Source organism: Chungangia koreensis (assembly GCF_042651785.1).
Lineage (GTDB): Bacteria > Bacillota > Bacilli > Bacillales_A > Planococcaceae > Chungangia > Chungangia koreensis.
Genome location: NZ_JBHSEC010000002.1, coordinates 230686 through 319876 on the forward strand (window position 1 = coordinate 230686; position 89191 = coordinate 319876).

The 89191-nt window shown below is 40.7% G+C and carries 86 protein-coding genes, 1 tRNA gene and 1 riboswitch (1 of these 88 cut by a window edge); of the genes, 22 read left to right on the forward strand and 65 right to left on the reverse strand.

Annotated elements, in window-relative coordinates; translation table 11 throughout:
• The 4 genes from ACFOZY_RS02795 to ACFOZY_RS02810 form a co-directional block, all read right to left on the reverse strand.
• Positions 1 to 693 carry the 5' portion of a dihydrolipoamide acetyltransferase family protein gene (locus ACFOZY_RS02795; protein WP_378152014.1) on the reverse strand. It extends 657 nt beyond the left edge of the window, so the window shows 693 of its 1350 coding nt (coding positions 1-693); it begins with the start codon at positions 691 to 693; its stop codon lies beyond the left edge, outside the window.
• A gap of 26 nt (positions 694 to 719) precedes the next feature.
• Entirely contained in the window at positions 720 to 1697 is a 978-nt protein-coding gene (locus tag ACFOZY_RS02800) for an alpha-ketoacid dehydrogenase subunit beta (protein ID WP_378152016.1), read from the reverse strand.
• Positions 1698 to 1700: 3 nt separating this feature from the next.
• Positions 1701 to 2816 (reverse strand): pyruvate dehydrogenase (acetyl-transferring) E1 component subunit alpha, encoded by a 1116-nt coding sequence (gene pdhA / locus ACFOZY_RS02805; RefSeq protein ID WP_378152018.1) that lies wholly within the window; start codon positions 2814 to 2816, stop codon positions 1701 to 1703.
• 238 nt (positions 2817 to 3054) lie between these two features.
• On the reverse strand, positions 3055 to 3705 hold the full coding sequence (locus ACFOZY_RS02810) for a YkyA family protein (RefSeq protein ID WP_378152020.1): 651 nt from the start codon (positions 3703 to 3705) through the stop codon (positions 3055 to 3057).
• A 136-nt stretch (positions 3706 to 3841) separates the two neighbouring features.
• Here ACFOZY_RS02810 and def point away from each other — a divergent pair, with 136 nt between their 5' ends.
• Entirely contained in the window at positions 3842 to 4399 is a 558-nt protein-coding gene (gene def / locus ACFOZY_RS02815) for a peptide deformylase (RefSeq protein WP_378152022.1), read from the forward strand.
• A 52-nt stretch (positions 4400 to 4451) separates the two neighbouring features.
• Here the strand turns inward: def and ACFOZY_RS02820 are convergent, their stop codons facing one another.
• Positions 4452 to 5222 carry a Cof-type HAD-IIB family hydrolase gene (locus ACFOZY_RS02820; RefSeq protein ID WP_378152025.1) on the reverse strand — a complete coding sequence of 257 codons (771 nt, stop codon included), beginning with the start codon at positions 5220 to 5222 and terminating at the stop codon, positions 4452 to 4454.
• Positions 5223 to 5535: 313 nt separating this feature from the next.
• Between ACFOZY_RS02820 and ACFOZY_RS02825 the strand changes: the two genes are divergently transcribed.
• Together ACFOZY_RS02825 and rnjA are read left to right on the forward strand one after the other, a co-directional pair.
• Entirely contained in the window at positions 5536 to 5745 is a 210-nt protein-coding gene (locus ACFOZY_RS02825; protein ID WP_378152027.1) for a DNA-dependent RNA polymerase subunit epsilon, read from the forward strand.
• 5 nt (positions 5746 to 5750) lie between these two features.
• On the forward strand, positions 5751 to 7418 hold the full coding sequence (gene rnjA / locus ACFOZY_RS02830) for a ribonuclease J1 (protein WP_378152029.1): 1668 nt from the start codon (positions 5751 to 5753) through the stop codon (positions 7416 to 7418).
• A 328-nt stretch (positions 7419 to 7746) separates the two neighbouring features.
• Here rnjA and ACFOZY_RS02835 read toward each other — a convergent pair whose 3' ends face one another.
• From ACFOZY_RS02835 to ACFOZY_RS02845, 3 genes are all read right to left on the reverse strand, one after another.
• Positions 7747 to 8406, reverse strand: coding sequence for a potassium channel family protein (locus ACFOZY_RS02835; protein ID WP_378152031.1), 660 nt, complete (start codon positions 8404 to 8406; stop codon positions 7747 to 7749).
• 81 nt (positions 8407 to 8487) lie between these two features.
• The gene (locus tag ACFOZY_RS02840; RefSeq protein WP_378152213.1) at positions 8488 to 9009 is read right to left on the reverse strand and encodes a redoxin domain-containing protein; all 522 of its coding nucleotides are present in this window, start codon (positions 9007 to 9009) and stop codon (positions 8488 to 8490) included.
• Between the two features lie 45 nt (positions 9010 to 9054).
• The gene (locus ACFOZY_RS02845; RefSeq protein WP_378152033.1) at positions 9055 to 9348 is read right to left on the reverse strand and encodes a hypothetical protein; all 294 of its coding nucleotides are present in this window, start codon (positions 9346 to 9348) and stop codon (positions 9055 to 9057) included.
• Between the two features lie 71 nt (positions 9349 to 9419).
• On the opposite strand from ACFOZY_RS02845, the gene ACFOZY_RS02850 reads away from it, so the two are divergent.
• The 7 genes from ACFOZY_RS02850 (at position 9420) to ACFOZY_RS02880 (ending at position 16801) form a co-directional block, all read left to right on the forward strand.
• Positions 9420 to 10868, forward strand: a complete 1449-nt coding sequence (locus ACFOZY_RS02850) for a magnesium transporter CorA family protein (protein WP_378152035.1) — start codon at positions 9420 to 9422, stop codon at positions 10866 to 10868.
• A gap of 206 nt (positions 10869 to 11074) precedes the next feature.
• Positions 11075 to 11617, forward strand: a complete 543-nt coding sequence (locus ACFOZY_RS02855; protein WP_378152037.1) for a helix-turn-helix domain-containing protein — start codon at positions 11075 to 11077, stop codon at positions 11615 to 11617.
• A gap of 14 nt (positions 11618 to 11631) precedes the next feature.
• On the forward strand, positions 11632 to 12732 hold the full coding sequence (locus tag ACFOZY_RS02860) for an ABC transporter ATP-binding protein (protein ID WP_378152039.1): 1101 nt from the start codon (positions 11632 to 11634) through the stop codon (positions 12730 to 12732).
• On the forward strand, positions 12729 to 13553 hold the full coding sequence (locus ACFOZY_RS02865; protein ID WP_378152041.1) for an ABC transporter permease: 825 nt from the start codon (positions 12729 to 12731) through the stop codon (positions 13551 to 13553). Before ACFOZY_RS02860 ends, ACFOZY_RS02865 begins: the two co-directional genes overlap by 4 nt.
• Positions 13537 to 14340 (forward strand): ABC transporter permease, encoded by an 804-nt coding sequence (locus ACFOZY_RS02870; RefSeq protein WP_378152043.1) that lies wholly within the window; start codon positions 13537 to 13539, stop codon positions 14338 to 14340. The genes ACFOZY_RS02865 and ACFOZY_RS02870 overlap by 17 nt, the downstream gene beginning before the upstream one ends.
• Entirely contained in the window at positions 14337 to 15416 is a 1080-nt protein-coding gene (locus ACFOZY_RS02875; RefSeq protein ID WP_378152045.1) for an ABC transporter substrate-binding protein, read from the forward strand. The genes ACFOZY_RS02870 and ACFOZY_RS02875 overlap by 4 nt, the downstream gene beginning before the upstream one ends.
• 188 nt (positions 15417 to 15604) lie before the next feature.
• Positions 15605 to 16801, forward strand: coding sequence for an MFS transporter (locus tag ACFOZY_RS02880; RefSeq protein ID WP_378152047.1), 1197 nt, complete (start codon positions 15605 to 15607; stop codon positions 16799 to 16801).
• A 48-nt stretch (positions 16802 to 16849) separates the two neighbouring features.
• Here ACFOZY_RS02880 and ACFOZY_RS02885 read toward each other — a convergent pair whose 3' ends face one another.
• The 13 genes from ACFOZY_RS02885 to ACFOZY_RS02945 all read right to left on the reverse strand — a co-directional run bounded on the left by ACFOZY_RS02885 (position 16850) and on the right by ACFOZY_RS02945 (position 33905).
• Positions 16850 to 19447 carry a VWA domain-containing protein gene (locus tag ACFOZY_RS02885; protein WP_378152049.1) on the reverse strand — a complete coding sequence of 866 codons (2598 nt, stop codon included), beginning with the start codon at positions 19445 to 19447 and terminating at the stop codon, positions 16850 to 16852.
• Positions 19431 to 21188, reverse strand: coding sequence for a vWA domain-containing protein (locus tag ACFOZY_RS02890; protein ID WP_378152051.1), 1758 nt, complete (start codon positions 21186 to 21188; stop codon positions 19431 to 19433). Before ACFOZY_RS02890 ends, ACFOZY_RS02885 begins: the two co-directional genes overlap by 17 nt.
• Positions 21189 to 21198: 10 nt before the next feature.
• Positions 21199 to 22065 carry a DUF58 domain-containing protein gene (locus ACFOZY_RS02895; RefSeq protein WP_378152053.1) on the reverse strand — a complete coding sequence of 289 codons (867 nt, stop codon included), beginning with the start codon at positions 22063 to 22065 and terminating at the stop codon, positions 21199 to 21201.
• Complete coding sequence (locus tag ACFOZY_RS02900; protein WP_378152055.1) at positions 22062 to 23054, reverse strand: AAA family ATPase; 993 nt, start codon at positions 23052 to 23054, stop codon at positions 22062 to 22064. Before ACFOZY_RS02900 ends, ACFOZY_RS02895 begins: the two co-directional genes overlap by 4 nt.
• 15 nt (positions 23055 to 23069) lie before the next feature.
• Positions 23070 to 24503 carry a hypothetical protein gene (locus tag ACFOZY_RS02905; protein ID WP_378152058.1) on the reverse strand — a complete coding sequence of 478 codons (1434 nt, stop codon included), beginning with the start codon at positions 24501 to 24503 and terminating at the stop codon, positions 23070 to 23072.
• Between the two features lie 12 nt (positions 24504 to 24515).
• A complete protein-coding gene (locus ACFOZY_RS02910; protein ID WP_378152060.1) occupies positions 24516 to 25370 on the reverse strand; it encodes an ABC transporter permease in 855 nt (284 codons plus the stop codon).
• Positions 25367 to 26299 carry an ABC transporter ATP-binding protein gene (locus tag ACFOZY_RS02915; protein ID WP_378152063.1) on the reverse strand — a complete coding sequence of 311 codons (933 nt, stop codon included), beginning with the start codon at positions 26297 to 26299 and terminating at the stop codon, positions 25367 to 25369. Before ACFOZY_RS02915 ends, ACFOZY_RS02910 begins: the two co-directional genes overlap by 4 nt.
• Positions 26296 to 28722, reverse strand: coding sequence for a hypothetical protein (locus ACFOZY_RS02920; RefSeq protein ID WP_378152065.1), 2427 nt, complete (start codon positions 28720 to 28722; stop codon positions 26296 to 26298). Before ACFOZY_RS02920 ends, ACFOZY_RS02915 begins: the two co-directional genes overlap by 4 nt.
• A 140-nt stretch (positions 28723 to 28862) precedes the next feature.
• Positions 28863 to 29738 (reverse strand): LysR family transcriptional regulator, encoded by an 876-nt coding sequence (locus tag ACFOZY_RS02925; protein ID WP_378152067.1) that lies wholly within the window; start codon positions 29736 to 29738, stop codon positions 28863 to 28865.
• Positions 29739 to 29805: 67 nt separating this feature from the next.
• Positions 29806 to 30246, reverse strand: coding sequence for a cyclic-di-AMP-binding protein CbpB (gene cbpB, locus ACFOZY_RS02930; protein ID WP_378152069.1), 441 nt, complete (start codon positions 30244 to 30246; stop codon positions 29806 to 29808).
• A gap of 111 nt (positions 30247 to 30357) precedes the next feature.
• Complete coding sequence (locus ACFOZY_RS02935) at positions 30358 to 30594, reverse strand: hypothetical protein (RefSeq protein ID WP_378152071.1); 237 nt, start codon at positions 30592 to 30594, stop codon at positions 30358 to 30360.
• 60 nt (positions 30595 to 30654) lie between these two features.
• Positions 30655 to 31452, reverse strand: a complete 798-nt coding sequence (gene fadH / locus ACFOZY_RS02940; RefSeq protein ID WP_378152073.1) for a 2,4-dienoyl-CoA reductase — start codon at positions 31450 to 31452, stop codon at positions 30655 to 30657.
• 407 nt (positions 31453 to 31859) lie between these two features.
• Complete coding sequence (locus ACFOZY_RS02945; RefSeq protein WP_378152075.1) at positions 31860 to 33905, reverse strand: sensor domain-containing protein; 2046 nt, start codon at positions 33903 to 33905, stop codon at positions 31860 to 31862.
• A 348-nt stretch (positions 33906 to 34253) separates the two neighbouring features.
• On the opposite strand from ACFOZY_RS02945, the gene ACFOZY_RS02950 reads away from it, so the two are divergent.
• Positions 34254 to 34724 carry a YkyB family protein gene (locus tag ACFOZY_RS02950; protein ID WP_378152077.1) on the forward strand — a complete coding sequence of 157 codons (471 nt, stop codon included), beginning with the start codon at positions 34254 to 34256 and terminating at the stop codon, positions 34722 to 34724.
• A gap of 37 nt (positions 34725 to 34761) precedes the next feature.
• Here ACFOZY_RS02950 and ACFOZY_RS02955 read toward each other — a convergent pair whose 3' ends face one another.
• The 6 genes from ACFOZY_RS02955 to ACFOZY_RS02980 all read right to left on the reverse strand — a co-directional run bounded on the left by ACFOZY_RS02955 (position 34762) and on the right by ACFOZY_RS02980 (position 39781).
• Entirely contained in the window at positions 34762 to 35199 is a 438-nt protein-coding gene (locus ACFOZY_RS02955; protein ID WP_378152079.1) for a chemotaxis protein CheW, read from the reverse strand.
• A gap of 11 nt (positions 35200 to 35210) precedes the next feature.
• Complete coding sequence (locus ACFOZY_RS02960; protein WP_378152081.1) at positions 35211 to 36083, reverse strand: NAD(P)-dependent oxidoreductase; 873 nt, start codon at positions 36081 to 36083, stop codon at positions 35211 to 35213.
• A 166-nt stretch (positions 36084 to 36249) separates the two neighbouring features.
• Complete coding sequence (locus ACFOZY_RS02965; RefSeq protein ID WP_378152083.1) at positions 36250 to 37482, reverse strand: hypothetical protein; 1233 nt, start codon at positions 37480 to 37482, stop codon at positions 36250 to 36252.
• The gene (locus ACFOZY_RS02970; protein WP_378152085.1) at positions 37455 to 38639 is read right to left on the reverse strand and encodes a DUF58 domain-containing protein; all 1185 of its coding nucleotides are present in this window, start codon (positions 38637 to 38639) and stop codon (positions 37455 to 37457) included. Before ACFOZY_RS02970 ends, ACFOZY_RS02965 begins: the two co-directional genes overlap by 28 nt.
• On the reverse strand, positions 38636 to 39577 hold the full coding sequence (locus ACFOZY_RS02975; RefSeq protein ID WP_378152087.1) for an AAA family ATPase: 942 nt from the start codon (positions 39575 to 39577) through the stop codon (positions 38636 to 38638). The genes ACFOZY_RS02970 and ACFOZY_RS02975 overlap by 4 nt, the downstream gene beginning before the upstream one ends.
• 18 nt (positions 39578 to 39595) lie before the next feature.
• Complete coding sequence (locus ACFOZY_RS02980) at positions 39596 to 39781, reverse strand: aspartyl-phosphate phosphatase Spo0E family protein (protein WP_378152089.1); 186 nt, start codon at positions 39779 to 39781, stop codon at positions 39596 to 39598.
• Positions 39782 to 40131: 350 nt separating this feature from the next.
• Here ACFOZY_RS02980 and ACFOZY_RS02985 point away from each other — a divergent pair, with 350 nt between their 5' ends.
• Together ACFOZY_RS02985 and ACFOZY_RS02990 are read left to right on the forward strand one after the other, a co-directional pair.
• On the forward strand, positions 40132 to 40320 hold the full coding sequence (locus tag ACFOZY_RS02985) for a YkvS family protein (protein WP_378152091.1): 189 nt from the start codon (positions 40132 to 40134) through the stop codon (positions 40318 to 40320).
• Between the two features lie 74 nt (positions 40321 to 40394).
• Complete coding sequence (locus ACFOZY_RS02990; protein WP_378152093.1) at positions 40395 to 41093, forward strand: hypothetical protein; 699 nt, start codon at positions 40395 to 40397, stop codon at positions 41091 to 41093.
• Between the two features lie 65 nt (positions 41094 to 41158).
• Here the strand turns inward: ACFOZY_RS02990 and ACFOZY_RS02995 are convergent, their stop codons facing one another.
• Positions 41159 to 41602 carry a MarR family winged helix-turn-helix transcriptional regulator gene (locus tag ACFOZY_RS02995; protein ID WP_378152095.1) on the reverse strand — a complete coding sequence of 148 codons (444 nt, stop codon included), beginning with the start codon at positions 41600 to 41602 and terminating at the stop codon, positions 41159 to 41161.
• A gap of 92 nt (positions 41603 to 41694) precedes the next feature.
• The gene (locus ACFOZY_RS03000) at positions 41695 to 43134 is read right to left on the reverse strand and encodes an ATP-binding protein (protein ID WP_378152097.1); all 1440 of its coding nucleotides are present in this window, start codon (positions 43132 to 43134) and stop codon (positions 41695 to 41697) included.
• Between the two features lie 188 nt (positions 43135 to 43322).
• Between ACFOZY_RS03000 and ACFOZY_RS03005 the strand changes: the two genes are divergently transcribed.
• A complete protein-coding gene (locus ACFOZY_RS03005; protein ID WP_378152099.1) occupies positions 43323 to 45068 on the forward strand; it encodes a B12-binding domain-containing radical SAM protein in 1746 nt (581 codons plus the stop codon).
• Between the two features lie 446 nt (positions 45069 to 45514).
• Here the strand turns inward: ACFOZY_RS03005 and ACFOZY_RS03010 are convergent, their stop codons facing one another.
• The 7 genes from ACFOZY_RS03010 to ACFOZY_RS03040 form a co-directional block, all read right to left on the reverse strand.
• Complete coding sequence (locus ACFOZY_RS03010) at positions 45515 to 46870, reverse strand: TrkH family potassium uptake protein (protein ID WP_378152101.1); 1356 nt, start codon at positions 46868 to 46870, stop codon at positions 45515 to 45517.
• A gap of 214 nt (positions 46871 to 47084) precedes the next feature.
• The gene (locus tag ACFOZY_RS03015; RefSeq protein WP_378152102.1) at positions 47085 to 48161 is read right to left on the reverse strand and encodes an anti-sigma factor domain-containing protein; all 1077 of its coding nucleotides are present in this window, start codon (positions 48159 to 48161) and stop codon (positions 47085 to 47087) included.
• Position 48162: 1 nt separating this feature from the next.
• Positions 48163 to 48912: an RNA polymerase sigma-I factor gene (sigI, locus tag ACFOZY_RS03020; protein WP_378152104.1), complete on the reverse strand. Its 750-nt coding sequence runs from the start codon at positions 48910 to 48912 to the stop codon at positions 48163 to 48165.
• Positions 48913 to 49008: 96 nt separating this feature from the next.
• Positions 49009 to 49731, reverse strand: coding sequence for a hypothetical protein (locus ACFOZY_RS03025; protein ID WP_378152106.1), 723 nt, complete (start codon positions 49729 to 49731; stop codon positions 49009 to 49011).
• A 166-nt stretch (positions 49732 to 49897) separates the two neighbouring features.
• Complete coding sequence (locus ACFOZY_RS03030) at positions 49898 to 50659, reverse strand: TerC family protein (protein WP_378152108.1); 762 nt, start codon at positions 50657 to 50659, stop codon at positions 49898 to 49900.
• 5 nt (positions 50660 to 50664) lie between these two features.
• Positions 50665 to 50844, reverse strand: a riboswitch (yybP-ykoY riboswitch).
• A 66-nt stretch (positions 50845 to 50910) separates the two neighbouring features.
• On the reverse strand, positions 50911 to 51993 hold the full coding sequence (locus ACFOZY_RS03035) for an SDR family oxidoreductase (protein ID WP_378152110.1): 1083 nt from the start codon (positions 51991 to 51993) through the stop codon (positions 50911 to 50913).
• A gap of 119 nt (positions 51994 to 52112) precedes the next feature.
• Positions 52113 to 55190 carry an efflux RND transporter permease subunit gene (locus ACFOZY_RS03040; RefSeq protein WP_378152112.1) on the reverse strand — a complete coding sequence of 1026 codons (3078 nt, stop codon included), beginning with the start codon at positions 55188 to 55190 and terminating at the stop codon, positions 52113 to 52115.
• A 95-nt stretch (positions 55191 to 55285) separates the two neighbouring features.
• Between ACFOZY_RS03040 and ACFOZY_RS03045 the strand changes: the two genes are divergently transcribed.
• Positions 55286 to 56116 carry a TetR/AcrR family transcriptional regulator gene (locus tag ACFOZY_RS03045; protein ID WP_378152114.1) on the forward strand — a complete coding sequence of 277 codons (831 nt, stop codon included), beginning with the start codon at positions 55286 to 55288 and terminating at the stop codon, positions 56114 to 56116.
• Positions 56117 to 56160: 44 nt separating this feature from the next.
• Here ACFOZY_RS03045 and ACFOZY_RS03050 read toward each other — a convergent pair whose 3' ends face one another.
• A complete protein-coding gene (locus ACFOZY_RS03050) occupies positions 56161 to 59217 on the reverse strand; it encodes an efflux RND transporter permease subunit (RefSeq protein ID WP_378152117.1) in 3057 nt (1018 codons plus the stop codon).
• Between the two features lie 513 nt (positions 59218 to 59730).
• Between ACFOZY_RS03050 and ACFOZY_RS03055 the strand changes: the two genes are divergently transcribed.
• On the forward strand, positions 59731 to 59886 hold the full coding sequence (locus ACFOZY_RS03055) for a hypothetical protein (protein ID WP_378152119.1): 156 nt from the start codon (positions 59731 to 59733) through the stop codon (positions 59884 to 59886).
• Between the two features lie 53 nt (positions 59887 to 59939).
• Here the strand turns inward: ACFOZY_RS03055 and ACFOZY_RS03060 are convergent, their stop codons facing one another.
• The 3 genes from ACFOZY_RS03060 to ACFOZY_RS03070 all read right to left on the reverse strand — a co-directional run bounded on the left by ACFOZY_RS03060 (position 59940) and on the right by ACFOZY_RS03070 (position 64305).
• On the reverse strand, positions 59940 to 61505 hold the full coding sequence (locus tag ACFOZY_RS03060) for a peptide chain release factor 3 (RefSeq protein WP_378152122.1): 1566 nt from the start codon (positions 61503 to 61505) through the stop codon (positions 59940 to 59942).
• A gap of 250 nt (positions 61506 to 61755) precedes the next feature.
• Complete coding sequence (locus tag ACFOZY_RS03065) at positions 61756 to 63240, reverse strand: UDP-N-acetylmuramoyl-L-alanyl-D-glutamate--2,6-diaminopimelate ligase (protein WP_378152124.1); 1485 nt, start codon at positions 63238 to 63240, stop codon at positions 61756 to 61758.
• A gap of 3 nt (positions 63241 to 63243) precedes the next feature.
• Complete coding sequence (locus ACFOZY_RS03070) at positions 63244 to 64305, reverse strand: M42 family metallopeptidase (protein ID WP_378152126.1); 1062 nt, start codon at positions 64303 to 64305, stop codon at positions 63244 to 63246.
• Between the two features lie 312 nt (positions 64306 to 64617).
• On the opposite strand from ACFOZY_RS03070, the gene ACFOZY_RS03075 reads away from it, so the two are divergent.
• The gene (locus ACFOZY_RS03075) at positions 64618 to 66021 is read left to right on the forward strand and encodes an ATP-binding protein (protein WP_378152128.1); all 1404 of its coding nucleotides are present in this window, start codon (positions 64618 to 64620) and stop codon (positions 66019 to 66021) included.
• Between the two features lie 49 nt (positions 66022 to 66070).
• On the opposite strand, the gene ACFOZY_RS03080 is transcribed toward ACFOZY_RS03075, so the two are convergent.
• The 4 genes from ACFOZY_RS03080 to ACFOZY_RS03095 form a co-directional block, all read right to left on the reverse strand.
• The gene (locus tag ACFOZY_RS03080; RefSeq protein WP_378152130.1) at positions 66071 to 67459 is read right to left on the reverse strand and encodes an aldehyde dehydrogenase; all 1389 of its coding nucleotides are present in this window, start codon (positions 67457 to 67459) and stop codon (positions 66071 to 66073) included.
• A gap of 161 nt (positions 67460 to 67620) precedes the next feature.
• Entirely contained in the window at positions 67621 to 68190 is a 570-nt protein-coding gene (locus ACFOZY_RS03085; protein WP_378152132.1) for a manganese catalase family protein, read from the reverse strand.
• 16 nt (positions 68191 to 68206) lie between these two features.
• The gene (locus tag ACFOZY_RS03090) at positions 68207 to 68479 is read right to left on the reverse strand and encodes a spore coat protein CotJB (RefSeq protein WP_378152134.1); all 273 of its coding nucleotides are present in this window, start codon (positions 68477 to 68479) and stop codon (positions 68207 to 68209) included.
• Positions 68476 to 68700 carry a hypothetical protein gene (locus tag ACFOZY_RS03095; RefSeq protein WP_378152136.1) on the reverse strand — a complete coding sequence of 75 codons (225 nt, stop codon included), beginning with the start codon at positions 68698 to 68700 and terminating at the stop codon, positions 68476 to 68478. Before ACFOZY_RS03095 ends, ACFOZY_RS03090 begins: the two co-directional genes overlap by 4 nt.
• A gap of 355 nt (positions 68701 to 69055) precedes the next feature.
• On the opposite strand from ACFOZY_RS03095, the gene ACFOZY_RS03100 reads away from it, so the two are divergent.
• On the forward strand, positions 69056 to 69208 hold the full coding sequence (locus ACFOZY_RS03100; protein ID WP_378152138.1) for a hypothetical protein: 153 nt from the start codon (positions 69056 to 69058) through the stop codon (positions 69206 to 69208).
• Between the two features lie 61 nt (positions 69209 to 69269).
• On the opposite strand, the gene ACFOZY_RS03105 is transcribed toward ACFOZY_RS03100, so the two are convergent.
• A complete protein-coding gene (locus ACFOZY_RS03105) occupies positions 69270 to 70547 on the reverse strand; it encodes an MDR family MFS transporter (protein ID WP_378152140.1) in 1278 nt (425 codons plus the stop codon).
• Positions 70548 to 70596: 49 nt separating this feature from the next.
• Positions 70597 to 71439 (reverse strand): DNA-3-methyladenine glycosylase family protein, encoded by an 843-nt coding sequence (locus ACFOZY_RS03110; RefSeq protein ID WP_378152142.1) that lies wholly within the window; start codon positions 71437 to 71439, stop codon positions 70597 to 70599.
• Positions 71440 to 71530: 91 nt separating this feature from the next.
• Between ACFOZY_RS03110 and ACFOZY_RS03115 the strand changes: the two genes are divergently transcribed.
• Positions 71531 to 71603: transfer RNA gene (locus tag ACFOZY_RS03115), tRNA-Val, on the forward strand.
• 128 nt (positions 71604 to 71731) lie between these two features.
• Here the strand turns inward: ACFOZY_RS03115 and ACFOZY_RS03120 are convergent.
• The 18 genes from ACFOZY_RS03120 to ACFOZY_RS03205 all read right to left on the reverse strand — a co-directional run bounded on the left by ACFOZY_RS03120 (position 71732) and on the right by ACFOZY_RS03205 (position 85513).
• A complete protein-coding gene (locus ACFOZY_RS03120; protein WP_378152144.1) occupies positions 71732 to 72241 on the reverse strand; it encodes a hypothetical protein in 510 nt (169 codons plus the stop codon).
• A gap of 13 nt (positions 72242 to 72254) precedes the next feature.
• Positions 72255 to 72395, reverse strand: coding sequence for a hypothetical protein (locus ACFOZY_RS03125; protein WP_378152146.1), 141 nt, complete (start codon positions 72393 to 72395; stop codon positions 72255 to 72257).
• A 14-nt stretch (positions 72396 to 72409) separates the two neighbouring features.
• On the reverse strand, positions 72410 to 72997 hold the full coding sequence (locus ACFOZY_RS03130) for a replication-relaxation family protein (protein ID WP_378152148.1): 588 nt from the start codon (positions 72995 to 72997) through the stop codon (positions 72410 to 72412).
• A complete protein-coding gene (locus ACFOZY_RS03135; RefSeq protein WP_378152150.1) occupies positions 72930 to 74201 on the reverse strand; it encodes an FtsK/SpoIIIE domain-containing protein in 1272 nt (423 codons plus the stop codon). Before ACFOZY_RS03135 ends, ACFOZY_RS03130 begins: the two co-directional genes overlap by 68 nt.
• Before the next feature lie 311 nt (positions 74202 to 74512).
• Positions 74513 to 75256 carry a hypothetical protein gene (locus ACFOZY_RS03140; protein ID WP_378152152.1) on the reverse strand — a complete coding sequence of 248 codons (744 nt, stop codon included), beginning with the start codon at positions 75254 to 75256 and terminating at the stop codon, positions 74513 to 74515.
• Positions 75253 to 78144: a phage tail tape measure protein gene (locus tag ACFOZY_RS03145; RefSeq protein ID WP_378152154.1), complete on the reverse strand. Its 2892-nt coding sequence runs from the start codon at positions 78142 to 78144 to the stop codon at positions 75253 to 75255. The genes ACFOZY_RS03140 and ACFOZY_RS03145 overlap by 4 nt, the downstream gene beginning before the upstream one ends.
• A 57-nt stretch (positions 78145 to 78201) precedes the next feature.
• Complete coding sequence (locus ACFOZY_RS03150) at positions 78202 to 78417, reverse strand: hypothetical protein (protein WP_378152156.1); 216 nt, start codon at positions 78415 to 78417, stop codon at positions 78202 to 78204.
• Positions 78418 to 78431: 14 nt separating this feature from the next.
• The gene (locus tag ACFOZY_RS03155) at positions 78432 to 78899 is read right to left on the reverse strand and encodes a hypothetical protein (protein ID WP_378152158.1); all 468 of its coding nucleotides are present in this window, start codon (positions 78897 to 78899) and stop codon (positions 78432 to 78434) included.
• Positions 78899 to 79546: a hypothetical protein gene (locus ACFOZY_RS03160; RefSeq protein ID WP_378152160.1), complete on the reverse strand. Its 648-nt coding sequence runs from the start codon at positions 79544 to 79546 to the stop codon at positions 78899 to 78901. The genes ACFOZY_RS03155 and ACFOZY_RS03160 overlap by 1 nt, the downstream gene beginning before the upstream one ends.
• Before the next feature lie 188 nt (positions 79547 to 79734).
• Positions 79735 to 80070 (reverse strand): HNH endonuclease, encoded by a 336-nt coding sequence (locus ACFOZY_RS03165; RefSeq protein WP_378152162.1) that lies wholly within the window; start codon positions 80068 to 80070, stop codon positions 79735 to 79737.
• 136 nt (positions 80071 to 80206) lie between these two features.
• Positions 80207 to 80866, reverse strand: coding sequence for a hypothetical protein (locus ACFOZY_RS03170; protein ID WP_378152164.1), 660 nt, complete (start codon positions 80864 to 80866; stop codon positions 80207 to 80209).
• Positions 80867 to 80887: 21 nt separating this feature from the next.
• The gene (locus ACFOZY_RS03175) at positions 80888 to 81136 is read right to left on the reverse strand and encodes a hypothetical protein (protein WP_378152166.1); all 249 of its coding nucleotides are present in this window, start codon (positions 81134 to 81136) and stop codon (positions 80888 to 80890) included.
• 1 nt (position 81137) lies between these two features.
• Positions 81138 to 81560 carry a sigma factor-like helix-turn-helix DNA-binding protein gene (locus ACFOZY_RS03180; RefSeq protein ID WP_378152168.1) on the reverse strand — a complete coding sequence of 141 codons (423 nt, stop codon included), beginning with the start codon at positions 81558 to 81560 and terminating at the stop codon, positions 81138 to 81140.
• Positions 81561 to 81877: 317 nt separating this feature from the next.
• Entirely contained in the window at positions 81878 to 84421 is a 2544-nt protein-coding gene (locus ACFOZY_RS03185; RefSeq protein WP_378152170.1) for a phage NrS-1 polymerase family protein, read from the reverse strand.
• A gap of 122 nt (positions 84422 to 84543) precedes the next feature.
• Complete coding sequence (locus tag ACFOZY_RS03190; RefSeq protein ID WP_378152172.1) at positions 84544 to 84864, reverse strand: hypothetical protein; 321 nt, start codon at positions 84862 to 84864, stop codon at positions 84544 to 84546.
• 11 nt (positions 84865 to 84875) lie between these two features.
• Positions 84876 to 85184, reverse strand: a complete 309-nt coding sequence (locus tag ACFOZY_RS03195; RefSeq protein WP_378152175.1) for a hypothetical protein — start codon at positions 85182 to 85184, stop codon at positions 84876 to 84878.
• Positions 85174 to 85299, reverse strand: a complete 126-nt coding sequence (locus ACFOZY_RS03200) for a hypothetical protein (RefSeq protein WP_378152177.1) — start codon at positions 85297 to 85299, stop codon at positions 85174 to 85176. Before ACFOZY_RS03200 ends, ACFOZY_RS03195 begins: the two co-directional genes overlap by 11 nt.
• A 13-nt stretch (positions 85300 to 85312) precedes the next feature.
• Positions 85313 to 85513, reverse strand: coding sequence for a helix-turn-helix domain-containing protein (locus ACFOZY_RS03205; RefSeq protein ID WP_378152179.1), 201 nt, complete (start codon positions 85511 to 85513; stop codon positions 85313 to 85315).
• A gap of 144 nt (positions 85514 to 85657) precedes the next feature.
• On the opposite strand from ACFOZY_RS03205, the gene ACFOZY_RS03210 reads away from it, so the two are divergent.
• From ACFOZY_RS03210 to ACFOZY_RS03220, 3 genes are all read left to right on the forward strand, one after another.
• Positions 85658 to 86227 carry a helix-turn-helix domain-containing protein gene (locus ACFOZY_RS03210; protein WP_378152181.1) on the forward strand — a complete coding sequence of 190 codons (570 nt, stop codon included), beginning with the start codon at positions 85658 to 85660 and terminating at the stop codon, positions 86225 to 86227.
• A gap of 1 nt (position 86228) precedes the next feature.
• Positions 86229 to 87422 carry a tyrosine-type recombinase/integrase gene (locus ACFOZY_RS03215; RefSeq protein ID WP_378152183.1) on the forward strand — a complete coding sequence of 398 codons (1194 nt, stop codon included), beginning with the start codon at positions 86229 to 86231 and terminating at the stop codon, positions 87420 to 87422.
• Positions 87423 to 87832: 410 nt separating this feature from the next.
• A complete protein-coding gene (locus ACFOZY_RS03220) occupies positions 87833 to 88540 on the forward strand; it encodes an Ltp family lipoprotein (protein WP_378152185.1) in 708 nt (235 codons plus the stop codon).
• A gap of 84 nt (positions 88541 to 88624) precedes the next feature.
• Here the strand turns inward: ACFOZY_RS03220 and ACFOZY_RS03225 are convergent, their stop codons facing one another.
• Complete coding sequence (locus ACFOZY_RS03225; protein ID WP_378152187.1) at positions 88625 to 89128, reverse strand: peptidoglycan recognition protein family protein; 504 nt, start codon at positions 89126 to 89128, stop codon at positions 88625 to 88627.
• Positions 89129 to 89191: the final 63 nt, after the last annotated feature.

The window sequence follows — 89191 nt, forward strand, 5'->3', positions numbered from 1 at the left end:
AATCGCTTTTCGGATTCCAGACATTTTTTCTCTTGTTTCTGGGAATTCGCCTTCAAATACTGGTACAGACGGTTTAGCAGACTTTTCTTCTACCGCTTCAGCTTGCTGAGCATTTTCGACTGATGCTTGATCTACTGCTTGTCCGCCGTTCTTGAATGCTTCAATATCTTCTTTCAATACGCGGCCATTTTTCCCTGAGCCCGTCACTTGACGGATATCTACTCCGGAATCACGAGCAAACTTACGTACTGAAGGCATTGCGATTACGCGCTGATCCGTCGGTTGATCAGAATTATCTTCTGGAACATTTCCAGCACCAGTTTTCTGATCTGTTTCCGCTTCAGGTACTGGTTTTTTATCGATTTCTTGACCGGATTCCATTGAAGATTGGACTTGAGCTTCTGTCTTGGATTCACCTTCAGAAGACCCGCCTTTGAATTGCATATCCTCGTAACCTGGCGCATCGATTCGGACAAGTACATCTCCAACAACAGCAACTGTCCCTTCACCGACTAATACTTCCTGTACAGTTCCTGTTACAGGCGATGGAATTTCAACTACTGCTTTGTCATTTTGAACTTCAAGAAGGACATCATCCTCAGAGATTTTGTCGCCTGGTTTTACAAACCATTTAACGATTTCCCCTTCGTGGATTCCTTCACCGATATCTGGTAAACGAAATTCGAATGCCACATTTTTCACCCTTTCTTTTTTCTAAATTAGAACGTCAACACTTTTTTAGCAGTTTCTACAATATCTTTTGAATTTGGAAGCCAAACTTCCTCAGCTTGTGAGAACGGATATACAGTATCCGGAGCCGTCACACGCAGTACTGGAGCTTCTAAGCTAAGAATTGCTCGTTCCATGATTTCGGTTACAACATTCGCTGCAATACCTGCTTGTTTTTGAGCTTCTTGAACAACAATTGCACGGCCAGTTTTTTCAACAGAACCGATGATTGTCTCAATGTCTAATGGTTGAACAGTTCGAAGGTCCACTACTTCAACAGAAAAGCCTTCCTTCTCTAATTCTTCTGCAGCTTTAATGCTATCATGCACCATTGCACCATAAGTGATAATCGACAAGTCTTTACCTTCACGTTTCACATCCGCTTTTCCTAATGGAATTGTGTATTCCTCTTCAGGCACATCTTGGCGGAATGAACGATACAGTTTCATATGCTCAAGGAAAATAACCGGATCATTATCTCGGATGGATGAAATTAAAAGTCCTTTTGCATCGTAAGGTGTTGAAGGAATAACCACTTTCAATCCAGGCTGAGAAGCTACGAGACCTTCCAAACTGTCTGCGTGCATCTCCGGAGTGTGTACCCCTCCGCCAAATGGAGAACGGATGGTAACTGGCATATTGAACACGCCGCCACTACGGTAACGCATACGTGCAAGTTGTCCACTGATTGAATCCATCACTTCATAGACAAATCCGAAAAATTGTATTTCAGGAACTGGACGGAAACCTTGGACCGATAAACCAACCGCAAGTCCGCCTATACCTGACTCTGCTAATGGAGTATCAAATACCCGGTTTACGCCAAATTCTTTTTGAAGCCCTTCCGTAGCACGGAAAACTCCTCCGTTTACGCCGACATCTTCACCGAAGACGAGGACGTTTTCATCATTTTTAAGCTCTGTTCGGAGAGCATCCGTAATGGCTTGAATCATCGTCATTTGTGCCATCGGTTACTTCGACTCCTTCGCTGTATAAATTTCTAATTGCTCTTTTAAATTTAATGGAAGTTCACTTTCATGCATGATGTTAATCAAATCAGTCACCTTTTGTTTAGGTGTAGCATCCGCTTTCTTAATCGCTTCCTTAATTTCCTCTTTTGCACGTTCGATTACTTCGTTTTCTTTCTCTTCGTTCCAGATTCCTTTGCCTTCCATGTATTTACGGAAACGAACGAGAGGGTCTTTCTTTTCCCATTCAGAATCTGTATCAGATGTACGATAACGAGTCGGGTCATCCCCTGCCATAGTATGTGGTCCAAAACGGTAACAGATCGTCTCAATCAGCGTTGGTCCTCCACCGTTTACAGCACGTTCCCTTGCATCTTTAGTAGCAGCATATACAGCAAGTGGATCCATACCATCAACTAATACTCCGGGAATTCCGGCAGCAACCGCTTTTTGAGCGATTGTTTTCGCCGATGTTTGAAGTTCACGCGGTGTCGAAATAGCGTATTGGTTATTTTGCACGAAGAAAATTGCCGGCACATTGAATGCACCTGCAAAGTTGATCCCTTCATAGAAATCACCTTGTGAAGAACCGCCGTCTCCTGTGTATGTGACTGCAACAGCTTTAGTACCACGCTTCTGAATACCGAGCGCTACTCCTGTTGCTTGGATATATTGTGCACCGATAATGATTTGCGGAGGCAGAACGTTCACGCCTTCCGGTATCTGGTTCCCGACGAAATGCCCGCGGGAGAACAAGAATGCTTGCCATAACGGCAAACCATGCCAAACGATTTGTGGAACATCACGATAACCCGGAAGAATGAAATCTTCTTTTTCCAAAGCGAAATGAGATGCCAATTGAGATGCTTCTTGTCCAGCTGTTGGTGCGTAGAATCCAAGACGACCTTGACGATTAAGTGAAATCGAACGTTGGTCAAGAATCCGCGTATAGACCATACGGCTCATCAATTCAACCAATTCTTCATCTGTTAGATCAGGAACCGCATCCGGATTTACGACTTCCCCTTCTTCATTTAAGATCTGGAACATTTCAAACTGTTCTTCGATCGTTTTGAGTACTTTTTCCGGATCAATCTGCTTAGTTTTTTTAGCAGCCATTTCTACACCTCTCCTTTGTTAACTGTATTAGGAATTTCAGTTGTATTCATTGATACAATTATTCTAAACACTCATCAGTATACGCCACTTTGAAAGCGTGGTCAATCAGGCTATCTCTATTGCATAAAGGTTGTCATCCAAGTGGGAAATTTCAAATAATTTAATTCTGTATTAATACAACAAAACATCTGTATCACTACAAAAATAATAGACGGTCTAGTTCCAGACCGTCTATCCTTTATTCATTCTTTTCCCCATTAAACTTTTCATACACTTCATTTTTTAAATCATTGAATATTTTTGTATGCTCATTAAATTGAGCAATCACTTTTTGTACTGCATCATTCTGAACATTTACTTCTTTTACCTTGTTCTGAAGTGCCGGCATCTCTGTCTGATTGTCCGCCAGCATCGCATAAAGCGATCGTTGCAGTTCTGATAGTTGTTCATATTGTTTTATGAATTCTTCATGCATGGAAAATCGTTCAGTCATCTCGGCTTTCATATCTTGAAGAATACCTTTTACGTCTTCTTCCTCTGCCTGTTCAATTACTCCATCTATTTCTTTGAACGTTTCCTCGGCTTGATTGATCGATTCTTCCTCAGCTGAAATAAGCTTCAAACGCTCTTCAAGAGAAGTCTCCATTTCACTGACTTTTGCGGACAACTCTTCTTTTTGCTCCTGCGTCAGTTCCATCATTTCCTTGAAGGAGGTTTGCTCATTTTTCTCCAGTTCACTTAGTTGCTCTTGCGCCGTCCTATACCCTTCCTCATCCTCATATACTTTCGACAAGACATCATTTAACGATGACTCTGTTGATGTGCCAAAACTGCAGCCCGAAAGTAGTAAGATGAATGAAAAAAGGCTGATGATGATGATTCTGTTCATGCCTGCATACCCTCCTATTTTCCCGTTCTACTATATCTTTTATAGATTACGATTTCAACAGAAACAAAAGTACTGCTTAGAAAGCCATATTTCATTTATACTATTAGTGGAATAAGTTTAGAAAGGAAGGGTCCAGATGATATTAATGGACGACATTGTACGAGAAGGACATCCCGTGTTGCGCCAAGTCGCAGCTGAAGTAGAGCTTCCTTTGTCAGCCGATGACCGCCAATTGGCTGAGGACATGTTAACATATTTAAAAAATAGTCAGGACGATGAAATTGCTGAAAAGTATGGTCTAAGAGGAGGCATCGGTTTAGCTGCTCCCCAAGTGAATGTCAGTAAGCGGATGTTTGCGTTGCATATGCCTGATGATGACGGCCAGTTTCTAAGTTTTGTTGCTCTAAACCCGAAAATTGTTAGCCATTCTGTAGAAAAAACGTATTTGTCGGGTGGCGAGGGTTGTCTATCGGTGGATCGGGAAGTTCCTGGATATGTACCTCGCTACAAACGCATTACTGTTAAATTCCATACCATTGAAGGCAATGAATTAAAGTTACGTCTAAAAGGACTTCCGGCCGTCGCATTTCAACATGAGCTCGACCATTTAAATGGGATAATGTTCTATGATCACATCAATCCCGTCAACCCCTTCTCAGAAATACCTGACGCTTCACCTCTTGAAACGAAATAAAATGTAAGACTGCCATGTCATCGCGACGTGGCAGTCTTTAATCGGTTAAACTTTAGATTAATTTCAATTCATGCATAGCTTTTGCAAGTCCGCCTGCATTTACATGTTCTGCAATATAATCTGCACGCTCTTTCACTTCTGGAAGAGCATTTCCCATTGCTACACCAATACCAGCAGCATCTAACATTTCTACGTCATTCAGCCCATCACCGAAAGCAATTGCATCATCCATGCTCATTCCTACTCTATCCAACAGTACTTGCATCCCTTTCGCTTTGGAACCACCTTCAGGCAATACATCACAAGAAACCGGGTGCCAGCGGACAAACTTCAAATGAGGGAATGATCGCTCATACTGTAACTGTTCCTCTGCTGTACAAAAAATGAGAGTTTGAAATACTGGATGATTCTCAAAATAAGTTTCATCTACTTCAGGATATGGAAACTTCAAGCTTGAAATTCCTGTCTCTACATCAGGATGCTCTTCTATAGAAGATACCATTTTCTTTTCGTCTAAATAGACAAGTGGATGAGACTGTTCTCCTGCAAATCTTGTAACTTCACCTAAATATTCTTTTTCGATTGCACCGGTATGGATGACCTCACCTTTCAAAACTACATACTGTCCATTGAAACAAACGTATGAATCAATTTCTAATTCCTTTAGAACCGGCTCGATCATGAATGGTGCCCTGCCTGTAGAAATGGCAACTAAATGTCCATTATGCTTAGCCTTCCAAATAGCCGTTTTAGCAGATTCCGGCAATGATTTATTAGTATCGTATAATGTTCCATCTACATCTATAAAAAGAATTTTTCCCATTTTTACATCCCTTCCTATAAAAGTTGCATACTATAAATGAAAGATATCGTTGATTCCGAGTGATTGTAAAATTTCCAAAAATATCTTTACGAAAGATTCAAAATACTATATAATGGATATAAGGAGTGATGTGCCATGATGAAACGTTGGAAAAAGAAACTATTGAAACGGCTCAATGGCATCCTCGGAAAGAAATCGATTGCGTGACTGTTAGCCTCCCAAGTATTGGGGGGCTTTTCTTTATTTTAAGACAACAGCGTGATAATATAAAGGATATGAGTTCAAACTTGAACGTGCAAAAGGAGCATAAGACATGATTTACAAAGTTTATTACCAAGAAAATGTACATGAAGTTCCAGTTCGCGAAAACACGAAAACTCTGTACATCGAAGCATCTTCCGAACGGGAAGTACGTCACAAGCTAAAAGATCGCCCATACAACATCGAGTATATCTCGCTGCTTGAGGGGAATCATTTAGAGTATGAGCAAGCAAGTCCAAACTATAAAGTGGAGAACATATAATCCATATGAAATTTGTAAAAAATGATCAAGCGGCCGTTTTCGCACTTGGCGGACTGGGTGAAATCGGCAAAAATACGTACGCTGTCCAATTTCAGGACGAGATTATCGTAATCGATGCAGGCATCAAATTTCCTGAAGATGATCTACTTGGCATCGATTATGTCATCCCGGATTATTCTTATTTGGTGAAAAATGCGGATAAGATTAAGGGACTTTTCATTACACATGGTCACGAAGACCATATCGGAGGTATTCCTTATCTCCTTAAACAAGTGAATATGCCTGTTTACGGTGGAAAACTTGCACTTGGGCTATTGCGCAATAAGCTTGAAGAACACGGGCTGCTTCGTCAGACGAAGATGACGGTTATTAATGAAGATGATGTCATCAAGTTCCGTAAAACTTCAGTCAGCTTTATCCGGACAACCCATAGTATTCCTGATTCCTATGCAGTTGTCGTCAAGACACCGCCTGGGAACATCGTCCATACAGGCGATTTCAAATTTGACTTCACTCCTGTCGGTGAACCGGCCAACTTAACAAAGATGGCTGAAATCGGAAAAGAAGGTGTACTGTGTCTTCTTTCTGATAGTACGAATGCTGAAGTTCCTAACTTTACGATGTCTGAACGTAAGGTCGGAGAAAGTATTGATGAAGTGTTCCGTAAAGTAGATGGACGGATCATCTTTGCAACATTCGCGTCTAACATTTATCGTGTTCAGCAAGTTACGGACGCAGCAGTGAAACACGGCAGAAAAATCGCCGTATTTGGACGCAGTATGGACAATGCCATTAATATCGGGCATGAACTGGGTTATATTAATGCACCGAAAGACACATTCATCGATGCCCAAACATTAAATAGACTTCCTGCTAACGAAGTCATGATTTTATGTACAGGAAGCCAAGGTGAACCGATGGCTGCCCTTTCAAGGATTGCTAACGGAACACATCGCCAGATCCAGATTCAACCTGGAGATACCGTCGTATTTTCTTCCAACCCGATTCCAGGAAATAATACGAGTGTAAACCGGATCATCAATCTTCTTTTCAGAGCGGGTGCAGAAGTGATTTATGGACCGTTGAACAACATCCATACTTCCGGACATGGTTCCCAAGAAGAACAAAAGCTGATGCTGCGGTTAATCAAACCTAAATACTTTATGCCAATACACGGTGAATACCGTATGTTGAAAATCCATACGCATCTTGCTGAAGATGTTGGAGTTCCAATTGAAAATTCATTCGTCATGGAAAATGGCGATGTCTTGGCTTTAAGTTCCAACGACGCTCAAGTTGCGGGCAGAGTCCCAGCAGGCGATGTTTACATCGATGGCAGCGGAATTGGTGATATCGGAAATATCGTATTACGAGATCGTCGGATTCTTTCTGAGGAAGGTCTTGTGATCGTTGTTGTCAGTGTTGACAAAGAAGCAAACAAAATTGTTTCAGGGCCGGACCTGATTTCACGAGGATTTGTCTATATGCGTGAATCAGGAATGATGATCAATGAAGCACAGCAAATGCTTAATAGACATTTGAAAAGTTCAGTCCAAGGTAAGGACACGCAATGGTCGGAACTCAAAAACGAGATTTCCGATGTGTTAGGACCATATTTGTTCGAAAAAACAAAACGTCGTCCAATGATCTTACCGATTGTGATGGAAGTATAAAACGTTTAAAGAACCCAATCCAGACTAATGGATTGGGTTCTTTTAGACTGTAGACAAACTTAATTGTTTGGAATCATGATGGGCCCGACAGCGAGACAGTCCGAGACCCCGCAGGCGAATAAAAGATGGGATGCTAAGTGCGCCGCATCGTGCGGCAACGCATCCATGACCGACATCCTATCGGCCTAAGCTTGGCGCGAGTCCGCGGAAAGCGTCCGCCTGAAGCTTAAATTTCTGTTTTACTCGATGACAAAAATAAAGGACTCACTCCTAATGGGATTGAGTCCTTTACAATTTTCATACGATAGGCACAACTAAAACAGTGAAATCAATGCAAAGCCTTTTTCTCGAAGCGAGTAATGTCGGCGTCTCCGCCAATTAGAATTAATAAATCATCAGATTTGATCTCTTCCTGGGCTTGTGGCGAAACAATGATTTGATCATCACGCTTAATCGCAACAATGTTCAAGCCATATTTAGCGCGCACATCCAAGTCTCCGAGTGTGTGCCCTGCTAAAATTTCATTTGCCCGGATTTCCGCAATGGAATGTTCGTCTGAAAGCTCGATAAAATCGAGAATCGTGTTTGACATGATACTTGTCGCGAGTCTCCTTGCCATATCCCGCTCCGGATGAATGACGTGGTCCGCCCCAATTTTTTTCAATACCTTTTCATGGTAGTCATTTTGAGCCTTCACCGTAATTTGTTTCACACCGATTTCTTTCAGCATGATGGTTGTCAAAATGCTCGATTGTATATCTTCCCCAATGGCCACAATGACATGCTCGAAATTCTGTAATCCTAAGGACTTTAATACATTATCATCTGTCGTATCGGCGATGACTGCTTGTGTGGCAATTGAGGCATAATCATCCACCCTTTCGGAAAACTTGTCTATTGCCAAAACATCGGCGCCTTGGTCAATCAATTCTTTTACTAAGCTTCCGCCAAAACGACCAAGCCCGATTACTACAAATTCCTTTTTCAACGCCAATACCCCCGTTCACACCGAATGGGGCTAGTTTATCACAAGTCTTCCACTTGTGAAAGCACCTTGTAGAGAGAAAATTTAACGCCTCGATTCTTCCAATAATCGTTTGATTCGCATCTCCAAAAGGTTCATGCCCCCGCCACCTGCTTGCACGTGCCGGAGTTTTCCATTGCGGTCGAATAAGTAATAAGCCGGAACAAACTGATTTCCAAACTGTTTCGTCAGATGTAAGTTATTATCCACAAAGACCGGCTGAGTCATCCCGTACTTTTTCACGGAACGTTCGATGTCCTGTAAGTCTTTGTCTCCTTTTGCTCTCGGCATATGAACGGCCACTACATTCATAGCGTTCCGATACTTATTCCGGAGTCGATTGAATTCCGGCATCACGTCAGTGCACAAATCGCAGCTGACGGACCAGAAATGGACGATGCATGGCTGATCCCCTATTAACTCTTTTGTAGTAACCGCCCCGTTCAGCCATAGGGTCTCTCCTATCAGTTCAGGTAATGATTGACGAAGTTTAATGGAATTTCCTCCTTCAATAAAAAAATCCCCGCTACTTATTGTATGCGGGGGACTGACTATGGAGAAAACAATTGTGCATGTTTAGACGTATGTATGCAGGGAAAACTGATAATATCCCTAAAACTGATCCGTCCATAATGGCCGAGGCGGACGTTTAGAACAATATTCGCAATCTTCATCCTCACAAGGTTCTTCACTCCACTGATTACATTCAGTACAGTATGTCGAATCATAGAGCTCACTGTAAACTAACGGTTCAAGACAATGGCTGCAGTGGTCAAACATCTCTGAATACTCGATGACCTTGCGATTTTGCAGCAAAAATACACCTTCCACCACTTTCTCCTTTAACGGAGAATCACTTTTTTTCCGGAATAACGGATTTAAGTACATATAAAGTTTTTTGGCCATTGCCTTCCCTCCTTTAGGGTCAATTTTACCATATTTGAACAAAAGAACAACGTCTCCTTGGAGGTTTTACAATGCTGAGAGCAGATTTAAAGCCAATGGTAATTAAAGAAGCGTACATGTCCTATATCCTTCCTTTTGCCTATCAACAAAAATACTTGCAAGAGTTAGGTGACTTGTTACAAAACAAAGGATATACCTTCTTTAATTTAGATAATAACCAATTAGAAGATGAATACTACGGTAATCAGGTTAAAGTATTAAACGAAGAGCTGGATCAATATTTTCTTCCTTACGTACAACAAAAGCTATTTCCGAAGAATTTTGATATGTATGGTTTCCATCGATTTTCAAAAAGAATCAGGAAATCATTCAAACTAGAAGTAAATGGATTCTCCTATCCATTTAAAGTAGAAAGTGTAGATGTCTTCTTTTGTCCATTTGGCATAGCCTTTCTTACGATGCGTACAGAACTAACGAGTAAAGAAAAAGAATTGTCGGATGTATTGAACTTTATGAATTACATGCGTGTAGCAGAACCCAAATTAAAGGAAGAAAAGGGCGCTACTATTGTGACAACAGAAGGTAAAAGCTATGAAAACGGCCATACTTTTCTGTTTGATTATTTATGCCCTGACATTAAAGACTATATTATCGATAATCAGAAGTTGCGCGGTTACTTCGGAAGTCTTCCTTATTTCGAGGATGAGCGCATGTTTGTTACTGGTTTCCTTTTCTCTGGAGACAACGAAGAATTAGACCCAACAAGCTTGTATCGGATGGGCCATCTTGACGGACGGGATCCTCAAGGGAAACCTTATCTCTCTACAACTAATAAGGACTATATTGACCGTTTCTATCAAGAACATATTCATGACCGGTGGGCACCGTATACCTACACGGTAACGACTGAACACGCCCATATCAAAGTTTCACGCAATCCGATTGAAGAGTCGGAGCGGCAGCTTTCTCAGTACATGGGCACCCATTACTATAATCTCATCCTTCATTACTTTTACCGGGTCATGCTCCTCCGCTTATCTTTTGAGTATAGTGATTTGGAGTGGAATAAGGATGAGGACTATATTAGAGATCTGATTGAACTCATTACGATCTTTTCTTCTCGTTATTATTTTGGGGAGGTAAGTGCCAGGACTGAAGGAAAAGAACTCTCTAAAATATTTTTAAGAACCTTTCATATCGATGATTTGTATGCAGAAGTGAAAGGCACGCTTCACGAGCTGTATCAGAACCAAGAAAATATTGCAGCTGAACGGCAAAATCAATTACTATTCATGCTCACTGTATTTACAGTCATCTCTGGAATTGTCGGCATGAATTTAGTCATTGAAGATTGGAAGGGGCAAACCGGCTGGTCGGCCATTCAAAACTATAACTTTATGGAATGGATTACTCTGTTAACCGCTGCTGTAGGGATTTTATTATCCATATCTCTCTTTGTCGTAACCATTGTTCGATGGCTCCGATTAAAGATTATTAAGAAACTTCATAAGCATTTCTAAAGGGCTACTTATGGCCCTTTTATTTTTCTTGCCGACTTCGAACGCATCGACTTTCTATTAAATTTATGTTTTTTTCTAAAAAGTCCTTGATTTATCTTTATCTTTTTGTATAATAAAAACCGCTAATAGTAAACTTAAAGTAAGGTAAAACTAAACTTTTCTTACTTGGAGTTTACAATAGATAAACTCTTAGAGGAGCTGTTTACATGCAAATCGGTAAAAAGATCAAAAAGCTCCGGCTAAAAAAAGGCCTTACACAAGAGGAGCTTGGCGAACGCACCGACTTGAGCAAAGGATACATATCGCAGCTTGAACGAGACTTGAACTCGCCTTCCATTGAAACACTCTTTTCCATACTGGAAGTATTGGGTTCTACTCCTAAAGACTTTTTCGATGAAGAAGAAGACGATCAGAAAGTGATTTACACAGAGGACGAAATGACCATTTTCGAGGATGAAGAAAAGCATTATAAGCTTCAATGGCTTGTACCGGAATCCAATGAAAAAGAAATGGAGCCGGTTTTCCTCACATTTGAAGATGAAGGAGAATTCAAGGAATTTGAGCCCTCCCTCTCAGAAACCTTTATTTACGTCTTAAAAGGAAGTGTTCGTCTGGACTTGGGCAAGCAGCACTTTATCGCTGAAGCTGGAGAGGCCATGTACTACGAAGCTTCTGACAATCACAAGCTATCCAATTCGCATCATGGTACAACAGAACTCATTATAGTCGCAACTCTATCCTATTTATGAAACAGGAGGTCAAAATGACTGCACAACCGATTATCCGTTTTGAAAACGTCACGAAAAAATACGATGACGAAACAACTGTATTAAAAAATGTTAGTTTTGAATTGGAACGCGGTAAGTTTTACACGCTATTAGGCCCATCTGGATGCGGTAAAACTACCATTCTACGACTAATTGCCGGATTCATCGAACCGACTGAAGGCAATATCTATTTCGATGGCCAAAAGATCAACCATGTTCCTGCGAATGATCGCCAAGTAAATACAGTGTTCCAGGACTATGCCCTGTTCCCTCACTTGAATGTTTATGAAAATATTGCATTCGGTCTTCGCACAAAGAAAGTGAAAAAGGACGAAATCGATAAACGTGTAAAAGAAGCGTTGAAATTCGTCAACTTGACTGGATTCGAAAATCGTGAAATCGCAGAAATGTCAGGTGGTCAAAGGCAACGTGTTGCGATTGCTCGTGCCATTATTAATGATCCTGAAATCGTTCTTTTAGATGAACCGCTATCTGCACTTGACTTGAAGCTTCGTACTGAAATGCAGTATGAACTTAGAGAGTTGCAGCAACGCCTTGGAAAAACTTTCATATTCGTCACGCACGACCAAGAAGAAGCGCTTGCGATGTCCGACGAAATTTTTGTGATCAATGAAGGTTCCATCCAACAATCCGGTACACCAATTGATATTTATGATGAGCCGATCAACCGTTTTGTGGCAGACTTCATCGGTGAATCGAATATCGTTCCTGGAGTCATGGTCGAAGATTATAAAGTTCAATTTGCCGGCAAGACATTTGAATGTGTCGACCAAGGGTTGAATCCTAATGAGAAAGTGGATATCGTCATCCGACCGGAAGACCTTGAAATCACTTCTATCGATTCCGGAAAAATGTCAGTTAAAGTAGATACACAATTATTCCGTGGTGTTCACTATGAGTTGTCCACTTATGACGAAGACGGCAATGAGTGGCTCGTCCATTCGACGAAAAAAGCAGATGTCGGTTCCAAAATCGGACTGGACTTTGATCCTGAAGCGATTCATGTTATGAGATTGAACGAAACTGAAGAAGAGTTCGACAAACGATTGGAATCTTACGGAGCAGGACGCCCATGAAGACGAACACGACACGCACCTTCTATCTCGTCCCATATTTAGCATGGATGGTCCTGTTCGTCGTCGCTCCTATTCTGTTAGTAGCTTACTATTCGTTTTTCGACATCAGCGGCCAGTTCACTTTGGATAACTACAAGAACTTCTTCACTTCGGTCTATTTGAAACTAACTCTTAGCTCGTTTTGGTACGCATTCTTAATCACACTCATTTCGCTGATCATTGCGTATCCGACGGCTTACTTGTTGACTAAGACAAAACATAAGCAATTATGGCTTCTATTAATTATCATTCCGTCTTGGATCAACCTTTTGCTCAAAACCTATTCCTTCATCGGAATTTTTGGCTTGTACGGGCCGATCAACGCTTTCCTTGATGCAATCGGAATCGGTTCAAAGCAAATTCTATTCACTGACTTCAGTTTCATTTTCGTGTCGGTGTATATCTTTATTCCGTTTATGATTTTGCCGATTTTCAATGCATTGGATAAATTGAATCCAGCTCTAATTGATGCATCACGTGACTTAGGTGCATCACCTTGGACAACGTTCCAAAAGGTCATTCTCCCATTAACGATGAACGGTGTGAAATCCGGGATTCAAGTTGTCTTTATCCCTGCCCTATCCCTCTTCATGATCACTCGTTTGATCGCTGGGAATAAAGTCATTACACTCGGTACAGCAATTGAACAACAGTTCCTCGTCACACAAAACTGGGGAATGGGTTCGACTATCGCCGTATTCTTAATCATTTTCATGGTTGTCATCATGATCATTACAAACCAACGAGACAAGGGGGCGTCCATTAATGGGAAGATTAAATAATCTATCAAAAATCTTTTTGGCGCTCATCTTTCTCATTTTATACGTGCCAATCTTTTACTTGATCTTTTATTCGTTCAATAGCAATGGAACGATGTCCAGCTTTGAAGGATTCACATTAGAGCACTATGTTGCGGTATTCCAAGATACACGGCTAATCATCATTCTGATTAATACAATTTTGGTTGCCCTACTATCAGGTCTTCTATCTACAATTTTAGGTGTATTGGGTGCCTTGGGAATCATTTATATCCGGAACAAAAGCATGCGAACTACATTGTTGTCCCTGAACAACGTGTTAATCGTAAGTCCGGATGTCATCATTGGGGCATCCTTCCTGATTTTATTTACAGCGGTCGGTGTGAAGCTTGGATTTGCTTCCGTACTAATTTCCCATATCGCATTTAGTGTACCGATCGTTGTATTGATGGTCTTACCGAAACTCCAAGAAATGAGTTCTTCACTTATCGATGCAGCTCGTGACTTAGGAGCTACGAACCGTGATATTTTGACAAGAGTTATATTGCCTTTCATCAAACCCGGAATTTATGCAGGTTTCCTATTGGCCCTTACATATTCCCTTGATGACTTTGCCGTAACTTTCTTTGTGACAGGAAACGGGTTCTCCACACTTTCAGTGGAAATCTATTCAATGGCACGTGCCGGAATCTCATTGACGGTCAATGCTCTATCAGGAATTATTTTTATAGTGACATTGATCTTGGTCATTGTGTATTACGCATTCAACCAACGCATTAAAAACCCTGTAGGAATGGGGGTTAAGAAATGAAAGACCTTATTAGATCGGTTATAGTAATTGCCGCTGTCTGTGCAGTTCTGTTCTATGTCAATTCGGAACTGAATAAAGGCTCAGGTAAAGCTGGCAGTAATGATACAATCACGGTTTACAACTGGGGCGAATACATCGATCCGGAATTGGTAGATCGGTTTGAAGAAGAGACAGGTATAAAGGTCATTTACGAAACATTCGATTCGAATGAAGCGATGATGACTAAAATTGAACAAGGCGGTACGTCATATGATGTCGCAATGCCTTCCGAGTATGCAATTGAGAAGATGAAGGAGAATGATCTTCTTATTCCGTTGGATTTATCAAAAATCCCAAATTTGGAGCATATCGATCCTTACTTCTTAGATCTTCCGTTTGACCCTGGCAATGAATATTCCATCCCTTATTTCTGGGGTACGGTTGGAATTGCCTATAACCCGACCTTGTTAGAAGAAGGGCAAACTTTTGAAAGCTGGGAAGATTTATGGGACCCTGCCTTAAAAGGACAGGTCATCATAGTTGACTCTGCACGTGAAGTCATTGGAATGGGTCTCAACAGTCTCGGATATTCCCTTAACTCTACAGATCCAGACGAGTTAAATGAGGCGTTCGATAAGCTGTCTACTTTGACGCCAAATGTAAAAGCGATCATTGGCGATGAAATCGTTGAAATGATGCGAAACGAAGAAGCTTCAATCGCTCTCACTTGGTCAGGTCAAGCGGCAGACATGATGTGGATCAATGAGGATATCACATTCTCTGTACCTAAGGAAGGATCGAATCTTTGGTTCGATAACATGATTATTCCGAGTACAGCTGCAAATGTTGAAGGCGCACATAAATTCATTAACTTCATGTTGGATCCTGAAGTGGCGGCACAAAATGCCGATTATGTGGGCTATTCAACTCCGAATAAATCGGCAATCGAGCTGATGGATCCTGAAGTAACAGGCGATGAGAGATTCTATCCGCCAGTAGAGCTGCGGGACCGGCTTGAAGTGTACAAAAACTTGGGTCCTGAAATGCTTGGTGTTTACAACGAATTGTTCTTGAATTTTAAAATGGAAATGAACTAATACTAATACCTGTTCCGCTTACCGTGGAACGGGTATTTTTTATGTCATGATTTCTGAATTCGTTTAAATGTAAGATTGGCTATAAAGTAACTAAAACATATCTGTATTTCGAGTATCGAAATGGATAAGCCATTACGTATATGATAGTATCTGTAATAGATTGCATGTAGAAAGTAGGGATTCCCACAGTGGCGGAACAGACAAACAAATTTGCCTTATTTGTACTGATGTTCAATATGTTCATCGCATTTTCCGGAATTGGACTGATCATACCGATCATGCCGAGTTATTTGGAAACTTTCGGAGCAGCTGGACAGGCACTCGGATTCCTTGTTGCCATTCTTTCATTCTCCCAATTCATCTTTTCACCGATTGCCGGAAATATATCCGACAAGCATGGAAGAAAACATCTTATCATCTTCGGATTAGTCATTTTCGGCCTCTCACAACTAATGTTCGGGATGGTTGACGAACTTTGGCTATTATTCGTTGCTCGCTTCTTTACAGGACTTGGTTCAGCATTCTTAGTGCCACCGACGATGGCTTTTGTAGCCGATGTAACAACCTATGAGGACCGGGGAAAAGGAATGAGCTATTTAGGTGCTGCAATCTCACTTGGCTTCATGGTCGGTCCTGGTATAGGCGGGTACTTATCTAATGTTAGTCTGCAGTTCCCTTTTTATATCGCTACTGCAGTAGCATTACTATCCGCGGTCATCTCCTTCTTCGCTTTGCCGAATATTAAACCTGCAGAACAAGCGGGAGCAATTGGAGCACCTAAAGTCCAAGAAAATATTTTGCAACAAATGAAAAGGTCCGTCCATACAACTTATTTTGTGTTGTTGATCGTAGTTTTCGTCTTTTCGTTCGGTTTGGCGAATTTCCAATCGACGATTACGTTGTATATGGATAAGCATTTCAACTATTCTCCTGGCACCATTTCAATTGTTTTGACATTTGGAGGACTGGCAGGAGTCATTGTCCAGACATTTTTTGTCAGCAGACTTTTCAAGATTTTTGGAGAAATTAAAATCATTCTTGTCAATTTAGTTGTGGCTGCCTTATCACTATTCGCTGTCCTTTTTGTTAATGAATTTTGGGCAATCCTAACCGTTTCAACAATTTTCACGACAGCTACCACATTGATCCGCCCAGCTGTCAATACACTCATTTCTAAATTTGCCGGGACTGAACAAGGTTTTGCAGCCGGTATGAATAACGCTTATATGAGTTTAGGAAATATGGTAGGACCAGCATTAGCCGGAGTCCTCTTCGATATCGACATGACATATCCCTATTATTTAGGTACTCTAATCCTGTTAATCAGCTTTTCTATTTCTTTCGTCTGGTATAAGCGAAAAGAAAAAGTAATAGCTGCCCTATAACAGCAAAAAGGAAATCCAAAGAGCGGCATGCTCTCGGATTTCCTTTTTTTATCTTTTCTTTTTCAATTTCAACAGTTGTTCTACATGTAATGTTTCTTGAACGGATTCCGGTTCTCTTTTTCTTTGTACTACTTGAGAAATCGTTCTAATATTCCTCCAACCAAATCTCCGGATTGTTATATCAACGAAGAATAATAGGAGTGAAGAAAATATGAGTGCCTTTTGGATACTTTGCCTTTCGGCACTTTCGTAAGGCAAGTTCCTAAAAGCCTGGGACGGTTCTTCAAGTACCTGCCCCCCAGTACGCTCGGAGATTTGGTTTAATAATCCTTCATCGGGCTGCTGGAGTCGATACTCGTCGCTATATGGAACCGATAGTCCTGCTTGATAAACCTCCTCAGATTCATTTGAAACCCTGAAGAATACAAGCCCAGGGTCGGTTTCCATGGTGACTCTTGTTTTACCTGGTGCAATCGGTTCAGCCATCACTTCGATTTCTTCTCCGCGTTCATTCACAACAGCAACATCCAAGAAGGAGGAATTACCTGAAGGGTCCTGTATAATGTAGGAACCATCATCGGATCTGCGGATATCGAATGGTATTTCATTAAACGATGGAAGTAATCGAGAGACTGCTGTATTCCATAAATCCGGCCATCTTTCCCAACGGGCGAAATCGCCACTCCATGCCCCTGGCGAATCAGAAGTATAGGCAATTGTACGACCAAGACCATACATCCATTCCGCCAAAACCGGGTCCTCCTGTTCACTTTCCATCACAACGGAAGCAGTCTGTTTAGCAGTGGTGGCTATATACGCATTCATTTGTGGAACCCCTTGGTCAAAAAGACTGGTCCATACAGGATCTCCACCGATAGCAGGATAGAACGGATTATCTTCAATGTATGTCCTTGAAATCATGACAGTTTCTCTTGAAAGTATTGCTGGAATTGTACTTTCATCTTGCACATCGTAATATCTCCCAGCACCAATTTCAGCAAGCATTTCCAGCAGATTTCGATCGGCATCCTGACCAATCGAAACTGTCGAAAGGGTTGTATTGTGCTCCAAACCTTCTTCTATCAAAGCCTGGTAATCATTTTGAGTAGCCGATTGCCCATCCGTCAGAAGAATGATGTGTTTTCGCTGCAACTTGAGGTCCTGCAAATTTTGGAATGCCATTTCCAAGCTCGAGTAAATTTCGGTTCCACCGCCAGCTGGGACTGATAGGATTTGATTGACCGCTTCTTCCTTGTCAGTCAGTTCACCTGTTTCAATGATTTCCCATGGCCGATCATCGAAAGCTATAAATCCTAAAGTGTCCCCATCTCGTAATAATTCAACAGAACGAGCAGCTGCTTCTTTGGCTAACTCGAGTTTACTACCCATCATACTTCCGGAACGGTCAAGCACGATGACTATCCCTAACGAAGGGAGCTGTTGTTTCCCCTTCACTTCCATCTCGACCGGAAGGAGCTTCTCAATCGGTGATTTAAAATAGCCCCCTAATCCGAAGCTGTTTTCTCCACCGACCATCATGAACCCGACTCCAAAGTTTTTGACAGCCTGTTCAATCACTCCCATCTTCTGTTCACCTACAAGATGACCCGGAACATTATCGAAGATGATCGCATCATAATCCAAGTAATTGGATAGATCATATGGAAGCATCTCTGCAGAAATCATATCTGTTTCCACAACCTGTGCGTCAATAATCCCTGGAATTGGGGATTGACGATCCTTCCCATGAACAACTAATAGCCTCGGGGAACTTTCCACTGTTGTCACGCTCGTCAATTTATTATTTTCTAAAAGCCCATCATCCGGTACGATTAACTGAACTTCATATTTAAGCAAGCCGTTGCCTGTAGATGCATGCCTGAATGAGTATGTATTCGTGCCGGGCTCAATTTTGACAGCTTGTTTCATTAGCAATTTGTCATTTTGAAGTAGTAGGAGCTCACCTTCCTTCTCGCTGGATGACTCCACTTCAACGATCAGCTGCTGTTGTTCACCCTCGAATGCAACGGGAGGTGTCTCAAAGGAAGTTATGGCCACATCTTCATTAACCGTTTGCTTAAGGGGAACCGTGTCTATTTGTATATTACCGCCTGCGAGCCTGAACAGTTCATCCGATACAGATCCTCTTGTCTCAAGGCCGTCTGATATCAAAACAATTCGAGTTGCCTTATTAGACTCTGCTACACTCGATGCCAACTGAAGAGCTTGTTCAATATTCGTGTCACCGGTTTCTCTTAATCCCGAAAAGATCGGTACTTCCTTCACCTCATCAGACAATTTGACCTCTGTCTGGAAGTTCCCTCCAAATGTATAAACCCCTACAGATTGATTGGCATTTTTACTATCCAGACTTTCTTCTATCCAGTCATAGATCCATTCATCATTTCCAGCCGCCGATGCAGATCGGTCAATAACAAACAAGATTTGTTCATCCTTCACTGGAAGAAGCAGGTAAGGTCCAGTAATTGCAAAAATTAATAATAAGATGGATAGAGCACGCAAGGCATAGGCAACAGCGTGTTCCCGACGGAAATGCTCTCTCCCTTTTCTCCAAGCCCATATAAAGTAAATCGCGAATGGGATACATAGTAGCAGCCATAACGGCTGATCAATTCGTAAATCCACGTCTTCTCTGCACCTCCCATTCTGCGGCCATTACAAGTAAAATCACCAACAGCAATATCGGTACGATTGAGCGGTTGACCGTTTCTTCGATTGATTCTCCTGAAGCGTCTCCGATTCTGAACGATGAACCAGGCAGCAGCTCTTTCTCCGATTGTTGGAGAGCGACTGAAAATCTTTTTTCTTCATCATCGGATCGGATCATGTATAGCCCTGGAGTTTCTGGAGCTTTAAATTTTCCACCATCTGAAATGGTCGAAATATGTTCCCCCGCTAATGAGTAGATATCCCACCCGTCATTTTCAGCGGTGGCAATTGCTAATGGCCGTTGTTCGTTCGGAGAAAACGTGCCGATATAATTTCCACCGGTCGATAATTCTTCTCTGGCGCTCCAGAGGAATAATGGAAATGATGGATGTAAGGGCCAGTCTGTCATTTGCACATCAGAAAGAACAGCAATATTCCCTTCAGGAGAAACTTGGATGAAGGGATGTTCTCCTACTGATGCAATCGTTTCATACCCTTCAAATGGAGGGTACAGTTCGCTTACATACACATCTTTCGGTAATGCAAAAGAAAATAATCCGTTCTCTGAAACGCTGATATCTCCACTGATTTCTGAACTGCTTTCATCATTCCTACCGATTAATAAGACATTTTGTCCATTAGTAAGAAGTTCCGTCTGATTGGTCACAATGATCGCTTCATCGCGTACCGAGCTAATCTGTTCGGTTGGAACTGTACTAACCGGAAAGTCCATTGCTTCGAAAGCTTTACGAACCAATTCATGAAGGCTGGCATCTACGAATACTTCCGATACATTTTGTTGAAGTAAAATACTCACTGTATTATCTTCCAAGTAGTCATCTTTAACATCGAGTACTGCCGTTAAGGCATCGACATCCGGTAATTCCTTAAATGAGTAGGTAACTGTTTCCCCGGGCGTAATCGTAAAATCCTGTTGGCTTACTACAGATTCCCCGTCCACTTCCTGAATGGCTACAGTCCCGACAGATTCTTCTTTGGAATTGTTAACAATCTGGACGATGGCAGAAATGCCTGACTCTGTCTTAGCTGCACCGAAACGATTAATTGACACGTTTGTGATTTCTGCTGGTCCACCTTTCACAACCCAATTGACCGATTCCTGCACCGGGAGATCCTGCCGATCTATTTGATCAGTAAATAGAAAGATAGTTGTTGTTTGATCGGAAAAAAGAGTTTGGGTAAAATCCAATGTTTTAGGCATCTGCTCATGTTCATATGTAACCTTTAACGATTGGATTGCCTTACGTATTACATTTTCATCCGTTTCATTTCTTAAAACGACTGTAGGCTGTTCACCTGTTGTAATAAGAGTGAGTGGTTTACCGGACAGTTGGAGCGTCAACTGCTCCATTTCTTCCTTATGTTGATCAAAAAGACTTTGATCCTCTCCAGCAAGCATAGAGGCGGAAGTATCGACGATCCAAATGATTTGTTCACCGGCAATCGCCTTTGTTTTGTAGTAAGGGTTTAGTAAAGCAAAAACAAAAAGTAGGAGCGCAAGCATCTGCAAGTAAAACAATGCGTTTCGCTGAAGATGTTGTAAATAAGGTGAAACCTTCGTTTCCTTCATCACTTCTTCCCAAAACAAAGTAGAGGAAACCGGTTTCTCCGTAAATTTTTTCCGAAAGAAATAATAAATCAGGACGGTTAACGGAAAAATCGCCGTCCATAAATATGCTAATTGTTCTATTCCCAAGACGGACACCTCAATGTACCCAATTTGCTCTCAATAGTTGATGGAACATGACATGCATAAGTCCATCGTTACTATTAACCGGCATAAGTCGAACTCCGTACCTCCTGCAAAGCGATTCGAGTTGAGCTTGATGCTTTTCTCTTTTTTCCCTGTATTCATCCAGCACCCTATGAGAAACGGTAACATTGACTTTCAGATCCGTTTCCATATCGATCATCCGAAGGTCTCCCCTATAATCGGGATCTATTTCTTCTTCTGTTTCTACCAGTAGAAGGCGAATATCTCCGGCATGCCGCGGCAGTCTTCTTAAAAATGGCTCCCAATTTTCAATCGGTTCCAGACCATCAGTAATGATAAATAAAACAGTCACATCTTTAGGTATGCGGAGAGCTGCGTGTTCTGCAAAAGAGCCGTGAAAGTTGGCAGACTGACGTGAAACATAATCGATATACGGTTTCTTATAAGTTGACCCCTTCCGACGGAAAAAGGAATCCCTACTTCCGTCGACGGCTGAAAACGTAAGCCGATCATCTTTATTCAATACAAGTAACCCCAGTGCAATGGCCAACTGTCTTGCGAACGTCCACTTCTGTTCGCCGCCCATAGATTTAGTCGAATCCAACAGGATATGTACACGCATTTCTTGTTCATCAAGAAACCGTTTGATGAAATGTTTTTCGGTCCTGGCAAAAACATTCCAATCGATTTGTCTTACATCATCCCCTACGTGATACTCGCGGAAATCGGAAAAGTCGAGAGACGATCCAAATCTTTTTGACCTATGTGATCCTTTATGATGGCCACGGAGCTTTGATTTTGTAGAAAGTGAAAGTCTGCTGATTTTTGCAGCCCAATCATCGGGAATGATGTTCATCATATTGTCTGTCCTTGCCTGATTTGAAGTAGGAGCTGATCAATGATTGTATCAGCAGTAATTCCGGTAGCTTCCCCTTCATAATTCAACAGAAGGCGGTGTCTTAAAACCGGTTTTGCTACTGTTTTGATGTCAGCAATCGATACGTGATAACGTCCAGCGAAAAGTGCTCTCGCTTTTGCCATACGGATCATACTTTGCAGACCGCGAGGACCACTACCGTATTGGACGAATTGTTTCACTTCCTCAATGGTATCTGCTTCAGGGTGAGTTGCTGCAACAAGGTCAACTGCATAAGTCAGCATATCATCTGCTATTAGAACTTCCTTGACCATTTGTTGTGCATCTAAAAGATCATGGGCATTCATCATTTTTTGAAGCTCAACAGTTGTTGAGCCTGTTGTTCGTTTCACAATCTCGGTCAATTCTTCCTTAGAAGGGTAAGGAACGATAATTTTACATAAAAAGCGGTCCATTTGAGCTTCCGGAAGTGGATATGTCCCTTCCATTTCAATCGGATTTTGAGTAGCTAAGACGAAAAACGGCTTTTGCATGTCTTTCGTATCCCCTAAAATTGTCACCGTCTTTTCGCCCATCGCTTCAAGTAAGGCACTCTGTGTTTTAGGGGTTGCACGGTTAATTTCATCCGCTAATACCATCTGATTGAAAATGGGTCCTTCTTGGAAGGTAAATTGTTGTCTACCGTTTTCAAGACGTTCAATTATACTCGTCCCGGTTATATCAGCCGGCATAAGATCAGGGGTAAATTGAATCCTTGAGAAGCTTAGATTCAATACTTCTGAAATGGTGCGGACTAACATGGTCTTTCCAAGTCCAGGCAACCCCTCCAGCAATGCATGCCCATCGGCTAAAATCGAATAGATCGTAAAATCGACAGCTTCATGCTGTCCGACGATGAAACGACCGATTTCCTTTCGTATGGAATGTAGTCGTTCACTCATTTCCGTAAATTGTTCAGGTGTATATGACATAATGGCACTCCATTTCTATTGGGATTGAATATCCGAAAAGTAGTCAGAGACGATCCGCTGTAATTCCGGCGGTAGTTGTAGTCGTTCAGAACTTTGGATGTATGAATCTTTGTAGGAACCGATCACTTCTTCATAAGGTCTGACAGTTCCTTTTGCCATCGGAACTTGGCCCTTCTGCTCTCCTGCAGCATTGCCTTCCCCCATTTTCCCAGGGTCTACCTCTGTATTGCCGGTTCCTCCAATTCTATCAGGCACAGAGAGTAAATTCCGTCCGCCCGAACCTTTCCCGCCTTGAGAACCTCCTTGACCTCCTTGAGAACCTCCTTGTCCTTGGCCCTGTCCTTGGCCTTGACCTTGGCCCTGTCCCTGTCCTTGGCCTTGTCCCTGACCTTGGCCCTGTCCTTGACCTTGTCCTTGTCCTTGGCCTTGTCCTTGGCCCTGTCCCTGACCTTGACCTTGTCCCTGACCTTGTCCTTGGCCTTGGCCCTGACCTTGACCCTGCTTGGAATTGCCGTCTTTCCCTTCCCCGTTTCCTTCTTTGTCACCATCACCACTGCCTGATGAACCGGAATTCCCCGCAGATGCTGATTGGATCGGAAAGTCAACAGGTTTCCCCAACTTACTTAAGGCGGTTTGAGTTAATCCCGCCTGTTGTGCAAGGGCAGCTGTCATGTCCATCAATTCTTTAAGTTCTTGTTCCTCAGTTGAAGTTAGTCCTCCCTCTCCTTCTTTTTCGGCAAGGGACTGCTTCTTCAATAAGTTTTGCTCCTGCAGCTTCAATTCCTTCTGTTTTTTTACAACTTCACGTAAAGCTTCATTAGCAGTTTCAGTTTTTTCAAGTTCGGCTAAAAGTTCCTCTACATTTTTTTTCAAAGACTCAGGTGTCTCTTTCTTCACTAACTTTTTAACTTCTCTTTTCATTTCTTCAACAATTTCATTTTCCTTCTCGATCTCTTGAGCCTCCAACTGTGTGGCTGCCGGGAAAATGAATAGAATTCCTACTACGGCCAAAGAAAGTGCCAAACCGATTAGAGGCTTAGCTAAAAAGACATTCTTTTTTCTGCGCTTGAATAATTCATATGCAGCCTGAATTTTTTCCACAGTCTTCTTCAGTAAGGGCTGGACCAACATAGAATCCGATTCTTTAAATGACAAAGCACTGATCAACAGATTATCCGGAAGATAAGGATCGAGCGCTCTAATCGCTTCTCTATTGGAAGGTCGTTTGAAGAGCTTCCAAAGCAGTACAATGAAACAGACAAGTAACGCGGCAGCCGTTGCCCAGTTCAAATAGTAAGGAAGTACAAATAGACGAGAACCCAAAAGCACAATTGCTGCTGTCAGAACCCCAAAGAATAGAGCATTTTGAATTGATCTCGCAAAATGGACCGCGGACAAACTGGCTCTTACCTTCTTGACATATGTTATTAGTTGTTCTCGACTACTCATCGGTACTCCTCCTTATTTTTTTCGTTTCATATTAACACGTAGTTTCTTTACAGCTATAAATATGGCGACGACAGTTAGTAACGTATAAAAAATTAAATATCCTGCCCAAATTGGGAAATCAATATTTGTCATATCAGAAAACGCTTGATTCATATCAGGTTGGAGAAACGTTAGGATCAATACAACAGGGTTAATACTTGCCCAGAAATGAGCTAATATCTCCGGCTGCTGCGGACCTCCTGGCATGCCCATTGCGTATCGGCTAATTTCAGATGCAATTAAGAAAAAGAATCCTGTTACTCCTGCAAAAAATATCATCATTCCGTAAGTTGCTATCATCGATACGATCGTTTTACGAATCAATGTCGAAAACATGATTCCAATGCTTCCGATGGCAATCATAGTCAATACCGAGAAAGCTAAAATTAGTCCTAACTGACTTGGTGAAATTCCACCAAAAAGGAAAACTAAACTATATATCGGCAATCCTGCCAACAGCAGATGGAACAGGAATGCAATCGACGAAGTGAGCTTTCCGGCGATTATTTGAAACGAGCTTTGGGACGTTGTCAACAAAATATTAAGTGTTTGTTTTTCCCGTTCCGTACTGATTGCCCCAGCTGTTAATCCAGGTGTAATGAAAAGGATCAATCCAAGCTGTATAAAGGAAAGCATAGAAAACAGAAGGAAACTTTGTTCTGGTCTGAAAAACTCCGAATCTGAAAGTGTGGTTGTCAAGAAGATATACCCGAACACGAAAATGCTCATGGCTATCAAGTAAAAGAGGATTCCTGTAAAGCTTTTCATCGAACGGAACCGCAGTTTAATTTCTTTCACTAAAACTGGGTTGTTTAAATTCATTTTCATGCCGGATCCGCTCCTTTCGTAATCTCCATGAATACATCTTCCAGATCTGTTTCTGTTTCGGAGAAGGATGATATTCTCAACTCTTCAACCGCACGTTTTAATAGTGCGATTTGGTCTTCCTCAGAACCCCGATAAGTAAAGAGAACCACTTTTTTATCTTCATCATACTCAACATTAGCAGCAAAAGGATCTTCTTCAAAGAATCGTAGTGCCATGTCCGGAAGACCTTTAGTCTTAACGGTAATTTGGCGTTCACCTTTTAACTGGGCCTGAATCTCATGTACTGAACCGTGGGCTATCAAATTCCCGCCATCAATCACTCCGATTTCGTCACACATTTCAGCAAGCTCCGGAAGGATATGGGATGAAATGAGAATGGTTTTGCCCATTGTTTTCAATTGCCGCAATATATCTCTCATTTCAACCCTGGCACGCGGGTCCAAACCAGAAGCAGGTTCATCTAAAATAAGAACTTTTGGGTCATGAATGAGACATCTTGCCAAGCATAGCCTTTGCTTCATTCCCCTTGATAATAAGTCTACGTAGTCATAGCGTTTATGGGAAAGGTTAACTAACTCCAACAATTTTGGAATTAATTCCTTCCTTTTTTCCGCAGGAATACCATAACTCGCTCCGTAAAAATCAAGATATTCATCCGCTTTCAGTTGATCATACACTCCAAAGAAATCAGGCATATAACCAATTTGCTTCCTAACTTCCTCAGGTTGTGTCAAAACACTTTTACCGTTAATGGAAGCGTCACCTGCTGTCGGCTGAAGTAGTGTAGCCAAAATGGAGAATGTCGTTGATTTTCCGGCACCATTGGCACCTACAAATCCGAATACGGTCCCTTCACTAATCGAAAGATCCAAGCTATTTAATGCATAGAACGAACCATACTTTTTGGTTATTCCTTTAATTTCAATCATTGTACCGCCCCCTTCAAACGGACTTCCGGCAGTTTCGTATACTGGTCACCGTTAGCCATGTCCTTATGGATGAGGAGCTCAATTTGTCCATCAGCCGTTATATAATCTTGCACATTGTCTTTAATGGTATGTCTCTTGCCTTGCAGAACTTCCTCAAACTCATTCGTTTTCACGTTTTTAACCTGAACGGTAATAGAGGAATTGGAAGATGTATTAACCACTTGCAATTCTGTCCAACTCACTCCTTGGAGCGGCATATTTTCAGGCACGTTCCACTTCATGGAATAGTCACCTTGCTCAAGATACCATTCCAATCGGCTTACATCCATGGGCTCGAAATATCCACCTGAATTGGCAGCGGTCAATTCATGATCCAACGATGTTGCAGGAAGGATGAAGTCCCCGGACATGATGGTCTCCGGCTTAAATGTCTGTAAGATCACATTTACGGCTGACATATCTACCCGTTGCCCTTCGAGTTCGACTGGAATAATGGCATCCTCTGTATAAGCCACAATTGCTGGCTCATTTGAAGCCCCCACAAAGGCTGCTGACATTCGAATGGCACTATTTTTCCTTGCTTCTGTCAGTTCATCAGCTTTTAAAGGGCCCATATTATTGTAAGAGTTCATGGCATATCCAGTTCCAGCCGGAGGCATGATGGCACTACCTAATTTCTCATTTACATTTAGAGTGGCATTAGGCGCCAAATCGCCAAGTTCTATGAACTTTGAACCCGCCCAAATCGAAACTTCTTTTAATGAAAAAGGAAAACCATTCGTAATTGTTCCTTTTACAGTTTCATTTTCAACCGTCAAGTCAACCGCTAACTTCCCGGCATCTTCTATGAATGATTGACCAAGAATCGAATTGACCGACCAATATCCGACATTACGAAGTGTCAAGGTAGATTGATTAGCACTTGGTTCAAGTACAGCTTTTTGGAATGAACCCCCATCAGACATCATTTGGAATCCGGATTGCAACGATGCTGTCATATTCGTTTCCTTTGGTGCAACGAAGGAAAATTCACCGCTCTTATTTGATAATAGAGACTCCATATAATAACCGGAGAGACTCCCATCTTCGTTAACCTCTAACAAACTTGTCTGTTGAATTTGTGGCTTCACGAGTCGATCCTTAGCTCCATAAGCGAATATCGCTATGGATGTGATAATTGATATAACTGGAATGATCCACCAGGCATGTTCCCTTTTATCTTTCCGTTTCAATAATAAATACATAAGCGGACCGACTATCAAAATATACAATACGATGACTCCCACGATCACTGGGGTGTTAATTTTAAATGATTGGAACAGTTCGTTAACATTTCCGACTTCCCAAACCATTGACTCTTTTATACTTTGCCCATGCATATAATTGGTGTTTGTCATCGGCTTGCTTACTTTCTTCAATAATTCTGATAAGAAGTTTGCATACCCCGGCTGTGTAGATAGCGGTTCATCTCCGATAGAAAATGCGGTCTGCAAAATCAAGCCATTTCCTACTGATTTGGAGGCTGCAATCACGGAGCCTGGTCCGGTTAAAATTGAATTACTCCCTTCAGTTGCTTCAGCTTCAAAAACTGAAACCGGCTCATTGAATTTTGAGCCATTTGAATGTTCAGTGAAAAATTCGGGAGCAATCGTAATTCGTTCTGTACTTAGCTTAAGGGGCAAGTGGCTACCTAACAGCCCCATTTCAGCCACTGTATTTTCGGAAGCACCAATGACTGCAATCCCGCCATTTTGAACCCATCCCAAAATGGCTGCTTGTTGTTCTTCACTTAAATCACTTAATACATACTCATCAATAATCATATAATCAGCGGCTGCCCATGCTTCCTGGTCCGAAGGGAAAATGAAATCTTTCCTTTGACCTAAATGGATGATTTGCTTACCAGCCCCGAACGGTCCTGATTGGACATTCACATTCGTGATTGCCTTTACGCGGTCTGCACTATTCGATAAGGTGACAATAAAATTCGTCATCTGATCGAACATATTGATTTTCAAGCTTTTGTTCCCTTTGTAATCCAGTGATTTGCCGTTTTCCCAACCACCTTCATAGAAGTGAAACATTTTAAAGTTACTTGAATTGTACATATATTGATCGGAGAAGCCCGAAAGTGTCAATTCCAAGGTCTTCGTTTCGCCAGACCCGATTTCAACCGGAAGTACTAAGGCTGCCCCTGTAGCATATGTTTCCGAATAATCAATCACTAAATCTCCGGAAAATGCGTCACCACTATTCGTGACGGTTATCGTCAAGGGAAGACCGTGTCCATGTTTCACTTTATTGTCAAACCCTCCGGTGGCACTTATTTCAAGTTTTGGTTCCGCTGCTGCCTGTGCTGCTGGTAGTACGCAAAAAATAAAAGCAATAATCGGTAAGATCAGCAGCTTTTGGATTTTATGCATGTAAATCCCCCTTTTCTCTCTATTGATTAGTACGTTTAAATAATCTAATAGTTCCTATAATACTAAAAAAACATGGCGGTATGTCGCCATGTTAGAGATTTAACTATTCAATATCGTTTATGAAAAGCTAAGAAATGACTTTATTTGACCTTTTTTGCATGTTCTTTTACTAACTCTACGAAGGCTTCCACCTGTCGTAATTCGAAGGTAGCTTCGTATCCAATGAGCCAAGTATCCCTTGTCAACTCGAATTCGGCTTGATCATTTGTTAATGGTACTTTATTGACATTTTCAAAGCCATTTAACGTAATTGACGGAAGAATGGCATAGCCGATTCCATTCATGGCCATCTGTTTACATGTTTCAATCTGATCCACCGTAATTTGCCTTTTCGGATTGGATGAAAAATGGCGTTGCCACCATTGCTGAATCTCCTGATAGTAGTTCGAATCACTTTTGAATTGTATGAATGGGCGGTCAGTGGATAGCACTTCATCTACAGAAGTGATCTCCTTGTCCACTAAGTACAGATTATCCCGAAAAAGATGCATTTTCGGCCCTTTCCAATCAATTTGTCCACGGACAATACCAATATGTGCTTCCCCATCATATAACGCTCTGACAATCTCCGAACTCCACCCGGTGATCAGTGACAATTTGGCATCCGGGTATTGCGTGATGAAATCTTTCAATACTTGAGGCAGCCAGTTTTGTCCCACGATTGAAGCACATGCAATTTTCAATGTACCATGTACTTTTGAGGACAGCGCTTGGATTGTTTCAAAGATTTCCTCTCGCTTTTGCAGAATATCAGAAGCGAATTGAATGGCCAATTCACCAGCAGGAGTTGGTGTAAGACCTTTTTGGGAACGAATGAACAGTTGAGCCCCCCACTCTTTTTCAATGGACTGAAGCCGCTGAGAAAGTGCAGGTTGGGATAGGAATAGCCGTTCGGCAGCCTTTCTCATATTACGTTCTTCAGCTAATACTTTTAGAATTTGGGCTTCACTCGTCATAGTTCTTCTCCTTTGAACCTCAAGAATAGACAAAAAGGTCCCAAATGAGACCTTTTTGTTTGGATTTTCAATTCACTGAATATATAAACCTCTTTAACTGTTTTAATATGACTCTCCTCGTTAAAATGCCTACAAACATTCCCTCATCATCAGTAACACAAAGGAATGCGTGATTAATGAGCAAGTCTAAACCTTTTTGGAATCGATCATGAATTTTGATGACTGGGAAATCCTTTTGCATAATGTCGTCGACCTTCAAATCAGTCAGTTTCTCATATTCAATGTGTTCCAAACCTAATATGGATTCTGTAATCATCCGGGAGCTGAGTAACCCCTTTAATCGATACTGGGAATCTAAAACAGGAATGGATGAATATCCAGTTTTCGTCAGTACGAGCAATGCATGCTCGGCACTATTGCCTACCTGGACATGAGCAACTTTCTCAGAAGAAATAATGAATTCTTCAATTGGCGTATGCAAGAAATCTTTGTTGTTCACCGAAATCATCTTTTCTACTCCTTTGTCCGTTCTCTTAAAGTCAGAACAGCAACTCTCTTCCATCATATCATAAAAACGGGAAAGGTTTTGGGGGAACGCACAAAAAAAAGCAGCCATCCACTAAAAAGTGTAGACGACTGCATAATAGAAAATCAATATTCCCGAAAATACGGCGGCTAAGATATATGCCCAAATAATAGGATTCAGTGTGAAAGGATGGTCATGTACTTTTTGTGAAATGCCTTTATCCAAAACTTGAGCTTTCTGCTGTTGTTTTGTCACTGAAACCGATGAAAAGTACGATATCAGAACGATTCCAATGATGACTATAAGAAGCGGCCATAACCAAATTGACATACAAAACTTCCTCCTCGTTCCGTTTCCATTAATATGTCCGAAATCGTGGAGCTTACTCGATTAAAAAGGGAATTTATTAAGCCATTGTCCTCCATCTAAGGTAACAATTTCTCCATTCATATAAGCCGCTTTTTCGGACATGATAAAGGATGCCAAATCTGCAATTTCTTCAGGAGTACCCAGTCTGCCAAGTGGAACGGATGCTAATGTTCGTTTTGCTGCATCTTCTGATTCCCAAAGTTTAGATGCGCCTCCAGTCCGTTCAATTGGACCTGGCGCAATACCATTGACTCGAATACCATATTGACTTCCCCATTCAATTGCAAGTGTTCGAGTAAGCGACATGACTCCTGCTTTCGCCGCAGCGGAATGGATGACTCCAGCACCAGCATTCCAAGCATACGTAGCCAACATATTAAGGATGGCTCCCTTTGAACCTTTCTCGATCCAATAGTTACCAACCGCTTGTGAACAGTAAAAAGTGCCATTTAACACGATATCAATAACGGCTTTCCAACCGTTAGGCGATAGTTTTTCGGCATGTACTATAAAATTCCCGGCAGCATTATTGACCAGTCCATCAACAGAACCAAAAGTTTCTTCAGTAAAACGAACCATTTCCTTTGCCATTTCGGGATCACGTACATCCATTTGAAAAACAGACATATTTTCTCCGACTTCCTCTTTGGCCTTATTCAGTTTGTCCAAATCACGGCCGGTGATGACTACTTTGGCACCTTCTTCTATAAATTTCTTTGCCATATGGAAACCCATTCCGCTTGAACCACCGGTAACAATTATTGTTTTACCTGTAAGCAACAATTCAACCACCCCTTTAATGAATGAATATTCACTCATATTATAGCATTTGAATGGCAATTAAAGTAGCCATATAAAAAAAGTTGCCCACAATGACTTGGACAGCTTAACTTTTTGACAAAAAATAGATAAAACTGGAGTAACGCTCCACGCGGGCGCTTTCCGCGGGCGATCCGTGAGCCTCCTCGACTACGTCTGCGGGGTCTCACCTGGCTCGTTTTTCCCTCAGGAGTGCGCCGCGTCCTGGCTGCTCCACCGCTTCGCTTGTCGCAAAATTGCTGGGGAGCAGATTCCGGTAGCTATTTGGCAACGCCTTCGTGACCAACATCCTGTTTGCCTGAAGCGAAGCCCACGGAAAACGAAGTATCCGGAAATGCGGGTGAAACATCAATATTATTTATAAATGAATTTGAGCTGTCCAATGACGACTTGGACAGCTCAATTTTTCAGTTCATATAATTTTCCACGATTTCATGAATTGGAATGGGTCTGCTGAAAAAATAGCCTTGTGCCTTTTGGCAATTCACTCCTTTAAGGAAGTCGACTTCTTGATTCTTTTCGACACCTTCTGCAACTACCTCAAGTCCCAAATTATGCGCCAATTGGATAATCGTTTTAGCAATGGCTGCATTTTTTTCATCTAATTCGATATCGCGTATAAATGTTTGATCGATTTTAATAATATCAATCGGATACCGTTTTAAATAGCTTAACGAGGAATAGCCCGTTCCAAAATCATCAATCGATATGACAACACCTATATTCTTTAACTCTTTTAGAATATTCAACGTTTCACTTGTGTTCGTCATCGCACTTTCAGTTATTTCAACCTCTAATGAAGAAGAGTGAATTCCGTACTTCTTGAGCATGTCTCCCACTTTTTTAGCAAAGCACTCAGTTTTGAACTGTTTCGGTGAAATATTGACCGCAATCCTCACTTGTCTAAAGCCTTTATTCTGCCAATCACGTAGTTGCTTACAGACCTGCTCCAATACCCAATCACCAATTTGTAGAATGAGACCCGACTCTTCTGCAATTGGTATAAAGTTTGCTGGAGAAACAAATCCAAAAGTAGGATTATTCCATCGAAGTAATGCTTCAAAGCTGTTGATCTGATTCGATCTTAAATCAACTTGCGGCTGGTAAAAAACTACTAATTCATTTAATTCGATTGCCCTTCTGAGATGTGATTCCAATAATGCGTCATTGGCAAAAGAGGAATTCATCTCTTCCTTAAAGAAACGATAGCCTGCTCTTCCTCGCTCTTTTACGTAATGAACCGCATGATCCGCTTTTCTAAGTAAGGAATCCAAATCGTTTCCATCTGCTGGATAAACAGCCATTCCAATTGAGGCGGATATAAAGTACTCTTGGTGATTTATATAAAACGGCTTATTCAATTCACGAAGAATATGTTTTGCAAAATCTTCTGCTTTTGTCGAATTCCTATGAAGGACAAATACAAACTCATCTCCGCTGTGGCGGTATAGCCGCCCTGTTTGAGATGTGAAGTTCGAGAGGCGCTCTGCAATTCTACGTAATAATTCATCCCCGGAGTTATATCCAAGTGATTCATTAATCAACTTGAATCGATCTAAGTCAACGTAAAGAATCGTCAAATCCTCTGATGTCATTTCAGATATCTTCATATCTTCCTTTAAATGTTCCTTTAGAGCCCGTCGATTCCATAATCCAGTCAAATGATCATGATAAGACAAGTAAAAAAGCTTCTCCTTATTTTCAACATGATCAGATGTATCCCGGATTATTAAATGGAGACTATCAATTATGCCATTTACCGATACGGGAATTGCTTTCATATAAACAGGTAAATATTCACCATTATGATGCTGGAAGGAACAATCATCTAATTGGATGGATTCGCCTTCAAAGCCCCTTTGGATAAAGTATTGGAAATTATGCTGCCAACGTTCTCCAACCAATTGAAAGACTGATAACACCTTCCACTCTTCTTTACGATAACCAAAAGCCTTACATGCCGACGGGTTGGCAAAAAGGACTTCCCCTGCCGTATTAACGGTAATTAGAGGATCCAAATTATTATTTAATATTGAGCTATATCGTTCTTGAGTCGATAATAGATGTTTGTGCTCTTTTTCTGATTCCGTTTCATCCTGTAGAGAGACACAAATAAGTTCATGGTTAGTCTTCTCTTTAAATAATCGAATCTGATAGTGGCGAGATTGGTTTCGAATATGGAAGTTCGCTTTTCCTGTATAATGATCTTTCCCTGCAAGCTTAGTGATGCAGCGGAATAGAACAGCCCATACTTCGGTTCCAAAATACGATAAGGCATTAGTGTATGAACCCATTGTACCGAAAGTGGAGATTCCCAACTCGTTTGCATACGCAACTTCATACTTATGCTCTTTCCCTTTTCTTAATAGGAACATGAGCTCATAAGGGTTCTGATCCATGAGAACTTGTGGATGCCATTCATTTCCTTGATGATTCTCTGGTGTTTGCTTCATGTTTTCCTCCACCTTAACGTACAACCGTCTCATTACCATACATTTTTAATTGTAGTGGGTTTCCATCTAATTGAATACTCATTTCTTTAAAATAAGTGAAAATAGTCGGTTTATATCGAAAAATCTTGAAAGTATGTTTAGTCATTTATGCCTATACTTTATACAATTTTATATTTTTTCTTATTTCATTTAAACATAAAGACCTATATTTTTTCAACACCTGCTTCAACCTACTATCAATTCTCCTTTTATTTCTTCCAGCTTCTATACAAAATCGCCCAACATTGGTATGATTATTTTAATTGAACTCTCTGATTTTTTAAAAAGGAAGGCGAAAGGCGGGATTCCATGACACATGACTTTTCAAATGATTTATTAGCGACAGCTATTTATACAGTCAACCGGCATGCTAAGACTGCGCCTGACAACAAAAAGCTCTATGAGTTAAAACGCATTGCCTTGGAAAAAATGATCGATTCAGGAAAAGCTTCCAAAGTAGGACTCCACTTTGTTAAAAATCCCCGTTTCAGCAAACAGCAATCATCCGTTTTAGTTAAATGCGCTGATTTCTATTTCCATACTCTTCCCAAGAAAGAAGACTTCCAAAAACTCCCTCATTTAGGGGAACTGGATGAAAACTATAGAAACCCACAAAAAAGGATGAGTTTAAATTTTGCAAAACAGGTTTTGACTGATTATGTCGGAGTCAATCAAATTATGCTACTAAAGAAAGAACAGAAAAGCCGTACCCGCTACAAAAAGTCCAGTTACAAACGGAACACTCGCTTCTATACAACGAAAACTTCTTATTTTGAATAAAAAGAGACCGGTCCCATTAGAGGCCGGTCTCTGTTAGTTATCGTTCTAATACGTGGTTTAATAACTTCACATAATCCATGAGGAGCATCATGCCCTCTTCAAATTTCACTACACCTGTAAGCGGGAGGTGATCACCTTCGTAAAGATCGGTTGGCTCCTCAATAACACTTAAAGAAATACGATGGATTTGTAGAACATCGTCAACATGGAATACGACGTTTCTTCCTTCAACAGACGCTACGATGAACTTTTGAAGCAATTCATCATTTCCGCCACCTAATAAGGAACGAAAATCTATTACGGGGTAGACTTCACCGCGTAATTGGATAATCCCTTCTACGTATGGGTGGGATTGAGGGATTTTAGTTACGGACATCGGCTGGATGATTTCATTTACCATCTCGATTGGCAGGCCAAATCGGTTGCCGCCGACGATATATTCAATCAGTTCAAGTACACGCTCTTCATTCTCCATGAAACTTCCCCCTAATCCATATAATAACGGATTAATGCATGAATTCCTTTTTCCTTATATCCATCTTCCGCCAATTGATCATAAATTTCTTTAGCAAGCTTCAAACCTGGGAGTTCTAATCCCATTTGTTCAGCTTCCATTAATGCAATTCTCATATCTTTTAAGAAATGTTTAATATAAAAGCCCGGTTCAAGATCGCCCTGCAAAATTCTTTTAGGATAATTTGACAATGACCACGAACCCGCAGCACCGGAAGAAATCGATTTTAAGACTGTTTCCAAATCCAAGCCTGCTTTCTTAGCATAGACAAGAGCTTCACAAACCCCTATCATATTCGTGGAAATGGCAATCTGATTACTCATTTTTGTGTGTTGACCGGCACCTGCTTTACCTTGGTAGACGATATTTCCACCAAATAAGCTAAACACTGGAAGCAAGCGGTCGAACACTTCTTTTTCTCCGCCGCACATAATGGATAATGTTCCGTTCTTTGCCCCTACATCCCCTCCTGAAACCGGCGCATCAATAGAATGCATATCGAGGGCAGCGGCCTGCTCCGCAATACGGATTGCCAATGTGGGTTCAGATGTCGTCATGTCAACGACTATTTGCCCTTTTTCAGCAATAGTAAAAATCCCATGTTCACCAAAATAGACCTCTTCTACATCTGAAGGATAGCCTACCATAGTAAAGACGACTTCAGCATTTTTTGCAGCATCGGAAGGATGATCTGCCCACACTGCCCCCTCTTCCAACAAATCAGCTGCTTTTTCTTTAGTTCTCGAATAAACCGTGAGCTTGTGACCAGCCTTTAGGAGATGTCGGACAATACTTTTCCCCATAACTCCTGTACCGATAAATCCGATCGATAGTGATTTTTCCATTCAGGGTCACCTGCTTTCCTATGTATAGAACTATTGTATCAAAGCGGGGGATGAAAACCATAAAAAGGACAAAAAAATAGGACAGATCCTAACGGAACCTGTCCTCAAAAGGGGGAAATGAGAATGTTGCTGTGTTCAATCATAATATAGCCTTTCTATTCAATCGTTAAACATCTTTTTCAAAAAATTTTTTGTTTATTTTCAGTAGTTGTTCCAAAAACCATATGCCATCCTGTTCAGCTATCGTTCCGGCACCATATCGAACGGAGTCATAAACCTCGAAGAATCGTGGCTCTGCTTCCCACTCCATCCGTTTAAACCATTCCCTCACCGTCTCCTCCCGGTTCCGATGAAAACCAGCTTGGGCAGCTTCAGTCTCAAACTTAATGAAGGCTTCCCTGACAATATGAGAATCCATTGAGTAAAGCCATTTCTCCCCTACATCTTCTCCGACATGATCTATTTTTCCTCTCTCCACTTCAAATGGTAGAGATTCTACTTTTTCAAACTCAATTCTATTCTTCATCATCCGATAAATGATCAAAGCAAAGATAACAATTGCAACTCCGATGATGATCGGCAGCCATGGGAAATTTGCTTCAGAACCGGTAGGAATATCATAGGGTTGCCGCTGTTCTGACACCGTCTCAGCTGGAGGGGTTTCACTTTCCCTTGGTTTTCTTGCTGCGATCAAGCCTTTAAGCCAGGCAATCGGTTTCTCCATAAGAGATCCGATGAACGGCAAAAAGAGGTAAAGAACTTTTAAGACCACCCACTCGATTCCATCCCGAATCATCGACCCGAAATTCCGAATAAATAAGTAAGCAATAACACCAGTACCTGTCACCACTGAAAACAGCTTCACAACATCAGCCGAAAATTGTTTGACCCTTTCTGCTTTTAGCCATTGTTCAAACAGCCTTGTACCAATTGAAATAATGACCATAACAATCAAAAGCACGGTTAATAATGACAACTCGTAAGTTAAACCGAACATGGTCAAAGCAACAGCCATGATCGAATAAAGGACTGAAATCTTTGCTATAAATGGTAAGTCATAAACCCCTTCAAGCTGAATAGAGCCGAATCGATCTTGCAAGCGCCAGATCGAAATAGTGGATAGTACAAGATAAATGACTATCGAACCTTCGAGAATAAGAATTGACGTTAGAAACAAACATGTTAACATGACTGCCGAACCAGTATTGTAAGGTTTTTTCCGATATAACAATGTTGCAGTAATGGCAATTAGCAGGAACGAAGTAAATGCTACAAATGGCAATGGAATATTGGTTTCACCATAGAAAAATACTAAGGGCAAGGTAAAGTAAAACATGTCCTGAATAAATTTTCCGGGAGATACAACTTGGATTAAACGGACGCTTGCCGAATTCGCCATTCTGCTCCCCCCTTTACTTCAGTTCCTTCCAAGTGAAGCTTCGTCTCATTACGCCATTCATTCAAAATAGGTGTAAACGATCGGACATCATGAGTCATTACAACCGACATTACCGGGAGACCTTCCCTTACTTGCAACGATTTCAGCATATGACTAAAAGGCATCGTCATATCATTTTGTGAGATACTGGCTAACAAATCCATTACCCGTTGTCTTTGTATGCCTCCATCTCCTGTCGGCAAATAGAGGAAAGGAGATTTGCCGTACGTACGGATATTAATCGCAAGAGAATATGGAATCCCGTTCCGATAGCAATATTCCGCATACGACGCGAGCCTTTCCATTTTCTCCTCCAAATCTGGAATTATTGAATAGCGATTTTGAGCATTTAAAACGAATAATACAGATTGATTGGATACCTTTGTAAATACCTTTGTTTGGAGCGATTGCATACGAGCTGTCGCTTTCCAATGAATGTGCTGGAACTGATCAGTCGGCAAATAATCACGTGTACCCACCGGCAAATACGGATCATCGAAAACAGAATGTTTATCATCATAGTGTCCTGGCTTTAGCGAAGCCGGTTTCCAAGGATCTGTTATCACATGAATCGGAGGATACACGATATGTTCTTTCATCAAATATTTACTATATTGCATACGGAGACTTCCCTCACTAAAAGGGTGAGGAATCTCCACTTCTAATTTCTTGATTTTTGACAGTCCCCTCTTCACCCCTTCTACAGGGATACGAAGAACTGCTTTTTCTTTTCGTCCAATCATAAATGGAACAGTGACCTCGTAAAGTGCGGAATGATTTTCTCTACTCTCCATTCCGCTTGGCATTACAGCGTCTTGGAAAGTGATGGTCACGTTTGCGTTCCAAATAGGCAGTCCTGTATTGGTGAACACTATTTCCCAATAAGATGCAGTACCGGAAATCGTTCTTTTCCGAACCCTTGAATTGTCAAAGCTTAATCCTTTTCCCATCCGTTTAAAATAATAGTGCTGAAGTCCAATGACACCTGCTAACATAGAGAGAACTGCCGCAGCCTCATACTGCATTAAGAAAATTGCGATAATAGCAAATAAAACTAAAGGGGACAGAAGCTTTTCAAACGCTTTGCCCCCTCCTTCGTCTCGGATCCACTCATTCATTTCATCACAGCCTCTACCGGAGCTGGCACGGATGAAACAATCTCTTCCATCACTTCGCCTACTTCGCGCGTTAACATGCCTTCAGGTGTCAAAACAATCCGGTGTCCTGCAATATGTGGAAGTACAGCTTTCACATCATCAGGATTCGTAAAATTACGTCCTTCTAAGAAAGACATCCCCTGCGCAGCCTGTAAGATGGCAAGTGCTGCCCGCGAGCTAAGTCCGATTTCAATTGAATGATGCTCTCTCGTCGCTCGGACAATATGTACAATATATGCTTGAATATCCTCATGAACAGCAATCTCTTTCACTTCTTTGGACCACCGCATGACATCTTCCAACGAAACAATTGAATCCGCCATCACCTTGCCAGGGTTTTTACCAAAATCAGCTAATATTTTCTTTTCCTCATCTAAGTCAGGATAGCCAATTTCAATTCTGAATAAGAAGCGATCGAGCTGGGCTGCAGGAAGAGGGAAAGTCCCTTGTTGGGATTCCACTGGATTTTGAGTGGCAATAACCATAAAGGGGTTAGGAAGTTTGACCGTTTCCCCATCAATTGTCACTTGTTTTTCTTCCATCGCTTCAAGTAGACTGGATTGGGTTCTCGGAGTTGCACGGTTTATTTCATCAGCTAAAAGGATATTCGTATGTATTGGTCCTATTCGTAGAACAAAATCCTGATCCCGCGGGTTGAAAAAACGGATACCCGTCACATCCGAAGGTAGGACATCCGGTGTAAACTGCATCCGTCTAAATTGCCCCGCTATAGCTCCTGCAAATGATTTAGCCATTAATGTTTTACCCGAACCGGGCACACTTTCTAAAAGCACATGACCTTGCTGAATCATTGCGATGATCATCAAATCGAATTCACTTTTCCTTCCAATTACAGAACGTTCCAATTCTGACCTAAGCGCATCCAGTTTTCTCATCATTTCCTCCAGTTGCTCCGATTATTTCCGCAGCTTATATTTTTTCTGTGTCTGCTTTAATCTGGTGCTAAGATTATACATATTCAATAAATGGTCCAACTGCTTGCTTAAACGGATTGTTTCTGCATTTGAAATTCCTTTTTCGAGAGCGGTCTCGATCATTTCTGCACGAGTATCTTCTATATCTTTCAATAAAGTGCCTTTCAACTGCAGACCTCCGTTCCATATGAATTTCCTGAAATCCTATTATACACGATTTTCCACTTTATAGAATCATTAACTTGACGACATTTTCCGACATTTCTTTCAAGTTTCAGACAAAACTTTCAATTTTTTCGCCAAATCCCCAAAGTAATCCTTTGTGAATTTAATCCTTTCAATCCAACAATGATCATCTTTCTCCTCCATTTATTATACAAATATTTATTTATATATGATTAAGAAGTTATTCCCGAATTATTTCACGAATACATTGGAAAATTTCCAAAAAAGGCTTTACTACCTTTCGATATTAAGGCAAACTGTATTGTATTAGTTTGTAAAGGAGTTATTATTCTATGAAAATTGCAGAAATCGGGAATATTATTGAATTCAAAGACGGTTTGCAAGGTATTGTTGAAAAAGTCAATGAGAACTCGGTTATCGTAGACTTAACATATATGGAAAACTTCGAGCAATTGGAGCTTGAAGAAAAAACCGTTGTGAATCATAAACGCTATAAAATCTTATATAGCAATGAAGACTAATTCCATGTCACTCCTTATCATATGAAACCAAAACAGTACATCATCGTCTAACTATTTGTAGAGGAGGAACTACCATGAATTTAAAATGGACATCACTATCTATTCTATTAGCATCCGCATTGTTTTTAGCGGCATGTACTTCCGATGAAGATAACACCAAACAAAAAGAGGATTCCACAACTGAACAACAGCAACCTTCTGAGCAAACAGATGGAGAGCAAAAAGAAGATGATTCTACTGAAACAATTGACGAGCCAGTCGATGACGATTCCAGTGAAGAACCGGCATTGCGTGAAGACGAAGCTTCATTGACTTATACGCTTAACGGAGAGCAAAAAGAAGAAATCGGTTATTTAACTGAGAGCGATCAGCAAAACTACTCATTATATAAATTGGATGGCTATGAACTGACGGGTGAAGAGCCAAATAAAGACGCTCTATATGCAACTGAAAATGATTCTGTGTTCATGCGGATTGAAACAATTTCTACGGATGATGCTGATTATGAAGTCATACTGAAGAATATGATGGAGACGATGGCGGCCATCTCAATTGATGAAGAGCCTGTGACAATCACTGAAGAAGGAAAACTACCTGCAGGCGAAGGAATTAAAAATGCAGTCGGTTATGAAGTTCCGAAAGAAATTGGTACAATTTCCGGTTATGTATTCGAGCGCGGCGACCTAATTGTACGCCTCACTATTTTTGACCGGAATGATGCTAACTTGACTGATGCCTTATTGAAAATGGGCGAAACAGTAAACGTAAAATAATCACTATACAAAAAAGGAGATTCCTTGCCGAAACCGGCATTGGAATCTCCTTTTCTTAACTGTTTTTAAGATAAATCCTTAATTGAAAGCCCTAATTTCTTAAGAATTTCAGATGCTTGTTTTTTTTCCTCGTTTGAAAGTACATCCATTAAGCTGTGAATATTTTGTTCGTGCTCTGGGAACAGCTTGTCCATTAACTCTTTACCGTCCTCCGAAATCTCCGCAAACGTTACCCGGCGGTCTGTCGGACAACTTACCCGGCGAATAAGACCTCGTTTTTCCAACTTGTCAATGACATACGTAATAGAACCGCTCGCCAAGAGGATCTTATTTCCAATTTTCTGCAAGGGCTGGTTGCCTTTGTGATAAAGAAGTTCCAGCACAGCAAATTCTGTCGGATTTAATCCATTTTCTTGAAAGAAGGAATTTGCCTGTTCATGTAAAACTTTGGTTGCTCTTGACAGGACAACAAATAACCGTAATGATTCATTCTCTTTTTCTATCGACATATCTCTTCATCCTTCACCCGAAACTGTTATTACTTGACATTATATCGGGAAATCAGAAGCTTTGTCAAAAGCACCTTAAATGAAATCCGTCATTAGGACAAAATTCCATCCACACATTGGTCATCAAATGTTTCCTCTTTTTGATTCAGAGGAAGAAGGATATAAAAAGTGGTTCCCTCTCCAAGTTTACTACTCACTTGAATAGTTCCTCCATGTTCCTCTACAGTTTTCAAAACAAACGGCAGACCAAGTCCGGTTCCTTGAACTTTTGTCGTAAAGAAAGGAAGGAAAATCTGTTCAATCTGATGTTCGGTTAAGCCTATTCCCTCATCAATGATCGAGATTTTCAATAGATCCGGATTCTCTAATTCTGTTTTTATTCCAACTTGTCCACCTTCATCAGATACCTCAATTGCATTTTTAATAAGATTAATCAACACTTGCTTCATCCGATTCGGTTCCATCAGAATCTGGTCGTATTCAGAAGTTATATCAAAGTGGATTAATAAGTTCTTCATTACTGCCTGCGGTTGCATGATATTAACAACGTCCATAATGATTTCGTGGATTGAAACAAGGACCTTGTCCATTTTCAGAGGCTTTGATAAGATGAGGAACTCATTCAAAATGGAATCCATCCGGTTTAACTCTTGGTCAATCACTGCTAAGTAGGATTTCCCTTCCTCGTTCGTTGACAGTTTAAGCAACTCGGTAAATCCTTTTAGGGACGTCATGGGGTTTCTAATTTCATGGGCAATACTTGCGGCTAACTGACCTAACGTAGAAAGTGAGTTATTATGTTCAATTTGAAACTTCATCATTTCCTTCTCAGTTTCATCTCTAATAATAGTGATATAGAGGTGTTTCTTGTCGTACCTGGATGTAGTGAAGTGGTAGTAATTTTCTTCCACCTCATGCCCTACATTACATTTGAAAACGGTTTGCGAGAATCCCACATCTTTTGCTTGTAAAATATAGTCATTTACCTTGTCTCGTTCTTCCGGGAATAAATCAAATAAAATGGAAATCCCTTTTCCTATCAAACTATTCTTTTGAATACCCAAAAAGTCACATGCTCGATCATTCGCATCGACGATCACACCATTTTCATCATTAAGAATAATACCTGTTAACGTCGTATTGAAAATCCGTATAAAACGCGAATCAAAAAGATTGATTTGCGAAAGGACTTCCGGAATTGTCATTGTGAAGTCGAATCGAACAATCAGTAAATCGGTTGAAGACTGGTAAGTTGAACGGGCTTTCAGTGAAGTGGATTTTCCACTTTTCAATGTAAACTTGACTTCGCTTGAAGACTGCCCCTCTTTTTTTGACTGTTCTACAAAAGCAGACCAAGTCTTATGTGATTCCTTTTCTAATAAGAGCAGGAAATCATACCCCGTTTCTAATCCCAATATTTGTTTTGCAGCTTTATTGACATGTTGGATTCTCGTTCCATCTATAATGGCAACGGGTTCTTTGGCCTCATTGAACAACAAGTTAAAACCCGAAAATAGGTCATAATCTTCCAAAATGGCTCGCACCTCCTCACTCTTTTACTACAAAATATGAGACAAGTCCGTACATTATGCAGATAAAATAATTTCCTTATTAATAGAGATTATTCCATAATGTACCTGTCGAATGAATAGTCCTTTCGGTTTATATTGTCCCATTTGCACACCACTGGTAAGATTAATAATGAAAAGGAGACAAATAAATGAACACAATCTTAGCTACTTTAAATGCAAAATATATTCACGCCAATTTAGCCATTCGTTATTTGCGTGCATATGCACGACCTGAATTCGACCCTGAAATTGCTGAATACACAATCAAAGATCCAGCCATCAACATTGTTGCCGATTTGTATAGTAAAAAGCCCGATGTTGTCGGTTTCAGCTGCTATATTTGGAACATAGAAGAAACTGTGACAGTGATCCGTTTGTTGAAAAAAGTAAGCCCTTCAACAAAAATCATCCTCGGCGGTCCCGAAGTTACATACGATGCAGGATATTGGCTAAAACGATTACCAGAAGTCGATGTCATTGTTATGGGAGAAGGGGAAGCAGTTTACAAGGACCTGCTTCATGTCTATGCAGGGAATAAATCTTTGGAAAGCGTACCTGGAATTGCATATATATTAGAAGGAAAGTTAAAAGTACATGCGGGAGGACCAAAACTGGATTTGAAGGAACTACCTTCTCCCTTCCGTTTCGAAGAAGATATTCCGGAATTAGGAAAACGAATCCTCTATATCGAAACAAGCCGTGGCTGCCCGTTCAATTGCCAATTTTGCCTCTCTTCCATCGAGGTCGGCGTCCGTTACTTCAACAGAGAACGAATTAAGGAAGATATCCGTTATTTAATGGCGAATGGGGCACGGACAATCAAGTTTGTCGATCGGACCTTCAATATTAGCCGTAGCTATGCGATGGAAATGTTTCAATTCCTCATTGACGAACATGTACCGGGGACGGTGTTCCAGTTTGAAATAACAGGTGATATCATGCGACCGGAAGTCATCCAGTTCTTGAACGAAAATGCGCCAGCCGGACTATTCCGTTTTGAAATCGGAGTTCAATCGACAAATGATTTAACAAACGAATTAGTTAAGCGAAGACAAAATTTTGAGAAGTTATCCCGTACTGTCCGAATGGTAAAAGAAGGCGGCAAGATTGCCCAACATCTTGACTTGATCGCAGGATTGCCTGAGGAGGATTATGACTCGTTCCGTAACACATTTAATGATGTATTCGTCCTTCGTCCGGAAGAACTTCAATTGGGATTCTTGAAGTTACTTCGTGGAACTGGTCTTCGCCTGCAGGCAGAACAATATGGATATGTGTATGTCGACAGAGCGCCTTACGAAATCTTTTCAAACAATGTACTGAACTTCGATGATATGCTTCGCATTAAACAAACGGAAGACGTGTTGGAGAAATATTGGAATGCTCATCGAATGGACCGGACAGTCGAGTATTTAGTTTCAGTCGTTTTCCCTTCCCCGTTCGATTTCTTCCAAGAGTTCGGTACTTATTGGGAAGAGATTGGTTGGTCGCGGATTGGTCATCAGCTGGAGGACTTATTTAAACGGTTAGAGCAATTCCTACTACATGATGGACGTGCGAATATGAAAATCGTGAGAAGTCTTATGAAGCTGGACTACTTATCAAGTCATAAATTCCAGCCCCGTAAACCATGGTGGGAAAAAGAGATGACCAAAGAGGACCAATCGGCTATTTATCGTCGCTTACTTGAGGAACCGACTATAGCCGGGGAAAGATTTGTTGAATGGGAGCTGAATGAACGGACTCTCTATAAACAAACGTATCTGATCCCTATTGCATTGGATCTCGAATCTTACGAGGATGGGTTGATCGAGGAAAGCGAAGGCTATCTGTTAACTCTCTTCCAAAACGGCCAAGAGCCTGAATTCCTGTTCCTCCAGAAGGAAACAGTTTGATACTCCCATTTGTTAAGGCTGAGCCATAATTCGGCTCAGCTTTTCAGCTTGCTGACAATAAACTCTTTTCTAAATCTTGCTTTCCGTTTCTGCGCACGCTTTCCGCGGGGCAGGGCTTGAGCCTCCTCGTTCGCTTCGCTGCCTGTGGGGTCTCAAGGCTCACGCTCTTCCCGCAGGAGTCGGCGCCTACACTTCAAGCAATAGATGCCGCTAAACAAAAGGATTACATGTCAAATAGACATTAACGAATATCTTTTTTTCCGCAAGGTTGTTTGTGATATAGTTGGAATATCCAGTTACGAAACAGCTTGGACTGCTTCGTAATCAAATAGGATTCCATGTTGGATAAGGTGTAGATGTCCGGTAATGGTTTAATACATCAATATTCATTAGAAATTTAGTCGAAAAGGCTGAGCCCACAAATGTGGCTCAGCCTTTTCTTTGTATTATCCGATAATCACGCGTTCTTTTGGATAGGAGATATTCGTTTTGTTGTTCCGTCCACCTAAAGTGTATAAGAACGATATCAGACCGACACGTCCGACGAACATTAGGATCATGATAACAAATTTCCCGAAATTAGATAGATCTCCTGTAATTCCGAGCGACATTCCACATGTTCCAAATGCTGAAGTGATTTCAAAAACGATAGCAGTGACAGGAATAGCCGGTTCGGATATAAGCAACAGAATCGTGGCGATGATAACCATGAACACTGCAAGAATGATAACCGCATAGGAGCGATACACATCAATCAGCTTGACTTCCCTGTTAAAGACTTGGATAACATCCTTCCCTCTCGCAAAATTAATCAAAAACAAGATCGCAATCGCAAATGTCGTGGTCCTGATCCCTCCGCCGACTGAGCTTGGGGAGGCACCTATGAACATTAGGAAACTTACGAACACTTCCGTCGCTTCACTGAATTGGGTTACATCAAATGTCGTAAGTCCTGCAGAACGCGAAGAAACAGAATGGAATAACGCTGTGAAGAATCTTTCGTGCCAAGTCATTCCTTTAAAAGAGTGGAAACTTTCCAATAACAAAATGAAAAATGTACCAACTGCAAGCAAAATCCCGAATGTGACAGTCGTAATCTTGGTAAACAAAGAAAAACGGAAATTCGGAACTCTGTTAGATAAAAACGACTTTACTTCTATAAGAACAGGGAAGCCAATGGCACCTAATATGATTAAAATAATCGTGATAAATTGGACGAAATAATCATTATGATACATCAAAAGGGAATTCCCAGTAATATCGAGCCCGGCATTTGTAGTTGCCGAGACAGACATAAACAATCCTTGAAGAAACGCATCGTAAAACGATTCGTAGTCTTTCAGCATGTATAATGTGAAAATCAATCCACCAATCAATTCAATCAACAAAATTATTTTAATAACTTCTTTAATCAGTGAAACGGCACCTGACATATTGTACTGATTGTGGTCCACCATAATCAGTTGGCGTTCACGTAAACCGATTTTCTTTCGGACGAGTAGCCAGAAAAATGTACCGATTGACATGATGCCGATTCCACCTAATTGAAGGATGATGATGATCATCCAGATCCCGTATTCTGTGTAAGTATCGGCGAGGCTGATTGTTGTTAAGCCAGTAACACTAACTGCGCTGACCGCTGTGAAGAGAGTATCTATCGCCTCTACCTTCACACCTTCCTTATGAACACCAGGTAGGCTTAGCAAAATGAAAGAGATCGTTATTGCTACAAAATAATAGAAAACGATCAACTGTGCGGGCGTATATCTTCGTAAATTATCTAATTTAAAAGTTTTTCTCATTTTCTATTTTTCCTTTCAAATTCGAAAGAGATTATTCCCCTATTTTAGACAAACCTGTTTGAAAAATAAAGCCTGCGTTGCAAAGTAGTCGAATCGGAAGAAAAAGAAAATATCTGCAAATGAGGCACACGCGGGCGTTTAGCACGTGAATCCATCATAGCAGATATTTCGTAGAAGAATATCATTCATCTTTTTCTTCGTAATCTTCTTTTTTTCATTTGCCTTTGTCTTTACTATTGCCTTGGCCATTTCCGTTGCTATTTCCGTTGCCGTTGCCGTTGCTATTTCCATTTCCATTTCCGTTGCCGCTTCCTTTTCCGTTGCCGCCATTACTTCCACTACCATTGCCCTTTTCGGAGTCAGGGCTGTTGTTTTTATCCTTTGATTCTTCTTTTTTTTCATTATCTTTATCCGTATCTTGATCTTTCTTATTTTGATTTTGATTTTGATTTTGATTTTGATTTTGTTTCATTTCATTTTCAGGTTGTTTTTTCGAATTAGGATTCTTACCTTTATTATTTCCTGAATTACTTTCATTTTTGTTATCATTTTTTTGATTATTCGATTTCTCCGGTGAATTTGAATTTTGACCATTTTTATTTTTCTCTTGTCCAGAGTTTACATCCGGTTTCTTATTTTGATCATGTTTAGTTTTTTTCTGTTCAGGTTTCTTTGTAGTCAAGTGTTGTTGAATCGCCAAACCTTTTTCATTTGCTTCATTACGGTCTTTTTCTGTCGCCTCAAAAACAGTAACTGCTTTTCCATAAAGCTTGGCCTCCACTTCCGAGATCGCTTGCTCAATCTCTTCCTTAGAGTTGCTGTTTGTTGCTTTTTTGGTGTATACGGTAGTAATGGAAACCAATTCACTCTGATTGTCATCAGTCAAAATTAGATTTTCAATTACTTCCTTAACAGGTTTACCTTTATATAAGCTGGTTTCAAATTCTATATCTTTTCCATTAAGGGTACGAACATCGACAACCTGACCGTTTTCATCAACACCGAACTCCACTGTCTCGCTTCCACCTACTTGCACATATGCATATACCGATTGGGAAGGATTTAACACCGTTGCAAACAAAAGAACAAACATAGCTGCTGCTGCAATGATGGGGAAGACAGTGCGCTTTATAGAACGTTTCTTAGATGCTGCTACAAATTCATGGAAGTCAGCTTCTTCACCGACAAGCACATTTGCATCCATGGGAATGCCACGCATGAATTGTCCGTCAGACGTCAAAAAAACACAGTATTCTTTTTTGATTTCACAAACAATTCCTTTTTTAGACATTCTACATCCGCCCTTTTAAATATTCCTTTAGCACCTCAAAGTCGCTTCCCAATAGGAGAACCAGCGCCAATATGTATTTCCTTTGCCGCTCGATTGTTTTCCTTGAAACTTCGACTAACTCTTCTAATTCTTTAATCGGCAGCCTCTTTTTCTCTATGACATACTGATTAAATTCTTCAGTTCCGGCAATAATTTCAGCAATCTCAATAGCCGTTTGGCGTGCATCGGCATGTTTAGGTGATACAGATACCAATTCCTCAAATGATAACCCGTAACTTTCTAACAGTTCTCCGTACCGTTGCATTTCCTCTCTTCGATCAGATGCTCTCTGTTCCTCTGTAAAATGTTCAATCGAGGAAGAATGCTCAAATTTGGTCAATAGATCCGGTTCATCTGAATCAGAGTCAGCCATACCAAAACTTACTTCTTTCACGCGCACTTCTTTACGGATATGGTCAATTAGTTTTCGTTTGATCAGCAAATGTGCAAATGTCAGAAAAGAGGCATTTCTATCATTTTTATATTTAACAATCGCTTCGTGGAAAGCGAGTAGAGCAATACTATATTCATCATCTTGGTCAGTTATATATTTTTTACAGACTAGTGAAGCGGTCTTTTTTACGAAAGGGGTGTAGGAGACGAGAATAGCGTCAACAGCCTTCTCGCTCCCGTTTTGAGCTTCTACCACCGTTTCCTCTATGCTTGTATCACTATTATTATTCCTTTTAAAAAATCCGTAAATGGTTGACAAAAGCAACTAATCTCACCCCCGTTACAATAGAATAACTGTAATTGATTGTAAACGGTATGAGATTAATTGAAAAGGATTATCGTCGTTCGGTTACGTTCAGTGATCGCCGTTTCCTTCAGGATTTTCCACTGGTTCGCTGTCGTTTTCGTCTGATGCACTCTGGTCATCTTCATCTTTATCATCATCTTTGTCACGTTTCTTTTTTTTCTTTTTTTTATCTTCTTTTTTTTCCTTTTCATCTTCTTTTTTTGCCTTTTTATTTTCTTTTGCAGCTTCTTTTTCAGCATTCTCTTTGGATTTTCCAGCCTCTTCCTTGGCTTTTTCCTCCTCTTCTGCAGAAACTTCTACAGGGGAGTCTTCAGTTGCAGCAGCTACTTTATTTTCCTCTTTATCATCAGTTGCTTGTTTTTTTGAGGCAGTTGCTACTTTTTTTGTTTTATATTTTGCTTTTTGTTTTGCTGCTAAAGCTTTTTTTCTTTTCTCAGCAGCCAGTATTTTAGCTCGCTGCTCCTTTAACTCTTGTTCCTTTTCCCATTTTGCAATAGCCAAATCTATGTTCCGTTGAAGGATCATGCTAGCTCGCGGGTTATTCACTTGTTCCAGTGCCATGGATAAAGCAAATATATTATTTGCAGTATATCCACTTGGAATAAAAGGAATTTCTGATAATGATTGTTCAACTCCCTTTGGAGAAGGTGCTGAAATTTCATTCATATTGATCGTTTTCACCGTTCCTTGCGCAAACGCAAAATTCGCTGCGGAAAAGCATAAAGATAGTGCAATTACATACATTCCGGCTTTTTTCAATTGCCGCTTCATGCGATCACCTCTTCATTGAGTAATTTTATATACTCTCTTATACCCTTCGTTACAGAAATTTAATTTATGGGGGTAAAAAGAAATTAAAAAAGAGTTGAATTTAATATATTTGTCTTTTTAAACACAAAAAAGACCATCCCATGGGACGGTCTTTGGTCAATTATTGTTAAGATTCTTCTTTTTTACTTTTTATAACGCCTAATATATATCCACTTGCTGCGATAATAATCAATATGCCGTAGAAGGTAATTTCCCAACCAACTGAATGAGGGAAATGCGGATCGATGATCCCAACATTTTTATGTGCTAACGTAAGGACGGCAAGCTTCACACCTACCCAACCGACAATAAGAAATGCCGCTGTTTCCAGTGAAGGATATTTCTCAAGAAGCTTCACAAACCAAGTTGCAGCGAAACGCATAATGACTAAACCGATTAAACCACCTAATAACATAACGATGAATTGCCCACCATTAATGCCGCCGATATGGAAGTTTCCAAGTTCAGGCAAAGTCACAGCAAGAGCAACTGCCGCTAACATGGAGTCGATTGCAAATGCGATATCCGCAACTTCTACCTTAACAACTGTCATCCAGAAACCGGATTGTTTTTTAGGCTCCTTAATTTCATGTTCTTCACCTTTGTGTTTCCTCTGATCATATATATGTTTAATAGAGATATATAAAAGATAAGCTGCTCCCAGTGCTTGAATCTGCCAAATGTTAACCAAGAACGTAATGAGGAACAATGCGGTGAAACGAAATACGAAAGCACCTGCCAAACCGTAGAATAATGCTTTTTTCTGTTGTTCTCGTGGCAAGTGTTTAACCATGACCGCCATTACAACTGCGTTGTCAGCGGCTAATAACCCTTCCAAGACGATTAAGATCAATAAGACCCAACCGTATTCCAATAATATTGCTTCCATGTTGTAATTCCTCCTAAAGTCAAAAATAAAAAGACCTCTGCCTTAAAATAAGGCAAAGGTCTCGCTAAGCACATGTTTGACGGAACGGTACCGTAAACGTAGAGCTATCATAACCGATGGCGTTCAGCCATGTAATGACGATTATGAAATAGGTTTCCCTAAAGCTACTCCCCTTTGACATGATGTCAAAAGTTATTATTCAATTCCTTTAATAATAATATACTACAAAAGTCTTTAAAGTAAACTGATAGCTACTTGATCTCGATAAAAAATTCCTTCTTATTCCTATTTGCTGTATAAAACTGAATCATCGGCCGCATCGTTGAAAGAAAATCCGCACACTCAATTCCGCTGTCTTTGAGAAGTCGCTCAGCATTTGAGGTGTCGAAATTTGCATTCCAAGTCAAGTAGTCAAGCGTCTCCTGCTCGACTCCGAGCAAGGAGCGGATCGATTTTACTGAAAGTCCTGCTCTTGCCATTTTCAAAGGGATCCTCCCAGTCGGCGGCTTGCCAGTCAAACCAAAAACCATAGCCCGGTAAACCTCTTCTACAGGATACGGGCGTGGGTCTGTTAAATGGACGGTGTGGTTCTCAGCGTCCTCTAAATAACACAGATAGATCGATGCATTCACGATATAATCCACTGGAACTACATTGATGGTTGAATATGAACGTCCGACGTACGGAATGATCGGCAACTTTCTTAATCGGTCAATCATTATAAGGAAAAAATAAGGGCCATCAAATTTAATGGTTTCCCCAGTGACTGAGTCTCCTCTTACAATTCCCGGCCTTATTATCGTAATCGGCAATTCCCCTTTTAACTCTTCCACTAATAATTCTGCTTCAAATTTCGTTTCTTCGTAATGGTTTTTGAATGACTTAGGACGGATTAATTCATCTTCCCGTAATACTCCGTCTCTCCGTCCAGCAACATAAGCTGTACTGAAATACATATATCGCTTTAACTTAGGCAATTGACGAACGAATGCATTAACCGTTTCCGTACCTGTCACATTCACTTTTTTTGCAACATCTTGAGGGACAGCTAAATCGTATATCGCTGCCAAATGCCAGACAAACTCCACTTCATCTTTTAATCGCTGAGCGGTTTGCTGATCTAATCCAAGGTCCGGTTGCGTAATATCCCCGACAACTAGTTCAATTCTGAAACTTCCACCGACTTCGATTAACAGCTCTTCCATTCTCCGCTCGGCCTTCTCCCATTCTGTTTGTAGTACTAAAGCAAAAATTTTCTCTTCCCCTCTGTTCAGAAGCTGTTTTACGATTCTGGATGTGAGAAACCCGGGAAAACCTGTTACGAAAACTGCCATCTTCCATCCCCCTTTATTTAACAAAATTATAGCAAACAACGAGGCAGAATATTTAGGGATTTCAACAAAAAACCTCCACGAACATCGTTTTAGTCCGTAGAGGCAAATCATGAGGAATATTAATTTTCTTCTAAATCCAAACGGTTTTTCTTGAATAGTTTCGAAAGGATTTCATACACAATCGGTACGACGACTAATGTTAAGAGTGTTGAAGATAAGAGACCACCAATTACCGTAACAGCTAAGTCACGGGAAATGAGTCCTCCTCCACCTCCTGTGCCAAGAGCCATCGGAATCATTGCCCCAATCGTCGCAATAGCAGTCATTAGAATAGGGCGAAGTCTTGTAGCGCCAGCTTCCAAAATTGCTTCACGCATTGGCATGCCAGCCCGCTCCATTCGGATAATCCGATCCACCAATACGATGGCATTTGTAACAACGATACCGATAAGCATGAGAAGTCCCATCATAACCGATACGGAGATCGTTTGGTCAGTCAACCAAAGTCCAACCCATGAACCGATTACTGTAAATGGCAGTGAGAACAGGATGGCAAACGGTGCAAGACCTTCTCCAAATGTTACGACCAAGATGAAATACACAATGGCGATGGCAGCAAGCATTGCAACTCCAAGCTTAGTAAAGGTTTCTTGCATATCTGCAGCAACACCGTCTACACCTGCAGTTACACCTTTCGGAATATCTAATTCCTTCACTTTTTCATCGGCTTCTGCCGTAGCCTTAGAAATGTCATCTTCTAAAATTTCTGCAGAGACACTTGCATAATATTTCCCTTCGGAACGTGCTAAAGAATTTAACGTTGTTCCTTCTTCCACTTCAACGATATCTCCAATCGTTAACGTTTGACCGGTCATCGTTTGAATTGGTGTGTTTAACACATCATCAATCGATTCAGCTGCAGCTTTTACATTCCTCTGAACAATCACTTCAATTTCTTGTCCATCATGCTCAACAGTGGTTAATACTTCTTTTTTACCTGTATCCGTTAATGCCATCACAATCTGACCGGTTGTCAAACCATATTGAATTACATTCGCTTGATCGACCTTCAACACATGTTCGACATATGGATCCTCAGCATCAGAAGATACCTCTCCAAGAGTATCCACTTCCTCTAACGTCTTCGCGTACATGTGCACTGCTGCCTGAAGATCTTCTAAGTCTTCCGAATACAAAGTATAGCTCACTTCATTTGAACCCATACCCATAGTGAAGTCCTGGTTCTTCCATTCGCCCTCATGATCGAGTGCAGCTAATTCCTCCAGGATTTCATCTTTAGCTTCGAGAAAACGTTTATCCGATACATCGTCGTTAAAGATAACATACATAAGCGCTCCGCTTGAACCCATCATCATCGTCGCCGCATCTGCAGAAGCACTGTCAGTAATTGATAATTGAACAATATCAATCTCTTTCTGATAGTCCTCGAGCAACAATTTCTCTGCATCTTCAATACTTTCTTCCGTTGCATCCGGCAGTTCGCCTGCAGCCGGTGTATACGTAATGTACATCACCTTTTCGACGGAAGAACCCATGAACGAGAAACCAATGAGCGGTGTTAACGCAAGAGCACCTGCTAATAAGACCACTGCAATAAGAGACGTAACGATTTTATGATTTAATGCCTTGTCAAGAACTCCACGGTACCATAATGCTAATTTGCCAACTTCCTTATGATGTCCTTCCTTCTTCTCTCCATAAAGTTTCTTACGGAATAAGGTATGGGATAGCGCTGGAACAATCGTAATCGCCACAAGCAGTGAAGAAATCAGAGCAAATGACATCGTTAACGCAAATGGCATGAATAATTCTCCCACCATACCGCCAACAAAAATTAGCGGGGCAAAAACGGCAATCGTAACCAACGTAGAAGAAAGGATCGGTTTGAACATCTCAATCGTCGCTTCACGAATTAACGCACGACCAGTAAGTTTTTCATTCTCCAAATGCAATCGTCGGTATATATTTTCTACAACAACAATTGAATCGTCGATGACACGGCCGATTGCAACTGTTATTGCACCCAATGTCATAATGTTTAAAGTAATATCCAACCAGTTTAAGAGTAAGAACGCCATAAACACCGAAACTGGAATAGAAATGATTGATATGATTGTAGATTTGAAATCTCTTAAGAACAACAGGATAATCAGAATGGCAATACCGCCGCCGAATAATGCTTTTTCAACCATAGTGAAAACAGATTCCTCAATCGGTTCACCTTGGTCCAAAGTAATATCAACAATCAGTCCATCTATGTCTTTCTCTAAATCGGTCATTAACGCTTTAACAGCATTGACCACTTCAACTGTATTAGCCTCTTGGCCTTTAACAATCTGTATCGCAATTGCATCTTCACCGTTTGTTCGTGAAATGGATTGAACGTTCCCGACAGTTTCAATAGTCGCAATTTCACCTAAAGTGGTTACACCTGTTTTAGTAGGGATGATCAAGTCTTTCAATTCATCGACAGTCGTTAACTTACCATCTATAGAAACCGCTTGCTCTCCATCTTTGAATTCATATAATCCTAAAGAGAGGCTCATGTCCTGAGCGTTGATCATTTGCTTAACATTATCTTCTGTAAGACCGAGCTCTTCCATTTTTTCTTTATTGTACGTAAACTGGACTTCATTGACGTGCTGTCCAGAAACTGTTGCTGAGGCTACACCATCGATCTTTTCGATTTCAGGAAGCACTAATGTCTCAACCGTTTCGGTCAATTCCACAATGTCCTCTTGTGAACTTGAAACTGCCAATGCTACAACCGGCATCATATTCATACTGATGGCCATGATTGTAGGTTCTTCAACTTCTTCAGGCAATCCAACATTGTCAACAACCGATTCCAATTGGCGTTTCTTTTCATCCATATCTACGCCATATTCATATTCGATCTGAAGTTGTGAAATATTCGATGAAGAGGTCGAATAAACAGCTTTTACATCCTCTAACCCTTCAACAGCCTTTTCCAGTGGAATGGATACATCTTCCATTACCTGTTCCGGTGTGGCTCCAGGATATACCCCCATCACAATGAGATATGGAATTGATATATCTGGTATGGACTCCATTTTCATACGAGTCCCGGAATAAATTCCGGAAACCGTAATGATAATAGTCAGTAACCATACGGCCATTTTATTTTTCAGGACGAAATTGACTAATCCCTTCACTATTGCACCCGCCTTAATTTGACTTTATCTATACAAGTTCTTATAATAATGACCAGCCGGTCAAAAGTCAATGTGTAAACTAGGAGAGTCACAGAATGGTTAAAAAACAACTGATCATGGAAAAAGCTTTAGAACTATTCGCAGAGCAAGGCTTTGAAGCCACTTCCATTCAACAGATCACTGATCGATGTGGAATATCTAAAGGTGCCTTTTACTTATCCTTCAAGTCAAAAGATGAGCTGATTTTAGCGCTGATTGACCACTTTACTCATGAGTTTTTGGGAGAGATTGAACAAGCGGTCAGTTCTTCTGTTCCTTCCGATCAATTAGTGTATCGTTACCTCAAAAAGTCCTTAGGGTACTTCCAAAAGTATTCAAATTTCGCTCACACTTTTATGAAAGAATATCAAACGACCATGAGTGAAGGCATCTTTGAAAAAATGCTCTTTTATGAACGGATTTTTAATCGGATCACTTATGAAATTGTGTTGCGACAATTCCCGGATATTAAAGAGAACGAAGCGCTTGAAATGGTCTTTCTCATTCAAACCTTTTCACAGCGCTACAGTCACTTGTTCCTGAAAAAGATGGCTTCTCCTATTGACTTAGATTTGTTATGCCGGTCAATTGTAGAAAAGTTAACCATCCTGGCCGAACATTCGACCATAAAATATTTCTCACCTGATTGGATCGACTGGGAAACAGAGCCAAAAGAAGCTTGGTCGACAGAAGAATTGTTAAAGAGCATGGAAGAAAAAATGGAGTTATTAGACGAGGGAATTCTTAAAGAATCGCTTCAACTTTTATACAATCATTTATTGACACCTACACTATCACCAGCACTAATAAGTGGACTTCTATTAAATCTAAAGAATGATGCAAAGACCAAATGGATTTCAGAACTTTATAGGATGACCCGACCATAAAGAAACCCCCGTGAATGCCATAGTGAGGCACAAACGGGGGGTTTTTATTGGTCATCTTGTTTTTTTCGCCGATCAAACAAACTGTAAACAATCGGAACAATATAGAGTGTCAAGAAGGTTGAACTGACCAACCCGCCAATGACAACGATCCCCATTGGCTGATTAATCTCTGTTCCTTCGCCGAGTCCCAAAGCAATCGGGATGAGCCCTAAAATAGTCGTCAAAGCTGTCATAAGAATTGGTCTGACACGATCTCTTGTGGACACTACGATAGCGTCGTCAGTAGATAACCCTTCAGATTTCCGCTGGTTGATGTAATCGACCAGCACGATTCCGTTGTTTACTACAATACCGATTAGTATGAGAATGCCAATCACAGACGGGATGCTCAGCGGTGTCTGCGTCGAAACTAATCCTAAGGCAACTCCGATGATCATCAAAGGTACGGTGAACATGATGACGAATGGATAGTTGAATGACTCAAATTGGGCAGCCATTACTATATAAACAAGCACAACCGCTAACAAAACTGCCAGAATCATATCATCGATAGATTCTTCAAATAATTCCCGGTCTCCACCATAGGAAATATCAGTTTCTTTTGGAAGATTTAATGCTTCCAGACGTTCATTGACCACATCTGTCATTCCTCCGAGAGTTTCACTTGATGTATATCGGATCGTAAATGATACGGATGGAGATTGGTCAATTCGTCTAATGGAAATCGGTCCTTCAGCTACGCTTACATCTGCAACTTGTTGCAGTTCGATGAATTGTCCGGCTGGTGTCCGTATTTTCATCTTACTTAACTGTTCTACACTTCCAAAGAGCTCCGGTTCATATTGGACAAAAACACTATACACTTCATCTTCTTCAGTAATGATTTGAGTAGCCGGCACACCGCGAGTCGCATTGTTGACTAATTGCGCAAGTTGAACAGGGGCAATCCCGAATTCATTAGCTGCGGCCCGATCAACCGTTATGTTCACTTCTTCAACTTTTTCATCCACATTATTAGTTACTTCCAACACATTCGGCAGTTTTTCCATCTCTGCTGAGATCATGTCAATCGTCTTATTCAGGCGTTGGGCATCAGAATCAGTTACAGTAAATGTGAGAGAGTTCGGCTGTGACCCAGCTGCGGACTGAAGATTGAAACGAACTTCTGCACGTTCTCCCACCATTTCCACAATTTCGGGTTGCACATCGTCCACGAACTCAAAAACACTTCGATTACGTTCATCCAACGGAACAAGCTTAATATAGATTTCTGCCATATGTGCTCTCATGGTTCCTTGTGCCTGATCCTGTTGGGTACCACCGACTAAACTAACAAAGACATCAATATCTTCTTCTAACTCGAGTCGGTCCTCAATGGAGTTCACGACTTCTTTTGTCGCTTCCAACGATGAGCCGTTCTCCAACCGGACATTTGCACTGACAAACCCCTCATCTGTTGGAGGTAAAAACTCCGTCCCGACTTGAATAATTCCGAATACACTTGCAATAAGCAAAATTACCGTGAAAACGAGCATTAACACGCGATGGCCCAATGACCATTTAATCGACCGCTCAAAATTGTTGTAAGCCTTTGAGCGTCGTCTTCTCGCCTCCAAATTGCCTTTTGGCTTTCTAAGCAGACGGCTCGCCATCATTGGAATAACAGTCAAGGCGACCGCTAAAGAAGCAAGTAAACTGAATGATATAGTTAAAGCAAACTCTAAGAAGATCTGGCCAATCAATCCAGAAATAAATATGACCGGAACAAATACAGCAATGGTCGTTAAAGTAGAGGCGGTAATGGCGGTTCCAACCTCTTTAGTTCCTTCACTTGCTGCTTGTTTTGGAGATTTCCCCAAAGTTAAATGACGTTCAATATTTTCAATGACCACAATTGCATTATCAACTAACATCCCGATTCCAAGAGCCAATGCACCCAAAGTCATGATGTTCAAAGCAAAATCCGCAAAATACATTAACACGAAGGTTACGATGACAGAATATGGGATGGCAACACCAATGATTAAAGGGCTCCTCACTCCCCTTAAGAAAACAAAGAGGACGAGCATGGCAAAGATTCCGCCTAATATGAGGGAGCTTCCTATGTTATTGATCGCTAACTGAACATAATCGCCTTGATCGAATAAGATATCTGCATGAATCGATTTATATTCGTCCTTCTTCAATAACTCGTCCAGTGAAGATTTGAATTCCTTCGAGACCGAAGCTGTATTTGTACCTGATTCTTGTAGAACGGAAAGCAGGACAGCAGGTTCTCGATTGGCCCTCGTTTCTGTATTGGATTGCGGTTCAGCCAGCTTCACCTCTGCAATGTCCTTGATCATAACTTTCTCGCCATTCAGCGGATTTACAGTTACAGTTAAATCGGCAATCTCCTCGACAGACGTCAAAGTACTTAAAATCCGCGTCGTTAAACGCTGACCCTCATCTGTTTGGACCGGTTCTCCAGGCATTGAAATGTTATTGGATTGAATCACTTGAACGATATCTGATTGGGTTAATCCCCGTTCTTCCAACTTGTCCGCTTTAAGTACAATCTGGATTTCTTCAACTAAAGAGCCAGATATATTGACACTTGCAACGCCTTCAATCCGCCTTAGCTCTTTTTCTAATTCTTCGGCAATGAGTCGGACATCTTCTCCTTTTGCTCCTGAAGTGAGTGACATTTGAATAATCGGGAACTGGGAAGGGTCGAACTTCATAAAGAGTGGCTTATTTGCATCATCGGGAATCATTGTCGAGTCGATCCGCTGCATGACATCAGTTTGAACATCATCGATATGCGACGACCAATCGAACTCCAGGAAAATCAGATTGGCGCCTTCCTGGGAGCTTGATTGCATTCGCTTTAGACCTGGCAAGGTAGACAAACTAGCCTCAAGAGGCTTCGTCACTTTTTCACTTACCTCTTCCGGACTTGCCCCAGGGTAGCTCGTCACGACAACCGCTACAGGTGGATTTAACTCAGGAATTAAGGTGACCGGTATTTTAATGAACGAAACCGCTCCTAAAATTAAAACCAAAAACATCGTGACAATCGTAAAAACTGGTCGTTTAATGGAAAAATCGCTAATCCTCATTTAAGCGTTCCTTTCTCTATCTGCTATATCCATCATAAGGAAACAATTTCCTCACATCAAATAAAATAAAGAATGAAGCAAAGAAAAATTCTCCATCCACTCAGCTTCTCTAAATTATTGGACTTTTATTCCTGAAAAAAAGACAGCCGTAAGGCCGTCTTAGACTGTAGACATAGTCAATTAAAAGTAAATAAAGATGTATATGAAATCCGCGGAGTCCGCCACTTCGCTTTCCGTGGGCTTGGCTTCGGGCCAACAGGAGGTTGGTCACAAAGGCGTTGCCAAATAGCTACCGGAATCTGCTCCCCAGCAATTTTGCGACAAGCGAAGTGGTGGAGCAGCCAGGACGCGGCGCAATTAGCCTTTGTACTTTAACTTAGCCTTTGTTCATTCACTTCGTTCCTGTGGGGTCATCAGCTAAAGCTATTCCCACTGGACATTGAATTAGCTTCCTTGAATTGACACCGCACGAAGGAAATGCGAAGCATTTTCGAGGAGTCTGCGTGTCCGGTAATGCTTTCAGTATTCTTAATACTTTTTACTGAGGTACGCCAGACAGCGGAAGGCGTCAACGCATCCATAACCGACATCCTGTCGGTCCGAGGCTCAGCGCGAGCCCGCGGAACGCGTCCGCCTGAAGCGTGTGCTGCTGGTATCATTGATACATAGTTTTTTATTATATTCTTTATTCGATAAGCTAAAAGACAGCCTTGATGGCTGTCTTAGAGTAAGCTGTATAATTTAATGTTTTCGTTTTTGTCTTGGAACCAACGCATTGCAAAGTCGTTTTCAAACAAGAAGACGTAGTTATCGAAACGATCCTTAACCAGCATGCTTCTCTGGCTGGACATCGATTCTTTTACATCCCCTTCATTTTCAATCCAGCGTGCAATTTTAGAACCGATCGGCTCCATCCGAACTTCCACGTTGTATTCGTTTCTCATCCGATGCTCGAACACTTCAAACTGCAATTGGCCGACCGCACCTAAAATGACCTCTTCTGTATGAAGAGTTTTGTAGTACTGGATTGCCCCTTCTTGTACAAGCTGGAGAATCCCTTTATGGAAGTGTTTAGACTTCATCACGTTTTTCGCAGTGACTTTCATAAACAATTCCGGCGTAAATTGAGGAAGTTTCTCATATTGAAGCGGCTTTTTCCCTTCAACGATCGTATCGCCAATTTGATAGTTACCTGTATCATACAAACCGATAATATCCCCAGCAACCGCTTCATCAACCGTTTCACGGTCGTCTGCAAGAAACTGTGTGGATTGCGTTAACTTAAATGACTTGCCTGTTCTGGATAATGTAACGTTCATTCCCCGATCGAACTTACCTGAGACAATTCGCACAAAAGCAATTCGGTCTCGGTGAGCCGGGTTCATATTCGCTTGGATTTTGAAAACGAAACCGGAAAATTCTTCGGACACCGGATTTACCGATTCTCCATCATCTGTATTTCTTGGTTGTGGAGGTGGAGCAAATTGTAAATACGTTTCTAAGAAAGTCTGAACACCGAAGTTTGTCAATGCAGAGCCAAAGAAAACCGGAGTCAGTTCACCAGCGTTAATTCGTTCAATGTCGAACTCATTGCCCGCTTCTTCCAATAGCATGATATCATCCATTGCTTGTGTGTAATATGAACTGACCTTCATTGGATGTTCGACAGCAAGTTCTCCATCTTCGTTCAAAGGCAGGAATCGATCTTCTTCCGAGCGGAATTGTTCGATCCGCTTATTGTAACGGTCATAGATTCCCAAGAACTCTTTCCCCATACCGATTGGCCAGTTCATGGCATAGGACTGGATTCCCAATACTTCTTCCAGTTCTTCCATCAATTCAAGAGGCTCCTTCCCTTGGCGGTCCATCTTATTGATGAACGTGAAAATCGGAATCCCTCTCATTCGACAAACCTTAAAGAGTTTAATGGTTTGCGGCTCAATCCCTTTTGCCGCGTCAATCATCATGACTGCACTATCCACCGCCATCAGTGTACGATACGTATCTTCACTGAAATCTTGGTGACCCGGGGTATCTAAAATATTTACACGGAAGCCGTTATAGTCAAATTGCATAACAGAGGACGTAACAGAAATTCCCCGTTGCTTTTCGATTTCCATCCAGTCAGATGTAGCGAACTTTCCGGTCTTTTTCGCTTTTACTGTACCTGCATCACGAATAGCACCCCCAAAAAATAGAAGCTTTTCGGTGATGGTAGTCTTCCCGGCATCCGGGTGAGAAATAATCGCAAAGGTACGGCGTGATTGTATTTCGTCTTTCATAGTCATCGTACATTTCTCCTTTTTTACACCTTATTATGATAAGGGAGGAACAGGCTAAAATACAAGGATTTCTTATTTTACACGGGGAGGATTGTAAAGGATCAGAGTTTTTGGGGATTAAGTTCTCGCTTGTGAGGATTAAATGCCGAATTTCAAGGATCAACCACTCCACTTATAAAGTTATCCCGCCCGTTCCAAACCAACAAAAAACGAGATGGTGCTCCCCTAAACAAAGGCCCTCCATCTCGTTTATCCATTATTTTAACTGGGTTGAATCCGAGAACTTCTTTTTCGCCTCACGTAGAGCAATTTCCGTATCACTGTGTGGAAATTTCGTGTTGCCGATAATTTGGTAATCCTCATGCCCTTTTCCAGCAAAGATGATCATATCTCCCGGTTCCGCCACTTCAATCGCATGTTTAACGGCTTCCGCACGGTCACCTATTAAAGCAAAATGATCATGTTGCATTCCTTTAGCGAGATCATTGATGATACTGTCATATTCCTCATACCGTGGGTCGTCCGTCGTCAAAATTACATAGTCGGCAGCAGAAGCTTTCTCTGCCATCGTTGGTCTTTTCGATTTATCGCGGTTTCCACCCGTACCGATGAGGAATATCAACTTATTCTTTTCATACGGTTCAACCGAACTGATCGCCTTTTCGATCGCATCGGGCGTATGGGCGTAGTCAACGAAAATGGAAATCGGGGCTTCCGTCTCCACCTTTTGCATACGGCCTTTAATAGGCGGGATTTCTCGAAGCTGTTCAACAATCATCTCCATTGGTAGCCCTTTTGCATATAATGCAGCTGCTGCAGCCAATGCATTTGAAACATTGAACTCACCGATCAGCCGCATTTTCACGTGGTAAGAACCAGAAGGCGTCTCCATGTCAAAAGCCGTGCCTAACTCATCGACCTTAATATTCGTCCCTTTAAATAACGCGTCATTCCGGATTCCATAAGTTAAGACAGGGAATGATGTCATTTCCATCATTCGCGCAGACCAAGGATCATCCGCATTCAGTACAGCGAATTTTTGTTTTTCAAAATCCTGCCCTAACTGGGCAAATAAAAGACCTTTCGCCTGACCATACCGTTCCATCGTACCATGGAAGTCGAGATGGTCATGAGTGAGATTCGTAAAGACGGCAATATCAAAATCCACTCCAGCTAATCGTCCCTCTACAAGTCCATGGGAAGAAACCTCCATGATCATGGACTGGCAGTCTTCTGCTACAGCCTGGTGTATCATTTGCTGAGTTGAAAGCACATCACTAGTTGTATTGGCTGATTCGTATAGGATTCCATTCAGATTAAAGCCTATTGTTCCCGAAAGAGCAGAACGCTCACCCGTGTTTTGTAATATTTGATGGATAATGCCGCTTACGCTCGTTTTTCCATTCGTTCCGGTTACCCCGATCATCGTCATTTTCTTCGACGGATATCGATAGTATGCGGAAGCTAACCAACCAATTGCGCGATGTGTATTTTGGACGAGTACAAGTGCCGCTTTTGAAAAATCGATCTCCACTTCTCTCTCGGCTACAATGATCCTCGCTCCGTTGGCTATCGCCTGGTCAACAAAATCATGGCCGTCTACAGTGAATCCTTTTATGCACACAAACATGCCCCCAGGGAGGACACTGCGTGAGTCGACAGCTAAATCTTCCACTTCTTCCGGAAGCGTTCCTAAAACCTGTTTAACTAAAAGGCAGTTTAGAAGTTCCTTTGTCAGCATTCATCATCCCTCCTGCTTTTCACTCATGGGTGATGTGACATAGGCATACAGCAATGCATATGTGGCTTTCAACGAATCTACATGTGTCCGTTCAAACGCATGGGAAGCTTCGATTCCCGGCCCGAATAAAGCATGCTTCACATCAAAGCCAGCACGAATCGCCGCAGAAGCATCAGAGCCATAATAAGGATAGATATCCAACTTGTAATCGATCGCATTTTGCTCTGCCAATCCGACAAGCGACCGTGTCAATTCATAATGGTAAGGTCCGCTTGAATCCTTAGCACATATGGACACTGTGTATTCGTCAGATTCCTGTCCGTCACCGATTGCCCCCATATCGACAGCAATATACTCTACAGTTTCTGCAGGAATATTTGAATTTCCGCCATAACCGATTTCTTCATTGTTTGAAATATAAAAATGAGTAGTATGCGGGAGAGCCGTCTCTTCTTCTTTAATAGCCTTCATCAATTGTAAAAGAAGTGTAGTACTCGCTTTGTCGTCTAAATGACGGGATTTTATGAATCCTGAATCTGTGTATTCGAATCTCGGGTCAAACGACACAAAATCACCGACACTAATTCCAAGTGCTTTTACGTCATCGGCATTAAAAACTTTTTCATCAATACGGACTTCGATGTTTTCTGCACTTCGTTCCGCTTTTGCAGAGTCTTTATATACATGGACAGTTGTTTGGTGCATCAAGATCGTCCCGCGGACAGTCCCTTTAGCTGTATGTATATAACAAGACTCACCTTCTACCGCATTCCAATTGAAGCCGCCGACCATCGTCAGTTTCAAACGTCCGCTGCTTTTAATCTCCTTCACCATCGCCCCAAGTGTATCTGTGTGGGCTGTCAGTAAGCGATGACGACTTTGATCTTTCCCTTCAATTGTCGCAATCAGTGCGCCTTTGTTCGTCTTTTTGAATGAAATGCCATTTTTTATGAAGAAATTAGACATATATTCCATAATTTCATTTGTATAACCGGAAGGGCTTGGAATGTTCACGAGTTTCTCTAACAACGCAACTGTTTCCTGCTCCTTGAATTGAATTGTCATAAGTCAAAACCTCCACTTTTTACGATGATAACAAAAAACAACATTTTCCGACAAAGAATTTTCGTGTATGATGGGTACATACGTAAAAACTTCCCAATATTTGCCGACTGAGGTTCAAACATGAATTACTACTCTTTACTTTACAACAAGAATATAGCAACCATAAGCCTTTTTATCCTTGGCTCACTGCTTCACCTCATAGCGATGCCTATCTTTCCGCAAGAGTTTACAGTCACAACTCCTTATTACTGTTTACTATTTGGAGCGATCATGTATTTCGTATGCATAAAAAGGAAAAATTGCTGCCCGTTTATGTGGATTATGATCATCGGCAGTAATCTTGCCGTTTTCCACTTGAATGTAACGGCACCCCTTTTTGTCCATACCCTATTTTTCATTGTGCCTTTTATTCTAAGCGGGATCTATAATATCCCCCGTCTTAATATTACTCTTTTATGTTTAACATTGGTAGAGAGCACCTACTTGTATTTAAGTTACAAAGAAACTTATTTCTCGACCATCCAGATTTATGATCTTTATGCGGTATTCATCTTATTTGCTTATATAGTTAGCATTTCATTCGTGAAAGCCCTCATCACAAGAGCTACTTGGAACGGCATCACAAAGGAACGGGATACAATGGAGAATCGATACACTTCCAAGCAGAACTTCCTTCGTCTTTTTATTGAGCATACGAATGATGCCATCGCTATATTCGATTTGGATGATTCCATCATGGAAGTAAATCCGGCCTTTGAAAAAATGTACGGTTGGTCTCGGGAGGAATGTATCGGAAACAAACTCCCGTTATATCCGGAGTACCGAAGAGAAGATGTACGGCGCCGTTCCAGAATGGTCCGTAAAGGTGAGAGTTTCCAAATGCTTGAAGTGAAAGATGTTAAAAGGGACGGCACAGTAATGGATGTGCAATTGACACTTAATCCGATTTTCAATGAAAAGGGAGACGTCATCGCCACGTCATTGATTGCTCGAGATATCTCTTTTAAAGTAGAAAAAGAAAGACTGACTCTTGAAGCAGAAAAGTTGAAGGTTGCTGGAGAGATGGCTGCTGGGGTTGCTCATGAAATCCGTAATCCGATGACAGTCATTTCCAGTTTCGTACAAATGATGAATGCCGAGCGACATAATCCGTATCGGGAGTATACCGCAGTAGTTGAAACTGAATTGAAGCGGATCGATGAGATTCTCAGTGAGTACTTAGTTCTTGCCAAACCAAGTGCAACCATCAAATCTGACCTGAACCTTCATAAATTAATCAGTGATGTCATGATTTTATTCGGGCCGGAAATGAACAACCGGAAAATTACGGCGACTGTCGATTCAGTGGCTGCCTGTGCAGAAGTAGTTGCCGAAGAGAAGATGATGAAGCAGTTGTTCATCAATCTGTTGAAAAATTCGATTGAAGCTGTTGAAAATGCAGGGATCATTCAAGTAAAAATAGAAAATCAGAATGATCACTTCATTGATATCACCATTACGGATAACGGGGTTGGAATGAGTGAGGAAGTTCTAAATAAGGTCTTTGAACCTTTTTATACGACTAAAGAAGCTGGAACAGGTCTTGGTATGATGATTTCACAAAAAATCATAAATGATCACGGTGGTAAAATTCATATTGAGAGTGAAATGGACGTAGGCACTTCCATTAAGGTTACACTACCGGTTGTTCCTACAAATTCACCCGTATACGCATAAAAAAGATCAAGATTTGCCTCTTTGGCTAATCTTGATCTCTTTCTTTTCGTTAGTTAAACATTGACCGAACTAACTTGATTTTATTTTTATATGGCGGGTACGCAATCTTTAATGGGATCGTAGTATTCTTTTTCATAATCGATTTCGCGTGAGTGAACGATTCAAAGCTGTATTTGCCATGGTAGGCATTTAATCCGGAATTCCCGACTCCACCAAAAGGCAAGTTTACATTGCCGACATGAGAAATGGTGTCATTGATGCAGCCTCCTCCGAATGGTAATTCGTTCAGAAAGAAGTTCTCAGCCTTTTGGTTCTCGGTGAACATATATGCAGCCAGCGGTTTTGGACGCTGACGGATTTGGTGAACAATCTCGCCTAAATTGTCGTATGTCATAATCGGTAAAATCGGTCCAAAGATTTCATCTTCCATTGACGGGTTGTCCCATCCGATGCCATCTAAAATAGTCGGCTCGATAAACAAATCATTCCGATCGGTCCTGCCGCCAAAGACGATGTTATTCTGCTCTTTACGTAGAATTCCCTCAAGGCGATCGAAATGGCGTTCATTAATGATGCGAACAAAATCCGGACTTGCTTGTGTATCGTGGCCATAGAAGTCTTCGATTGTCCGGGTTAATTTTTTCAGGAATTTGTCCCTTACAGAATGATGCACAAGGACGTAATCAGGTGCAACACATGTCTGCCCAGCATTTGTGAACTTGCCCCAGGCAATCCGTTCAGCCGCCCGTTGAATATTCGCCGTCTGATCGACGATAGCTGGACTTTTTCCTCCAAGTTCCAGCGTCAGTGGCGTCAAACGCTCGGATGCAGCCCTCATGATCACCTTGCCGACGCTGACACTTCCCGTAAAGAAAATATAGTCAAACGGTGCATGGATCAGGACTGTCGTTTCTTCTTTTTCTCCCTCTACAACTCGTACATATTCTGGTTCAAATGTTGATGAAAGCATTTTTCTAATGACTGCACTCGTATGGACAGCCATTTCAGACGGTTTTACTATCGCACAATTGCCCCCTGCGATTGCACCGATTAGCGGCTCCATAACAAGTTGGAATGGATAGTTGAAAGGAGCAATAATTAGAACCGAACCATACGGCTCACGCACGATGAAACTCTTCGCCGGTTGTAAGTGAATCGGCGTTTTAACCTGTTCTATTTTCATCCAGTCATCTAAATTCCGAACCATAGTATCGATACTATCTAAAACGAAACCAACTTCCGTTACGTATGCTTCGAACTCACTTTTGCGCAAGTCCTTCCACAACGCCTGAAGAATTTCAGCTTCATATATTTTAATGGTTTCTTTCAAACGAAGAAGCCGTTCCTTCCGAAAATCGGAGCTTTTCGTTACACCTGTGTAATAAAACCTCTTTTGCTTGTCCAACATAACGGCAACATCTTTTTCCGTAAAATTCATGGATTCACTCCCCTTCTACGGTATATTTTAGTGTCATATTCAACTGTTTGCAAAACATTGACTATAAAATAGACTGCCCGGAACTTTCCGGGCAGTGTATAGTAAACACTTTAAATGGCATGATCTATTTAGCCATTACAAAGTGGAATTTTGCGTTGAAATTAGAAAATCTTCTTTTGATTACGATCTTCTTTAATCATTTCAACTGCTTCCCGGAACCTCATCGAATGGATATTTTCACGTTCGCGCAAGAAGCGTAAAGAATCATTAATATCTGGATCATCGGAAATATCAATCAGCCATTGATATGTCGCTCTCGCTTTTTCCTCCGCTGCGATATCCTCATATAAGTCTGCAATCGGGTCTCCCTTTGCCTGAATATAGGTTGCTGTCCAAGGTGCGCCTGCCGCATTATGATAGAACAACGCATGGCCGTGGTTAACGAAGTGCTCCCCAAGCCCTGCCGCGACCAGTTGATCAGGGGTCGCATCTTTTGTCAGCTTGTAAACCATCGTTGCGATCATTTCCAAATGAGCAAACTCTTCTGTCCCGATATCCGTTAGTAAGCCGACAACCTTATCAGGAATGGTGTACCTTTGATTCAAATAACGAAGGGCCGCTGCAAGCTCCCCATCGGCACCACCATATTGCTCGATTAAATATTTCGCCAATCGCGGGTTACATTGGCTAACTTTCACTGGATATTGCAATTTTTTATCATATGTCCACATAGGATCGTCTCCTCCCTTAAATCTGCCATGGCCAAGGTGGCTGACTCCAGCGCCATCCAGCTTCCAGTAATTCTTTCGAAGGGACGGAATGCATATTCAGTGGACCGAATTGCTGTTCATATTCATGGCGCACATGCTTTGCCCATTTCGTCGCTTCTCTCCACTTAGTCAATGCTTCTAAGTCATTCGGATGGGTATCTAAATACAGCTGCCATTCCACAACCTCGAAATCGGCAATCTGCACTGCATTAAGCATCTCAAACTGTTGTTGGGAAATTCCGGTCGTCATGAGATGCCTTCCTCCTTGGAAAAGCCATCTACGAACATTGGCCAGAGAGTTCCATGCATGAGAGCAGCTTCAGGTGAGAACTGCTTAGCTCCCGCCGGCTGGAACGTATAGAATAGTGGCGGAGGCAGGACATATTTTTTAACGACCATTGGTGGACACGGATTCAATCCGGAATTATATGGATAATAATAACCCCGAAATACGGACTGTCGTATTGTCATCACTCCTCTGTGCTTATATTATGTAGGCAGTTCACTCATGACACGGCTTCATGAGTTCTTTTGAAATATTTAAAATAGAAGAATTTTATTTTTTTATTTTTTCTATACATGATTTTCAAATGGAACGGACATACTTAAAAGTACTCGGTGAGACAAAAAGAATCCGTGAATTTTGAAACAAAAACTTAATATTGCATAAATCATCGGGAAAAACCCTGTTCCGGCAACTGTTTCCGCCCACTTTCCGAAATTGATCATTTCAAGTAAAGAAGGGATTACCAGTTATTTCCGAATTAAATATAGAAATGTTGGGTATAGAAGAGTACACTCAATTTAGAACAGGAGGAAATGAACCATGATGAAAACAGACAATAGTTGGTGGGAAACAATCTTTACAGGAAGCCTGTCATTAGGGATCAATAAGGAACGTTTAACTGAACTTGAACAGGAAAACTTCCTCTATTTCGAAGAGGATGAGGAACTTACGGAGGTTCCACAGACACAGTGATGCGGATGACAGTTGCCGGCCGCTTATACAAAAGAGGTTACATATGAAAAGCAGCTCCCCCTTATAAAGAAGAGGAAGCTGCATTTTTTTGTTCAAAAATGTTGAAAATCACCCGGTAAAGGATTGCACTAATTACCGCGAGCAAGGCAATGATCATGAACGTCCAGAAAAAACCGAACCAAGCTGTCATCGGTATAGAAAGAGGTGCAATCATTCTCCCAATCGTATACCGCAAACTCGCAGCAGCAAAATACTGTCCCCGCTTATCCTCAGGCGCCAATTTCGAAATGAAACTTTGTTGGATCCCCGTTACGATCAACTCACCCAATGTGAAGAGGAACATCGCAATGACAAATATATAAAAATGTCCGAATAAACCGAAGATGACCATCGAAATTGCATACAAAATGGAGGAAGTGAAAAATACATTCTTTTCTTTGAATCTTGTTACCCATTTTGTTAGTGAAACCGTCAAAAGAGCCACAATTAATCCATTTTCAGAAATGATGAAACTGAATGCCTTTTCCCCTGTGATGATTAGTTCTTTGCCGAAAAATGTACCTAATGATTGTCTGTCGATCACTTCAGACATATATACTGGCAGGAGAAGATCCAGCTGCATAAAAGTTTGAGCTATTAAAACTCCAGCGAAGATAAACAGCAAGAACAACTTGTCTTGCATAATAATCCCGTATTCTTTCAATTGCATCTTAACTGCTCCTATAATTCCACTCGATTTCTCCTTCATGACCTGCATAGTCTCAGCAGCCAATGATTCTTTTGTAAACTTATATAGAATCCAAGACAGAAGCAGGCACACTGCAGAACCGAATAAAATCAAACCGAAACGATGCTGGAAGAAGAAAATCCCCCCTAAAATCGGTCCGATGACAACAGCAATATTTGTTGACGTATAGAAAACGGCAAATACCCCACTCCGATGCTCCTCCGGAACTAAGTCTGCCACAACCGCCTGACTTGCCGGCCAGTAAAACGAGCCGAAGACACCCGCCAACGTAAATCCGATGAATGCCAGCATAGGCGATTCAAGGAACGGTGAATTCCCGATTGCAAATAGAAGGAAGGATATTCCCTGCCCTGCCGCTGCAAAAACCATCATCGTCCGTCGCCCAAACCGGTCTGCACAATAACCGCCGACTAAATTGGCGGCTACCGAGAAGACTTGTGAAATAATCATTAACATGCCTGCAGCCGTCTTTCCGAACTCATCGGCAAAATAAATCGCAAGGAACGGGAAGAACATCCAGAATGTTATATTCATGAATGCTTCTCCTATTAACCTTGCTTTCAAACTACGATCCCAATCTTTTATTCTCATGTTATACCCCAATGATGTTTTTCTCTTATCTTATCATTGTGAATATTGCTTACTCAATGCTTCTCCACAAATAAAGTGATGCATAGCTCATGAATGGTGTCCATTGTGGGAAGTGGGCAGCCATATCTTCAGCTTTCGGCTTATCATCCAATCTCCAAAGTTTTTTAAGTGCATTCTGAAGCCCGATATCTGCAATCGGGAACAAATTAGGCCTTCCTAAACCGAAAAGAAGGAAATTCTGCGCAGTCCATGGACCGACGCCCCGGTAATGAGTGAGCGTACGGATCACTTCATCGTCATCGAGCAATGAAAGTGAATGGAGGTCAAGCTCTCCTTCTGCGACCGCCTTCGATAATCCAATGACATATTCCGCCTTTCGTGTACTGAACTGCATCTCACGGAGGGTTTCTGGCGTTAGCTCCGCTACCCGTTCCGGTTCTGGATAGAACCAAACTCCGTCAACCTGGTGTCCGAAGGAGTGAACAAACCGCGTAGTTAATGTATGTGCAAATTTGAGATTTAATTGCTGATGGATAATGCTTTTTGCGAGCGAACCATAGAGATTGAACTCTCGCACAATCGGCGTCCCTCTATGTTCCTTGAAGATTTCTGCGAGATTAGTTTGTTGGAAGTGGTCATTAATGGGCTCTAAAGAGCGGTTGAAATGGAAGATTTCCTGAATGTGCTGGAATTCTTCCGGCGAATCTATCCCGTTAATTTCGAATACGGGACTCTCCATAGACCCCTTCCCTTGCACGGTCGCTACCTTATAGCCAGGCAAAGGAACCCTGACTTCTTTCCTCTCTTTATCAACAGCATGTAAAGGATCCAGCGACAGCCGATCCAACACTCTATCAAAATCGTACGGGAACGATAACTCAACTCTTTCCATTCTTCTCTCCCCCAGATTCAGCGAACTTTTTTAAATTATAGCATTGACTTTGCACTTATTCTCGATATAATAGAACTTGTCCCAGATATTCGATTCCGTAGCTCAGCTGGGAGAGCGCTACCTTGACAGGGTAGAGGTCGCTGGTTCGAGCCCAGTCGGAATCATAAGAAAAACCCTTGATACACAAGGGTTTGTGGAAAGCATTCTTCTTAAATGGAGGGTGCTTTTTTCTATATTGATGTTAATTTGATGTTAAAATGTAAGACAAGCCATTGCAAAAGATGGTAATTGTTTAGATAGCTGCTCCTACACCTGCCAACAAATCAATGAAAAGTGGTGACATTTGCACAAGCACATATCCAAGTCCAGCATTCATGATCAGTTTGAATCCATTATCTTTCAACCCCACCATAATCATTAATGCTCCACCTGCCAACATTACTCCTGCCACAGGTAATGAAAGAGCAATAATCAAATCAACAAGCGGATCGAATGCAGAAATAATTTTCTGTTTTACAGCATCAGAAATCGGACCACTAACAGCAATCATCTGCTCTTCGTAAAAGCCTCCTGGCATTACCTGAGTGGTACTTGCATATGATGGACTTGAAAAGTAGGTGCTTGATGAATAACCACTTGCGACGGCGGTTTCAGTAATCAAATTACCTACAATCGGAATGGAAGCGAGTGCAGCGAGTTTCGTTGTTACTGGCTTCTTTTCTTTTGGTTTCGGTTCATATTTCTCCTTTAGATCATCCAGATAAGACCTTGCCATATAATCTTCAATACGGATTGTCGTCATGTTGTTTTCCCCCTTATCGTTTTGCTTGCTTATATGCTTTATAAACAGTCAAACCAATGCCGATACCCTTTGCGACTTTATCCATATCCAATTTCCGTTTCTTCCTCTTTGGTGCAGGTCTCTTCTTAGCCTTTTTAATAGCCGTCTTAGCCATTTCTCCATCCTTCCTTATCTAATATCATTCAATGTATAAACACGTCCTGTGAGACCTTCCATAAGCTCTCTGAGGCTTTCTCTACGACTCTCTAACTCTGTTATCCAAATGAGGTTAAAGGGTTGCCCAGTAAGTTCTTTAATCTTTCTGTACTTCTCAATTTTCTCTTCATTTTTAGCCATTGTTTGAGAACAATCAACTTCCACAATTGCTGGAATGTTATTCATCATGAACTTTGCATCACAAACAATATAGGTTTCCCCGGCTTTCATCTTGACTTCATTTTTCCATGTCTCCGGACATTTAAGGTAGATGTACAGTTGATTCCTCAAAATGAAGTGTTTAATATTCGCTGTCTTTCTACGTTCCACATCACTTCTAACTCTTTCCCGACCTTCTTTGTTTAGATAATAGACATGCTCTACACCTACTGTGAAGGAAGAAAGATATTGAGACATATCTTTCAATATCCTATTTGCATTCCGGACACTTTTTAGATCATGTAGCTGCTGAATCTGTGAACGAGTTAAATAATCAAGCTTCTTCAAACTCAAGAGAATGCTGTCGATTCGATTTTGTTTTGCTAACGATTGTTTGTTCATGTGGACCACCCTTTCTCATAAATGGTGCGATTAGGTCACTGATTTCGTCATTTGTCATGTATGGTGTTTGAACGATTATATTTTTATTGAGTTGGTATATGGCGCGCCCTCGAATCTCCGGAAGATCCTCAGCCCCTCCTTCGTCCAGAACTGCCCTTGATTGAATGTTAGTTTTAAGTTTGAAGCACACTCTTGCTCCGATGTTTGGTCTAACCTGTGAAGGTATGGTTTCGTTTGTCGGATATTGAGTACAGTAGATTAGGTGATAACCTGCTCCCCTTCCCCTTCGAGCAATATCTGCCACAATGTCCATGCAAATACCATCCTGTGCCATATCAGCAGCTTCATCTACAATGATGAAGTGTCGGTCCTTTATGCCCGCTTCCCTTGTATCCTCGAAACCACTTTCAACTATCTTTTCAAGCATGGTATTCATATTCTGTTGGACTGTTTGAAGGATTTGGCGGGCCTCTACAGGGTTTCTACCGTAGTATTCGACCTGTTGCATATTAGAGAACCTTTGGAACGCTGTACCGCCCTTTAAATCGATTAAGGATAGATGTACATAGTTCGGCTGTTGGGTGATAAGAGAAGTAACAAGCATCTTCAGATATTGTGATTTTCCGAAGCCTGTCGTCCCTGCTACGATGATGTGAGGTGTTTTAGCGAAGTCATGATAGATAAATCCTTTACGGTTCTCTCCAACCGGCACACGCCATCCAGTGGAGAAATATGAGTCATTCCATTGTAGGTAATCCGATAATGGTTCATTGTACACTCGAATTTTTAACATGCCGTCAAAGTCGATATCAATTTCTTTCTTGCTCTTTTTTGGCTCAATCATTTGCTTAATCTGTGGAAATACATTTTCATTCCACCTGATGTTCTTTAGATCGGATGGATTAAACTCCAAATACTCATGTCGAACATTCAAACCATCCTCCAATACATGCTTAGCTTCTTGTACCTGTTTGGAAGACATACCAAGTGGTAATTGGTAAACGTATTCCGTTCCTCCCTCCACAGTTCGTTTCTTCTGTAGACGGATCGTTTTTGTCTTTCCTTGTTCCTTCACCATCATTCCTGTGTTAGCGAAAATCCGTTGAATCTTTTCGGCATCGTTTGTTGCTGGTCCGTTTTGTTTTAAATAAGCCCATCCTGCAATTCCGGCCATTACAATTGTTGAGCCGACTTCAAGAATCATTCATCTTCCCCTTCCCTATCGATTTATTATTTTTTATTTTTTTATTTTGAAAAAGAAAAATTAAAAACATCTCCTATCAAATTTCAAAGCGATTTAGTTACCACACAACGCCACCTTCCTTTAGGTATTTATGGAATAAATAGTTGCTCATAAGAGGAATGTACCTGACAGCTAATCCACGACTGTTTACAGCGGTTTTTTAGTTGTTCCTGGTCTTCTTCCAAGTAGGTATATACTCAGGTATATTCTAAGTGAGGTAGTCTTATGACAATAAAAAAACAAAAAAAAGGAGGACAAAGCCCCCTTTTTCATCACTTTACATCTTCAGTTAGTCCTAATTGTTCATAAAAATCTTTTGTCTCCACAGTGGGGGTAATGTATCTAATTTCATTTCCATCCCTATAGAGAAGGTGAAAACTGCAATCTGATGATACTCCTTTATGAATTGAACTAAGGTAAGCATGAACAGTAGCAAGACGACTCATAAAATTCTCCACTGTCTGTTCCTCTTTTGCCAAGGAAAGTACCTTATAATAGTTTGCCCTGTCGTTCTCTGGATCCGGACTTTGAAGAATTAAAGGGTATCCCTCTCCTAATGACGCTGCTATTATGTCTACATTCCAAGTAAGCTGGTTATAATCAACCATTCCAGTTAAGCCATTTTGGAAGAAACCAAACAAATTACAAGTGAAGGCTCTGCCTTTTATAAATCGGATGATATCTTGTTCTTCCTCAGTTAATCCTTTTACAAGACCATTCTTTAATTCGTAAATTAGTATTTGTAGTCTATTCGCACAATCCTCCAAATCACTTTCCGGATAGATACGTTTAGCCATTTCTTTTTTAATGAGATCCCCTGCAAGCAAATAGCCAGTTGTAGAGATTAAAACCTTATTAGTTAGCCTAAATACTTTTTCGTGTTTTAACCCGGTTTCCTGAATGCTATCTTGAATCGGTTCAAATGTTTCTGGTTCATAATATTGATATGTTACTTTCGAGTCATTAGAGACCAAAACAAACTCATCTCTGTATGCCATTCCAATGACTAAGCTCATAACTCTTCACCTAACATTACTATTCCACCTGGCACTGTTTTTGTAGGGACTGCAAACGCATCTATGTCTTGAGGTCCGTTCATGTTGTTGTAACGAATGCTTACTGTTTTTGTTATCGGTCGTCTAAGTTCTTCATTCATCCTATCCACGAAGCCATTAGGTTTTTCTTGATAATTAATGTCTTTGAATATCTCTTCCCCGGCAATATCATTAATTAATCTAAGTTCGTCCTGTGCATTTTCCAGTTTTCCAATTTGCGTATCGATCTTTTCATTCTGGTTCTGATATTCAGCAGTATTGATTTGTCCGGATGATAACAATTCACTAAGTTTTGTTTTCTGTAATTCTAATTTCTCAAGTTCTTCGCTAAGTTGTTCTCCACCTTTACCTTTTTCAGCATTGATGCCGACCTGTGCAAGAATGATTTCCTCATACTTGAATTGAGCTTGTTCTAACTTAGCCAACTCTTGATCTATTGTCTTATTGATCTCCATCCGCTTATCTTGTTGTTTTCCGTAAGTGACAATCAACTCTTCAGCTCTTAGCTTCTGATTGCTCTTTTCCATCAAGATATCTTGCTCTCTACGAATCTTGCTATCTAACTGGATTAATTCTTCAGCATTTGCACCGTGCTTTTGCTTTTCTAAGTCGAGAATGTTAGCTTCATGCTTTCCAATCTCATACTTAAGTTGTTCTGTAAGTTGATTTTGTTCTGTAATCTGCTTCTCTTTTTCTATTATTTGTGAGTTTAGTTCATTTTGCTTCTGTTTAAGTCTGTTTTCCTGTTCCAGTCCCTTAATCAAAGTCTCTCGTGCTGAGTTTTCAAGTTCTTTGGCTTTCTCAACATTTAATTCTTTAAGTGCCTGTGTATTAGTTGCATAAGCCTCACCATGAGAACTAATGGCTTTCACAGTGTCGGGAGCCTTATCAATTACTTTCTGATTGAGTTCCAAGAATTCATCCATCTGCTCATTGGTCAAAGTAGATTTTTGAAGAAGTCTATCCTGTTCATCTTTTAATGCAGCCACTTTCTCTGGTGCCTTGGTCTGAGCAAGTTCCCTTTGAATATCTAAGTATCTTAACATCTGGTCATTGCTTAATTGATTCTTAGATTTTAAAGAATCGAAGCTTTCAATGAGTTTGTCATTTTCCTCGATTTCCTTCTGCTTCGTCTCTAAAACTTCCAAATTGATTTCGTTTGCTTCCTTGTATGCAGTAACTCCTGCACCTACTGCCACAGTTAGGGCTCCTACACCAGCCACAGTTAACCCTACAGGACCAGTTAAAGCCGTTAATGTTCCTGCAAGTCCTCCATTACCTAAGACACCTATTAATGGTCCTGCTGATTTCATAATGGCTCCTAAACCACTTGCCATATGACCGCCTGCTAAAACTGCTGGACCGATTGCCGCCGCTAACCCTGCAAACTTTACAATGTTCTGTTGTGTTTCAGGCTCTAAATCTTGGAACCTTCCTGTGAGGTCTTTAAGTACAGTAGTCGCTTCTTTTAAAAACGGAAGCAATGCAACCTGTACCGCATCCCCTACTTCACCCATAGCAAGCTTAGCGTTATTCAAAGCAATCTTCGCTTCATCGATTGGATCCACAGTATCTTCAAAAGTACGTTTTACAGTTCCAGTAGCCTTTTCTCCTGCATCGGCAAAGTCCCCAAGGTTTATGGTACCTCTCTTGATGGCATCAACCATTCTGACAGCGCCTTTAGTGCCGAATACTTCAGTAGCTACATTCAAAGCTTCTGTTTCATCTTTAGCACCTTCAATCGCCTTCATAGTGTCTTTTAGACCTTTTTCCATCGTCTTACCGTCTTTAGCAAATACCACTTGCGCCCTGCTTAGACTGGATAGTGCTGCAGAAGAATCAACCCCGGCTTTTTCAAAGCTACCGATTAATGCCGTACCTTGTGCGAATGACAAACCTAATGCTTTAATCTGTGGAGCACCTTCAACAGCTTTATCGAATAGGAAGTCCACGGATTGACCTGTATCTTGCGCTGTTTTTGTTACGGCATCTAATACTTGTCCTAAGTCCTTATTCGCCATGCCATAGGCTTGAATAGCTTGTTTGGCTTTGATGGATGATTGGGTAACATCTGAACCGTTAATGTCGGAAAACTGAAGCATCAGTTGTGAGTTATCTTCTAATTCCTTACCAAGAAAGCCGAACTGTGTATTCACTTCACCGATTGCTTCACCAACTTGCGCTAAATCGTTAGGCACTCTACTTGCAACCGTTTGAAAGTTTTTCTCCAATCCGTCAATTGCGTCTCCAGTTGCTCCGGTCTTTGTGATAATGGTGTCCATTGCTTCATCCACTTCACCAAAAGCCGCTAAACCTGCTGCGCCTACAGCTAAAATTGGAGCCGTTAAACCAGCTGAAAGTCCAGTACCTACAGTTTTAGCTTTATCACCGAAAGCCTGAAGCTTATCTCCATTCTTGTCCATCGACTTACTTAATCGATCCCACGCACTTTCAGTTTTATTCGCTTCAACTTCTTGAAGTTTCAATGCTGCAGTAACATCTTTTAATTCGGTTTCAGTTCGGGCATATTCTGCTTGTGCTTTATTTAATTTGATTGCTAAGTTTTCAGCTGCTGCTGAATTCGCTCCTTGTTCCTCCACAGCTTTCTGATAGGCTTCATTCAGTTTTCTTACTTTTACATCTTGAGACTCAAGTAGTGTGGATAACGTTTTTTGCTTAGTACCAAGTCCATCTAACGAGTTTCCCCAGTCTTTACCTTTCGCCCGGACAATCGCCATTTCTTGACCTAATGCTTTGACGTTTCTGTCCACACTTGCTAAAGACTGTTCAAAATTTGCTGAATCAAGAGATAGACCAACTCTTAAACTGCCTACTTCGTTTTCTGCCATCTTTCCCACCATCCTTTTTTTATAAAGAAAGGCCGTATTTAAACGGCCATCTCCTTTTTACACGTTAAGTAATGCTCTGGTAATATTACTCTTCGTTTGTTTGGCATTTATGGAGTTTACTTTTTTGTTGTATCCCTCCATTAGCCTGTTTTGATATTCTCTTTTGACTTTGCTTATAATTTCCTCTGGAATAACACCATAAGCTCCTCTAATGTCATATCCATTCTTTAACATTGTCCTGAGTACTTCCTGCTGAATGACTGACTTATCCATAATCCTCACCCCCTTTAAGCTTCATTAATTCCCATCAAGTCAGGTAAATCATCAAAAGTTAATTTTTTCGGTTGTTCAATATCCACACGTTCACCAACAATAATTTCAAAATCCTTACCTTCTATCAGGAATGCACCGTAGGTTTTTACATTCTTTGCTAACTGTCTAAAAGCATCAATCCCATTGTTACCTAACGCTTCACGTGCCAAAGCTTTTACGATGCCAATTCGTGTACCTTCTGTTTCCTTTGGATCGTTGTAATGGAAATCAATCTTACCTGATACTGTCTTCATATTTTCATCGTTAACCAATGCCAAGTCTTGTTGAGTGACAGGACGTACAGGTCCTCTTTTAAACTTATCCCTAAAATGAACTGCTAACATTTCTCTGGCGAAATCGGATTTTAATTCCACGCTGTATGGATAATAAAACAAAGGAGTACGATTCTCTATCTTTGCCACTTCTAATTCATAATGGTTCATTATTTAATACCTCCTAACATTTTTTGAAGAATTGACGGCTTTTGTAATCCGTTCGTCTTCACTGGTTCCGTTGCTATTTTCTTTAATGCCTTGAATAATTTCGCACCTTTTTCACGAGCTTCTTTAGAGTTTGACTTTTCTCCCGAAAAAGCTAAACCATCTGCATGATAAAACGGATTATCAATACGAGGATCTATTGTTATTTTCTGATCTAATAAAATATCAATCTTCTTTCCAATCAACTTACGAGCTTCTAATTTTTCAATGTTTGTTAAAACATTCATTAACGGCTCTTCTAATCCATTTATGATTTCAAGAAGCAACTCTTTTTGTGTAGCTATTTCCAAATCAATCTGTTCTTCTTCGTGTACACGATTAAACGCTACTTTACTTTGATGTTCTTCTGGAATGGCAGGTATGAAATCACTTCCGAATTTAATTTCATATTCAAGATCTTTTATCGTGTTATTAATGCTGTCGAAGATTTCTCGTGAACTTGCTTTTTCCAGTGACTTTTTTGCGATTTGCAACTTTTGTTCAGTTGATAATGAACGGTGTACTTCTTCCTGTCGTTCCTTCACAATTTGAATAACTTTTTCAGATTCCACAAAATATCTTTTTTCATTGATTAACGCTACTGATTTCATGTTTTCATCCTCTTTTCTAATGTTTTTTATTGGTTAAAATACTTGGTCAGCTATTGCTATTAGTGGAATTACATACCCCTCCCCCCCTATGCGAGAAATAAAAATCGTAAAATTTTAGACAGTAGATACCCTCCACCGGTGGGTAGAGAAAGAAATATCGTTGAAATTATTTCGGCGGGGGGACTTTTTTACCACATTTCATCCGATGCCCACCGATTTTCCTTTCTTTCGAAGACTCTTCCATGGATTTCGTTATGACAACTCACACAAAGTACTTCTAAGTTATCGATATCCAGTGCTAACTCCGGATGATCTTCCAGTTCCTTGATGTGATGAACTACAAGTTGTATCTTTTTCCGTTTCGCTTTCTCACTGAATTCATTAGTATCAATGGTGACTAATCCATTCCTCCTGCATCTCTGGCACTCATTGTTGCATCGTTCCATGGCCACAGTTCGGAGTCGTCTCCATTTGCCACTGTCATAAAACTTTCGCTTCTGTTCCTGAGTCCTGTATTCGCTCAACCGCCTCCCTCCTTTTCTTCCTTTTGTTCTCAGCCAGTATCTCTGCTTCCAATCGTTTGATTCTCTTCTTCTGCCTTTCAATCTGCAACATGAGATTATGATTCTTTCCTCGATTGACTAAGCCTGCCACAGTGTATCACCCTCGCCTATCCCACAAACTCAATAGCTTTCTTCGCTCCTCCTGGTTCCGTTTATGTTCCTCAAATTCTTCATCCGTTAGGTAAACAAAACGGCCACCAATAGAAACATGATGCTTCCCTTCGTTCGGATCCTTTTTCTTTTTGAAGTTTTCCGGATGAATGTCCTTGTATCTTCTAAACTCTTTGGAAGACATTGCTGTTCGTTCTTCCTCTAATCGAAGTTCTTCCTCTCTTAGATAGTCTTTGACTTTATGTAGAATGGAGGAAATGACTTCTGGATTAACAGACTTCTTCTTTCTGAAATATCGAATCATGATGATTCGTTCCTGTTCATTTACTAATGAAAGTAATTGCTCCCATCGAAAGTTGAGTTCATATTCCTTCCTCACTTTTCGGTCATACCGTTCCTTTGCATTAATGATTTTAATTGCCTGCATTTCCGTTGAAGCTGATACCATGCTGGTAAAGTCGTGATGGTAACTAACAGACGGAATTCTGATATTTTCATAGAGTTCTTGATAAAACTCTGCCCTGAGTTTTTCCAATCGGATAGCTCTGGATAATGCATTGGCCAAATAACGTACTTGCCAAAGGTTTTTCTTAAGGATCTCTTCTGCTGTTTCCACTTCGTTAATAAGTTCATCCAGTTGCTGCATCGTTACCACCACGCTTTCCGATTAGTTTTTACTTGCCTTGTATTGCTTCAGTAGTTCAACGTTCTCAGGCTTGTCCATGTCGATTTTGAGATAATATCCTGTTGCTTTATATGCTCCCTCCAAGCAATGAGCAACAACATGCCCTTGATCCATTCCTCCATGATCGTGATATCTTACACAGTTAGGGCACCACGCTTTCATGTGAAACGTTCCATTCCTCGCTTTATAGGGTTCCGCCAACAGTACGGCAATGCCTTTCTTTCTTCCCATCTCAAGCCCTCCGTTTCCTTTTGATTTCTTCTAAAAAGCCTTCAGCAATTCTGTCCATTCTTGTAAGTTCTGCGTGTCTTTTACTGATATGACTGAGACTGAAATTAAGTTCAGTAGCTATCTGTTCTAAGGTCTTTCCTTCGATATACTTCATTCTTAGGATTTGATTATCCAAGCCTTTGAAATGGTTGATTCTCTCCAACAATCCCTCTTTAAATTCCCGTTTGCCAGCCAGTATCTTCTTCAAAAATTTAATGCTTTCTTCCACGATTTGTTGATTTCGCTTCACAACGTCTATTGAATTCTGTTTAAACAAATCGCCACCTTCTTGCCATCGAGTTAAGTCGAGTTGGTGATTTTTTATTTCAAATTCTAATGCGGATATTTCTTCATCTAACTTCAAATACTGCTGCAGCCATTGCAATGAATTCACCTACTTTCACAGAATTATAGGAAAAAACCTAAATTCATAGGAAAAATTTTGAGATGTTAGGAATTTTCCTATGTAGTTCAAACCTTGGTATTACTGTATTCTCTACAAATATAGGAAAAATAGGATGTTTTTTTATATAGGGTGTATATATAGCTACATGAAGGAGTACAAGACATTCTTTCATGCATATATGTTTTTTTACTTCCTATATTTCCTATAATTCCTATAAAGACTTATAAACCGTTGATACATAAGGGTTTTGTAACATAGGAATTTTTTAATTTTAGAATCTTAATTTCCTATGTTTCCTATGTGTTCCTTTCACGCTTTTTGAAATCGAATCCTAATTCCTCGACTAATTGATGATTAACCGGAATCACTTGAAGGTTTCTTCCATTATGGAAAAGTTGCTTGTAATCGACTTTTTTGCCCTTCGCTTCAAATTCGGAAGTTATTCCACGTTTTCGCCATTCCCTGCGGATCAAATGCACTTCAGCCTTTAAAAATTCTTTCAGATAGGCAGGAGTAAGATATAAGACACCATCTCTATAAACTGCCTTTGTCATACCGAAAGGCTCTTGAGTGTAATAGATCGAACTTCTATTTGAATCCAAGTCCATTAATACCGCTTTCATCATTTCCATTGGCTTGTCCGTCGCTTCATTTTCAAGCGCAATCTCAGTGAATAAGTGGTAGAACAATCTAATGTCAAAGCCTAAGTTAAAAAACTCATTAACTACATTTCCAGTGAATACAACGGCCGCATAATGTATGGCTAAACGTTGAAGCACTTCATTACCGTTTGCTTTTTCTTGAAAGAAATCTCTTAACTTATCAAAACGTTTAAGTTCATTTTCCTTCCGTTCCTGCCACAGTTTGATGAATTCGATGCCAATTGCTCCATGGTTGTTTTCGATTGCCTTATAAATCTTTGAAAATAATTTAAAGTCCGGATTATTAAATGGTTGATCCGTCAACTGGATAATACGTGCTGCGGCTCCACCTGCTCGTTCGGCATATTCAGAAAGGTTTACTTCTCCAGTCGTAAGCATGATATTGTTCCAAGTAAACTCCCTTTGACTACCTGATGTAGTTCCCCGTCCTTTACTTCGCCCTCCACTGAATCCGTAAATGATGGATTGCAAAACCCTCTCATCCGCTTTTCGTGTGTCGTCTAAAATTAAGGGGAAACTGTTAAGAAATGCAGCTTTTCTTTCAATGCTTGTCTTTGTTGCATTCCATTCAGATACAAGGTTATGATCCCCCCAAACAGATGAAGCTGCTCTTAAGGCTGTTGTCTTCCCTTGTGATGTACTGCCGCTTAAATCTACAATGATGGGAGTCAAATGAAGATCTTTTAGTATGATTGATGCAAAAGAAGCCATGACCATGAATGCCGCCTTTGGATGGTCCTTAACAATGTCAAATACTTCATTCTTCCAACTATCAACCGTTCCCCTCACAGTGAATGCTTCCAGTAGTTGCTTTTCTCCTATGTCAGGCGGTAATATTTCAACTTCCTGTGACACCAAAGGGTGAATAAAGGCTTTCTTTACATGTCCAATACGTTCAACCATGTTGCTCCTATTAATCTCATTAAATGTTAGGAACCTATCAAAATATTGGATCAGGTCCTTTGCGTTGTTGTCATTTACAGCAAGTCCGTAATCAGCTAATTTCAACAAATCTTTCTTAACTGCTAAACTGCCGGCAGGAACAATTTCCTTATATGGCCGTCCTCGATCATTCCACTGTATTTCATAAAAAACCTGTGATCGTTCAAAGTTCTCGAATGACTTAGAAATGTAGGGAGCTTGTCTACAAACAATCACTTTTTCTTCCTGTAATTCTCCATCGACTTTCACAGTTTTTAATTTGAAAAGAGCACCATTTTGAACTAAGAAAGGCTTTGGAATTATTTCTGATTGATTATGCTGTTCGCTTGGTTTCCATGGCTTTGGACAATACGCTTTATTGAAAGTGCGGACCCGGTAATCTTCCCTATCCCATTTTCTCGTGCCGTCATTGCTTATTTTTTTTGACATTTGGTATAGTGCAGACATTCTGTATAGTCTATCCATCTGTTCATGGTCATTGTTGGTATAGAAAGCAAAATGACCACATAGCGCTAAGTCGGCACTCGATAAATCATAAGCATATTCCGAAATATCACCTTCAAATAACCTTTTTATCTTCTCTCCATTTTTCGCTTTAAACATTATGGAAAGAACTTCTTTGTCCGTTAGATGGCTTTTGTTTTCTGAATTAATGCTAATTACTTCAGGATCTTTCTGTTCTTTTGGAAAATACTTATTTGATACGTAATCAATGAAATTTTGATTTTTTTCAATATCAAGCCAGCTATAAACATCGCCTGTCACCGTTACAAAACGATTAGAACCGAAAAACTCAATGCCATTTTGTTTGGTACCTATCCAGTCCGGTTTCTTTCCTTTTAGCCAAATATGCAACCCATTGCCGGATGGACTTTTCTCTGTATAAGAAACGTTGACCAAACTCATTTTGTCTTCTGGAATTTCATCGATACTCTCTGCATCTAAGTCGATACATACAAACGGGTCATTATCCGTTAAAACAAAACCAATTCCGTTAAATCCACCTTTTTCATAAGCTTCCTGTACCACCTGAAATGGAAGAAGGTTTTGCGAATCTTTCCAGTTAATGAAGTTACCGCTTATATCACATGGCCTTTTTGAGTATTCCGTTCGGTTCTTCTGTTTGTTGTATTTCGCCTCAGACTTCCACAGGGTGAACTGCGGATAGGTCTGTAAGTCTTCTGGAATGTTTTCGAATATTGGTTCAGTTACTTGCTTTAAATCAAGAATGGCCATTCAATTGGCTGCCTCCTTTCTCTTATATAAGAACCGTGGTTAAGACAGGCAGCCGCCTGTTGATTCTCCTTGTGTTTTCGCTTATACTATTGGTATAAGTTTTATCTGTATATTTTTAATTGTCATTTGCCTTGACCGTTCTCCTGCGGTTGAGGCTTTTTTTCGCTTTTATCAAGATGCTTACTTAATTTACGAAATTCTGTTTGAAGGTCTGAATGTGCCAAGGAGACATCTTTCAATTTCCTATCCAAGGCAAATAGTAGAACTTCCAACTTCGATTGAACTTTCATGCTTTCATTTTTGTTTTTGGAGAAGCTTAGAACCTCACCAAGTTCCATTTGAAACTCTTCCAGCATCATGTTCGCACTTTTTAAAATGTCAAGATCCACATTGATATCCACAATTGCATTTTCGATATTCAAAATAGTTTTCTTAATATCCACTGTCACCCCTCCTATACTTCTACTGTTTCTTTTTCTTCAGCATTTTTGACCACAAAATCAAAAACAGGAGAGAACTCTTTAGACATTTCCAACTTTGCAGAATGAACGTTGTTAATTGAGTCTCTTATTAAAGTGCGTAATGCCCCCAATTTAATCTGTGTTACGCCATGACGAACGCTATGAGCCTCGATTTCCGGTTGATTACGCATTTCTTCAATAATTTGTGATAACAACATTTCTGCCCCCTGAAGATTTTCAACCTCCATACCGATTTCACACATCTTTTCCTCAACTATGAATGCTGCTGTTTTAATTGCCATGATTAATTTCCTCCCTTTTATTTTCTTTTGATATGTCATTCCAAAGACCACCAAGCATAAAACCGACTACTGCAAAAACTGGGATGAAGACAACTAAATTTCCAAAGTCCGTCATAGCTCCTTCCTCCTTATGCTTGTAATGCTTGCTGATGTTGGTTTATTAACCAGTGTTCAACTGTTTCACGATGGAAGAGAATTTTGTTACGTGCCTTTGCATGAGGAATTTCTCCCAAACGCACCATCGTGTAGATTGTTGTATTCGATACACCAAGCATTTCAGCTACTTCCTTAACAGTTAAAACGATCCTTTTTTCTACATTAGTAGACATTTTTTTAACCTCCCTTTCTATATTGCTTTTGCAATAAATATTGCTTTAGCAATAATATAGCATCCAATTATTTCTTTTGCAATAGATAATATTGCAATTGCATTAAATAAAATTTATTATTAAAGAAAAAAGGAGGAATATTAATTGGACGGATTTGGAGAATACCTTAAAGAAGAGAGAATAAAGGCTGGTTTAACGGTTTCCGAGCTTGCAAATGCTTCATCAGTATCTCAGCCATACTTATCGCAAATAGAAACAGGAAAAAGGAAAGCTTCTATACCGATTATTAATAAGTTGGCGAAAGCCCTTGAATTAGATCAATTTGAAATGGCTGAAAAAGCGGGTTATTACACAGCTGAAGAGATAGCTCTTAGAAAAGAACTTCAAGCCTATGAAGAAAGCAAGACCCCCGAGGAAAGAGACTTGGATAACGAACTTCAAATTCAACACTTCCTTATAGAGGAATTCAGAAGAGAAGAATATCCTGAATTAGATGAAGTTTTAAAGTATAAGAAGAAATTATATTTCAAGAAATATGAGCTAAGCGACGAAGACAAAAAAACAATATATAAAATATTAGATGCAATGTTTGAAGGTAAAGAAGAAAATTATCCGCCAGAAGAAGAAATAGAGAAAAAATTCATGGAACAACAACAATTTCACGAAAACATTCGACAAGTATTCGATAAGGATAAACTTAAAAAGGAGGATTAGCATGGCCAACATCCAACAACGTGGAGAAGGTTCATATTTCTTCACTGTGTATGCCGGCAGGGGTGCTGATGGTAAATACCAGAGGAAAACTAAAACCTACACAGTTGATCCAACGTTGAAGTTATCTCCTAAAAAGCTAAAAGAACATGTTGAACATGAATATTTGAAGTTTAAACAGGAAATTCTGTCGGGTTCCTATGTCGCACCTTCCAAAATGACTTTTGCAACATTTGTTGAACAATGGAAGTCCAAATATGCTGATAAGGAACTGTCAGACACTGCCTATCTTGGTCATGTAAATCGATTGGAGAATCACGTTCTTCCTGTGCTGGCACACTACAACATGGAGCAAATAACTTCCCTACTCCTTTTAGATTTGCTATCAAACCTCAAACGTAAAGATGGTAAAGAAGGGGAACTTTCCTATTACTCAAAAGAGGATATATACAAAACACTTAAGAACGTATTCAAGCATGCAAAAATGTGGAATGTTATACCCACTAATCCTATGGAGGGTGTTTCAAAACCAAAGAATAAAGATAAAACAACCGTGAAGGAATTGAACGTGTATGAACCTGAGGAAGTAGCAGCATTGTTAGAGGCAGTACAAAATGAGCCTATTCATTGGAGAATATTCGTCACTCTCGCTATTGTGGCTGGAATAAGACGGGGTGAAAATTTAGGACTTGAATGGTCCAAAGTAGATTTCCAAAATAACCAAATTGAAATTTCACAGTCAATAGTAAAGGGCAAAAATGGGCCGATAATCAAGGGACCTAAATCAAAAGCATCTTACCGGGTTGTTTCGTTGCCTCAGTCAGTTATGGAAGAATTAAAGGAATACAGAATCCATTGGGTGAAGGAAAAACTTAAAGTTGGAGATTTGTGGGTTGAGGAAGAAAGAGAGTGGCTGTTCTGCAATTTAGACGGTACACACTTTTATCCAGATACGCCAGGTAATTGGTGGAGGAAGTTCACAAAGAGAGCTAACGTACGGTATATTAAGTTGCACGATATGAGACATACATCAGCTACACTTCTTATAGCACAGGGGATTCATGCAAAGGTTATTTCTGAACGTTTAGGACATGCCAACACAAATGTGACTATGGGAACATACGGGCATGTATTGAAGTCTGCTGATCGTGCAGCTGCGAATACTTTTGAAGGTTTATTCAAAAGCAAAACTCAATGATGTGATTTGATGTGAATTTGATGTTAAAATATATTAAAAACTAATATAAAAGGTTATAACAAAAGATAAACGAATATGGTGAAACGTTGATATATCAACATTTAACATAACAAATGATAAAATAAAAAACACTACTTGCTACCTTGACAGGGTAGAGGTCGCTGGTTCGAGCCCAGTCGGAATCATAAAGCGTGAATCCTTGGTACATAAGGGTTTCAAGAGAGGATGTCCAGATGATTGGGCATCCTTTTTGTTATTATTTTCGTTGAAGTTGTCCAAAAGTTGTCCAAACGTCTTTCAGTTTAATCTTTTATATAATAAATTTCTGTCGAACCATGTCGATAATTTATATATCCATACCTTTCCAAATTATTGTATGATGGTGATACATTCTACATAGGAGGTAAGTAATGGATATCTTATTTTTATTTCTTGCACTCATAGCTTTCTTCGCGTCTGCTGTTTTTGTCGTTCTAATGATAGTTTCATTCATTAAGAAACAAAAACCGGTTGCGATGAAGAGATTAAAGATAGCAGGAATATCATTTGCGGTAATGATAGTTTCATTTATTGTGGTTGGAGCAACCGCTGATACAAGCGAAGTTGCTGACAAGGATTTAGTAGAGACGAGTGCACCTAACATTCAAAAGGAAGAAACTCCAGAAGAAAAGGCTGCGCGTGAAGCGAAAGAAGCTGAGGAAAAAGCAGCTGCGGAAGCTAAGGCTAAAGAAGAGGCCGAGGCTAAAGCTAAAGCCGAGGCAGAGCAAAAAGCGAAGGAAGAAGCTGAAGCTGCAGCTAAGGCGGCAGAAGAAAGTGTTCCAAGGGAACATAGAGCCGCTTTGGCAAAGGCAGAAACTTATGCTGAAATGATGCATATGTCAAAAGCGGGTATATACGATCAGTTGACTTCAGAGTATGGAGAGAATTTTCCTCCTGAAGCTGCTCAATATGCTATGGATAACCTTGAATGGGATTGGAAAGATAATGCCTTAAAAAAGGCGCAATCATATGCAGAAATGATGAACATGTCAGATTCAGCTATTTATGATCAATTAATTTCGGAGTACGGGGAAAAATTCACTCCGGAAGAAGCTCAATACGCGATTGACAATTTATAAACATGTAAACCGCCTTCCCTATTAAGGGTTGGCGGTTTGTTGTTTTACCAAAAAAGCCCCCAATTTGAAGAGCAGGGCTGAAGATTACTTATTATTCATCGCTTTCTCATAGGCGCGATATGCCATTACAGCAGCTTCTTCTCGCATCACTGGTCGTTGTGGATAGGTGCCATCAGTAATTTTTAATTCAACTGTAGCATTGAATTCCTTGGCCAGCGACTTAGAAGGTGCTGCATCTTTTTTGTATTCAGGCATTTTCGGTTCCTCCTTTTGAGCCGTCTTAACTTCATTTAGCGATTTTTTCAGTCTGTTTCGAACCAAATTCATGTCAATTCCCGGGCATGAAGTACTCGCACCTTTAAACTCCTTGTGACCTAAAACTCTTTCCACAGGAATATTCAATCGTTTCATAGCCAGTTTACAACGTTCTTCAAATGCTTCCTCTTGAGCTGCAGTAAAGGAACCGTTACCTACTACACAAATATGATATGTGTAGGAGTTGTGATTACCAACACCGTTTGTAATTTCTTCAGGATCGTAGCAAAGTTGAAAGTCAAGTCCATAATCTTGTGTAAAATTACTGGGCAATCATTAGTTGCTGAAATTCATTATTTATAGTTTTCTATTCAGTGGATTTTTCCACTTATATTG

Bases quoted from the DNA above. Each gene is read 5' to 3' on its own strand.
- ACFOZY_RS02800 (WP_378152016.1), bottom strand. From the start codon at position 1,697: ATGGCACAAATGACGATGATTCAAGCCATTACGGATGCTCTCCGAACA.
- pdhA (WP_378152018.1), bottom strand. From the start codon at position 2,816: ATGGCTGCTAAAAAAACTAAGCAGATTGATCCGGAAAAAGTACTCAAA.
- ACFOZY_RS02810 (WP_378152020.1), bottom strand. From the start codon at position 3,705: ATGAACAGAATCATCATCATCAGCCTTTTTTCATTCATCTTACTACTT.
- def (WP_378152022.1), top strand. From the start codon at position 3,842: ATGATATTAATGGACGACATTGTACGAGAAGGACATCCCGTGTTGCGC.
- ACFOZY_RS02820 (WP_378152025.1), bottom strand. From the start codon at position 5,222: ATGGGAAAAATTCTTTTTATAGATGTAGATGGAACATTATACGATACT.
- ACFOZY_RS02825 (WP_378152027.1), top strand. From the start codon at position 5,536: ATGATTTACAAAGTTTATTACCAAGAAAATGTACATGAAGTTCCAGTT.
- rnjA (WP_378152029.1), top strand. From the start codon at position 5,751: ATGAAATTTGTAAAAAATGATCAAGCGGCCGTTTTCGCACTTGGCGGA.
- ACFOZY_RS02845 (WP_378152033.1), bottom strand. From the start codon at position 9,348: ATGGCCAAAAAACTTTATATGTACTTAAATCCGTTATTCCGGAAAAAA.
- ACFOZY_RS02850 (WP_378152035.1), top strand. From the start codon at position 9,420: ATGCTGAGAGCAGATTTAAAGCCAATGGTAATTAAAGAAGCGTACATG.
- ACFOZY_RS02855 (WP_378152037.1), top strand. From the start codon at position 11,075: ATGCAAATCGGTAAAAAGATCAAAAAGCTCCGGCTAAAAAAAGGCCTT.
- ACFOZY_RS02860 (WP_378152039.1), top strand. From the start codon at position 11,632: ATGACTGCACAACCGATTATCCGTTTTGAAAACGTCACGAAAAAATAC.
- ACFOZY_RS02865 (WP_378152041.1), top strand. From the start codon at position 12,729: ATGAAGACGAACACGACACGCACCTTCTATCTCGTCCCATATTTAGCA.
- ACFOZY_RS02870 (WP_378152043.1), top strand. From the start codon at position 13,537: ATGGGAAGATTAAATAATCTATCAAAAATCTTTTTGGCGCTCATCTTT.
- ACFOZY_RS02875 (WP_378152045.1), top strand. From the start codon at position 14,337: ATGAAAGACCTTATTAGATCGGTTATAGTAATTGCCGCTGTCTGTGCA.
- ACFOZY_RS02895 (WP_378152053.1), bottom strand. From the start codon at position 22,065: ATGATGAACATCATTCCCGATGATTGGGCTGCAAAAATCAGCAGACTT.
- ACFOZY_RS02900 (WP_378152055.1), bottom strand. From the start codon at position 23,054: ATGTCATATACACCTGAACAATTTACGGAAATGAGTGAACGACTACAT.
- ACFOZY_RS02905 (WP_378152058.1), bottom strand. From the start codon at position 24,503: ATGAGTAGTCGAGAACAACTAATAACATATGTCAAGAAGGTAAGAGCC.
- ACFOZY_RS02910 (WP_378152060.1), bottom strand. From the start codon at position 25,370: ATGAAAATGAATTTAAACAACCCAGTTTTAGTGAAAGAAATTAAACTG.
- ACFOZY_RS02915 (WP_378152063.1), bottom strand. From the start codon at position 26,299: ATGATTGAAATTAAAGGAATAACCAAAAAGTATGGTTCGTTCTATGCA.
- ACFOZY_RS02920 (WP_378152065.1), bottom strand. From the start codon at position 28,722: ATGCATAAAATCCAAAAGCTGCTGATCTTACCGATTATTGCTTTTATT.
- ACFOZY_RS02925 (WP_378152067.1), bottom strand. From the start codon at position 29,738: ATGACGAGTGAAGCCCAAATTCTAAAAGTATTAGCTGAAGAACGTAAT.
- cbpB (WP_378152069.1), bottom strand. From the start codon at position 30,246: ATGATTTCGGTGAACAACAAAGATTTCTTGCATACGCCAATTGAAGAA.
- ACFOZY_RS02935 (WP_378152071.1), bottom strand. From the start codon at position 30,594: ATGTCAATTTGGTTATGGCCGCTTCTTATAGTCATCATTGGAATCGTT.
- fadH (WP_378152073.1), bottom strand. From the start codon at position 31,452: ATGAGTGAATATTCATTCATTAAAGGGGTGGTTGAATTGTTGCTTACA.
- ACFOZY_RS02945 (WP_378152075.1), bottom strand. From the start codon at position 33,905: ATGAAGCAAACACCAGAGAATCATCAAGGAAATGAATGGCATCCACAA.
- ACFOZY_RS02950 (WP_378152077.1), top strand. From the start codon at position 34,254: ATGACACATGACTTTTCAAATGATTTATTAGCGACAGCTATTTATACA.
- ACFOZY_RS02955 (WP_378152079.1), bottom strand. From the start codon at position 35,199: ATGGAGAATGAAGAGCGTGTACTTGAACTGATTGAATATATCGTCGGC.
- ACFOZY_RS02960 (WP_378152081.1), bottom strand. From the start codon at position 36,083: ATGGAAAAATCACTATCGATCGGATTTATCGGTACAGGAGTTATGGGG.
- ACFOZY_RS02965 (WP_378152083.1), bottom strand. From the start codon at position 37,482: ATGGCGAATTCGGCAAGCGTCCGTTTAATCCAAGTTGTATCTCCCGGA.
- ACFOZY_RS02970 (WP_378152085.1), bottom strand. From the start codon at position 38,639: ATGAATGAGTGGATCCGAGACGAAGGAGGGGGCAAAGCGTTTGAAAAG.
- ACFOZY_RS02975 (WP_378152087.1), bottom strand. From the start codon at position 39,577: ATGATGAGAAAACTGGATGCGCTTAGGTCAGAATTGGAACGTTCTGTA.
- ACFOZY_RS02985 (WP_378152091.1), top strand. From the start codon at position 40,132: ATGAAAATTGCAGAAATCGGGAATATTATTGAATTCAAAGACGGTTTG.
- ACFOZY_RS02990 (WP_378152093.1), top strand. From the start codon at position 40,395: ATGAATTTAAAATGGACATCACTATCTATTCTATTAGCATCCGCATTG.
- ACFOZY_RS02995 (WP_378152095.1), bottom strand. From the start codon at position 41,602: ATGTCGATAGAAAAAGAGAATGAATCATTACGGTTATTTGTTGTCCTG.
- ACFOZY_RS03005 (WP_378152099.1), top strand. From the start codon at position 43,323: ATGAACACAATCTTAGCTACTTTAAATGCAAAATATATTCACGCCAAT.
- ACFOZY_RS03010 (WP_378152101.1), bottom strand. From the start codon at position 46,870: ATGAGAAAAACTTTTAAATTAGATAATTTACGAAGATATACGCCCGCA.
- ACFOZY_RS03015 (WP_378152102.1), bottom strand. From the start codon at position 48,161: ATGTCTAAAAAAGGAATTGTTTGTGAAATCAAAAAAGAATACTGTGTT.
- ACFOZY_RS03025 (WP_378152106.1), bottom strand. From the start codon at position 49,731: ATGAAGCGGCAATTGAAAAAAGCCGGAATGTATGTAATTGCACTATCT.
- ACFOZY_RS03030 (WP_378152108.1), bottom strand. From the start codon at position 50,659: ATGGAAGCAATATTATTGGAATACGGTTGGGTCTTATTGATCTTAATC.
- ACFOZY_RS03035 (WP_378152110.1), bottom strand. From the start codon at position 51,993: ATGGCAGTTTTCGTAACAGGTTTTCCCGGGTTTCTCACATCCAGAATC.
- ACFOZY_RS03045 (WP_378152114.1), top strand. From the start codon at position 55,286: ATGGTTAAAAAACAACTGATCATGGAAAAAGCTTTAGAACTATTCGCA.
- ACFOZY_RS03050 (WP_378152117.1), bottom strand. From the start codon at position 59,217: ATGAGGATTAGCGATTTTTCCATTAAACGACCAGTTTTTACGATTGTC.
- ACFOZY_RS03055 (WP_378152119.1), top strand. From the start codon at position 59,731: ATGCTTTCAGTATTCTTAATACTTTTTACTGAGGTACGCCAGACAGCG.
- ACFOZY_RS03060 (WP_378152122.1), bottom strand. From the start codon at position 61,505: ATGACTATGAAAGACGAAATACAATCACGCCGTACCTTTGCGATTATT.
- ACFOZY_RS03065 (WP_378152124.1), bottom strand. From the start codon at position 63,240: ATGCTGACAAAGGAACTTCTAAACTGCCTTTTAGTTAAACAGGTTTTA.
- ACFOZY_RS03070 (WP_378152126.1), bottom strand. From the start codon at position 64,305: ATGACAATTCAATTCAAGGAGCAGGAAACAGTTGCGTTGTTAGAGAAA.
- ACFOZY_RS03075 (WP_378152128.1), top strand. From the start codon at position 64,618: ATGTGGATTATGATCATCGGCAGTAATCTTGCCGTTTTCCACTTGAAT.
- ACFOZY_RS03080 (WP_378152130.1), bottom strand. From the start codon at position 67,459: ATGAATTTTACGGAAAAAGATGTTGCCGTTATGTTGGACAAGCAAAAG.
- ACFOZY_RS03085 (WP_378152132.1), bottom strand. From the start codon at position 68,190: ATGTGGACATATGATAAAAAATTGCAATATCCAGTGAAAGTTAGCCAA.
- ACFOZY_RS03090 (WP_378152134.1), bottom strand. From the start codon at position 68,479: ATGACGACCGGAATTTCCCAACAACAGTTTGAGATGCTTAATGCAGTG.
- ACFOZY_RS03095 (WP_378152136.1), bottom strand. From the start codon at position 68,700: ATGACAATACGACAGTCCGTATTTCGGGGTTATTATTATCCATATAAT.
- ACFOZY_RS03100 (WP_378152138.1), top strand. From the start codon at position 69,056: ATGATGAAAACAGACAATAGTTGGTGGGAAACAATCTTTACAGGAAGC.
- ACFOZY_RS03105 (WP_378152140.1), bottom strand. From the start codon at position 70,547: ATGAGAATAAAAGATTGGGATCGTAGTTTGAAAGCAAGGTTAATAGGA.
- ACFOZY_RS03110 (WP_378152142.1), bottom strand. From the start codon at position 71,439: ATGGAAAGAGTTGAGTTATCGTTCCCGTACGATTTTGATAGAGTGTTG.
- ACFOZY_RS03120 (WP_378152144.1), bottom strand. From the start codon at position 72,241: ATGACGACAATCCGTATTGAAGATTATATGGCAAGGTCTTATCTGGAT.
- ACFOZY_RS03125 (WP_378152146.1), bottom strand. From the start codon at position 72,395: ATGGCTAAGACGGCTATTAAAAAGGCTAAGAAGAGACCTGCACCAAAG.
- ACFOZY_RS03130 (WP_378152148.1), bottom strand. From the start codon at position 72,997: ATGAACAAACAATCGTTAGCAAAACAAAATCGAATCGACAGCATTCTC.
- ACFOZY_RS03135 (WP_378152150.1), bottom strand. From the start codon at position 74,201: ATGATTCTTGAAGTCGGCTCAACAATTGTAATGGCCGGAATTGCAGGA.
- ACFOZY_RS03140 (WP_378152152.1), bottom strand. From the start codon at position 75,256: ATGAGCTTAGTCATTGGAATGGCATACAGAGATGAGTTTGTTTTGGTC.
- ACFOZY_RS03145 (WP_378152154.1), bottom strand. From the start codon at position 78,144: ATGGCAGAAAACGAAGTAGGCAGTTTAAGAGTTGGTCTATCTCTTGAT.
- ACFOZY_RS03150 (WP_378152156.1), bottom strand. From the start codon at position 78,417: ATGGATAAGTCAGTCATTCAGCAGGAAGTACTCAGGACAATGTTAAAG.
- ACFOZY_RS03155 (WP_378152158.1), bottom strand. From the start codon at position 78,899: ATGAACCATTATGAATTAGAAGTGGCAAAGATAGAGAATCGTACTCCT.
- ACFOZY_RS03160 (WP_378152160.1), bottom strand. From the start codon at position 79,546: ATGAAATCAGTAGCGTTAATCAATGAAAAAAGATATTTTGTGGAATCT.
- ACFOZY_RS03170 (WP_378152164.1), bottom strand. From the start codon at position 80,866: ATGCAGCAACTGGATGAACTTATTAACGAAGTGGAAACAGCAGAAGAG.
- ACFOZY_RS03175 (WP_378152166.1), bottom strand. From the start codon at position 81,136: ATGGGAAGAAAGAAAGGCATTGCCGTACTGTTGGCGGAACCCTATAAA.
- ACFOZY_RS03185 (WP_378152170.1), bottom strand. From the start codon at position 84,421: ATGGCCATTCTTGATTTAAAGCAAGTAACTGAACCAATATTCGAAAAC.
- ACFOZY_RS03195 (WP_378152175.1), bottom strand. From the start codon at position 85,184: ATGGCAATTAAAACAGCAGCATTCATAGTTGAGGAAAAGATGTGTGAA.
- ACFOZY_RS03200 (WP_378152177.1), bottom strand. From the start codon at position 85,299: ATGACGGACTTTGGAAATTTAGTTGTCTTCATCCCAGTTTTTGCAGTA.
- ACFOZY_RS03205 (WP_378152179.1), bottom strand. From the start codon at position 85,513: ATGTCTACTAATGTAGAAAAAAGGATCGTTTTAACTGTTAAGGAAGTA.
- ACFOZY_RS03215 (WP_378152183.1), top strand. From the start codon at position 86,229: ATGGCCAACATCCAACAACGTGGAGAAGGTTCATATTTCTTCACTGTG.
- ACFOZY_RS03220 (WP_378152185.1), top strand. From the start codon at position 87,833: ATGGATATCTTATTTTTATTTCTTGCACTCATAGCTTTCTTCGCGTCT.